We start from the raw sequence: 115,343 nt of genomic DNA on the forward strand, positions 1-115,343 counted from the left end.
ATCGCGCCGTACTTGTCGGCGAGATCGCAAATCTCCTTGATCGGCGCGATATCGCCGTCCATCGAATAGACGGATTCGAACGCGATCAGCTTCGGCGCCTTGCTTGCACGCGCGCTTGCAAACGTGGAAGCAGCCACCAAAAGAGCACCATTTCAACAGCCGGCGCTATTCTTCGCCGCTAACCACAGAGGAAACGCCAATGGTTCAGCTTCGTGAACTCGATGTTCGACAGATACTGCGTGATGGCGGGATGCCCTTCCAGCTAATAATGGATACGTTTGCCTCCCTCGATCCGGGCGCCGATGTGCGGGCCTAGCCTCACTCGTGACGCCGTCCTTGATGCACTTCGAGAAATCGAAGATCCCGAGGTCGCAACCTCGATCGTCGACCTCGGGCTGATCTACGACATCTCGATTTCAGAGGACGGCTTCGTTATCGTGGAAATGACAACAACCACCCGCTTCTGTCTTGCTTCCGGTTTTCTCACCGAGGCGGTAAAGATCCGGCTGGGGGCGTTTGGAGCAGGTAAGCAAGGCACAAGTCCGGCTTGTCTACGACCCGCCTTGGTCGCCTGACATGGCGGAGTTGTTTTCATTCTAGTCCCATGGAGCGGCAGGCATGACCATCAAGGGCCAAGTTGATCTCGACGAGCTGACTGTCGATGCATCCTATCTGGCGGGCCGGTTTGGACTGTCGCTGGCAGCCTTTCGACGTTACATGGCGCAGGGTCTCGTTCGTAGCAGGGTCGAAATCGGTCAGGAAGCGGACATCGGAAAGACACGCCTGACAGTTCGCCTCGGAAATCGAGTATGGATCGCGGTCTTGGCGGCCGATGGCAGCGTTGTGAGCGAAGAAACCAGATTTGCGGCGTCGGCTCCTCCTCGCCCAGCCACGTAGACGATTTTGCGGATTCCTAAGAAACACTCAGCCGGGGCCACCCTGGTTGAACAGACTGGTAGAGCGAGCTGCGTTGTGGGCTCTGCATCAGCAGATTCGACGGAAGCGCAACGACGCGGCTGCAGGGGGGCGGCATTTGTGATCACCCACACAACAGCTCGTGGATCCCGTAATTTCCATTGCCAACTACCTGAATTGCATCAAAATGCGGCAGCAGCGCTCAAGGACCGTACACATGCAAATCAATGAAAGTCCCTTATTCTCGGCTCTTGAAGAGCGTTCTCTCCATCCAAGGCAAGCCGACGGGCTCCTACGAAGATCCAACAGTATCACCGGGCGGTGGCAGGCGGTCAGAACCTGGTGTTCCGCATAAGGTTGGTACGTCCTAGAAATCAAAGAGGCGGCAACTTGGAAGTGGTTTGATTGCCACAAATGATTGAGTAAGAAGATTAAATGAGATCGGTCTCGAACCAGCCTTGCCCGTCATCGGTGCCTGCTTTAGCTCATGAAACAAATGGAACCCGCCGATGATCTTCATGATAGTCGCGGTCGCAATCTTGTTAGTTTTTTTCTTCCTGTTTCCCCGCCCCACGTTGATTGCGCTGATTGCGGTCATTTTTGTCGGCGCTGGCGTCGGGGTTTATGTTTACTTCCAGCAATCCGACCGCAACAACTCCGCGAGCTTGGTTGTTGGCACGAGCACCGGCACCCAAGGCTGCCTCGACCCTGCCAAGCCAGTTTTCGTTCAGTTGTTCAACGGCTCCGACCAGTATGTCAACGTAGTACGCTTCCGATTGGTCGCGAAGCGCCCAGGCTTCAGCATTGAAGCTTACTCCGACTATCTCAGCAGCTACAAGATCATTGAGCCGCATGGCGTTTACGGGACATGCTGGGCGCTCAATCAGTATAGAGGCTTGGAGACCTTGCCAGACAAACCTTCGCCCAAGGATTTTGAATGGAACGTGGACATCTCATCAGTAGATTTCGCTGAGGATGAGTAGGTGTCGGTCCATTTGTGAATTCTTCAGCCCCGCCGTTGACTACGCCCTTGTTCTTCCCTCGGCGTGCTTGATATCAGGCGACTGCTTAGTCCCGAGTTCGTTACCAGTATTTTCAAAAGGCATGACCTTGCCACGCTGACCGCTTGGCCACCACTACACCTGCGGCATTGCCTTTGGAGGCCCATCTAAACCGGTACGCTGGAGCAGACACTGTCGCTAGGAACTGCGCCGCCTGCGGTGGATACGGCTCGATCGCCGCAATGCGATCGGACGCTGAGCATAACTTGGCAAGGGCGCAAGCGTTGGGCGCAAAAGAAAGTGCGATCTCGGGACATTTCTCGCAGGAACAAAGCTGGCCTGAGCCACGCGTCGCAGATTTCGTCGGCGACTAACCGGACACTTAAAAACGCTATCCGGCACTTACCTTGAGCTAGAAAGCGGCCACGAGGAAAGAGAAGCGTTGGCGTACTGCCCGTGCTAACCATGGCCGCTTGTATCCCGCAACGTGCTCCATCCTGCTATCTTGCTATTGAAACAGCTGCAGCACGCTCTTCGGAGAGCCATTCCCAATCGAAAGGGATTGCAACGCGAGTTGCTGCTGAGTCTGCAACGCAGCCAGCCGCGATGACTCTTCTTCCATATCGGCGTCAACCAAGCGACCGACTCCTGTATTGAGGTTGGCCGCGAGCCCATGTGCGAAGGCGGCTTGGATATCGATGCGCTTTTGAAGGGAACCTAGAACGCTGGCCGCAGACACAACGTCGGAGAACACTAGGTCCGTATAGCTCAAATAGACGTCCAGCATCTGCGGATTGGCGACGATATCGATCTCCATGAAGTCGAGATCAGAGATTGGCTCGATACTGACCGATATATTAGTGAAGCCGATGTATGATTTCGTTCCTGAGAGGCGATCAACATTGTTGTCTGACCGGATGGAAATGCCGTTGCCGCCCGTCTCTTCGATGATTACATCAGGCCAATCGGCTGACACGAGGCTTTTGAGCAGCGTTACCATCTCCGTTGGCGTCTCCACCTTGCCCGTGTCCTTTCCCAGAAGATTGTTTACGTAGGCCCGATTGAAGGAGGAGCTCGTCGGGGCCTGCCCGTTCACGTTGAAGCTGAAGAAGACCTCGACTCCATCGAGGTTGTCGCCATCCTTGTAAACCTCGAAGGGTACAAAAGTGATCGGCAGTTCCGACCCGCGCGTGCCGAACGCTGAGGCATTGCCTATCCCACCCGATCCGACCGTGCTGCTGAAGTTGCTGATCTCAACGTAGGAGCCATCAAGACCAGACGTCTCGTCAGTCCATATGGCGATTTTATCGGGGTCGGCGATCCATGTTTTCATCGCCGCATCCCACTTGGGTACCGTGCGAGCCGTTGCCTGTGCGCCCGACGCATCGAGTGCAATATTCAGGACTGCGATGTACTGCTGAAACGTCGATATCTTGCCATTCAGGGCTGGGTTGTAGGCGTCGACGGTCGCTCTCGTAATCTCGACGGGCGGATAGGTCGCGCCGGTGTTATGCGGCGGCGGCACCTCAGCTGAATTGTCTTTGTCGACCGTTACGTTGAAGGAAATGTTATCTGAAGCCCCGAACGTGAGCGGTCCGGAAAATGTATATTCAATGGCTGCGGAAGTACCAAGGGAGCTGTTGACTTCGCTCATCCAGATTTCGCCATCGTTGTCCATGAACGTGTCGAAGTCTCTTATTCCTCCAAGGGTCTTTAGTTTACGGGTATCGGCCTCCAAGAGTCCGCCGCCCGTGCTGTTGAAGAGTGCTATTTCGGCGAGATGGGCCGTGGTGGTCTTTACGGAAACATTACCGGACGCATCGCGGACAAATGCGGACACTACTGTTTCGACGTCGAGATCGCTATCGTTGATATCTTCTATGTTGGAGCTGAGCCAGTTCTCACCATTGAAACTCGCAGAATGCGCGATGCCCCAAACCGTTTGCTTCAATTGATCCAGGTCGGCCTGAACCTTGGTTTTATCGACGCCAGCTTCCGTCGCTGTCACCAGCTTCGCCTTAAATTCTGCGAGGACATCCGTCACTGCCGTCATTCCCGCGTAAGCGGTGTCTACCTTCGCCGCGCCCGTTCCCAAAGCATCAGAAACCGCAGAAACCGCCTTAAGGTCTGACCTCATCGTGGTTGCGATCGCCCAGTAAGCCGCATTGTCCGAAGCACCATCGATGCGAAGTCCCGAGGACACCCGCCTCTGGGTTCCTTGCATGTCTGAGTTGATTTTACGCAGCGCTTGGAGCGCAATCGACGCTGAACCATTCGTTAAAATTGAGGTCATCGTAACCAAGAAAATAAAACTGGTGATTGGATAGCAAACCGCGATTCGCGCGTCATGCAGCTTATAGATGCGAAGCTAGGCCGAGTATGGTTAACGAGTCATTTCTGGCGTGTAGGAAATCTGATGATGCCTCACAACTATAACGTGGAAACCTCCCATGCAGAGGGTCAAGTGCATTCCCGGTTCGGTATAGAACGAATGTTGCCGCCCCAGGCTTCCCGCCACCGCAAGGCGAACGCAAGGCCGCCGCGGCTCCAAACTTTCTCGAGCCAATATGGACAACGGAAACTGGGTGTCTCGCCCCTTAGAGTTCTGCTGTCCAGAGCGCCGTCGCCATGTAGCCTATGCCCATCGAGGGCAACAACCGTTTCGATCGCATTGTCGATGCCGACGGTGATTGCGAGTTTTCGTCCGCCTCGGGCGGTTCGAGAGCTGCGAACTGACTGAAGTGGCCGGAGCGGGCGCCCATGCGGGCGGCGATCAGCTCTTGTCTGCCGGCGAGGTGGATGAAGATGACAGGTCCATGCGCTTGCGCGCATATATGGTCACGGTAGCGACGCTTTAACACCGAACAGCCGACGATGAGGATACCGTCCGGTGCGGCGAACCTTTGGCCAACGAGGGACCATGGCTCACGGTCCTCGTCCGTCAGCGGCTCGCCCGGCTCATTTTGGCGAAGTTTTCGGACGGATGCAGATCGTCGCCCTCAAGGTAGGTGGCGCTCAGGCGAGCGGCAAGCGCCACGCCCACGGCGGATTTTCCCGAACCCGCGACGCCCATGACCACAATGCGCCGGAACGCCTCAGAGCGAGGCTGTGATGCCGCCGTCGACATAAAGCACATGTCCGTTCACGAAGGAGGAGGCGTCGCAGGAGAGGAAGATGCAGGCGCCGACCAGTTCCTCTATCTTGCCCCAGCGGCCGGCCGGCGTGCGCTTTTCCAGCCAGGCCGAGAAGGTCGGATCGGCGACGAGAGCGGCGTTCAGCGGCGTGTCGAAATAGCCGGGGGCGATCGCATTGCATTGCAGACCGTATTTTGCCCAGTCGGTCGCCATGCCCTTGGTCAAATTGCCGACGGCACCCTTCGTCGCCGTATAGGGCGCGATGCCGGGGCGGGCAAGCGCGGTTTGGACGCTGGCGATATTGATGATCTTGCCGGCGCCGCGTTTGATCATGTGGCGCGCGACGGCTTGGCCGACATTGAAAACCGTGGAGATGTTGGTCTTCAGCAACCGTTCGAAGGCGTCGGCTGGAAAATCTTCCAGCGGCGTGCGGTGCTGCATGCCGGCATTGTTGACGAGGATGTCGATGGCGCCGACCTCCGCCTCGAAGCCATCGACGGCCTTGCGCACGGCCTCATGATCCGTGGCGTCGAAGGCGAGCGTGTGCTTCACGCCGAGGCTTTCGGCCGCCGCCTTCAGCTTCGCCTCGTCGCGGCCGTTGAGGATGATCTCTGCGCCAGCCTCCCCAAGACCTTTTGCCAGTTCATAGCCGATGCCCTGCGAGGAGCCGGTGACGAGAGCCCGCCTGCCCGTCAAGTCGAAGAGTTGAATGCTCATGTGCCCTTCCTTAAGCGAATGCGATTTGCGTCTTCATCGACTGCCCCTTGTCCGAGGCAATCTCGAAGGCCTTCAAGGCATCGGAAAGCGACAGGGTATGGGTGATCAGCGGTTTGACGTCAATCAGACCGGCCTGCATCAGCCTGACGGCGACCGAAAATTCCTCATGGAAGCGGAAGGAGCCGCGCAGGTCCAGTTCCTTCGCCGTGATTGCCATCATCGGAAGGCTCATTTCACCGCCGAGGCCGAGTTGGACGATCACGCCGCGTGGGCGCAGAGCCTGGATGCCGGCGACCAGGGCCGGCGCGGCGCCGGAGCATTCGTAAAGGACATCGAAATAACCCTTGTTTTGACTGTAGCCGGCAAGGCCCTCCCGGTCTTCCGACAGGTTGACCGTGCGGTCCGCGCCGACCTTGCGGGCAAAATCGAGCGCTCGTCCCGACAAGTCGGCCGCGACGATCTCGCCGGCGCCCGCCCGGCGGGCAGCGAGGATCGACAACGTACCGATCGGTCCGCAGCCGGTGACGAGCACGCGCTTGCCAAGCATCTCGCCTGCGCGGCGTGTGGCGTGCAGCGTCACGGAGAGCGGCTCGGCCATCGCCGCCTCCCCGGCGCTAAGGCCGTGCGCCTTCACACACTGACTGGCCTTGGCAACGAGCCGTTCACGGAAGGCACCCTGGATATGCGGGAATGGCATGGCCGAGCCATAGAAGCGCATATTGAAGCAATGGTTCGCAAGACCCTTCAGACAATACTCGCACGTGCCGCAGGGGCGCGACGGCGAGACGGCAACGAGGTCGCCGATGGCAAGATCGGAAACGCCTTCACCCACGGCAGCGACATGGCCGGCAACCTCATGGCCAAGGATCATCGGCTCCTTCAGGCGCACCGTGCCGAAGCCGCCATGGTTGTAGTAGTGCAGGTCCGAGCCGCAGATTCCGCCGGCGGCAAGGCGGACCTCCACCTCGCCGAGACCGGGATTTTCTGGCTCCCGGTCCTCGATGCGGAGGTCTTTGGCCGCATGGATGACGATCGTTTTCATCGTGGCCCTCACAGAACCGGGGTTGGTAGCGGCCGACCCTGGAAATGGGCCGACAGGTTGTCGAAGACCAGTGCCCCCATCGCCCTGCGGGTCTCAACCGTGCCGGAGGCCATATGTGGCTGTAACAGCACGCTGTCGAGCGCGAGGAAGCGCGGGTTCAGGTTCGGCTCGCCGTCGAAGACGTCGAGCGCGGCCGAACCCAGCGTCTTCTTTTCGAGTGCATCGAGCAGCGCCTCTTCGTCGATGTTAGAGGCGCGCGAGATATTGATCAACATCCCCTGGTCCCCAAGCGCCTCGATCACCTTGCGGCCGACGATGTGGCGCGTCTCGGCGCAGGCGGCGAGCGTGACGAAGAGGAAATCGGAACGGGCGGCAAGTTCCACCGGATCGGCGATGAAGGTCCAGTCCTTTGCGTAGTCCTTCGGGCTGGTATCGCTGTAGGCGATGTCCATCTCGAAACCAGCGAGACGTTTTGCCACCTCGAAGCCGATCCGGCCAAGGCCGAGGATACCAACGCGTTTGCCGTGCACGCGGGTCTTCAGTGGATAAAGGCCCTTCCTCGCCCAGTCGCCGCTCTTGACCCAACTTTCGCCGCCGACCATGCCGCGTGCCTGTGCAAGCAACATGGCGACGCCGAGATCGGCGACGTCCTTGGTGAGCACATCTGGCGTGTTTGTGACGCGGATGTTGCGTTCGCGCGCCGCTGCAAGGTCTACCGCGTCGAAGCCGACGCCGTAGACCGAGATGATCTCCAGCTTCGGCAGCGCCTCGATCATGGCGCGGTTGGCTCCAAGCTCGCCGCGCGTGGCAATGCCACGGATGCCGGCGCCGTGCGCGGCAAGGAACGCTGCCTTGTCCGGAGCTTCGAAATAGCGGTGCATGGTGAAGGTCGCATTCAACCGTTCCTCGTCCCATGCGGGATAAGGGCCGACCTGCAACAGCTCGATTTTGCTCATGATATGTCCTTTGACAGTCCCCGAGGTTCGCCGGCTACGCCTCGACGATAAGGCCCTTTGCCTTCAGCACCGGCTCCAGCTTGCTGACTTCGATGACCGATTTGCCTGCCTTGTAGGCGGCGATGTATTTTGCCTCGGCTTCTTCGCGCGCCTGGGAAAGCCGGGCCACTTCGAGTGCCTCCTCCTGCCGGACGACGACCAGTCCGTCGGCATCGCCCACGATGATGTCGCCGGGATGGATGAGCTCTCCGCCAACGACGATAGGATCGTTGGTGGACGCCAGGGTCTCCTTGACGGTCCCCTTGATGCAGACGCTGAGCGAAAAGACCGGAAAGCCGAGCTCGCGCAGTTGGAGCGTGTCGCGCACGCCACTGTCGGTCACCAGCCCGCCGATGCCCTTTGCAAGGCAGGCATTGGCGAGCACGTCCCCGAAGGAGCCCGCCTCCTCATATTCACCCGCCGAGACGACGATGATATCCCCGGGCTGTGCATAATTGATCGCGAGTTGAAGCATGATGTTGTCGCGCGGCGCGCAGCGCACGGTGAACGCTGGGCCGCATAGCTTCATACGATAGTCGACCGGCTTGATGCGCGAGGAGAGCGCCCCGCGGCGCCCCTGCGCCTCGTGAATGGTTGCCGGCGAGAATTTGGCGAGCGCTTCGATTTCGGCGGTGGACGGGCGGACGGGCATTTTCTTGATATGCGTCATGATTTTTCCCACGGTTGGTAGTAGCGGCGGGCACGGAGCCCGCCGTTGAAGTTGTTCAATCCATTTCGGAAAACGAGCAGCTACGTGGGCCCTTCCCCATCAGGGAATCGGGTCGAACTTCAGCTCGGAGAGCGGCGCGACTTTGTCCGTGCGGGTCATCTTGTATTCGGTGTCTGGGCCAAGCCATTTGTCCCAGATCTTGTTGATCTCGCCGCTGTCATCAAGTTTGTGGAGCACCTCGTTGATCTTGGCCGTCAGCGCCGGCTGGTCCTTTGCCATGCCGATGCCGATCGGCTGAAACAGCATGGGTTCGGGGATCATGCGCATCGCCTTGCCCTTGGTCTTCGACTCATTGACCAGCTTGGTTGTCGTCATGGTGTTGGCGACCATGCCGCGCGCCTTGCCCTGCTGGGCGGCGAGATAGGCCGAGGCGGTATCCTGGAACGTCAGCGGTTCGGACTTGTTGAGCTTGATGGACATTTCCGAGGTCGAGCCCTTGGTGGATGCGATGCGCTGCCCGACATAGTCGGACTTCGATTTGCCGGGGTCATCTGCCGGAACGATCAGCATTTCCTTGGCGAGGTAATAGGGATCGCTGAACTGGATCTGCTCGGCGCGGCTCTTGGTATAGGCGAGATTGGCCACGGTGATATCGACGCGACCCAGCTTGACTTCCGGAACGCGGGCTTCGACCGAAACTGGCTTGATCTCGGCCTTCACACCAAGTTCGCGGGCAATCGCGCCGCACAAATCGACGTCGAAGCCTGCCATTTCGCGCGTTTTCGCATCTGGTGAAGCGAATGGCGGCACGTCCGCGAAGGTCGCGCAACGCAGCGTCTTGTTCGTCATGATGTCGTTGAGCTGGTCGGCCTTGACCGGGCCGGCGAGCGCTGCCGCCGCGACTGTTGCCGAGACGATGAGATGCCTGCACTTCATAACTGTTCTCCTTTGTGGTTGGTATTAGTGACGCAGGTCTGCGAGGAACCGCTGCGCGCGGGGATGCTTCGGGCTTTTGAAAAATTCCTCTGGGGTGGCCGTCTCGATGATCTGGCCGCCGTCGATGAACCAGATGCGGTCAGCGACATCGCGGGCAAAACCCATTTCGTGCGTGACGCACATCATGGTCATGCCTTCGGCCGCCAGCGACTTCATCACACTCAGAACCTCGCCAACCATTTCCGGGTCGAGCGCGCTGGTCGGCTCGTCGAAGAGCATGACGGGTGGTTCCATCGCGAGCGCGCGGGCAATCGCTACACGCTGCTGCTGGCCGCCGGAGAGTTGTGCCGGATAGGAGTCCGCCTTTTCGCGAAGGCCGACACGCTCGAGGAGCTTTAGCGCCTTTTCATGCGCCTGCGCGGGCGCTATGCCCTTCACGCGGATCGGCGACATGGCGATGTTGTCGACCGCAGAAAGATGCGGGAAGAGGTTGAAGCTCTGGAAGACAAAACCGATGCGGCTGCGCAGGCGGTTCAGCTCCCGGCCGCTCATCGGCGCGTGGATGTCCTGCCCCTCGAAGAAGATCGAGCCGCTGTTGATCTCCTCCAGCCGGTTCACTGTGCGGATCAGCGTTGACTTGCCCGAACCCGACGGGCCGCAGATGACGACCACTTCGCCGCGCGAAACCGCAGCGTCGATCCCTTTCAGCACGTCATAGTCGCCGTAGCTCTTGCGGACATCGGCAAGCCGGATCGTCTGATCCTTCCCGGATGTGGATAGTGAAGCGGTCATGGCTGCTCCGTCGCATTGGGTGTCAGGGAAATCGCAAGTTGGCCACGACGCTTGGGGGCAAGTCCCGCGCGCCGGCGCGTGATCCGCCGCTCGATGACATTGGTGAGCGAGGTGAGCGACCAACAGATCAGGTAGTAGGTCAACGCGAGGATGAGGAAGACCTGGAAGGGCTGCGTGAGGAGCTGGTTGTTGACCTGGCTGGCAGCGAAGGTGAGGTCCGGCACATTGATGACGTAGCCGAGTGTCGTGTCCTTGATCGTCGCCACGAAGGTCGACAGCATGCTCGGGATCATGTTGTAGAGCGCCTGCGGCAGGATGACGTAGCGCATCGCGCCGAAGTAGCTGTGGCCGAGGGCGCGGGCCGCATCCATCTGGCCCTGCCCGAGAGCGAGGATGCCGGCGCGGATGATTTCGCTGAGGAACGCGCCCTGGTAGACAACGAGGGTGGCCAACATGGTGAAGAAGCTCGGCACGTCGGCGCCCGTCAGCAGCGGCACGAGAAAATAGCTCCACAGCACCAGCATCAATAGAGGCACGCCGCGTGTCACATAGACCAGTATCGTCACCGGCAAACGCAGCGTCCGATACGTCGAAAGGCGCGCGAAGGCGAGCAGGATGGCGAACGGAAAGGCGATTGCGATGCTCAAGGCCGAGAGGATCAGTGTATTGGCAAGGCCGCCGAGTGGTCCGTTCGGATATTGCCCAATGAGGAGCAGCAGCCAGTATTCGTCGATGATGGCGATCAGGTCGTGGATCATCGTCTGGCTCCATTCGCAGGATCGGCCCGCCAAGTGACGTAGGCGCCGGCGGTCATGATCATCAGGGAGAAGAAGAGGTAGAGGAGCGTGCCGATCAGGTAGATCTCGAAGGTACGGAAGCTGAGATTTTCGATCTCCTTGATGGCATGACTGAGTTCCGGGGCCCCGATCACGATGGCAAGGCTGCTGTTCTTGAAGAGCGAAACGCTGTGGTTGACGAGGGCTGGCAGCGCGTTGCGCACACCCTGCGGGATCAGCACGAAGCGCATGGCCGAGACGTAACCGTGGCCGAGGGCGCGCGCCGCTTCCATCTGGCCCGGATTGACCGAGCGCAGGCCCGAACGCAGGTCCTCGCTGAAATAGGCGGCCTGGCAGAGGCCGAGTCCGATGATCGCGAAGATCACCTCCGCCGAATGGGCCGAAAGCCAGTCGGACAGTCCTGAAGGCAAGATCGTGTAGATGCCGAAATACCAGAGCATCAATTGCACAAGCGTCGGCACGTTGCGGTGATAGGAAACGTAGGCGGCCACGACGGAATTGCCGATGCGGCCTGGCGCAAAACGGATGGCGAGCAGCAGCAGCGCAAGGCTCATCGCCAGCAGCCAGGATGAGATGGCGATGACGAAGGTCATCTCAATGCCATGCGCGAGCATGGCAACATATTCCGGATTGGCGAGGATGTCGGCGAGATCGAAGCCCTTCACGGCTGCGGCTCCTTGGCCTGTGGGCGCGCCGTCTGCAGGCCGCCCATCACCTGGAGCGTCGGCGTGATTTCCATGTGACCGATGTTGACGGCAATGGGCGCTGCAATCGCGAAGGCGATGGCGTCAGCAATGTCAGAGGCCTGCGGTAGCTCGAAACCGTCGATGAAGCGTTCCCGTACCGACGGATCATTGCCGTGCACGTGGCTGAAGATGTCGGTTGCAACACGGCCGGGGCAGATCTCCGTTACTCGAACCCGCTTGCCGAACGTATCGATCCGCAACTGGTTCGACAGCATGCTGACGCCGGCCTTGGTCGCGTGATAAGTGGAGTTGCCGCCGAAATTGTAGATGCCGGCAATCGACGAAATGTTGATGACATGGCCGCGGTCGCGCGCAGCCATGCCCGGGACGATCAACCGGCACAGATGGAGGACCGCACGCAGGTTGACGTCGACCAGGAGGTCGATGTCGCCATCCTCCGCTTCGAGGAACTTCTTCGGCCGATCGACGCCGGCATTGTTTACCAGGATGTCGAAGTCCACTTCGCCGGCGAGTTTGGCGAGCGCGGCGCGATCGGTGACGTCGATGGCGTGGGGAATGCAGCCAGTGCGCTCGGCCAGGTCCTGGAGCGCCTTTGCGCTGCGGGCCACTGCATGCACTTCGAGGTTCTCGCGCCGGAGCCGTTCAACGACCGCGGCACCGATCCCCGAGGATGCTCCGGTCACGAGTGCCGTTTTGTAATCGGAAAATGACATTGGAGTTCCCCTGTTGCTGGAAAAGAGAGTAGCGAAGCTTTCCGGCTCTGGATAAGACCGTTTGAATCTGGATGGATAAGCAAGGCTTATGGGCTTGCCGCCGCCTCTTCGGCCTGTAACATGCGAGGCCAAACAAGACAGGCTCGCATATGGATACCAGGCGTCTCAAGTCCTTCATCGTCATCGTCGACACCGGCAGCATTACGCGTGCCGCCGACGTTTTGCACATCGCCCAGCCCGCACTCAGCCAGCAGCTTGCCGCGCTGGAGGAGCACTTTGGACAGAAGCTCCTGATCCGCAGTCAGCAGGGCGTCTCCATGACGGAGCCCGGCAAGGCCGTCTACCGCCATGCTCAGATCGTCCTGCGTCAGATGGAGCAGGCGCAAGCCGACGTGAAGGCTGCCGGCTCGACGCTCGTCGGGCGCGTCTCGGTCGGCCTCGTGCCCTTTTCGAGCGCGGCGACGCTCTCCGTCGATCTCCTTACTGAAACGCGCAAACGCCATCCCGGCATCCTGCTGCACCTCACCGAAAGCGTCGGGCAGACCTACAGCCAGATGATCATGAACGGTCGGCTGGAAATGGCGTTGATCCACGGCACGGGGCCGATCAAGGGTGTGCGCTTCGAGCCCGTTTTCGTCGAGGAGTTCCGTCTCGTCGCCCACCGCGATTTCCGCATCGAGCCAGGCGAGGCGCCGCTGCCGGTGAGCGCGCTCAACGACCTGCCGCTTCTCCTGCCGCCGCCTTACAATTTTGTGCGCCGCGCCATCGATCTCGCCTTCACTCGCGCCCGCGTCTCCCTCAACGTCGTGGCGGAAGTGGAAGTTGTCCGCACATTGGCGCGGGCGGTTTCAGGCGGCGTCGGCGCGACCATCATGCCACGCGCCATCGTCGAGCGGATCATCGCGGAATCTTCCGAACCGCTTGTCTCGCGCATGATCGCGCCGAAGATTGAGGAAGCACTGTCGCTGTGCGTTTCCGACCAGAGCGAGCTGTCGGAGCCTGCGCTTGCCGTGCGGTCGATCCTCATGGACCTTACCGCACGCCTCAAGGGGCAAGGTTAGCGCAGGCCAGAGCAGAATTCGGCGATGCGTCCGCAGGCCTCGTCCAGCTGTTGCATGCTCGTGGCATAGGAAATACGGAAGAAAGGGCTCATGCCATAGGCTGCGCCCTGCACGGTCGTCACGTGATGCTCGTCGAGCAGCGCCAGCACGAAATCGGTGTCTGTCTCGATCTTTCGCCCGCCGCTGCTCGTGCGGCCGATGAGTTCGGCGATGTTCGGGAAGACGTAGAACGCCCCTTCGGGCTTGTGGCAGCGGATGCCCTCGATCTCGCCAAGCCGGGCGACGACGAAGTCGCGCCTCTCCCGGTAGATCGCCGCCCGTTCCCTGAGCAGGTCCTGTGGACCGTCAAGCACAGCTGCGACAGCGGCCTGGGTGATGGTCGACGTACCGCCACTGTTTTGGCCGTTGACATTGCTGATCGCCTTTATGAGGTCCTTTGGCCCGCCACAGAAGCCGAGCCGCCAGCCGGTCATAGCATAGGCCTTTGAGGCGCCGTTGACCGTCAGTACGCGATCCTTGAGACGTGGTTCGACCTCTGCAATGGTGCAGAATTCGAAACCGTCATAGATGAGGTGCTCGTACATGTCGTCGGTCATGATCCAGACATGTGGGTGCTTGAGCATTACCTCTGCGATGGCCTTCATCTCCGCCCGCGAGCAGGCAGCGCCCGTCGGGTTGTTCGGGAAGTTGAGGAACAGCCATTTTGTGCGCGGGGTAATCGCCGCATCGAGATCGTCGGCACGCAGCTTGAACCCGTTCTGTTGTGGGCAATCGACCGGCACTGGTATGCCGCCGGCTAACTTCACGATATCCGCATAGCTGATCCAGGAGGGCGATGGGATAACGACCTCGTCGCCCGGGTTGCAGGTGGCCATCACGGCATTGAAGATGATCTGCTTGCCGCCGCCGGCAACGACGATCTCAAAGGGATCGTAATCAAGATTGTTGTCCCGCTTGAACTTGCGGGCGATGGCTTGGCGAAGCGCCGGCGTGCCGTCGAGCGGCGGATATTTCGTATCTCCGGCAAGGGCCGCCGCATGGGCCGCTTCGATGGCATTGGCTGGCGTTGCGAAATCGGGTTCGCCGGAGGAAAGGCTGATGACCTTGATACCTTTTGCCGCAAGGTCGCGGGCGCGCTGCGTCATGGCGGCGGAGGCGGAAACGGAAACGTTCTTCAGACGGTCGGCAATGGCGGGCATGATCGTTGCTTTCGATGAAACGGATGAGGGATTGGCGATGGCATTCATCACAGGAGCTTGGAAACAGGCGTCACCGCACCGCCGGCCGCCTCGATCTCGCTGCGGACGGTGCGAGCGAGGTCGAGCGAGCCCGGCGTATCGCTGTGCACGAGGATGGAACGCGCGCGCATGGGAATGACGGCTCCGTCGATGGCGGTGACAGTACCGTCGAGGAGGAATTGCCGCACGCGGGTGCGCACTGCGGCCTCGTCCTTGACAAGTGCGCCCAGTTGGCCGCGCGGCACGAGCTTTCCTTCCGCGTCATAGGCGCGGTCGGCAAGGAAGAGGGTCAGCGTTTTCAGCCCGGCCTCAATCGCGGCGCGCTCGATGATGCTGCCGGCCGTGCCAAAAACGATAAGATCGGGGTCGACCGTACGGATCGCCGCCATCATTGCGGCAGCGAGCACCGGGTCACGGTTGACCATGTTTCCCATCGCAGCGTGGAAGCTGAGATGGGAAACCGTCACACCCTCTGCCTTGGCGATCGCGATCAGCGCGCCGAGCTGGTAGAGCAGCTGCTGGCGCAGCTCGTCAGGGCCGAAGGGGAGTTCGCGGCGGCCGAAACCCTGCCGGTCGGGCAAGCCCGGATGCGCGCCTACATCCACTCCCCTCTCCCGTGCAAGGCGCACCATACGCGCCATCGTTTCGGGATCGCCGGCGTGGAAGCCGCAGGCGATGTTCGCGGAAGTGACGATATCCATCATCGCCTCGTCGTCGCAGAGCCGGTAGGGACCGAAACCCTCGCCCATGTCGGAATTGAGATCCACCTTCATGAAATTCTCCCTATGCCATCGCGCTAAGCGCCTGGCTGACCAGCCGGGCGGTCTGCCTGACGTCCTCGATATAGGCGGCAAGCGCCCCCTCAATGGCCTTCGCTTCCGCATGCGTGGCCGGTACGAAACGCAGCATCGAGCCGATGCGCGCTTGCCCCAGTCGCCAGAGATCGGCCTCGATGACACCCGCGATCTTCGGATAGCCGCCCGCCGTATTGGCGTCGCTCATCTGGACGATCGGCTCACCTGCCGGTGGCACCTGGACGACGCCGGGAACCACGCCGTGCGAGCGCATCTCCACCGTCTCCACCGGATGGATCGGATCGCCGCTTAGCCGATAACCGGTCCGGTCGCTGCGCGCCGAGATCTTCCAGGGCTGGCTCCAGAAGCGCTCAACATCGGCGCCGAAAAGATCATGCTCACCCGCTGGCAGGGCGCGGATCATGAACGAGCCGCCCTCACCGACGGGAAAGGCGTCCTTCAACGCCACCGCCGGAGGAACGACGCCGAATCCGCCCTTTGGAAGACAGGCTCCCGCCGCCGCGCCCGTTGCAACCTTGTCGCCTGTTGCAAGAACCCTGCCGTTAAGACCGCCAAAACCGCCGCGCAGCGACGTGCTCCGCGAGCCCATCACAGGCGCAACATCCATACCACCGGCAAGGCTGAGATAGGCTCTTGCCTCCTTGAGCGGTGGCGACAGTTCCAATACCTGACCGGCCTTGGCTTGCGCAGCCCACCAGGGCGGCAGGTTGATCCCGTCGAGCGTCGCCCGGCAATCCGCGCCGGTGACGGCGAAAGCACTTCGCGCGGCAAAGCGCACGCTGAAAGGAAAGGTCTGTACTTCGATGCCCGCAGCCTCTGGCGCATTGCCGACGAGGATATTGCCGATCAAAAGCGCAAGTGGATCCATCGCGCCGCACGCCGTAACCCCGATATTGCGATAGCCCGGACGGCCAAGGTCCTGGATGGTATTCAGCGGCCCTGTTGCGACGATATCGATCACAATTCGATCCTTTCGGGACGGAAACGCACAGTGTCGCCAGGGGCCATCATGGCCGGCGTGGCCGCGAGAGGGTCGAACATCTGGAGTTCGGCAAAGCCGATGGAATTCCAGCCATTCGGTCCCGTCAGCACCGCAACGCCCGTCTGCATGCCGCCGATCGTCACGCAGCCTCGCGCCATGCTGAGCGAGGGTACGGTCTTGCGCGGCATATGGATGCGCGGATCGAGCCCGTAGAGATAGCCGAAGCCCGGTGCACTGCCGAGGGCGAAGACGCGGTAGGTGCCTTCGTGATGGATACGCACGACCTCGCGGTCGCTGAGGCCGGAAAGGTCGCACAGCGCCGGCAGGTCCGTCGCATGTTCGCCGCCGTAGGTCACGACGATCTCGATGTCCCGGCCGGCTAGGTCGACGCTGCGTGCCCGCTTCCATTCCTCCTGAAGCTGGTGAACAATAATGTCCGGTGTCTCCGGCGTCTCCTTGAGGATCACCAGCAGGTTCGTCATGCCCGGCACGATTTCGGCGACCTCCTCTCGAACTTCGAGGGCGCGGGAGAGCGCCCAGATGCGCCGCTGGTTCGGCAGGTCGAAGGCGCCGGGCGCTTCCATGAGGAAGGCACGCGTGCCGATGAAGGAAATTTTCGCCAGTGCGTCTGTGTCCGGCACGATTGAGGCGGGTGACGCGAACGTGGTCGATTGCGGGAGGTTCATCGGGTGGACTCCGTCGTCAGAATAGCATCGCCGTAGCCGACGAGGTCTCCGGTGCGGGCATGGATTTCGGCGACGACGAACCCTTCGGGCGCGGTGACGGGCAAGAGCAGTGGCCCAACCTCGACGAAGCCGACAATGGCGCCTGCTTCGACCGCCCGACCCTCGCTGGCAAGCGGCGAAGCGTCGGCGCCGCCAGGATGCGTGCTGCGGAAGAAGCCGGCCATCGGCGCCTTGATAGCGCAGCCTTCGGGCAGGGTTGCGCGCACCTCCGGGGCGGTTTCAAGGGCGTGCGCTGAGCGCGCACCGGGACTAAGAACAATCTTCAGCGCCCCGCCATCCTGCGTGAGAATCTCCAGCTCGCGCGCGCCGGAGGCTTCCAGCCACCCGGTGAGCGTGGAGATGAGAGCGGGATCGGAGAGATCGCCGATCGTGTTTCTGCCTGCCGAGCGGTCACGCCTGGACACGGGGTTCCTCCCTCAGCCATTTTTCGAGATGATGGATATCGACACAGCCCCGGACGAAATCGGCATCGGCGAAGATCCTCTCGTGCAGCGGGAGGTTGGTGGAGATGCCCTCAATGCGAGTTTCCGACAAGGCGACCTGCATGCGCCGGATCGCCGCCGCACGGGTTGGTGCATGGACGATCAGCTTGGCGATCAGGGAATCGTAGTAGGGAGAGACGCGGTATCCGGCTGACACATGCGTATCGACGCGAATTCCCGGTCCGCTCGGGAAGCGCACCGCTGTAATGCGTCCGGGTGCGGCAACGAACGTGGCGGGATCCTCCGCATTGATGCGGCACTCGAAGGCATGGCCGTGCGCCTCGCCGCGGAAGCGGGACGGACTGAGCAGCTCCCGCTGCGCTGTTAGCAACTGCTCGTGCACGAGGTCGACACCAGCCGTCATCTCCGTGACGGGGTGCTCGACTTGCAAGCGGGTGTTCATCTCTATGAAGTAGAATTCACCGTGCTCGTAAAGGAATTCGAACGTGCCGACGCCGCGATAGCCGATCTGCCGGCAGGCCTCCGCACAGCGCTCACCGATCCTCTGCGCCAGTTCCGGCGCAATGGCGGGCGCGGGCGCCTCCTCCACAACCTTCTGGTGCCGCCGTTGGATGGAGCAGTCACGATGACCGACCCAGACGGCATTGCCGTGATTGTCACAGAGCACCTGGAACTCGACATGGCGCGGATGCTCCAGGAATTTCTCCATATAGAGCTCCGGCTTACCGAAAGCGCGGCGCGCCTCTTCGCGGGTGATGGTGATCGCATCGGCGACCTCGGCGCTCTCGCGCACGACGCGCATGCCGCGCCCGCCCCCGCCGCCGGCCGCCTTGACGATGACCGGATAGCCGATCTCTTCTGCGATGGCGCGCACGGCCTCGGCATCCCCCGGCAGCGGCTCACCCGGCCCAGGCACGCAAGGCACGCCGGCTGCCATCATCGCTCGCTTGGCAGCGATCTTGTCGCCCATGATGCGGATCGCCGAAGCGGGCGGGCCTATGAAGACCAGTCCCGCCTTCTCGACCGCCTCGGCAAAGTCGGCATTTTCCGACAAGAACCCATAACCCGGATGGACTGCCTCGGCGCCCGTGACGCGCGCCGCAAGCAGGATGGCGGCCTGGTTGAGATAGCTTCGCGCCGGCGCCGATGGTCCGATCGAGAGCGGGCCGCCCTTTTCGCCCGGGGCACCCGTGGTCCGGTCGGCCTCGGACGCGACGAGGATCGGGCGCAGCCCCAGTTCGAGGCAGGCGCGCCGGATGCGAGCGGCGATTTCGCCGCGATTGGCGATCAATACGGACGTGAAGGAATGGCCGCCTTGCCGGGCGGCGTGAAGGGGCGCGCGCATCAGCCGATCTCCACGAGCGGATCGCCGAAGCTCACTTCCTGCCCGTCTTCGAAGAAAATGCGCTTGACGACCCCGCTGAAGGGCGCTGGAACTGTGGTGAAGACCTTCATGGCTTCGACGATGCAGAGCGCCTGCCCCGCCTCGATGGCATCCCCGGCTGCGACGAGCGGCGCGGCGCCGGGGCTGTTGGACTGGTGCACGACGCCGGACAGTGGCGCGTGAACATAGCTCCGGTCTGGCTGTCCTTCCGGTGCCGCCGGCGCGATCCGCGCACTTTCCCATTGCGTCGCTGGACTGGGTTGAGACGAGGCCGGTGGATTGCGGACAATGATAGTCGTGCCGGCTTCCCTAACCGTCAGCTCCGAGACACCTGAACGCCCGACGAAGTCAAGTAGCGTCTTGATTTTTTGCAGATCCATGCTGTTCCCTAAGGCATCCAGGAGACCCGAGCGCCGCCCGATTGAGCTAAGATCTCTCTGGTTCGAATGGGGAAATCTTACACAGCATCTCGATTGATGGGGGCAGACAAACTTTGAATATGGCTGCTTCCAGCGCGCGGAATCGAACCGTCGAGCAGGCGAAAGAAGAACGGGTGGCGATGGCACATCAAAGGTAGATGGCCAGACTACTCGTTTCAGAAGCAGGCGAAACCAGCTTACGCGCCTGCGACCACGAAAGGCAAAGTGGGGCTGCCGGCGCGCCTGGACGAACCGAAAACCTTGCCGGAACCAGATCGGTGCTGGAGGACGAGCGAAGTGGAAAGGGCCAGCCAAATTTCGAAGCGGTCGGCTGCTTCGCTCGACGATCGGAAAAATATATAGCTATATCAATTACTTGGAAAGGCGCGATGGCCGTCCGTTGTACCGATATCGGGCAAACTACGGTTGTGGCTTGTCAGCAAAATGTTTGATCGCGTAATCCGCAATGCGCTGGTTCGACTTTCTTGCGTCATCGATCCAGAATGGGAAGAGCTGCCACTGATGGATCATGCCGGGCCAGATCTCGGTCTCGACATCGACGCCGGCCTTTCGGGCCGTATCGGCCAACCGCAAGGTGTCGTCCAGAAGCGCCTCGCCCGAACCGACCTGCATAAGCAATGGCGGAAACCCGGTCATATCGCCGTAAAGGGGCGACACCATGGGATCAGCGGGCGAGCGTGTTCCGAGATAGGCCTTGCGTATGAGATCCAATTGAGCTGCGTCGATCAGCGGATCGGTGCTGGCGTTCGCCATCAAAGAAGCGCCTGTGGCGGCCAGGTCGGTGAGCGGGCTCATGGCAACCACGGCCGCGGGTAGCGGTCCCCTCACTCGCATCTGCCGCAGCGTGGCTTCAATCGCCAGGTTCCCGCCGACGGATTCACCGACGAGCACGATGTTGTCGTTCTCGTAGCCGGAGTCGAGCAGCCACCGATAAGCGGTCAACGTATCATCGATCTGATTGGGATACGGGTTGTCGGGCGCGAGCCGGTAGTCGATGAGAAGCACATCGGCTGACGCTGCCTTGGCCAGCGCGCCGGCTATTGCTCGGTGCGTGCGCAGCGAACCGCTGTAAAAGCCGCCGCCGTGAACATAGAGAATGGCTCTCCGGCCGAGCGGATGATGCAGTCTTGCCGGCCAGATGAGCTGCGCATCGACACCGCCGGCATCGACGGACCTGATTTGGACGCGCGTCGGCTCGGGAGTGGATTCCATCAGGTCTTCGAAGGCTTGCCGCCGGTCGCGCAGGCTGTCGGCTTTGTGGTAGTACTGCCTCCACGTTTCGACGAGCTTCTCAATCTGTTGCTTTGAGGCTGCAGTCTGGGGCGGAGGGGCCTCGGCCCGGGCGGATGCCGGCAAAAGCGCGATGGCGAGGCCCGTCGCCAACCACGCGACCCTGCCTTTCGTCATCGCGGCGGCAATCGCCGCCGATGTACGCCCACGCAACACATCGGCCCCATGTCGCAAAGCCCCGGCCACAAGCACCACGCAACCTCCTCGTCCAAGGTGTCTGTCGAGATGAGCAGAAACCTGCCATGATCGCAGGCAGTGTCAAGGCTTCGACCGCGATCACGACGGTGCCGTGCGATGTGGAGACAAAAGGCAGCGCTGAGATTGTCGATGAAGGCTAGCTCTTCGTGCTCAGCGCCTCCACCCGCTTGAGATTGACCACTGCCTTGACCGGCAGGTGATCGGAAGCGACGCGGGCGAGCGGCGTGTCGTGGGCTTCGACTGCTGTCACGACGCCCTTGCGGTTTGCCATGATACGATCGAGAGCGAGCACGGGAAGTCGTGCAGGAAAGCTTGGAACTGCCATAGGCTGCGGACCAAACGCGGACTGGAACGTGTGCAACGATGAACGGTCGCCAAGTCGCCATTCATTGAGGTCGCCGAGCAGGATGGTCGGGACCTCGCTCTTCCTGGCCATCAGCTCGACCAGCATCTTGGCCTGTTGCGCGCGCGAATGGCGAAGCAGGCCGAAATGGGCGGCGATGATGCGCAAGGCCCCGCCGCTCTCCAGATCAAGCTCGGCAACAAGCGCGCCGCGCGGCTCCAGCCCAGGGAGGTTGATCTGGTGAACATCGCGGACCAACCCCTTCTTGAAGAGCACAACATTGCCGTGCCAGCCGTGAGCCTTTGCCATGCCGTTAACCGGCACCGGGATCAGTCCGGTCTCCCGTTCCAATCTGCCAAGATCGAGAATGCCCGTACGCTCGCCAAATCGGGTGTCGGCTTCCTGCAGCGCGATCACATCGGCATCGATTTCGTGGATGACGCGGCTGGTGCGTTCCGGGTCGAAGCGCCGGTCGTTGCCGACGCATTTGTGGACGTTGTAGGAAGCTATTAGAGTGCCATCCGAGCGCGGTTCTTCCTCCGAATGCGCCGCATCCAACCGCTTTTTTCGATTGCGGATCGACGCAAGTATTTTGGCCGGCAGGCTTTCTTTTCTGGCATGCATCGGAGTTTGCTGGCGCCCCGTTGATCGAAGAGGTTCTAACCGGATTATAGGCCGGGCATTGGAAGTTGCCACGTCATAACCCCAGAAATCCGCTACAAGTAAGGCGATCCGAGCCACAGGACCTTCTCAATCAGCCGGACTGCGAAAGGACGCGCGCGTAGCCCCTGCAGCGTGACCGGCGAAGCCGATTTGATGGCTTCGTCGATACGCTCGTCGATTTCGTTGGCAAAGCCTTCGTTCAGCACCTCCAGGTCGATCTCGAAATTCAGCCGCAGCGATCTCGGATCGAGGTTGGACGACCCGACATAGGACCAGACCCCGTCGATCGACAGCAGTTTGGAGTGGCTGAAGGCGCCGTTGGAGCGCCAGATGCGGCAATAGCTGCTGAGGATCTGATCGAATTGCGCGGTCATCGCCCGGTCGACCAAAACGAGGTTGTTGACAGCCGGAACGATGATATCAACCTCGACACCACGTCGTGCCGCTGTCGCCAGTGCACTGATCAGCTCGCGGTCCGGCAGGAAGTAGGGGGACATGATGCGGATCGACTTGCGCGCAATGGAGAAGGCGCCCATCAGCATCTTGTGGTTCGTCTCGATGCTTCTGTCGGGCCCGGAGGCCACGACGCGGATGAAGACGGGATCGCCGGGCTGCCGTTCGGGCATCGCGGTTCGCCATGCCTCCCCTTGCAGGATCTCTCCGGTAGTGAAGCGCCAGTCCTCGGCCGCGACGTTGAGGAGATCGGCGACAACAGGCCCGGTGACGCTGAAATGGGTGTCGCGGGCGAAGTTCTCTCCGGCCATTTCGCGTGTGAAACCTGCCCGGATGTTCATGCCGCCCGTCAGCGCGATGCGGCCATCGGCAATGAGGATCTTGCGGTGGGTGCGCAGGTTCGCATAGGGCAAACGCAACCCGATGATGACGTTTCCATTGAAGACTGAGACGGTAACGCCGCCATCGGCAAGGTAACCGAGTATGCTCGGCACGGAATAGCGGGCGCCGACGGCATCGATCAGCACGCGTACCTCGACACCCCGCTTAACCGCGGCAATGAGGGAATCGGCTATCCTCAGTCCGATTGGATCACGGTCAAAGATGTAAGTCTCAAGGAGAACGCTCCGCTTGGCGCTGTCGATCGCCGCCTTCATTGCGCCATAGCAGTCGTCGCCCGTCTCCAGCATGTCGATCGCGTTGCCGGTTGCGAGCGGATTGCGGGCGACGCGGTCACCGAGCGTCTGGAGGGCGGCGAAGCGACGGCCGAAACCGCTGATGACGATATCGGTGTCGGCGTCGAAGCTTTCCAGCTCATCGAGGTCCGCTTCGGGGATCAGGGCATCGCGCCGAAGGCTGAGCGAAGCGCGGCGGATCCGATTGATGCCGGCGAGCGCATAGAGTACGGCGCCGATGATCGGCGAGAGGATGATCACGCCGACCCAGCCGATCGCAGCGCGCACCTCCTCCTTGGTCATGGCTGCGTGGATCGCTGCCGCGGCGCCCATGGCGAGCGAAACAACGAATAGAATATGCGGCCAATAGGTCGATATGAGATAAAACATTGCATTGAACTATAACGCTAAAGCTGCGACGTTCAATTGTGCACCCATGGGCGTGAAGTGGCCCGCCTTTCTTGCGTCAAATCGTTCGCGGGGAAGCAAAAATGCGCGCGCTGTTCAATGGCTGAATGCTGCAATGCAGAATTTCTTTTTGCAGCGTGTCAAAAATTGCTTGAATCAGCGTCATTCCTCTGGAACTCTGGCGCCAGTGTCGCGTTAGACCACGGGCATTATCTGAGGAGATCGGCGATGACAGAAACGCGCGAAGAGTGGATCAGGAAACGTGCCTATGCGCTTTGGGAAGAGGAAGGGCGGCCAGCGGGACGAGATTTCGCACATTGGGAGCAAGCCCGGGCCGAGCGCCAGGCGCTTGAAGGGTCCGCCGCATCTCTGGATGGCAAGGAAGTGAAGTCGCGCAAGCGCGCCGCCTCCACTCCAAAAGCAAATGGCGCCGCGAAGGTTGCGGCTCCGAAGAAAACAGCCGGCCGCAAATCGGCGTGACCATCTGGTTTCGACTGTGACGGAGGATCACGGTGGCGCCCTGCGTCACATGATTGCATTGCTTCTGCTCTATCGATTTCCAAGGGAGCGCGAAGGGCGCTTCGGGGGACGAACCACAGATGAACCCGCATAGCTTTGACGTAGCGGAAAAAATGCTGCGGCGGCAATTGGCAATGGAACCAAACTCCCGCTCGGATGTTGATAGCGGCAGTGGGAGTATCAGCATGAGCGGAAGCTCCCTCGCACATCCTTGTTCGTATCGGGAGTGCTATCCCTTCATTGCGCCGTTGAGGGTAGAATGACCGTTCTCGTCATCGCCGCTATCACCTATCTGGCCCTCGCCCTGATCCTTGTCTATGCGATCGATAACCTGGTCGCATTGTTCTTCCCTGACACACGGTCTGCGCTGCATTTTCGCACCTTCGAAAAGATGATGGCGGCGTCGCGCAAGTACTATCGCAAATAGGCCGACGGGGTCGGAGTGCCTCTTTTCAAAGTCGCCAGGCGGCCACCCGCGCATTGCCGCGTCGCTGGAACTTTTCACGAAGTTGTTGGTTGCCTTTTTTTGTCAGAAAGGAAGCAGTCATGCCAAGAGGCGATAAATCCGCTTATACGGACAAGCAAAAACGCAAGGCCGAACACATCGAGGAAGGCTACGAAGAACGCGGCGTTTCCACCAAGGAGGCCGAACGACGGGCGTGGGCGACGGTCAACAAGGAAAGCGGCGGCGGCAACAAATCCGGTTCCGGCCGGGGCAAGAAGGATACCCACGAGGCAGCCGAAAAGGGTGGGCGCAAAGGCGGTGCCGCCTCCGCATCGCGTTCCGCAGCCGAGCGCTCCGCTTCTGCAAAGAAGGCCGCTGCGACCCGCAAGCGCAACGAGCAGCATACGCATCACTGATGACTGATGCTGGCCACCGGGAGGAACTCATGGCCTATGAACTCTATTATTGGGATGGTATTCAAGGCCGTGGCGAGTTCGTGCGCCTGGCGTTGGAAGACGCCCTGGCGGACTATGTCGACGTGTCCAGACAGTCCGGACGCGGGATGGGCACGGGCGCCATGCTGGAGCTTATGAGGAGCAAGAATGAACCCCACATTCCATTCGCGCCACCGTTTCTCAAAGATGGCGAGCTTATTGTCTCGCATGTGGCCAACATTCTTTTCTATCTCGGTCCGAAACTCGGTCTCGCGCCGGACGATGAAAAGCTGCGTTATGTCGCCAACGGCTTGCAGCTGACGATCACGGATCTGGTGGCGGAGGTGCACGACACGCATCACCCCATCGCGACATCGCTCTACTACGAGGATCAGAAGGAAGCGGCAAAAGCCCGCTCCCAAGCTTTTATCGTTGAACGCATTCCGAAATTTCTCGGTTACTTCGAACAAGTGCTGCAACAAAATCAAAGGGGATCAAGCTACATCGTCGGCGATACGCTGAGCTACGTCGATCTGTCGCTATTTCAGGTGATTGAGGGTCTGCGGTATGCCTTTCCGAAAGCCATGAATGCCTATGCGGCCAACTATCCGGGGCTGACAGGGCTGCACGATGCCGTCGCCAAGCGGCCGAACATCGCCGCGTATTTACGGTCGGAACGCCGGCTCGCCTTTAACGAGGAAGGGATCTTTCGGCACTATCCGGAACTCGATCTGGCGCCATAGCGGATATGGCATTGCCGGGTGTCGATGGTGGCTGATAAGCTCCCTGCAACCAACTTGCCCTTTACCCGTCCCATCAATTTCCTGGAGGCTATCGCTGCCATGGCAAATCTTGCTCAATTGCTTGCATCCATCAAAATTCCGGACCTTGCCGGCAAGGCGGTGCTGATCACCGGCGCTTCGACTGGTATCGGGGCAGCGCTTGCGCGCGCCTTTGCCGCCCAGGAGATGAAAGTCGGCATTCACTACAATGCAAGCCGGGAGCCCGCTGAAGCGCTTGCCGACGAAATACGGGCAGCTGGTGGTACCGTGCACCTCGTTCATGGCGACGTATCGCAGGAGGGCGAGACGGAACGCGTCGTCGAGGAGACGGCCAGAACCTTCGGGCATCTCGACGGGCTGATCAACAATGCCGGCGGCATGCTTGGCCGCAAGCCGACCGCCGAATATACCGACGAACACTACACGAAGGTCATGGATCTGAACGCGCGCTCGGTGCTTGCCGCCACGCGCGCAGCCCATCCCTGGCTGAAGAAACAGGGCGGCTTCATCATCAACACGACCTCGATTGCGGCGCGCAACGGCGGTGGCAACGGTGCCGTGCTCTATGCTGCGTCAAAGGGGTTCGTCTCGACCATTACCCGCGGCCATGCCAAGGAGTTCGTTCCCGATCGCATCCGTGTCAATGCGGTGGCGCCCGGTGTTATCGCCACGCCGTTTCATGATCGCTATACGAACGACGAGCAGATGGAGATCCAACGCAAATCCATTCCGATGGGGTTCGTCGGGACGCCCGAGGATTGTGTCGGCGCCTATCTCTTCCTCGCTTCTCCGACGCTCTCAGGCTACGTGACCGGACAGATCGTCGAGGTTAATGGTGGCCAGTTGATGCCGTAAGACAGGCGCCGAGCGGAAACGGCGCGGCATCCCCGCCGTTTCCTTTTTGCAACATTTCAGACCCGCTCGAGGGCAATTGCAATTCCCTGACCGACTCCGATGCACATGGTCGAGAGACAATAGCGTCCACCGGTTTGGCGCAGCTCGAGCGCAGCGGTGCCGGTGATGCGCGCGCCGGACATGCCAAGCGGATGGCCAAGCGCGATCGCCCCGCCATTTCGGTTGACGCGGCCGTCGTCATCGGCAATGCCGAGTTCGCGCAGAACTGCCAGCCCCTGCGACGCAAAGGCCTCGTTGAGTTCGATCACATCGAACTGGTCCTGTGTCATTCCGAGCCGGGCCATCAGCTTTCGCGAGGCTGGAACAGGGCCGATGCCCATGATACGCGGCGGCACGGCGCCGGTTGCTCCGCCAAGGATGCGGGCGATTGGCGTCAGCCCATGTTTCCTGGCAGCGGCCTCGCTCGCGATGACAAGGGCAGCAGCGCCATCGTTGACGCCGGATGCGTTGCCGGCCGTCACCGTTCCGCCTTCCTTCCTGAAGGGAGTGGAAAGCTTGGCAAGCGCTTCCATCGTCGTTGCGCGCGGATGTTCGTCCTTCTCAACGATCACGGGTTCGCCCTTGCGCTGGGCGATGGAGACGGAGGTGATCTCCTTTGCCAGCCGGCCATTGGCCTGCGCGGCGGCGGCCTTGGCCTGACTGCGAACGGCAAAGGCGTCCTGGTCCTCGCGCGAGACCTTGTAGTCCTCGGCGACGTTTTCGCCCGTCTCCGGCATCGAGTCGACGCCGTACTGCTGCTTCATCAGGGGATTGATGAAGCGCCAGCCGATCGTGGTGTCGTAGATCTCGGCATTGCGCGAAAAGGCTGTCTCGGCTTTCGGCATGACGAAGGGTGCGCGCGACATGCTCTCCACGCCGCCGGCAATCATCAGGTCCGCCTCGCCGGCACGGATCGCACGGGCTGCCGCAATCACGGCATCCATACCCGAACCGCATAGGCGGTTGATTGTTGTGCCGGATACGCAGACGGGCAGGCCAGCGAGCAGTGACGACATGCGGGCAACGTTGCGGTTGTCCTCGCCAGCCTGGTTGGCGCAGCCGAAGATGACGTCGTCGACGGCTTCCCAATCGGCCTTGCCGTTGCGCCCCAGCAGCGCCTTCAGTGGCACGGCGCCGAGGTCATCGGCGCGAACGGTCGAGAGCGAGCCGCCAAAGCGGCCGATCGGCGTGCGGATATAGTCACAGATGTAAGCGTCAGCCATTCTACGCGGCCTCCTTGTTGCCCTGATGGGCTTTCTTGGTGCGCGCATTGATGTCGCGCAGCGTCGCAAGTTCGATTTCGGTTGGAACAGGCGTCTCGATCACATGGTCGGCGAACTTGATCGCCCAGCCGCAGTTCTCGACGATCTGCTCGCGGTTGACGCCATGATGGATCGAGACAACGGTGAGTTCTCTCGTCACCGGAGCCGGCTCGAGAATGCACAGATCGGTGATAACGCGGGTCGGGCCCTTGGTCTTCATGCCGAGGCGCTCTCGGTGATTGCCGCCTTCGCCGTGACCCATCGAGGTGATGAAGGGTAGTTTCTCCACGAAGCCACGCTTGGAAAGCGCCATGGTGATGAAGATCTGGCCGCAATTGCTGGCGATCTCCGGCGCCCCGCCGCCGCCCGGCAGGCGAACCTTGGGATGGTCATAGGGACCGACGACCGTGGTGTTCAGGTTGGCGAACCTGTCGATCTGGGCACCGCCGAGGAAGCCGGTGGTGATGCGGCCGCCCTGCAGCCAGTAGCGGAACATTTCCGGCACCGAGACGGTAAACAGTGCGGTGTCGCAAAGTTCGCCATCGCCGATCGAGAGCGGCAGCACATCCGGCTTCGTACCGACCGTGCCGCTCTCGTAGATGAGCGTGATATCCGGTGCATGGGTCAGGCGTGCAACGTTGCAGGCGGCCGACGGTGCGCCGATGCCGACGAAGCAGACATCGTCATTGGTCAGCGCGCGCGCTGCGGCAATGGTCATCATTTCGGTGGGGGTAAAGTCGTTCATCCTGGCCTCCTCACGCAACCTTCTTGGCATGCTTGGCGAAGTCTTCGGGGCTTGCCTGCATGACGTTCTCGTCGATCCAGTTCAGGAAGGTGTCGCGATCGCGGGCGATCTCGTCCCAAGCGATGTAGAAGGCATTGGAGCGCGGATAGTAGCCCTGTGCATAGGACGGGAATGCGCCACCTGGAACTTTCGCGACGGCGGTTACAGCCCAGGTCGGCAGCACGACGGAGTTCGGCGATGGCGGGTCGAGCGCGTCGACGATCTCCTCGACCGTCACGATCGAGCGTCTGGCGGCGAGAACCGCCTCCTTCTGGACGCCGACAATGCCTTCGAGCAGGACGTTGCCCTTGCGGTCGGCCCGCAGCGCGTGAATGATCGTGACATCGGGGCGAATGGCCGGAACGGCGGCAAGGACCTCGCCCGTGAACGGGCATGTCACGGTTTTGATGTTCGGATTGACCTTTGGAAGATCGGCGCCGATGTAGCCGCGCAGCGCCGCGAAGGGCAGGTTCGCAGCGCCTGCCTCGTAGGCATTGGCCATGGCGGCATGGCTGTGTTCTTCAATCTCCAGCGGCCGCGGCCACTGATTTTCCACTGCATCGCGGAAACGGTGCAACGAGCCAACGCCCGGATTACCGCCCCAGGAGAACTTCATGCCGCGCGCAGCTCCGACCCCGATCAGTTGGTCGTAGAGAATGTCCGGGGTCATGCGGATCAGAAAAAGGTCCCTCTTGCCCTGGCGGATCACCTCGTGGCCGGCGGCATAGGGGATGAGATGGGTGAAGCCCTCCATGGCGACGGTGTCGCCATCCCTTACGTTCTCGGCGACGGCTTCCTTCAACGATACGATCTTCGCCATATGGCCTCCCGCAATCTGCTGTCGAATGCGCGCAATAAGCGCCTCCGCAAAACCGTCGTCAAATAGTTTGTGCGTTATTTGACATTTGTTCGTATATCGCACAAACTATAGCGAGGAGAACGGCGATGCGTGAAACTGATTTTGTCAGCGGGTTTGCTCGAGGATTGAAGGTGATCGAAGCTTTCGAGGAGACGCGCCAGCGTCTTTCGATTGCGCAGGCCGCGAAGCTGACTGGCCTCGACCGCGCCACGGTTCGGCGCTCATTGCTGACACTCGCCGAGCTCGGCTATGCCGACTACGACGGCAAGTTCTTCGCCCTGACGCCGAAGATCCTGCGTCTCGGGCATGCCTACCTCTCGGCAACGCCCCTGCCCGTCCTTATTCAGCCGCATCTGGATCAACTGTCAGAAAAAGCCGGGCAGAGCGCATCTGCCTCCGTGCTCGACAACACGGAAATCGTCTACATCGCGCGCGCCTCGCAGCGTCGTGTCATGTCGATCAACCTGACGCCTGGCAGCCGTCTTCCCGCCTTCTGTGCCTCGATGGGGCGTGTGCTGCTGGCAGCGCTCCCAGAGGCAGACGCCAGAGCAATCCTTGCCCGCACCGACCTCAAGCCCAATACGCCGAACACCAAGACGGATGTCGAGGAACTGGTGACCGAATTCCGGCGCGTGCGCGAGCAGGGTTACGCCGTGATCGATCAGGAGCTGGAAATCGGCCTTTGCTCTATTGCAGTTCCTGTCGAGAACGATCGCGGGCAAACGGTGGCGGCAATCAACATCGGTGCGCCGGCCGCGCACGCGCCAGCCGCGGACATGCCGGCTCGCTACCTGCCACTGCTCAGGGAGACACAAAAGGCGCTGCGCCTCGTGCTGCGCTAGGCTCGGCGCTCACAAATCAGAGCTAGAAGATGCTGGCAGGCGCTATGTATGCACTTGTGAAGACGATATGTTCGCAGCGTTCACATCGGGTGCGAATGCGACAACTGTTCTTGAGTTTTGCGAGCATGTCTTCGACTTTGCGGTGTCTGTGCCAATCAGCCGGCGTCACTTCACCGCGACAACGACCTTCCCCTTCGCACGACCCGTTTCGACATAATCCAGCGCCTCATTGGTCCTCTCGAACGGGAAGACCTGATCAATCACCGGGCGTATGTTACCCGCCTCGATCAGGGAGGTGATCTGTCCAAGCTGTCCGCCGTTCGCTGTCATGAAGAGAAACGCGTAGCTGGTCCCCTGGCGTTTCGATTTTCTCCTGATGCCGAAACTTAGCAGGCGCATGACCTGTTGCAGGAGCCAGCCAGAGCCGTTCTGCCTCGCAAAGTCCGGATCGGGCGGACCGGAAATCGAGATCAGCTTCCCGCCGGCTTTCAAAACAGCAAGGGATTTGTCCAGCGTCTCCTTCCCTAAGCTGTTCAGCACGACGTCATAGCCCTGCAGCACTTTTTCGAAATTATCCTTCTTGTAGTCGACCACGACGTCTGCGCCGAGACTTTTCACAAGAGCGACATTTGCCGTGCTCGTGGTCGCGGCCACATATGCGCCGAGATGCTTGGCAAGCTGGATCGCGATCGTGCCCACGCCGCCCGAGCCGGCATGGATCAGAACCTTCTGCCCCTTGCGCAAGTTGGCTCGCTCCACAAGCACCTGCCACGCCGTCAGCGCGACAAGCGGAATGGATGCTGCCTCTTCCATGGTCAGATTGGCGGGCTTCATTGCTACATCGGCCTGGTCCATGGCGATATACTCTGCAAATGTGCCGATCCGATCCTGGGCCGGACGGGCATAGACCTCGTCACCGGGCTTGAATCGTCGGACATTGGCCCCCACTTGGACCACAACGCCGGCGACATCGTTACCGAGTACCAGCGGGAGGCGGTAGGGCAGGATCAGTTTGAACTCTCCGTCCCGGATCTTGCCGTCCAAAAGGTTCACGCCAGCGGCATGAATCTCGACGATGACGTCGTTGTCACGCAACTGCGGTTCAGGACTTTGGCCGAGCTGTAGGGCGCCGCCTTTCCTATAGCGATCGATCAGGAATGCTTTCATCATACGAACTTTCGTTTCTGTGTGAGCCGGCAGCGCCGGTCGTGCAGCGATGAACGCTCAATCGGGAAGCCTGTTGAATTTGCGAAGGCTCTTGTCGACGAAGGACTCGGGCAGAAAGCGGCGGATGAAGCGGATCTGTCCTGCCGCTTTTCCGGCAGTGTAACGTCTCTTGGGCGATGCCGCGTTGGCTGCCCGGACGATGGCTCTGGCGACCACCTCGGCTGCATCGCCCTTCGCGACGATTTCGCGCATCAGCCTCTGCGCGCTGGCGCGCGCCGCATCGTAGACGGCAAGCGGTCGGTCCGGTCGCGTGATGTTCTCTTCGAAGGCGGTGCGGGTGACACCGGGTTCGACGAGCACGACGCGGATGCCCTGCGTTCGCACTTCGTGGTCGAGAGATTCCGAATAGCCTTCGATGGCGTGCTTGGTCGATGCGTAGAGCGCGTTATAGGGAGCCGGGATCAGCCCGAGTATGGAGCTAAGGTTGATGATCCGGCCTCGGCGCTGCCGTCTCATCACCGGCAGGACCGTATTCGTCATTCGCATGGTGCCGAAGACGTTGACGTCGAATACCGCTTTCGCCTGCGCCGTCGTCGATTCCTCGGCCCCGCCGAGCAAGCCGATCCCGGCATTGTTGACGAGCAGATCGATCCGCCCTTCCCGGCTTAGAACCTCGTCGACGACGCTTTGCACGGATTGGTCGTCGATGACATCGCAGATCAGCATCGCGATCCCATCGGGCGTATCGGCCATCGGCTTTCGGCTGGTGCCGAAGACACGGTAGCCATCGCGCCGCAGGGCTTGCGCCGTCACCAGTCCAATGCCCGAGGAAGCGCCCGTGACTAGGGCAATGCCGCGTTCTCTTTTACTCATCGGCTTCCGCTTTCATTTTGTCATGGAACATCGATGACCAATCAGTTACTATCAAATCAGTATCAAGTCACTACTGAAAAGATATCGACATGAAGAATCTTTCGGACCAACCCTGCCTGATCGCCCGCAGCCTGGCGCTTGTGGGAGACGCATGGAGCATGCTGATCCTGCGCGACGCCCATACGGGGCTGACCCGCTTCGATGATTTCCGCAAGAGCCTCGGTATTGCGCCGACAATGCTGACGGGGCGGCTTTCGGCCCTCACCGAGGAGGGGTTGCTGGAGAAACGCCGCTATTCAGACCGTCCGCCCCGGGACGAATATGTGCTGACGCAAGCAGGTCGCGACTTTCTGCCGGTTCTGTTTGCGATCGGCGCCTGGGGACGCAAGCACCGCGGCGGGGGCAAGGTGACGCGCTTCTTCGACGCCGAGACCGGAACGGAGATCGATCCCGTCACCATCGACCGCGCGACCGGCGCGCCGGTCGGAACCCGCCCTATTCGTATTGCCGCACCCGAGTAAGCCGCTTCACGGCAGATAAAGCAACGCCTGACAACTCCTATCGACGTTCACCTCCAGCGCAGTTTTGCCGGGGAATAGTCCGTGCGCCGAGCGATGCCTAAGGCAGGTTGCTTGCAAATGCTGATGTCAGATAGCAGCTAGACGCCAAGCTTGGCTCGCTCCGCCATGCGCCATGACCTGGGCGTCTGGCCGGCCTGCTTGAGAAAGAAGCGCGAGAAATAGGCGGGATCCGAGAAACCAAGGCGATAGGCGATCTCCTGGACGCTGCCAAAGGTGAAGACCAACTCGCGCTTTGCCTCATCGAGAAGCTTGCGGGCAATCAATTCATGCGCGCCGTAGCCGGTCGTGGCGCGCACGATCCGGTTGAGGTGGGTCGGCGAGATGCCGAGCGCCCTGGCATAGAAGGCGGCCGGCTCATGCGACTTGAAATGCCGCTGTATCAGGCCGTGAAGCAGTTCCATGCGTCGCTCATTCTCATCGGCGGCCGCCTGATCTTCCTGCCCTTCAGAAGAGAGGCGCGCTGTCAGTAGCAAGGCCGACGTCAGATAGGACTCCAGCAGATCATTGCGTCCGGCCCGCCGTTGCGAAAACTCGTGCCCGAGCCGCTGCAGGCAAGTCGCGACGTAGCGTGCGTCCTCATCTTCCATGTCGAGTTTCGTCAGATGCGGAGAAGCCATCCACTCGCCGAGCCTGCTGCGGTCGCCGGGTATTGCCTTCAGATGCGAACTCAGCACCGTAATGACGAAGCCGTCGATGTTCTTGGAAAAGCGAAAGCCGTGATCGACGCCGGGAGGAACAGTGATCACCGACTGTGGTTCGATCGCGCGCCGGACGCCTGAGAACATGACCTCCCCGGAACCGCTATCTATGTGCAATATCTGAAAGAAACTGTCATGGCGATGGGGCCGGATCTCCCAATGATGCAGGCTGCTACGCGATGGAATTGTTTCGCAATGCAGCCAAAAATCTGGCTTTCGACCGGTGTTCTCGCCGTATAGCTCGTATGTCGGAACAATCCTGGCCATTTCCGCCTCCGCCCGCCGCATGTTCGATTAGTGCAATTTCGTGATGGAATTGTCCATTGCTGATCGCGTCGCGCCTCGTCACAATTTGACAAAAGACAAGTGCGGGAGGACGCCATGCGCACCAAGGTAGCCATCATCGGCTCCGGCCCATCAGGGCTTCTGCTCGGCCAATTGCTGACAGAGGCCGGCATCGACAACATCATCCTGGATCGGGTCGGGAAGGACTACATTCTTGGCCGCGTGCGCGCTGGAGTGCTCGAGGAAGGCACCGTCGGCCTCATCGACGAGGCAAAGTCAGGCACGCGCCTGCATGCCGAAGGTCTCCCGCATGACGGTTTCTCCCTTGCCTTCGACGGGCGCGATCACCGCATCGACCTTTTTGGCCTGACTGGCGGCAAGCGCGTCATGGTCTACGGGCAAACGGAAATCACCCGAGACTTGATGGAGCGGCGCGAGATCAGCGGCGCAAAGACGATCTACGAAGCGGCCAATGTTCAGCCGCACGGCTTCGATGGAACGGCCCCCCAGGTGAGCTACGAAAAGGATGGCGTCGCCCATCGGATAGACTGCGATTTCATTGCCGGCTGCGACGGTTTTCACGGCGTCAGCCGCAAGGCGGTGCCGGAAAAATCGCTGCGCACATTCGAAAAGGTTTACCCCTTCGGTTGGCTTGGAATTCTGGCTGAAGTCGCTCCTGTCAATCATGAACTGATCTATGCCAACCACCCGCGGGGATTTGCGCTGTGTTCCATGCGTTCTGAGCATCGCAGCCGCTATTACATCCAGTGTCCGCTCGACGAAAAAATCGACGCCTGGAGCGACGACCGCTTCTGGGACGAGCTGCGCCGACGTCTGCCTGCACACCATGCCGAGGCACTTGTTACCGCGCCTTCCTTCGAGAAGTCGATCGCGCCGCTGCGCTCCTTCGTTGCCGAACCGATGCGCTTTGGCCGCATGTTCCTGGTCGGCGATGCAGCCCATATCGTCCCGCCGACCGGTGCCAAAGGCCTCAATCTTGCCGCGAGCGACGTGCATTATCTGTTTTCGGGCCTCATAGAGCACTACCAGGATCGCTCGAACGCGGGCATTGACGCCTACTCGCAAAGGGCGCTCGCGCGAGTTTGGAAGGCGGTTCGTTTCTCCTGGTGGATGACCACGATGATGCACCGGTTTCCTGATACCGGTGACTTCGACCAAAAGATTCAGGAAGCTGAACTCGACTATCTCACGCATTCAAATGCGGCCTCGACGGCGCTTGCGGAAAACTACGTCGGTCTTCCCTACTAGCTCCCCTTCCGCCATCCACGGAAGGGTGCATGGAGAGCGGCGGTGGTCAATGCGTCCCACCGCTGCTCGCCCGCTCTCAGATCTTTCGGAACTCGAGTTCGTATACGACTTCCTCGCCAGTCGTGGGATCCACACCCGGCGCGCCGCTGATCATCAGCCTGCTGCCGTCGATGGAGAATGGCCTGACCAGGTCGGTGACACCCCAGGCCGGATTCCAGCTGGCATCGACATGGTGGATAACGCGGCCGTTATCGAACGTGTAGGTGCCGGCATAGGCGAGCATGCTATCGAAAAGAGCAACCTTTTCGGAATCGGTCGGCATCTTACCGTTAGAGACGGGCCGTTCACTGCTGACGACCAATGCCATCATTCTGCCGTCCGGTTGATACGATAAGAAACCGACCGGGTCCGGTCCCATCGCGTCGGAAACGGTGCCGGACGCAACCGTCTTTCGTTTCCAAGACACCATTCGCCATGTTCCATGTAATGCGGCTGCACTTCCCATAGTGTGGCTCCCACGCGCAGTTGCACGAGCTGGACGATACCACGCAGGCCGTATCGGGAACAGGGTCGCTAGGTCTTCGCGGCGATCTCGGTTGCCGCTTCCCGCAATGTCTGCATCAGGATAGAGAGCGGCAGCGAGGGGATGGCGTCGGTGCGCATTGTCAATCCGACCGGGCCTTTCGTTTCGCTCGTGTCGATCGGCAAGACTTCCAGCAAGCCGTCGGCGATGTCGCTCGCCACGACGCCTGTCGAGATGATCCAGATGGCGTTGCTCGAGCGCACGAAGGCGCGGCCGAAGGAATCCGAAACCGTCTCGATCTGGTTCGGTAGACTGGCCACGCCGTTGGCAATCAAAAAGCTTTCCACAAACGGGCGAATGATCGAGGCACGTGTGGGCATCAGCACTGTGTATTCGCTGAGGTTCGCGAATAGGGACTGGCGCGACTTAAGGAGCGGATGGCCGGCACGAACGGCAAAGACGACCTGCTCCGAATAGAGATGCTCGAAGGAGAAGCCGGCCATCTTTTCGGCTCCGGCAAGACGCCCGACGACGAGATCAAGGTCCCCCACACGCAACTGCTCCAGAAGCACTGCATTCTCGCCTGTGACGATCTTGATGCGGCTCCAGGTGTTCTCCTTCAAGAAGAGCTCCATCGCCCGCGGCATGATCCGCGTCGATACCGTTGGCAGCGCGCCGATGCGGATCGGCGGTGCCTCGCCGAAACGCTCTTGCGAGACCGAATCAAGCCCCTGGCGCAGTGCCGTCAGCGCCGCCCCCGCGTGCCGGAGAAAGACGTCGCCATAGCGGGTGATCCTGATGCCGCGTCCATCGCGCTCGAAGACGGCCACACCAAGCACCTCTTCCAACTCGCGGATCGTCTTCGTCACCGCGGGCTGGCTGACGTTGAGCAGCTCGGCAGCCTTCATCACGCTTTTCTGACGAGCGACCTCGACAAACGTCTGCAGATGACGAAACTTGACGCGATTGTCGATCATGGTTTTCATAACTCCGGAGTTATCGAAACGCCACGAAATATCATTTTACCTAACCATATTAAACATCCAGTTTGAACCAGGGTCTGTGCAGGATCTTTTCGTCAGGTCGACTGCGGCTTGCATGGGGATGGGCGCGGAGAGGAGATTTGCCATGCAGTTTGCTCGTATCAACGACATCGCGATCCATTATCAGCTGATCGGCGGCCCCGCCGACAAGCCGGTCATTGTCTTTGCCAATTCGCTTGGCACCGATTTCCGCATCTGGCGTGACGTGATCGTGCGACTGGCCGGGGACTATGCGATCGTTGTTTACGACAAGCGCGGCCACGGGCTTTCCGATGTCGGTCAGGTTCCTTATTCGATCGAAGACCATGCCTCCGATCTTGCCGGTTTGCTCGATCTTTTGGCGGTCAAGCAGGCCTTCATCTGCGGTCTTTCGGTGGGCGGGTTGATTGCTCAGGCGCTCTACAAGGCGCGTCCCGACATGGTGCAGGGGCTGATCCTTTGCGACACCGCGCACAAGATTGGTACTGCCGAAAGCTGGAATGCGCGGATTGCAACCGTTGCCAGCAAGGGCATCGGCAGTATTGTCGATGGTGTCATGAAGCTGTGGTTCACGCCGGCCTTCCGGCGGCCCGAGAATACGGCCTATCACGGTTACAGCAACATGCTCGTGCGCCAGCCGGTGGAAGGCTATCTCGCCACCTGCGAGGCGATCCGTGACGCCGACTACACGGAGGCTGCCGCCAAGATCGGCGTTGCGACGATCTGCATCGTTGGGGATCAGGACGGCTCGACACCGCCCGACCTTGTGAAGCAGACCGCCAAGCTCATTCCCAATGCCCGCTTCGAGGTCATTCGCGACGCCGGCCATATCCCTTGCGTGGAGCAGCCGGAAGCGCTGACGGCAATCATCCGCGCGTTCATCGATTTCGCATTGCATGGAGAAGAGAACCCATGAGTGAACTCCACCAGCCATCGGAGCGCTTTCAGCAAGGGATGGCGACGCGCCGTGCTGTGCTGGGCGATGCCCATGTCGATCGCGCCGAAGCGAGTTCGACGCCTTTCGACAAGCCGTTCCAGGACCTAATCACGGAAGCTGCCTGGGGCCACGTCTGGTCGCGCCCGACGCTGACGCGCCGTGAGCGATCGATCGTCACCATCGCGCTTCTTGCCGCGCTCGGCCAGGATGAAGAGGTGGCCATGCATGTACGCGCCACCGCCAACACCGGCGCCTCACGAGATGACATCTGCGAGGCGCTGCTGCACGTGGCGATTTATGCTGGTGTTCCCGCGGCCAATCACGCCATCAAGATCGCCAAGCACGTTTTCGAACAGATGGACGCCGGCAAGGCGACCTGAAAGGTACAGTATGTCTGACCTCACCAACCGCAAGCCTGAAACCGGCGCTTTCTTCGCCCGAGATCGCGCGTGGCACGCGCCCGCCCTCACCCCGGGCTACAAGACCTCTGTTTTGCGTTCTCCGCAGCGCGCACTGCTCTCGCTCGACGGGACGATCTCGGAGATCACAGGCCCGGTCTTCGGCCATTCTGTCATCGGCGAGCTCGACAATGATTTGATCCACAACTTCGCCAAGCCAGGCGAGAGTGCCATCGGCGAACGCATCATCGTTCATGGCCGCGTGCTCGATGAACGTGGCCGGACAGTGCCGGGTGCTCTTGTCGAGTTCTGGCAGGCCAACGCCGGCGGGCGCTATCGACACAAGAAGGAAACCTATCTCGCCGCCATCGATCCGAATTTCGGCGGTTGCGGACGCTGCATCACCGACGAGTACGGTCAGTATTCTTTCCGTACGGTTCGCCCAGGGGCCTATCCCTGGCCGAACGGCGTCAACGACTGGCGCCCGGCCCATATCCACTTTTCGATCTTCGGCCACGGGTTTGCCCAGCGTCTGATTACGCAAATGTATTTCGAGGGTGATCCAATGATCTGGAAGTGTCCGATTGTCGGCACGATCCCGGACAAGCGCGCCATTGAGCAGCTGATTGCGCCGCTCGACTGGGGCAATACAATTCCGATGGATGCGCGCGCCTACAAGTTCGATATCGTGCTGCGCGGCCGCCGCTCGACCATGTTCGAGAACCGCCTGGAGGGGAATTGATGGTACAGGAACCAGGCTACCTCAAGGAAACACCGTCGCAGACGGCTGGCCCGTACGTTCATATCGGCCTAACGCCGAACTTCTGTGACATCGGTGGCGTTTATGAAGACGACCTTGGCTCGATGATGGTCAACGACAAGACTCTCGGAGAGCGTATCACCGTGACCGGCCGCGTTCTTGACGGAGCTGGTGCGCTGGTCCGCGATGCCGTCATCGAAATCTGGCAGGCCGACAGCGCCGGCCTCTATAACAGCCCGTCTGAAATGCGTGGCACGGCAGATCCGAACTTCACCGGTTGGGGTCGCTGCGCGACGCGCGCCGAAGACGGCGTATTTACCTTCGACACCGTCAAGCCAGGTCGCGTTCCGTTCAAGGACGGACGCAAGATGGCGCCGCACATCACCTTCTGGATCGTCGCTCGTGGAATCAACATCGGCCTGCACACGCGCATGTATTTTCCCGACGAGACCGAGGCCAACAAGGCCGACCCGCTGCTGTTGCGCATCGAGCACCGCGAGCGCGTCGACACGCTGATTGCCGTTCGCGAGGGCTCGACCTACACCTTCGACATTCGACTTCAAGGAGACAGGGAGACCGTGTTCCTGGATATCTGACCGCAGGGCTGCGGGACCTTGCAACGCGACGATTTCCGGGCGCAGTTATCGGTTCCCGCAAGAAAGATACTGATGACGATCTCAGCTTACGATCACCCCTTTCTCTCCGGCCTGCTTGGCGACGACGAGACTGCTTCGTATTTCTCCGCGCAGGCGGATATTCGCGCGATGCTCGGCTTTGAAGCAGCGCTCGCGAAGGCTAAGGCCGTTCATGGTCTGATTTCGCACGAGGCCGCACGCCATATCGGCACCGTTTGCGCGACGTTTGAGCCGGACGTTTTGCATCTGAGAGCGGCCACTGCCCGCGATGGGGTTGTGGTTGCTGATCTCGTCAAACAGCTTCGCAAGGCGGTCGGAAGTCCGTATTCCGATTGCGTTCACCTCGGCGCCACGAGCCAGGATGTCATCGACACCAGTCTGATGGTTCGGCTCAAGGCAATCGCGTTCCTGTTTTCAAGTCGGCTCTCGCAGCTTGCCACGGCGTTCGACAATCTCGACGCGCAGTTTGGAAAGAATGTCCTGATGGGGCGCACACGCATGCAGGCAGCGATTGCGATCACCGTGTCGGATCGTCTTCGTGCCTGGAGCGCGCCGCTCGGCGGCTATCGCGACCGGCTGACCGAACAGCGGTTCCCCGTGCAGTTTGGCGGGGCGGCCGGCACGCTCGACAAGCTTCAGGATCACGCACCGGCCATACGCGCTGCTCTTGCTCAGGAACTCGGCCTTTCCGACACGCCGCAATGGCAAAGCCAACGCGGGATAATCGCTGATTTCGCCAATCTGCTCTCACTCATCAGTGGCAGCCTCGGCAAATTTGGCCAGGATATCGCGCTTCTGGCGCAGGCCGGCGATGAGATCGAGCTTGCCGGTGGTGGCGGTTCGTCCGCAATGGCGCACAAGCAAAATCCGGTCGCCGCTGAAGCGCTGGTTGCTCTTGCGCGCTTCAATGCGACCCAGCTTTCCGGTTGCCATCAGTCGCTGGTGCATGAACAGGAGCGATCGGGCGCGGCCTGGATGCTCGAATGGCTTATTCTGCCGCAAATGGTTATGGCTACAGCCGCTTCGCTTCGTCTGGCGCTTGAACTGGCCGGTCATATCAAGCGAATTGGGCAGCGAAACTCATAACCCTAGAAGTATGAATTCCGGCTTTTATTTCATTTTACATTACCGTTTGGGATGAGACACTATCGCCAAGATTTAGCTCCGAGCTAATCCGGCGTGGGAGTGCGCCATCGTCAATGGGAGGATTTATGAAACGGTTTGTCCTGGCCGCGGTTGCGGCAATCGTCATGAGCACAGCGGCCTACGCCGACAGCGTCAAGGTGGGTGTCGTTGGGCCGTTCTCCGGTCCATTTGCCCTGCAGGGCAAGAACTTCAAGGCCGGTATTGACGCCTACATGGCGATCAACGGCAACAAGGTCGGCGACAATACTGTGGAAGTCATTTACCGCGATCTTCCGGCCGCCGATCCGGCGCAGTCCAAGGCACTGGCGCAGGAACTGGTCGTCAAGGAAAAGGTCCAGTACCTGGCCGGCTTTTATTTCACGCCTGATGCGATGGCCGTGACACCGATCCTGAAGCAGGCGAATACGCCGCTCGTGATCATGAATGCTGCCACATCGGCGATCGTCACCAAGAGCCCACTGGTGGTCCGCGCCTCGTTCACGACATGGCAGACCTCGACCCCGATTGCCAAGGTCGCCCATGACGCCGGCGTCAGCAAGGTCATCTCAGTCGTCAGCGACTACGGTCCGGGTGTCGACGCCGAGAATGCCTTCAAGGCAGCCTTCGAAAAGGAAGGCGGCCAGGTCGTCGAGGCGATCCGCATGCCGCTGTCGACAAACGATTTCAGCCCGATCATGCAGCGCATCAAGGATTCCGGCGCGCAGGGCGTCTTTGCCTTTCTGCCGTCCGGTCCGACGACGCTCGGCTTCGTCAAGGCCTACAACGAGAACGGTCTCAAGGCCGCCGGCATCAAGTTCTTCGCGCCGGGAGACCTGACGCAGGAATCCGACCTTCCAGCACTTGGTGACGCTGCTCTCGGCATTCAGACGACCTTCCATTATGCGGTCTCGCATGACTCTCCTGAAAACAAGGCGTTTGTCGAAGCCGCAGCCAAGGCGATCGGCAACAAGGCGGAGCTGTCCTTCCCGGCCGTCGGCGCCTATGACGGCATGCATGTCATCTACAAGATGATCGAGGCGACCGGCGGCAAGCAGGACGCGGCCAAGGCTGTCGAGGCCGTCAAGGGGCTGACGTGGGTCAGCCCGCGTGGTCCGGTCTCGATCGATCCGGAAAGCCGCCACATCACGCAGAACATCTACCTGCGCGAAGTCACCAAGGCCGATGATGGGACCTATTACAACAAGGAAGTCCAGACGTTCGAAAAACAGGGTGATCCTGGCCTTGCGGCTGCGAAGTAACGGCTTCTGATATCTGCAGTGGACCGGAGAATGCTGGCGGCGCCGAGTGCGCTGCAAGCACCGCAACTCCGGCCCGCTCCAACAGCATCGGGATAACCTCATGCAAACAGTCTTCAGCATAGCCGTCGATGCGCTTGCCTATGGCATGGTGCTGTTCGTCATCTCGATCGGTCTGTCGGTGACAATGGGATTGATGCGCGTCGTCAATCTTGCGCACGGCGCTTTCGCCATGATCGGCGGCTACATCGCCTCCTATGCGGCGCGCGATCTCGGGCTCGGTTACGGCGTTGCGGTCATTGCTGCTGTCGTTGGTACGGTGATCATAGCAATTCCTGTCGAACGCTTTCTCTATAGGCGCATCTATGGGGCGCCGGAACTGACGCAGGTGTTGATGACCATCGGCATCACCTTCTGCATCATCGGTATTGCAAACTACGTCTTCGGTCCAACGCTGAAGACGATCCCGCTACCATCAGGACTTCAGGGCTCGGCCGATCTTGGCTTCCGAACCATCCCAGTCCATCGCCTGTTTGCGATCCTGTGCGGTCTCGCTGTCGCCGTCGGGCTTTGGTACGCGATCGAAAGAACAAGCTTCGGGGTGAAGCTGCGCGCCTCCGTCGACAATGCCGCCATGGCCGCAGCGCTCGGGGTACGCACCGAGGTCATCTATGCGTTGAGCTTTGCGGCCGCCGTCGGGCTTGCCGCCTTCGGCGGCGTAGTCGGCGCCGAACTGCTGCCCGTCGAACCCTACTATGCGCTCAGATACATGGTGACCTTCCTCGTGGTGGTTTCGGTCGGCGGCGCGGGATCCATCCCTGGGGCCCTGCTGGCCTGTCTCCTGCTTGGCGGCATCGACACCACCGGACGCTACCTGATGCCGGAGTTCGGCGAATTCTTCTTCTATCTCGCGGTCATTGCCATCATCTGCATCTTCCCGCGTGGCCTTGCGGGAAGGACGAAATAGAATGGCTATCGTCATGAATACCGAAGCAGCAATTTCCATGCCCGCCCGCCCGCGTCGCTCGATGGGGCGTGATGTGGCGGGTATCGCCGCCATCGTCGTCGTTGCCGCGATCGGCTACCTGTCGTTTCCGGACAATCTTGCGCTGCTCACGCGTATCGTCGCGGCCGCCTTGCTTGTCTTGTCGCTTGATCTCGTCACCGGTTACTGCGGGGTTGCGACACTTGGCCATGCGGCCCTGTTTGGATCAGGTGCCTATGCGGCCGGCATCGTCTCGGCTCACTACGGCATCAACGATCCGCTTTTGATGACGCTTGCAGGCATCGTCGGCGGGGCAGTAGCCGGATTTGTCAGCGGCGCCGTCATCCTGCGTGGCCACGGCCTGCCACAGCTCGTGCTGTCGATCGCGCTTATCAATCTCTTCCACGAGTTCGCCAACAAGGCGGCCAGTTGGACCGGCGGTAGCGATGGCCTGTCGGGCATCTCTGCCGATCCGATCTTCGGCTACTTCGAGTTCGATCTCTATGGCCATACCGCCTATGTCTTTGCGATTGTCCTGTTGCTCATCGTCTTTGTGATCCTGCGCCTGCTCGTGCGCTCGCCCTTCGGCATGCTGTGTCGCGCCATCAAGGCGGATCCGGTCCGCGTGCGCGCGATGGGCGCCTCGCCAAAAGCCGCCCTGATGAAGATGTACGTGATTTCGGGAGCGGTCGCCGGCGTCGGTGGGGCACTCAACGCCATCACCACGCAGGTCGTCGGCCTCGACAGCCTTTCCTTCACGCTGTCAGCGGAGTCGCTTGTGATGCTCGTCCTCGGCGGCACGGGCTCGCTGTTTGGCGCGCTGTCTGGAACTGTAATCTTCATGCTGTTTGAGGATTATGTCTCGGCGGCAAATCCGTTCCACTGGCTGACGATGGTCGGCGCACTGTTGATCGCCGTTGTCCTGTTTGCCCCGAAGGGGCTCTATGGTTCCGCCGCAGCCTTCGTGAACCGCAAGAAGGAGGCGGGACAATGAGCGCCGTCTTCGAAGTCCTCAACCTGAAGAAATCCTTCGGTGGCCTTGCCGTGACAAACGACGTGTCGCTGTCGATGGCACCGGGCGATCGCGTGGCGCTGATTGGACCGAACGGAGCGGGCAAAACGACATTCGTCAATCTTGTGACGGGCAACCTTCAGCCCGATTCCGGCGATGTCCGGCTTGCCGGCGAGACCGTCACCAAGATCGGGGCCAATGGCCGCGTCAAGCGCGGCCTGGTGCGCTCCTTCCAGGTTACCCGGCTCTTCGTCGAGATGACGCCGGCCGAGCATGTGGCCCTTGCCATCCTCCAGCGTCAGGGACGCACGGGTCGCATGTTCGGAAATTTCCTTGCGATGCCCGATGTGATGGACGAGGCATGCGACCTGCTCACAACGCTCGGCATCGTTCATCTCATGCATCGCAAGGTCAACGAGATTGCCTACGGCCAGCAACGTCTCCTGGAGATCGCCGTCGCCATGGCGCTGCGGCCGAAGGTGCTGCTGCTTGACGAGCCGGCGGCCGGTGTCCCCCAGAGCGATACCGGCCGCATCGAGCAGGCGCTTGCCGACCTGCCCGCCGATCTCGCCGTCTTGATGATCGAGCACGATATGGACCTCGTCTTCCGCTTCGCCAAGCGCGTCGTCGTTCTCGCTGCCGGCGCGATCATCTTCGACGGATCGCCTGCCGATGTCACCAAGGATGCCCGCGTTCGCCAGGCCTATCTCGGGAGCTATGCCAATGCCAGCCACGCCGCTTGAGGTCGAAAACCTGTCCGCCGGCTACGGACCGACACGCGTTCTCGAAGGCGTTTCCTTCTCCGTTCCTGCCGGCGCGCGCCTCGCCGTTCTCGGTCGCAACGGCATGGGCAAGACCACGCTACTTGCGACGCTGGCCGGACAGACCAAACGCTATGATGGTAGGATACGCATCGGCGCAGCCGATGTAACGGCGATGCCAAGTGCTGCACGTGCTCACAGGGGATTGGGTTATGTGCCGCAGGCGCGCTGCATCTTTCCGACCTTGACGGTCGAGGAGAACCTTTTCGTTGGCCTGAAAGGCCGTGCAAAGAGCGCGCTTGAGGAAGCTTACGGGATGTTTCCGCGCTTGAAGGAGCGACGCCGCAACCTCGGCAACCAGCTTTCCGGTGGCGAACAGCAGATGCTGTCCACGGCGCGCACAATCCTCGGCCGCCCGTCGGTGCTTCTCCTTGACGAGCCACTCGAGGGGTTGGCGCCCGTCATTTGCGAGGAACTGATGGCGGCTTTCGCCGAGCTCGCCAAGACCGGCGACATGACCATTCTTCTTGTCGAGCAACGTATCCAGAGCGCCTTGGATTTTGCCGACCGCGTGATCGTGCTCGAGCGCGGGCGTCTTGCCTGGGCCGGTGCGCCGAAGGCACTGTCTGACGATCACGACACTGTTGAGCGTCTGCTGGGTGTTGGAGGGCTTCATTAAGTCCGGCGATGCAATCGTCGCGTTGCCCTCCAATGTCCCAGCGCCTCATACTCTTGGCGAAGGGGCCGACAATTGTATTTGGAGGGCCGAGCAACCATCTAATACAAAGAAATGCGGACCGTGTCGCTTCTGTCCTGCCCAAGCGTTATGGCCCGTTTACCGAAAACAAACCATAGGCAGTTGCTTTCCGAAGCAAAAATCGATTGCTTAGGAAAATCTACCAGTTGAACTGATAGCCGGTAGAAACGATACCAACGATACGGGGTCGCCCATGGAATTCCACGCTTCGCTTGCTAATCATGATATGATTACGATAGCGTTGTGGGGTTGGCCCAATTTGAAGACGCGATGAGTAAAGATCTGTTTCAGGTAAAGTTTTGGGGCGTTCGCGGCAGTATCCCGGTCTCGGGCCCCGAATTCGATCGCTATGGCGGCAACACCTCGTGCATCGAAATTCGCTGCGGTGAACACCGGATGATCTTCGACGCCGGATCGGGCGTACGCGAAGCTGGCCTTGCCATGCTGAATGAGGACGTCCGTGACGTCGACCTGTTTTTCAGCCATTGTCACTACGACCACATCATCGGCCTGCCGTTCTTCAAGGCGATCTATTATCCCACCATCGATCTGACGATCTGGTCCGGCCATCTCGACGGAAAGATGAGCACCCGCGAGATGATCGAGCAGTTCATCAGCCCCCCATGGTTTCCTGTCAAAACCGACATCTGCCAGGCGACTATGAGCTTTCGCGACTTTCATGCGGGTCAGACGCTGGAGCCGCGGCCCGGTATCAAGATCAAGACCTTCATGCTGAACCATCCCGGCGGCGCGATCGGCTACCGTATCGAATGGAAGAGACGCTCGGTGGCCCTGATCTACGACATCGAGCATATCCCCGGCGTCTACGATCCGGTTGCGCTCGAAATGATGAAAGACGTCGATCTCGCCGTCTACGACTGCACCTATAACGAAGACGAGATGCAGCGCTTCAAAGGCTTCGGCCACTCCACGTGGCAGCATGGCGTCGAACTCGCCAGGATGGCCGGAACCAAGCAGTTTGCCCTGTTCCACCATGCCCCGTCGCGCACGGATACGCAGCTGGAGCAGATGGAACAGGAAGCACGGGCTTCGTTCCCAAGGGCTTTCGCCGCCAGGGACAATCAGGTCCTCGAAATCAGCTAAGCAGATCGCGCGCCGACATCCAGATGGCGCCGGGATGATGTTCGGTTTCCCGGAAGAGACGGGCCAGGAATTCCCATTCCGACGCTCCATGCACCAGATGGTGGGTGAGTAGGCCGATCGGCTCATCGTCGCCAGCAAAGCGAGCCTGTAATTCCACCACCAATTCTCCAACCAGATCCGCATGCGGACGGTTGCCGCGCTGTCGGCGGGTATTGACGACATCGACATGGGTATTCAGCAGGCGGATCGGGTTGCCGGCCTTGGCTCTGCCGAATACGGACAGCCCATCGAAGTCCTGCGCGCCAAGCTGCGGGACCAGCTCTTCGCTTATCCTGTTCCAAGGCGGCACCAGCATGGGCAAAAGCCTTGGACCGTAAAGATCTTGGAGCGTGACTAGGCCATCGCGCAATTCCCCAAGCACGGTATGCGCCGGTCGGTGGCGGCCGAGCTCCTGTTTCTTTTCGTCCGGCCCGGCATGGTTTGCATGCGACCAGCCGTGGACGGCAACAAGAACGTGATCTTCCCGGGAGAGGCGCGTTGCCAAGGCTTCGCCAGTCGACGCCGGAATAACCGCAATCGTGAGTGGGACGGAAGACTGACGGGTTATCCTGAGCAGGCGCTCGAGTGCATCGGTCGGCTCGATTGCGTCGTCGTCGCGCAACCAAAGTCGTGCCTGTCGACCTGCCGACCGCCAGCGGTCCAGTTCCTGCCGGAGGGGCGTCCAGTTTTGATCGTCGGTCATGCTTTTCGTCTCACATAAGTCTGCAGAATGGCATCGAGCGCATTGGCTGCAACCTGGAGCGAACGTTCCTCCAGAACGAAGTGACGCGCGCTTGCGCCCATTGTCGAGCGCTTGACGGGCTCGTCAAGCAAAGCCGCGATTGCGGCTGCGAAGGCCGGCACATCGCCTGCGGGCGTCAGATGGCCGGTGACGCCGTCGATAACCACCTCGGGAACGCCCGCAGTCCGCTGGGCGACCACCGGTAGTCCCGCCGCCTGGGCCTCCAGATAGGCAAGCCCGTAGGCCTCTCCACAACCCGGCCATACGTAGATGCCGGAGCGGCCGAGCTCATCAGCGATTTCGCCGGCGCTGAGCTCTCCGAGCCATTCGATGCGATCCGATTCGAAGGCGCCAAACAACTGCCGCACGTCGGCCCGCATCGGCCCATCGCCGGCGATTGCCAGCGTCCAGTGGCGATCCCCGAGGTGCTGCAGCGCCGCCGCGAGCATCGTGTAGCTCTGCATCTTGTCGCCGGAACGCATCATTGCGACGGCGATGAGGCGTTCCGGCTTCACCTGAGGCGGGGCGGTCGCCAAAAGCGTTGTATCGATGAAAGGCTTCAGGGCGGCGAATGAACCCGTCGGTAGGGCTTGTACCAACCCGGCCCGGTCGCGCTCGGTGAACATGATGTTGACGGCTGCCGCGCGGGCGCCGTCCACGACCAGTCTTTGTTGCTCGCCCCATTCCGTCGCATCTCTTTTCGCCGAATAGGACGCCTCGGCTGTGACGTATGGGATGGCGAACTCCCGGCAGAGTGCCGGCCCGAAGACATCGGGCGATTTGTAGTAAGGATGATAGCAGAACCAGAGGTCGGGGCGCGGCTTGCTTGTCCAGTCGTCCCGCAGGCGCTTCAATTCCGCCTCTGCGGCGGCCCGCTGCCCGGCCGCCTCCTGCGGTGTCGCTGCAAAGCTGCGGAACTGCGAGACGATTTCGACCGAATGTCCGGCAAGCTCCAGAGCGCGTATGAGCAGGCGCGCCATCAGGCGGTCGCCGGATGGAATGGGGTGGTTCGGGGATTTCAACGGTGCGTAGAACGCAATCCGCATTTCCGCACCTCCATCGACACACACTGTTTACAATCGTTGTATGGGCCTGCCACCAGAAATTCCGCTATTGTCGGCTTGCATAAGTTTTGTTGATAAACATGAAAGGCGATCGCAATCGCAGTGGCGGCAATTCCACCTCAATTCCGTCCTCTCTATTGCATTTGTCATTTGGTATTCAAGAACGGGAATGAATGGCGACGATCGCTGCCACCAGTATTTTTTCAGAGCGCTCGATCAGACGGGCTCGGCTCGGTTCCGGGCTCGTCATGTTTCTCTTCGTGCTGCTGCATCTCTCCAACCATGCCTTGGGTCTGATTTCCGTCCAGGCCGCTGACGATGGGCGAAGGCTTTTCTTGGCGATCTGGCGCAACCCTGTGGGAACGGTGGTATTCTACGGGGCGATCCTTACTCACATCACATTGGTTCTGCGCTCCGTTTATAGACGCAGGAGCCTGGTGATGCCGGCCGCGGAGATGACCCAGATCGTGCTCGGAATCGCTATTCCGCTGCTGTTGATCGACCATGTCATCGGCACGCGGATTGCCCACACGCTCTTCCGGCATCGGGATGACTACGAGACGATCGTTCGTCTCCTTTGGATCACCTCGCCAGCCAACGGCTGGCGACAGGTTGTCGCGCTTCTTGCTGTATGGACCCACGGCTGCATCGGCCTGCACTTCTGGCTACGCTACCGACCCTGGTACGATAGCATTGCCGCAATGCTGCTTGCCGTTGCGATCCTGCTGCCGGTGCTTGGCATACTCGGCTTCATCGAAATGGGTCGAACGATTGCGGAACCTGCTTACGAGGGCATGGTCAATACGGATCGGTATCAGGAAAACCTCAACATCCGCTATTATTCAGACCCGGAAGCGCAGCGCCAGATCGCGATGATCCGGGCCGGATTGTATGGATCATTTTCGGGCGCGCTGCTGATTGTCGTCGGTGCGCGGACCTGGCGGCGGTGGAGGGAGCGCGTCGATCAGATCACCGTGCGGTATCCGGGCGGTGAGGCGATCAGCGTGCCGCGTGGCTTTACGGTTCTCGAGGCAAGCAGGCTGGGCGGTTTGCCGCACTATTCTGTCTGTGGCGGCAAGGGGCAATGTTCGACCTGCCGGGTCCAGATCCTCAGCCGTCATGAGGATCTGCCGCCGCCCGACAAGCTGGAGCATTCGACGCTCAAACGGATCAACGCAGCGCCCGATGTGCGCCTTGCCTGCCAGTTGCGACCGACGCATGACGTGACAGTCGCGCCGCTGCTCGTTGCCGCACCGGAGACGGCATTGCCGCCCAACACTCAGGAGACGAGCCCCGGACGTGAACAAGAGATCACCGTTCTCTTCTGCGATATCCGTCATTTCACCTCGCTGACGGAAACGCGGCTCCCCTTCGACATCGTATTCCTGCTCAACCGCTATTTTGCGCTGGTCGGCAATGCCGTCGAGAAAGCCGGCGGGCGAATAGACAAGTTCATCGGCGATGGCTCCATGGCGCTCTTCGGCATCGGCAGCTCTCCCGAAGAGGCCTGTCGCCAAGCGCTTGCGGCGGCGGCGGCCATCGTGCGTGATATCGACAAGCTCGGCGCCGAGCTTTCGGACGAACTTTCCATGCCGCTTCACATAGCCATTGGCATTCACACTGGCCCCGCGGTTGTCGGAACGCTCGGCTATGGCCGGGTGCGCAACCTTACCGCAATCGGCGATACGGTGAACGTTGCAAGCCGGCTGGAGACAGCTGCCAAGGAATTCGATGCGGCAATCGTCATTTCCGAAACGGTCGCAAACCTTTCCGGAGCGGATACGGCCGGTGTCGAAAGCCGTGAAATCAGTGTGCGGGGCCGCGCCCTGCCCTTGAAAGTCTATGTCATTGCGAGTGACAAAGCCGCCGAACTGGTCGAAGGAAAAGGTGCATGACAGGCCGCGACTGGCTCAAGGCCAAATTCTGGAAGAAGCGCCTGCGCCGGGCACGCAATGCGATTGCCAGCAGGTTCTTCAATACCCGCACCGGGCGGCGGTTGCTGATCGAGAACATCGGACCGCGGGTCGTCTCGATGACGGTCGATGCGGGGGATCACCTCATGACCTTTTCGCCATCCGACTACATCGGGCGAAAGGTCTTTCGAAAGGGGCACTTCGAGCGCGAGCATGTTGACCGGCTGATCACGGTGCTGCGTGAGCGGGGCCTGATGCGCAAGCACGGCCATCTCCTGGAGATCGGTGGCAACATCGGAACGCAGACCGTCTACTTCGCGCTGAGCGGCGCCTATGCCCGCATCGTCAGCATCGAGCCCGACCCGCGCAACTTCCCGCTGCTGCAGAAGAATATCCGCCAGAACAAGCTCGATGGGATGGTGACGCTGGTCAACTGCGCCGCTGGGGCGAAAGCTGGCGAGATCGACTTCTTTATGAACGCCAACAATCATGGAAAAAGCAGCGCGTACCGAAAGAGTGCCAGCGATGAGAAGACGAGCGTCCCGGTCAAGCCGGTGACACAGATCCTCGATGAGCTTTCGATCGATCCTGCCGATATCGGCCTCGTCTGGATGGACATCGAAGGCTATGAGCCGGTCGCATGCCGCTCGATGCTGCCACTCCTGTCGCGCCGCGTGCCTGTCTACATGGAGTTCACGCCACTCTTCTACGGGCCGGAACAGACCCGCGAATTCATCAAGACGCTCGCCAGCTTCTACGAGAATTGCCTGGTCTTCTTCGAGGAGGAAGAGCAGGAGATGAAGGTCGTGAACCTGCCTGGCAGCGTCGAACAGTACGACGTGCTGTTTCTTCCCTGATTATTTGCGCCGATAGAGATAGTAGCGGCCTTCCTTCACGCCTGCAGGAAGCGCCAGCGGCTCCAACTCCGGGTGATCCAGCGGCAGACCGCTGACGGCAATCCCGTCTTTGGTAAGGACGCCGACCATCAGTTGCGGCAGCCATGTCAGCGTGATGGCGTCGATGTCGTCATGACCGGTACCGATATCGGCATGCGCGAGAGCTGCGCCGATGCCGACGAAAGCCTGGCCGGATTCACGGATGTCGCCGGTCACCATATTCTGCGCCGGCGGCGTGGAGGACGAATATGAGCGGACCTCACGATCGAAGGCGATAATGCGACGATCCGGAAAATGCTCGCACAGATGATCGTAGGTGCGGCCGTTGCCAAGGCCAAATTCCAGCACCGGGCCTTCGGTGCCGTTCACAAGCTCGACGATTGCATTGAGGATATCGCGCTGAGCCGTCAAACGGCGGATGAAGCTGTCCAGACGGCTCATCTATGTTCTTGTCCATTCAATCGTTTTTCGAAAGCGGTGCTAGCACATGAAACTGTGCAAAGTCGATTGCCGTAGATGCAAAATGGCGTTGCAGTCACGGCATGGGTCTGTGTTAGGTTTCTCACATGAACGACGTTTCGAATGAAAGATTTTTCGCCGACGTGCCCGTCTTCACCGACTTCGAGCGGGTGACGGATACGAGCAACTATCACCCGCTCCCAGACGGCTGGTTTCTGGCACTCGCCGACATCGTCGGTTCGACACCGGCAATTGCGGCCGGTCGTTACAAGGACGTGAACATGGCGGGCGTCAGCGTCATTTCAGCGATCCTGAATGCGGTCGACAAGGGAGACTACCCGTTCGTGTTCGGAGGCGACGGCGCCGTGGTCGCTTTGCCCGGAAACCTGGAGGTCGCTGCGCGCGGCGCACTGGCGGCGGCGCAGCGCTGGGTTGAGGAGGAAATGGGCCTGACGCTGCGCATTGCGGTCGTGCCTCTCGCCGATATTCGCAACGAGGGCCTGGACGTTCGCGTCGCGCGTCATGCGGCCAGTCCGTTCGTCACCTACGCAATGTTTGCCGGGGGTGGAGCGAGCTGGGCCGAGCGCCAGATGAAGAGTGGGCGTTATGGTGTCGAGCCCGCGCCGCCAGGCACGCGGCCGGATCTGACGGGCCTGTCATGCCGCTGGAGCCCGATCGCCGCTCACAACGGCGAAATCGTCTCGATCATCGCCGTACCGGCCGAAGGCGGTCGCCCCACCGCCGAGTTTCGCAAACTCGTGATGGACGTCGTGGCAATCTCTGCCGAACAGGGTCGCGGCGGCCACCCGGTTCCGCCGGACGGTCCCGAATTTGCCTTTTCGATGAAAGGCGTCGATCGTGAGGCGCGGGCGATAGCACAGCCGGGAAAGCGCCTGAAGCAGAAGCTGTTCATCCTCCTTCAGATTGTCCTCGTGGTCGTCCTGCACAAACTGGGTGCCAAGCTTGGCCGCTTCGACGCCCGGCGTTACACGCAGGACGTTTCCGGCAATTCCGATTTCCGCAAGTTCGATGATGGCTTGAAGATGACGATCGATGTCGATTCGAACCATCTCGGCCGTATTCAGGCGCTGCTAGAGAACGCAAAAGCCAAAGGCATCGCCCGCTACGGCTTGCACCGGCAGGCGTCCGCGTTGATGACCTGCTTCGTTCCAACACCGCTTTCGCGCGACCACGTGCACTTCATCGATGGCGCCAGCGGCGGCTACGCCGTTGCCGCGAGCCAGATCACGGGCAAGCAGCTCTCAGGCGTTCAGATCACGCCTTGACAATGTGACCGGCGGTTAGCCCGAGACGCGCGAAGACATTGCGGGTGTCGACGATCAGCGGCGCACTGTTTGCGACGAGCGGGTAGTCGAGATGATCATGGTCGGTCGCCACCAGAACGGCGTCATAGGCTTCCAACACCTCCAGCGTAAGGTCGACCGATTTGCGACCTCTCAAGTGCTGGTACTCGCGCGTCGAGGGGATCTCGCCGACATGGGGATCGTGGAAGTCGGCCTTGCCTCCCCGCTCTTCGATGATCTCAATGAGGCGCAGCGAAGGGCTCTCGCGAATGTCGGCGACGTTCTTCTTGTAGGCTAAGCCGAGAACCAGCACGCGCGAGCGACTGAGGGCCTTGCCGGAGCGCATGTCGAGTGCTTCGGCAAGTTTCCCGACGACGTAGCGCGGCATTGCCGAGTTGATCTCGCCAGCGAGCTCGATGAAGCGCGTCGGCAACTCGTACTCGCGGGACTTCCAGGTCAGGTAAAAGGGATCGATCGGGATGCAGTGTCCGCCGAGTCCTGGTCCAGGATAGAAAGGCATGTAGCCGAACGGCTTGGTCTTTGCTGCCTCGATCACCTCCCAGACATCAACTCCCATGGCGGCGTAGACGGTCTTCAACTCGTTGACGAGCGCGATGTTGACTGACCGGAAGATGTTCTCGGTCAACTTGACGGCCTCTGCCGTCGCGTTGGAAGACACGGGAACCACGGTCTTGACCGCCGCGCCGTAGAAGCTCCTCATGAGTGCCAATGCCTGCGGGCCGTCGCCGGCGACGACCTTGGGGATTGTCGCCGTGTGATAATGCTGGTTGCCGGGATCCTCACGCTCTGGGGAAAAGCCGACGAAGAAATCCGTGCCTGATTTGAGGCCGGTTCTTTCCAAAATGGCCTTGACGACGTCGTCCGTGGTGCCCGGATAGGTCGTCGACTCCAGGACCACAAGCTGGCCGGCCCGCAGATGCTCGGCGATCGACCGAGACGTCGCCTCGACAAAGGAAAGATCAGGGTCGCGGTGCTTGGTGAGCGGCGTCGGCACACAGATCACGATGACATCGCAAGCCGCGAGCCCGGCAAAATCCGTGGTGGCGGAAAAGCGTCTGCCGTCGATTTCGGCAGCGAGATCGACGCTTGCGACGGCATCAATGTAGGAGCGCCGCGCATCCAGGGAGACGATCTTGTCGGGGTCAATGTCGAAGCCAGTGACAGCAAAACCGCTGCGGGCAATGGCGATTGCCAGCGGCAAGCCAACATAGCCGAGCCCTATGACGCCGGCGCGGGCGCTGCGCGTTTCGATCTTGTTTGAAAGGATGTCATAGGCGGAGGAACTGGCCAAGGCAGATCTCATCTCAGTGCTGAAGGTACTCTGATCTAATGTAAGACCGTGGCAATTGAAACCCGCCCGCAGTTCACTGAGCACTGACGCGATCGTGAAAATTCGCGCCATGGGTGTGCCTCAATCTCGCCGCTGTTCCTGCAGTGTGACCAAAAAGACTCGGGCGTCCCAAGAGATTGCATCACAACGTCAGAAAATGTGCGGATGCCATTGTTTGGGGTTGGCGCCGTGCCTATTTGTTTTCAATAATGAACCGCGAGAAAGGATTGCCTGTCACGCCTATTAAAATAAGGGTTTGACAGGTGCCGCTGCTGGGCCCCCGGCAGATCGTTGACACAATATTATCGCTCGTCCATCCTCCTTCCCGCCCTGCGCACGGCGTTGCTGCAGGCAGGGTTGCTGACGCTTTTTGGGAATGGACGTGCTTTATGAGGATACTACCGAGAATGGGCACGATCGAATCCACCGTCTCCACTATTTTGTTGGATCGGGTCGCCGAATGGCTGACGAATTCTTCGTTGGCTGGCGATGACCTCGAGAGCATCGTTCGCGGATTTTGCGAGCGCGTTGCGGCAGCGGGCTTGCCGATCGTACGCGTGCATCTGACGTTTTCCATGCTGCACCCGCTTTACGACGCGCTGAGCTTTACGTGGCGACGGGCAAGTGGCGTCACGATCGAGGGGTTTCGCCATACCGCGGCGGGACAGAAGCCCGACCGCTTCCTGCAGAGCCCGTACTACTACCTGTTGGACAACAATCTGCAGCACATTCGCCGCCGGATTCCAGCCGATGGGCCGGCCGAATTTCCGGTCTTCATCGATCTGCGGCAGGAGCGCATCACCGACTATTTGGCTTTCGTTCAGCCGTTTGGTGATGGTTCCGTGCAGGGCATGATGGGGTCATGGTCGACGGACAGCCCCGCAGGCTTTTCCGACGACATGATCGATGCGCTGTTGCGCATGCAGAACCACCTTGCCGTTGCGGCCAAGATGGCCGTTCTCGGCAAGCTCGCCAACAACATGCTGACCACCTATCTGGGCGGCGATGCGGGCAAGCGGGTGCTGAATGGCCAGATCCGTCGTGGTGACGGTGAGACAATCCGCGCCGCTCTCGTCATGGGCGATATGCGCCAGTCGACTATGTACGCCGAAAAGGAAGGCCGGCAGGCCTACATTGATACGCTAAACCAGTTCTTCGACGCGATCGCTGCGCCGTTCAACCGCAATGGCGGTGAGATCTTGAGTTTCCTCGGAGACGGTTTCCTGGCGGTTTATCCCTGCGGCCGGCACAAGGATCCGTCCAAGATTGCCTGTGAGGCCGCCCTTTCCGCCGTCCATCAGGCGCAAGCGCGTGTCGCGGAATTGAACCGGGAACGATTGGACGCGGGCCTGAGCAAGGTTTCCTACGGAATCGGCCTGCATGTCGGGAATGTGATGTTCGGCAATGTCGGCCTCAAGGACCGACTGACGTTTTCGGCATTCGGCTCGGCCGTCAACGAAGTCCAGCGCCTGCAAGCGCTGACAAAGAAATATTCGAGCGAGGTGGTCGCAAGCCAGGCATTTGCCGGCTACTGCGGCGGCGAGTGGCGCACCTTGGGAGAGGAAAAACTGCGCGGCATCCGCCAGAAGGTCACTATTTTGCAGCCGCATGTGCCGGCGCCCGTCCCGCATGTCGAAGAGAAATTCCGCGAAGTCGCACCGACCGGACTTTCAGAGGCGGAGCAGGTCATCCTGCTTCATCGTGATGCTCGCAAGCAGGCCAATAAACCAACGGTCGAGAAGTTCGTGCAGTAGAGGCGTAACCGCCTCAAACCAGATCCAGATTTCACTTTGCGCCGCGCAAGAAATGCGCCGGTTTTTGCGTGTCCGTCATCAACTGGACACCCCGATTGCGGTACGATAGTGTGCCTCAACGGGAACATAGAAAACTGGGGAATTTCATTGGTATGGCGTCCGCCTCGGATCTGTTGCGCATCGAGAACCTCGACGTTTCTTTCTCGGTTTTCGGCGATCGCCTGCGCGTCGTAAAGAACGCGAATATCCGTATCTTGCCGGGCAAGGTCACTGCGCTCGTCGGAGAATCCGGCTCAGGTAAATCCGTGATTAGCCAGAGCATAATGGGCATCCTCCCGAATCCGGCGACGGCCGAGGGACGTATCCTTTTTACCGACCCCCTGGACGGCAAGACGACGGACATTTTACGCTACTCGCGTGACAGCGAGCAGATGCGTGACCTGCGTGGGCGTCGCATGGCGACAATTTTTCAGGAACCGATGACCTCGCTGTCACCGATCCACACGGTCGGCAATCAGATCAGCGAAGCGCTCCTCATCCACACTGACGCCGATAAGCAGGAAGCGCGCGAGAAGACCGAGGAGATGCTGGGTCTCGTTGGCTTTGCCAATCCGAAGCGCACGTTCGATATGTACCCGTTCGAACTCTCTGGCGGCATGCGCCAGCGCGCGATGATCGCAATGGCGCTGATCTGCAATCCGGCGCTGTTGATCGCCGACGAGCCGACAACTGCGCTCGACGTGACAATCCAGGCGCAGATCCTGGAGCTATTGCGCGACCTCCAGCACAAGCTCGGAATGGCGATGCTGCTGATCACGCACGATCTCGGCGTTGTCGCAAACATGGCCGACGAGGTCGTGGTGATTTATCACGGCGAGATCATGGAGGCGGGGCCGGTCGATTCGATTTTCCGCAACCCTCAGCATCCATATCTCAAGGGCCTGATGGCGGCCATACCGCACTTCGACATGAAGCCCGGCGAGCGCCTCAAGGCGCTGCGCGACGTGCCCGTGAACCTCGAATCCCTGATCGGCAAGAAGAAGGTGAAGGCTGAGGGGCCGGAGGTCCTGCTTTCCGTCAACAACCTCTCGAAAACGTTCAAGACCCGCAACCGTGGGTTCTTTGGAACACGCGAGGCGGCGCTGGTTCACGCCGTCGACGATGTCAGTTTTGACATCCGACGGGGTGAGTGTCTTGGACTCGTCGGCGAATCCGGATGCGGCAAGACGACCGTCAGCAAGATATTGATGCGCGCCGTAACCCCCGACGGCGGCTCCGTGATCTTCAACGACGGCAAGGATGTCATCGACGTCTTGTCCGTCTCAGGTGACGATCTGCAGGAATTGCGCACCAAGATACAAATGGTCTTCCAGGATCCGGTTTCCTCGCTGTCGCCACGCATGACCGTGCGTAATATTCTCAGCGAGCCATTGGAGATCCACGACCGCGGGGATGGGCCGGAGCGCAAACAGCGCGTTGAGGCGCTGATGGGCGCCATCGGCCTCGACCGGCGCTACCTGAACCGCTACCCGCACAGCTTTTCCGGCGGCCAACGTCAGCGTATCGGCATCGCCCGTGCGTTGGCACTTGGGCCGAAGCTTATCATTCTGGATGAGCCGGTATCGGCGCTCGACGTGTCCGTTCAGGCCCAGATTCTCAACCTGCTCAAGGACCTGCAGAAGGATCTTGGGCTCACCTATCTGTTCATTTCGCACAATCTGGCGGTCGTCGACTACATGGCCGACCGCATCGCCGTCATGTGCAAGGGGCGCATCGTCGAGATCGCGCCACGCGAGATCATTCTGCGTGATCCCGTGCATCCCTATACGAAGTCGCTGTTGGCAGCCGTTCCCTTCCCCGACCTGAACCGGCCGCTCGATTTCGAAGCGCTCAGAAAGAACGGCGCCGCAGACAAGCAGAATTGGGGTATCACCTTTACGGCGGAGCATGATGACGCTTCCGAACTGGATTACGCAGATCTCGGCAACGGCCATTTCGTGCGGGCCCGCAAGGGTGCGGACGCAAAGGAGCTTCGCTCATGGTAACGCGGCGCACGTTTCTAGGTGGCCTTATCGGTTCGGCAATGCTGCCTTCGGTCGTCGAGGCGGCGGCGGATCGTGACATCGAGCCGGAGTTCCTCAGGGATTGGCTGCGCGCAGGACGTATTCCTGTGATGGTGGATCGGCTGCCGACCCATCCGCGGATCGTCAACATGAAGGAGGCGGGTCGGCAGCCGGGCGTCTATGGCGGCACGGTGCGCACGATCATCGGGAGCCAGAAGGACATCCGCTATATGACCGTCTACGGCTATTCGCGCCTGGTCGGTTATGACAAGCACCTGATGTTCCAGCCGGATATTCTGCTTGGTTTCGAATCCAAGGATGACACTGTCTTCACGTTCCATTTGCGCGAGGGACACCGCTGGTCTGACGGCGCACCCTTCACGGTCGACGATTTCCGTTACTGGTGGGAAGACGTGATCCTCAACAAGCAGCTGACGCCAGGTGGCGGAGCGCTCGAGCTGAGGCCGCATGGCAATCTTCCGAAATTCGAAGTCCTCGACGAATTGAGGGTTCGCTACACTTGGGAGCGGCCCAATCCGATGTTCATGCCGGCGCTCGCCGGCCCGCTACCGCTGGTGATTTTCGGACCCGGACACTACCTCAAACAGTTCCACAAGAAGTATCAGGATGATTTCCGTCTTTCGGCGCTGATGAAGGAAAACCGCGTCAAGAAGTGGGCGGACTTGCACATCAAGATGTCGCGCGCCTCGCGCCCTGAAAATCCGGACTTGCCGACGCTCGATCCATGGCGCAACACCACGCCGCTGCCGGCCGAACAATTCGTATTTGTGCGCAACCCGTTTTTCCATCGGGTCGACGAGAACGGGGTGCAACTCCCCTATATCGACAAGTTTATCCTCAACGTCAGCTCGTCCTCGATCATTGCTGCCAAGGCGGGCGCCGGTGAATCCGACTTGCAGGCAACTGGCGTTGACTTCAGCGACTACACCTTCCTGAAGGATGCAGAGAAGCGGTTTCCGGTGAAGGTCAATTTGTGGAAGCAGGTGCGCGGATCGCGTGTTGCGCTGCTGCCGAACCTCAACTGCGCCGATGAGGTCTGGCGCAACCTCTTCCGCGAGGCCCGGTTTCGGCGCGCGCTGTCGATGGCGATTAATCGGCATGAGATCAACATGGTTGCCTTCTACGGTCTCGGCAAGGCAAGCGCTGATACCGTTCTACCCGATAGTCCCCTCTTCAGGCCCGAGTATGCGGAGGCCTTCATTGCCCATGATCCGGATCAGGCCAACAAGCTCCTTGACGAGCTCGGACTGACGAACCGTGGCGCCGACGGCATTCGCTTGCTGCCGGACGGTCGCCGTGCCGAAATCACAGTGGAAACCGCTGGCGAAAGCAACCTCGACACCGACGTTTTGGAACTGGTGCGTGATCATTGGCTTGAGGTCGGTCTTGCGCTCTACACGCGTACCTCGCAACGCGACGTTTTCCGCAGCCGCGCCATGAGCGGCACGATCATGATGTCGATCTGGTACGGCATCGAGAACGGCGTCGCAACCGCCGATATGTCTCCGGGGCAGCTTGCGCCAACGGTTGACGATCAGCTGCAATGGCCGCTTTGGGGGATGTATCACCTGTCTGCCGGACAGGAAGGCAGCGCGCCCGACCTCAAGGAAGTGCAGCAGCTGGTCGATCTTCTCAAACAATGGGGTGATACGGCGAGATTTGAGGAGCGTGAAGTGATCTGGCATCAGATGCTGGCGCTTTACACCCAACAGGTCTTCTCAATCGGCCTCATCAACAGCACGCTGCAGCCGATCCTCAGATCTGCCAAATTGCAGAACGTGCCAGAGCGGGCCCTTTATGGTTTCGATCCAACGTCCTATCTCGGCCTTTATATGCCGGATGCCTTCTGGTTCAAGGAGGCTTGAGGGATGCTGAAATACATCCTTTGGCGCATTGCAGCGATGGTGCCGACGCTGTTCATCATCTCGGCGCTGGTCTTCACCATCATCGAACTCCCACCTGGCGATTTCTTCGAGAGCCAGATCGCCGAGCTGCGGGCTCAGGGGGAGAGTGCCAATCTTCAGGAAATCGAAGAGCTGCGGAAGCAATACGGTTTCGACAAGCCTGAGATCGTCCGCTACTTCTTTTGGGTCGGCGGCATGCTGCACGGAGACTTCGGCTATTCGTTCGAATATCAGCTGCCAGTCTCCGAAGTCGTCGGCGATCGCCTCTGGCTGACGATCCTCGTTTCCTTTTCCACGATCCTGCTGACGTGGTTGATCGCCTTTCCGATCGGCATCTATTCGGCCACCCATCAATACAGCTGGGGCGATTATGGGCTGACCTTTCTGGGGTTGCTCGGCATTGCCATCCCGAACTTCATGCTGGCCTTGATCCTGATGTACTTTGCCAATATCTGGTTCGGGGTGTCGATCGGGCATTTGATGGACCAGAAGTTCCTCAACGAGCCGATGAGCTGGGAAAAGGCCAGGTCCATTCTCTCGCATCTGTGGATTCCAGTCGTTATCGTCGGTACGGCGGGAACGGCCGGGATGATCCGGCGGCTTCGAGCCAACCTGCTCGACGAGATGCAGAAGCAGTACGTGGTGACCGCGCGCGCCAAGGGGCTTCACCCGCTGCGCGCGCTCGTGAAATATCCGCTGCGCATGGCTCTCAACTTTTTCGTCGCCGATATCGGTTCGATCCTGCCTTCGATCATCTCGGGCGCCGAGATTGTTGCGATCGTGCTTTCACTCGAGACAACGGGCCCAATGCTCATCAAGGCTCTGCAGAGCCAGGACATGTATCTCGCAGGCTCATTTCTGATGTTCCTTGCCTTCCTCAACGTGGTCGGAGTACTCGTTTCCGATATTGCGCTTGGCTTCCTCGATCCGCGTATCCGCCTCCAAGGCAGGAGCACCAAATAAATGTCGCCCTTGCCACCGCCCGGCGCGCCGATGCCGCATTATGTTTCGACGGCACCCTTCGATCCGATGGCGACCGAAGGGATGACGGCTGCGCAATCACGCATCCACCTTGCCTCGCAGAAGCAATTGATGTGGTGGAAGTTCAAGCAGCACCGGCTGGCCCTTGCCTCCGGCGTCTTCCTGCTCGCCCTTTATTTCATGATCATTATCGTCGAATTCATTGCGCCCTATGGGCTGCATACCAAGAATGTCGACTTCATCCATTCACCGCCACAGCGGGTCCACTTCTTCGACAACGGCAAGTTCATCGGCCCCTTTGTCTATGGACGCAGCATGTCGCTTGATCTCGACACGCTCCATCGAATCTACACTGACAAGCCAAACGATGTGCAGCCGATCCGTTTCTTCTGCCGCGGGGACACCTACAAGTTCTGGGGACTGGTAAGTTCTGATCTTCATTTGGTCTGCCCGGCAGTCGGCGGGCAAATGTTCCTGCTTGGCACGGACCGTCTCGGCCGCGACGTGCTTTCGCGCATTCTCTATGGGGCGCGCATTTCGCTGACGATCGGCTTGATCGGTATCACCATCAGCTTCTGCCTCGGTATCGTCATCGGGGGACTGGCCGGCTATTGGGGCGGTATCTTCGATTTGATCGTCCAACGCCTCATTGAAGTTCTGCAGTCGCTGCCGAGCCTGCCGCTCTGGATGGCGCTGGCGGCGATCATGCCGGTGACATGGAGTCCGATCGTCATTTACTTCGGGATCACGGTCATTCTCGGGATCATTGATTGGACTGGATTGGCGCGAGCCGTGCGCTCGAAACTCCTGGCGTTGCGTGAAGAGGATTATGTCCAGGCCGCCCAGTTGATGGGCGCCAGTACGCCGCGCGTCATCGGCCGACATCTCGTGCCGGGCTTCATGTCCCACTTGATCGCCTCGGCCACAATCTCGATCCCCGGCATGATCCTCGGCGAGACGGCACTGAGCTTCCTCGGACTTGGTCTGCGGCCGCCGATCACCAGCTGGGGCATTCTGCTGACAGAGGCAAAGAGCGTAAGCGTCATCGCATTCTATCCATGGTTGCTTTTTCCGATTATACCGGTCGTTCTGGTAATTTTGGCGTTCAACTTTCTGGGAGACGGCTTGCGCGATGCGGCAGATCCCTACAAATAGCGGCCAGCCCGGCGGAGCGCTGCTCTGTTGTCTGACGGCCAGCGGAAACCGGCGGTGCTAGTATGATGTACAGCGCAGAAGGAGTGCCCATGGCACGGCGCCTGGAAGATGCCCGCATCCTCATGTATAGCCACGACACGTTCGGGCTTGGTCATTTGCGCCGTTGCCGCGCGATCGCCCATGCACTGGTCGAGGACTATCGCGGGCTTAACATTCTCATCATCTCCGGAGCCACGATTGCCGGCGCATTCGATTACCGCGCACGCGTCGACTTCGTGAAGATTCCGAGCGTGATCAAGCTGCGCAACGGCGAATACACGTCGATGGCGGGTCATATCGATTTGCATGAAACGCTGAAAATGCGAGGCTCGAGTATTCGCCACACCGCCGAAACCTTCCAGCCCGACATTTTCATCGTCGACAAGGAGCCAATGGGGCTGAAAGGCGAGGTCGAGGAGACACTGGCCTATCTGAAGGCGCGCGGCACTGTTTTGGTGCTTGGCTTGCGCGAGATCATGGATGCACCGCACCTGCTTGATGCCGAATGGAAGCGCAACGGCATCATGCAGAAGATCGACCAGTATTACGATTCCGTCTGGGTCTATGGTCCGCCGGATTTCTACGATCCGCTGGTCGGCCTCGATGTTCCCGCAAGCGTGCGCAGGAAAATGGATTTCGTCGGCTTCCTGCAACGCAGCGTCTCCACGAGCAAGACCTCGATCAACGCGCGCTCTGACAACTACATCTTGGTCACGACCGGCGGTGGCGGCGATGGGTCTGATCTCGTGCACGACGTCATGAACGCCTATGAGCATGATCCGACCTTGCAACAAAAGGCACTCGTGGTCCTCGGCCCGTACATGCCTGCAGCCGAGCGCTCGAAGCTGGTCGCCAAGGGGTCCCGCATCCCTTACATCGAGGTAATCGAGTTCGACAACCACATGGAAGAGTTGATGGTGGGCGCCACGGGGGTCGTGGCCATGGGTGGCTACAACACCTATTGCGAAATTCTGTCGTTCGACAAGCCTGCCCTCATTGTCCCTCGGGTGAAGCCACGGGAAGAACAGCTTTTACGCGCCCAGCGGGCGAGCGAGCTCGGCCTGATCGACATGTTGCTGCCGGATCAGTCCGCAAATCCAACGGTCATGTCTGAAGCCCTGAAGCGACTGCCGGAGCGCCTGCCGCCGTCCAAGAGTGGCTGTACCTTGCAACTGAAAGGGCTGGACCATATCTCGCAAACCGTCGGTCATTGGCTGGACGGCCGTAGCCGTCATCTGTCCGTCGTCGGAGCCGAGTGAAGGCCAAGACTTTGTTGCACCGCCGTAAGATTCTCGTCGTGCTGAAAGGCTACCCGCGCCTTTCGGAAACCTTCATCGCCCAGGAACTGCTCGGCCTGGAGAAAGCCGGCTTTGACCTGACCTTGATCTCGATGCGCCGCCCCACCGATAAGAAGCGGCATCCGGTGCACGACGAGATCAGGGCACGCGTCATCTATCTGCCGGAGTATCTACACGAGGAGCCGATCCGCGTCCTTAAAGGCTTTCTTGCGAGCTTCCGCAAGCCGGGGATCAAGGCGCTATGGAAGCGCTTCCTGAAAGACCTGCAGCGTGACGTCTCCCGCAATCGCTTTAGACGCTTGGGGCAAGCGCTGGTGCTCGGCCGCGAGTGGCCTGACAACGGCGAATGGTTGCACGCGCATTTCATCCACACGCCGGCCTCGGTAACGGAGTATGCGAGCATCCTGACAGGCGTGCCGTGGACTTGCTCTGCCCATGCCAAGGATATCTGGACATCGCCTGATTGGGACCTGCACGAAAAACTCGGCAGTGCACGCTGGACGGTGACCTGCACACGAAACGGCTATGAACACATGCGTACGCTGACGCCTCGCAAGGAAGCGGTGCATTTGAGCTACCATGGCCTCGACCTTGCGCGCTTCGCCCATTTCGGCGGTGAGCGATCTCACCGTGACGGCAGCGATCCGGCCGACCCTGTGCCTATTCTCAGCGTCGGGCGGGCAGTGGAGAAGAAGGGCTACGAAACGCTTTTGAGAGCACTTGCGCTTTTGCCCCGCGACCTGAATTGGCGGTTCGAGCATATCGGCGGCGGCGACAAATTGCCGAAGCTGAAGGCTCTTGCTGCGGAACTCAACCTGACGGACCGGATCAGCTGGAAGGGCGCGCTCGCTCAGGACGACGTGCTCGACCACTATCGCCGGGCCGATGTTTTCGCGCTTGCCTGCCGGGTTGCCTCTAATGGCGATCGCGATGGCCTGCCGAATGTGCTGGTGGAGGCATCCAGCCAGCGCCTGCCTTGCGTCTCGACCTCGGTTTCAGGCGTGCCCGAACTCCTTGTCGACGGTGAGAACGGAATGGTGGTTCCACCGCAGGATCCTGTGGCGTTCGCGGGGGCCCTTGAGAAAATGATCCGGGACCCTGCCTTGCGGCTGCGGCTCGGCGATGCCGCGGAACGGCGGGTGCGCGAGCATTTCGATCACGAGGCAAGTATCGATCAACTTGGCCGGCTGTTTGAAGAGGAATGGCAGAAAGCCTCATGAACATGCCCCGCGTCTTTTTCTACGTTCAGCATTTGCTTGGCATCGGCCATATCGCCCGGGCAAGCCGCATCGCCAGCGCGCTCGTTCGCGACGGATTCGACGTCACCGTCGTTACCGGCGGTCTACCGGTCCCCGGTTTCCCCGGAGAAGGCATCAGGACGGTGGCGCTGCCGCCAGTCGTGGCGAGCAATGCAGGTTTCTCAGGGCTTGCCGACGGCAATGGCGTTGCCGCGGACGAGGCGTTCCTAAGCCGGCGTCGCGATCTGCTGCTTTCCGCCTTTCGCGATTGCGCGCCCGATGTCGTGATCATCGAAGCGTTTCCCTTTGGTCGCCGGCAGATGCGTTTCGAGCTGCTTCCGCTCCTTAATGCTGTCAAGGAAGCGCATCCAAGGCCGAAACTGTTCAGCTCGGTGCGCGATATCCTGCAGGAAAACCGCAAGCCGGGGCGCGACGAAGAGACAGTCGAACTGATCCGGAACCATTTTGATGGTGTCCTCGTCCACGGGGATCCCAATTTCGCTCGTTTGGAAGATACCTTTCCTCTGACGTCCGAGATCGCATCCAAAATTCACTATACCGGCATGGTGGCAGCTGCGCGCCCGGCTGCGCCGGAGGAGACCTTCGATGTTATAGCGTCCGCAGGCGGCGGAGCCGTCGGCCTCGATCTGCTTGGCGCCGCCAATGCAGCCGCTGCCATGCTGCCGGCGAACCTGCGGTGGCTGCTTATCAGCGGGCCGAACCTTCCGGAGGATGATTTCGCCGGCCTGGTGAACGCAAGGCCTGCGAATGTTACGCTCGCTCGTTTCCGGAAGGACTTTCCCTCGCTGCTGCGCGGCGCACGTGTTTCCATCTCGCAGGCGGGTTATAATACCGTTGGCGATCTGTTGCAGACGGACTGCAGGGCGATCCTCATCCCATTCGTTGCCGGGGGAGAGACGGAGCAGACGGTTCGCGCCGAGCGGCTGAAGGCGCTTGGGCTTGCAGACATCCTGCCGGAGGCCGGCCTGACGCCGGAGATCGTTGCCGACGCCGTCGCCATGGCACTTGCGACGCCGCGTGCAGCCTTGGTGCCGCTGGATCTGGAGGGGGCGCAGAAAACAGCCGCAATCATTCGTTCATTGACTGGCTGAAACCCTCGCACTTTGCGAAAGTCATGTGATATAAACAACATCCCGGCGAGAATCGGCATGACAACGGCAAGCCGATTCGCCTTGTTTTCATTATGAGATCCGGCGGTCCGGTTGCATGGTCCTGTTTTCGGCATTCCTCTTTGTCTTGCCGCAGGTTCACTGCCCCCAGATTTCCCAGGCAACTGACGGTTAGCAATGGAAAAAAGCCTCGCGCGTTACATTTGGTCGAACACGCGGCTGCAGCAGCTCTGGATCCTAACAGTCGTTGCAGTCTCGATGATCCCCTACTTTCTGTCCTTCGACCTGCCGAAGCAGATCGTCAACGGACCGATTCAGGGTTCGGGCTTTGAGGGCCAGGGCGCAACGCAAACCTTCATGCGCCTCGTCTTCACGTTACCCGTGATCGGCGAAGTCGAGTTGTTCAAGGGTGTCCAGCTTGACCGACTGCAGATGCTGATGGGGCTGAGCCTCGTTTTTCTGGCGCTCGTGGTCCTCAACGGCCTCTTTAAATTCTACATCAATACCTACAAGGGACGGCTTGGCGAGCGGATGCTGCGACGCATCCGCTTCGAGCTGATCGACCGCGTCCTGCGGTTCCCACCGTCGCATTTCAAGCGCATCAAGTCGGCTGAGATCGCCACGATGATCAAGGATGAAGTCGAACCGATGGGTGGCTTCACCGGTGATGCCTTCGTTTCGCCTGCCCTGCTCGGCGGTCAGGCGCTGACGGCGCTCGCTTTCATCATCGTTCAGAATTTCTGGCTCGGGATGATTGCCGCGGCTATTGTCGGCGTACAGGCGGTCGTGATCCCGCGCATGAGAAAGCGCCTGCTCGAGCTTGGTCGCCAACGCCAGCTCACGGCCCGCGAGCTGTCCGGTCGTGTCGGCGAAATCGTCGATGGCATAGGCACGATCCACGGCAACGACACATCGAATTTCGAGCGTGCCGACATTGCCACGCGGCTCGGGTTGATCTTCTCGATCCGATACGATCTCTATCAGTGGAAGTTTTTGGTTAAATTCCTGAACAACTTCCTTGCCCAGGTTACACCGTTTCTGTTTTACGCAATCGGCGGCTATCTCGCGCTCCAGGGCCGACTGGATATCGGCCAGCTCGTCGCCGTCATCAGTGCCTATAAGGATCTGCCCGGGCCGCTCAAGGAACTGATCGACTGGGATCAGATGCGCCAGGACGTGCAGGTCAAGTACCAGCAGGTTTACGAGCAGTTCAATGTCGAGCCACTGATCGACGGCAAGATCCAGGACATTTCGCCAGAAGCGATCGGTGCGCTGACGGCTCCGCTGGTGATTACCAACCTGACCGTCAGCGACGACAGCGGCGCGCGGCTGGTCGATCACGTTTCGGTCGAGATCAAGCCGAACGAAACAGTCGCCGTGGTGGGCCCAAATTCCAGCGGCGCCGAGGCCTTCGCGGAGGCACTCGGGCGCTTGGTGTGGCCGGATTCCGGCCGTGTCACCATCGACGGCAAGGACCTTCTTGATCTGCCTGAATCCATTACTGGCCGGCGCATCTCGTATGCCTCTGCCGACAGCTACTTTTTCCACGGAACGCTGCGGGACAATCTCCTTTACGGCTTGAAACACGCACCCCTGCGAGAGCCGAAGTATGACGGCAAGGAGGCTCAAGAGGCCAAGTGGTATGCTGAGGAGGCCGTCAAGGCCGGTAACCCGACGATGGATATCAACAGCGACTGGGTGGACTATCAGGCTGCCGGCGCGACTGGCCCGGAGGATATCCTGACGGCGATCCGTCCGGTGCTTGATGCGGTCCTGATTTCACAGGACATCCTCGACCTGGCACTGCGATCAACGGTCAACACGAACGTGCATGTCGTGCTCGCCGACCACATCGTCGATCTGCGAACGGCGCTACGCCAGCGCATGCAGGAGATTGAACTTGGCAACATCGTCGTGCCGTTCGATTTCGATGCCTACAATCCTCAGGCCACCGTTGGTGAAAACCTGCTCTTCGGGGCGATGAAGCGACCGATGATGAACAATCGTCGTCTGGCGGCGCATCCGTATTTTCAGACGCTCTTTAGGGAAACTGGCCTCAGCAACGATCTTTACGCCATGGGCTTGGAGATCGCGGAGAACGCGGTCGAACTCTTCCACGATCTGCCGCCAGATCACCCGTTCTTCCAGCAGCTGACCTTCATGACGGCGGATGACATTCCGACCTATCAGGCACTGTTGCAAAAGCTGCAAAGCCGACGCTTCGACGACGCGGCCCCCGAGGAACGCTCCGCGATTATTCGGTTGAGCTTTGCCTATATAGAGCCCAGGCATCGTTTTGGTCTCTTGACGGGCGAGCTGATGGACAAGATCGTCAGTGCCCGCAAACAGTTCCATGAGAACATACCGGATGATCTCGCCGCCGTGATCGAGCGATACGATCCTGAGCATTTCATCTCATCGGCAAGCTTGATGGACAATGTCCTGTTCGGGCGCATTGCCTATCAACAGGCCGACGCGTCCGACCGCATTCGGGCCATCATGGGCGAACTGTTCGACTCGCTCGAACTCTTCGATGACGTCTTGTCGATCGGGCTCGAGTTCGACGTCGGCTCTGGCGGCAAGCGCCTGACCATGGTGCAGCGGCAGAAGCTGAATCTTGCTCGTGCGCTCCTCAAGCGCTCGGACTATTTCGTGTTCAACAGGCCGTTATCAGCCCTCGACCAGCGAGTGCAGGATCAGATCACGCACAACGTTGTGGAAGGGTTGCACAGGGAAGGCGAAAAGCCCGCCATCATCTGGGTGCTGTCTAACGCGAAACTGGCTGAAATCTTTGATCGAATCCTGCTCTTCGACAGGGGCGCCCTGGCCGAAGCCGGCAACTTTCCGGAGCTTTCCGAGCAAAACGGTATGTTCAAGGAACTGTTATCGTAATACTCTATGGGAGGACAATAAGATGGCGTCCCTTGAGAGGTGCCACGGTCTAGCGCCGCGCACCGAACAGTGCGGCAGGGGGTAGTAGGTTTATGCTGCTGAGAGACGAAGTCGAAATGCTGCGGCGGGTGCCGATCTTCTCGAGGATTGCACCGGCGAAACTCAAGCTGTTGGCCTTCACTTCCGATCGAATGACATACAATATCGGTCAGGACCTCTTCCATCAGGGGGATCCGGGCGATGCCGCCTATGTCGTCTTATCTGGTACCGCCGACATTCTTGTCCACTCCTCGGCCGGCGATATCAAGGTCGCCGATGTGGAGCCCAACTCAATCGTCGGCGAAATCGCCATTCTGTGCGATGTCTCCCGTACCGCGACGGTTCGTGCCACGTCGCCGTTGGAAGTTCTGCGCATCAGCAAGGAACACTTCCTGAAATTGCTCAGTGATTTCCCTGAAATGGCCGTCGAGATCATGCGCGTGCTGGCCGACCGCCTTAACCATACGACGGCGGAGCTCACGGCCGCCCGCGCCGCAAAACAGCCGCAGGCGGCGGCGATGTAACGATTTCACCTTCTCTGGAAAGCAAAAGGCCCGCCTCACGATCGTGAGGCGGGCCTTTTGTCGTTTTGCGAGATTAGTCGCGCTGCTCGAGCGCCCTGCTGAAGGCCAGAGCAGCGAGCGTGCAGATGGCGCCCGACAGCAGGTAGTAGCCAACGAAAGCCAAACCGAAGCGGCTGGACAGTGTCAGTGCGACCAAGGGTGCAAAGCCCGCACCGACGAGCCAGGCCAGGTCGGAGGTGAAGGCCGCGCCGGTGTATCGGTAGCCTCTGCCGAACCGCGATGAGATCGAGCCGGTCGCCTGGCCAAAGGACAGGCCGAGGACACCGAAGCCGATGATGACGAAAGCCTCCTGTCCCTTGGAGCCGGCGGCCATCAGCATCGGACCGACGAAGCTGAAGATCGCGATGAGGACCGCGCAGATCGCCAGCTGGGCGCGCCGCCCGATGCGATCGGCGATCATTCCAGAGACGACGATCGCGACGAGACCGACCACGGCGCCGACCATCTGCACCACCATGAACGCGCCGATCGTGTGGGTTCCGTAAAGATAGACCCAGCCAAGTGGGAAGATCGTCACGAGGTGGAACATCGCAAAGCTTGCGAGCGGTACGAAGGCGCCGAGCAGGATATCGCGTCCATGCACCCGCAGCACGTCTCGGATCGGTGCGGCTTCCAGCTCATGCTGCTCCAGGGCAGCGCCGAAATCCGGCGTCATCACGAGACGTAACCGTGCAAACAACGCAACGACGTTGATGGCAAAGGCGACGAAGAACGGATATCGCCAGCCCCAGCTCAAGAAGTCTTCGCTGGAAAGGTTGGCGATGAAGTATCCAAACAGGGCGCTTGCCAGGGCAAAGCCGATGGGCGCGCCGAGCTGCGGGATCATCGCATACCAGCCACGGTGATTTGGAGGCGCGTTGAGCGCCAGCAGCGAGGCGAGGCCATCCCATGCTCCGCCGAGCGCAAAGCCCTGGCCGAGCCGGAACAGCGCCAGCAACGCGATCGACCAGACGCCGATCTCGTTATAACCGGGCAGGAATGCGATCGACGCAGTCGAACCACCGAGTAGAAACAATGCGATCGTCAGCTTGGCGCCGCGGCCGTAGATGCGGTCGATGGTCATGAACACGACAGATCCCACCGGACGTGCCAGAAATGCCAGCGAAAAGATCGCAAAGGAATAGAGCGTCGCCGTCAGCCGATCCGGCGCGAAAGGAAAGATAAGCTGAGGGAAGACCAGCACCGATGCAAGGCCATAGACGAAGAAATCGAAGAATTCCGACATGCGCCCGATGACGACGCCGATCGCGATGCTGCCAGGTGACACCGGCTTATCGGCGTGAATTCGCCGTGCATCCTGTTCCATCGATGTGGACGACGGTCCGTAGTGTGTAGTACTCGCCATTAAAAATGCCTCCCTCATTGAGGCACCCCGTGTGGCAAAGCGCCTCATGAGCGATCTTGATCAAACTCCTGCGCTTATCAAGTCTGATCGATGTAAATAGTTCATCTTGCTGCTCGAAAATTAGATGTGGATGAAAAATCGCGGCCCGTGCCGCGAAATTGGCCTGCAAAAAGGCTGGCATGATCGGCCTTCGCGGATATATTAGCCGTACAAAAAGGTTGGGCGCGAAAATCCTTCGAAATTTTATCAGGATTTTGACTTCCTGCGCCACGTGCCTTATCCCGCAGTGCGGCATTTCTGCTGCGCTGCGACCAAACACCTCATGTTGCTATCGGGTACAGTGCTTTAGTCGCGGTTTGGACGAAACAACAAGAGCATAGAGACGTGCAAAAACTGCCAAGGTTTTCCCGCCATCTCCTCGTTCTGCCACTGCTTTTGGCGCTGGCAGGATGCAATTTGGTGGTCATGTCGCCTTCAGGCGATATCGCTATGCAGCAACGCGACCTGATCATTGTGTCGACGGTTTTGATGCTGCTGATCATCGTTCCGGTGATCTTCCTGACGCTGCTGTTTGCCTGGCGCTATCGCCGTTCCAACGCGGCGGCCACTTATGATCCGGAATGGCACCATTCCACACGTCTCGAGGTGGTCATCTGGTCAGCGCCGTTGGCGATCATCATCGCACTCGGGGCCATCACCTGGATCAGCACGCACAAGCTCGACCCCTTTCGTCCTCTCGATCGGATTGACGCTGAGCGCGCCATCCCGGCCGATACCAAGCCGCTGACCGTTGAAGTCGTCGCGCTCGACTGGAAATGGCTGTTCTTCTATCCCGAACTCGGCATTGCGACCGTCAATGAAATGGCAGCGCCAGTCGACGTTCCGATCAGTTTCAGGATCACCTCCTCGTCGGTCATGAACTCCTTCTACGTGCCTGCGCTTGCGGGTCAGATCTATGCGATGCCCGGCATGGAGACCCGGCTGCATGCCGTCATCAACAAGGAAGGTGTCTTTGACGGCTTTTCGGCCAACTACAGCGGCGCCGGCTTCTCGCACATGCGCTTCAAGTTCCATGGCGTAAACCAAAAGGGATTCGATCAGTGGGTGGCGCAGGTCAAGGAAAAGGGCACGGCACTGAACCGGGACACCTATCTGAAGCTCGAGCGGCCGAGTGAGAGGGAGCCGGTGCGTTATTTCTCGTCGGTCGACAAGGATCTCTTCAATGCAATTCTCAACATGTGCGCGGCACCCGGCAAGATGTGCATGAACGAGATGATGCACATCGACATGATGGGCGGCGGCGGCAAGGAAAGCGCCGAAAATCGCGAGAAGCTGCGCTACGACGACCGTCATGCCAATCAGACCGGTGGCGAACCCGGGGCGCCTGCGGGCGAAAGCCACGATGCCATCGAAGCCAAGCCGGCAGACGCTACGAACGGCACCAACGAGACCAACGACATGCAGAACATGCCGGGAATGCAACATGACGGTCACGCGATGCCCGGCATGGACAGCCGAACCGGCGGCGAGACGACGCCTGCGCAATCAAACAGCAACTAAGACCTGGCGCTTTGCGTCGATACGACATCAATGAACGGGTTCATCCATGTTTTCCAATCCTGACCTCCTGAAGTTCATCTTCGGTCGGTTGACCCTAGATTCGATCCCCTATCACGAGCCTATCCTGGTCGTGACCTTCGCGGCCGTCGCGCTAGGTGGCATCGCGCTTCTGGGTGTTGTTACCTATTTCAAGCTCTGGGGTTACCTCTGGCGCGAGTGGCTGACGAGCGTCGATCACAAGAAGATCGGCATCATGTATGTCATCCTTGCGCTCATCATGCTGCTGCGCGGCTTCTCCGACGCAATCATGATGCGCCTCCAGCAGGCCATTGCCTTCAACGGATCGGGTGGCTACCTGCCGCCGCATCACTACGACCAGGTCTTCACGGCCCATGGCGTCATCATGATCTTCTTCATGGCGATGCCGTTCGTCACGGGCCTGATGAACCTTGTGGTGCCGCTGCAGATCGGCGCGCGAGACGTATCCTTCCCGTTCCTGAACAACTTCTCGTTCTGGATGACGACGGCAGGCGCGATCATCATCATGATCTCGCTTTTCGTCGGCGAATTCGCGCAGACCGGTTGGCTTGCCTATCCGCCGCTGTCGGGATCCGACTATAGTCCGGGCGTCGGCGTCGATTACTACATCTGGGGCTTGCAGGTGGCAGGTATCGGCACGACCCTGTCAGGGATCAACCTGATTGCGACCATCGTCAAGATGCGTGCACCCGGCATGAGCTTCATGAAGATGCCGGTCTTCACCTGGACGGCGCTCTGCACCAACATCCTGATCGTCGCGACCTTCCCGATTCTGACGGCGACGCTGGCGCTCCTGTCACTCGACCGCTATGCCGGCACGAACTTCTTCACGAACGACCTCGGCGGCAATCCGATGATGTATGTCAACCTCATCTGGATCTGGGGTCACCCGGAGGTCTACATCCTGGTTTTGCCGGCGTTTGGTATCTTCTCGGAGGTTGTTGCCACCTTCTGCGGCAAGCGCCTCTTCGGTTACGCCTCGATGGTCTACGCCACCTGCGTGATCATGATCCTGTCCTACCTCGTCTGGCTGCACCACTTCTTCACGATGGGTTCGGGCGCAAGCGTCAACTCCTTCTTCGGCATCACGACGATGATCATCTCGATCCCGACAGGGGCAAAGATGTTCAACTGGCTGTTTACGATGTATCGCGGCCGCATCCGCTATGAAGTGCCGATGCTGTGGACGATCGGCTTCATGGTGACCTTCGTCATCGGTGGCATGACCGGCGTCCTGCTCGCCGTTCCCCCGGCCGACTTCGTCTTGCACAATTCGCTCTTCCTGATCGCCCACTTCCACAACGTCATCATCGGCGGCGTCGTGTTCGGCCTGATGGCCGGCGTCACCTACTGGTTCCCGAAGGCGTTCGGCTACAAGCTCGATCCGTTCTGGGGCAAGATGTCCTTCTGGTTCTGGCTGATCGGCTTCTACTTCGCCTTCATGCCGCTCTACGTGCTCGGCCTTATGGGCGTGACGCGTCGTGTATCGCAGTTCGAGGATCCGTCCTTGCAGATCTGGTTCATCATCGCAGCCTTTGGCGCCGTCCTGATCGCGATCGGCATCGCCTCCTTCATCATCCAACTCGTCGTCAGCTTCTTCAAGCGCGAGGAGTTGCGAGATACGACCGGCGATCCCTGGGATGGTCGCACGCTGGAATGGTCGACTTCCTCGCCGCCGCCGGACTACAACTTCGCCTTCACGCCCGTCGTCCACGACCATGATTCCTGGTACGACATGAAGGGGCGCGGCTATGCCCGCCCGCTGGAAGGCTTCAAGCCGATCCACATGCCGAAGAATACCGGAACGGGTGTCATCCTTGGCGCACTCAGCATCGGGCTGGCTTTCGGTCTCATCTGGTACATGTGGTGGCTCGCCATCCTGTCGTTCGCAGCCATGCTTGCGGTCGCGATCGGCCATACCTTCAACTACAAGCGCGACTTCTACATTCCCGCCGAGGAAGTCACGGAAACGGAAGGCAAGCGCACGGCACTGCTTGCCGAGCAGGTGTAAGACCATGAGCGATACTGTGATCGACAAGGCCAATAAGCCTGAATTCTACCTGACCGAGGAGCACCATCCCGAAGGCAGCACGATGCTGGGCTTCTGGCTCTATCTGATGAGCGACTGCCTCATCTTCGCGGTGCTGTTTGCCACCTACGCCGTTCTCGGCCGCAATTATGCGGCCGGACCGTCACCGGCCGATCTCTTTGATCTGCCGCTGGTGGCGATCAACACGTCGATGCTGCTTTTGTCCTCCATCACCTATGGCTTCGCGATGCTGCAGATGGAGCGGAAGGAAAAGAGCGCCACGCTCTTCTGGCTCGCCGTTACCGGCCTCTTCGGTCTCGCCTTCCTTGGGATTGAACTCTATGAGTTCGCGCACCTGATCCACGAGGGCGCGGGTCCAACCCGCAGTGCCTTCCTGTCCGGCTTCTTCACGTTGGTCGGCACGCACGGTCTGCACGTCACCTTCGGCATCGTTTGGCTGGTGACGCTGATGGTGCAGGTATCGCTGCGCGGTCTGATCCCGGAAAACCGTCGCCGCCTGATGTGCCTGTCAATGTTCTGGCACTTCCTCGACGTCGTGTGGATCGGCGTCTTCTCCTTCGTCTATCTTATGGGAGTTCTCGGATGACCTCCAACGCACCCGCAACCGAAGACGCGCACGAAGCCCATCATGGCCACAGCCATGGGCACGAGGCGGCCCACGGCACATTCAAGAGCTATATGATCGGTTTCGTGCTGTCGGTCATTCTGACGGCGATCCCGTTCTGGCTGGTCATGGCCGGCGTATTTGAAAACCCGGCCGTCACTGCTGCCTGGGTTATGGGACTCGCCGCTGTGCAGATCGTCGTTCATATGATCTTCTTCCTTCATATGAATCCGCGCTCGGAAGGTGGCTGGACGATGATGGCGTTGATCTTCACGCTGTTGCTCGTAGCCATCGCGCTCGCCGGTTCCCTCTGGGTCATGCATCATCTGAACACAAACATGATGCCGATGAGCCCGGAAATGATGAAGAACATGCCCTGAGGGCAACGAGCGGGCGGCGGTCACGTCGCCCGCAAAGGTTTTGGCCATGGCCGACATTCCCTCCGAAAAAGCGCAAAGACAACATACCGCCGCCGGGCTCACGATATTCTGCGGTCTCATGGTGTTGCTGATTGCCGCCCTGTTATCGCTCGGTATCTGGCAGGTCGAACGGCTTTCCTGGAAAGAGGATCTGATCGCCCGCGTTGATCAGCGCGTCCATGCAAAGCCGGTTCCAGCGCCTGCACGCGCGCAGTGGGGCGAGGTCAGTCGCGCCAATGACGAATATCGTCATGTGACGGCCGAAGGTATCCTGCAAAACGACAAGGAAACGCTGATCTACGCGTCGACGGCGCTCGGACCAGGCTATTGGGTAATCACCCCGCTCAATCTCTCAAACGGGACCTCTATCCTGATCAACCGCGGCTTCGTACCGACGGACAAGCGCGATGCTGCGACACGCCGCGACGGGCAGGTCCCGTCGGTGAAGATCACCGGACTGCTGAGGATTACGGAGCCGAAAGGCACTCTGATCAAATCCAACGATCCGGCCAATGACCGCTGGTATTCGCGCGATGTGGCAGCGATCGCCGATCGCCGCAATGTCGCAGATGTCGCCCCCTATTTCATCGATGCTGATGCGACGCCCAATCCAGGCGGCCTGCCGGTTGGCGGGCTGACGCAGATCACCTTCCCCAACAACCATTTGGTTTACGCGATTACCTGGTTGGCGCTGGCGATCATGGCTTCGGGGCTACTTGCCTTCGTCGTCCGCAGCGAATTGCGCGCCCGCCGAGCTGATCAGACAGCCTTGCTCCGGGGATAGAAACGTAACGCAACATGCTCTCCCACAGCGTATGCCTGGCTGACGATCTCCGGAACGAGATCGATGTCGGGTAGACTGCCGAGGCCGAGCGGGCCGACGGCAAACAGTCCCTCAACCACCGACCCATCGTCGAGGTAAGGCTGGCCGCGCTGATCGACGGCCAGGCCGAGCGACAATTCGTCTGGCAGGGCCAGGCCTTCTCTTATCAGGCTTGCAAGCAGCGGCGAGGTCAATTGTGGCGCCTGGCAGCGGCAGTCCAGGATACGCTCGGCATGGATGATCTCATCTGACTGCGAGCTGGCCGGCCGGAAGAACAGGCCGCTCAAACCCTGCCGTCCCACGACGCCGCGGCGAAGAACCGTATTGCCACCGGCAAGCTCGCTCTGAAGACGCGCGTAGATGGCCTCGGGTAGTCGGTTGCGATGGCTGTCGTAGATGGCGCGAAGGTGACGGTTGAACTGACGCTTTTGGTGGGCCGGCAGCGCGCGCCAGAGAGAGCGGGCATGCTTGCGCAACCCGTTCATGACGGATTGCCAGCTTCGGCCTTCTTCTTCGGCCTCGCGGCAGGCGCCGCGGATGAAACGCAGGATATCCGGGAGGTTGGACGGCAGAGCGTCCGCAGGAAAAACCGGATCGGCAGAGTTGGGAGTATGGCTCTGGGGTAGGAAACCGTGCCGGGAGAGGATAGTAACCTGCCCTGCATAGCCGGCATCGCGCAATTGCAAGAGCTGATCGACGACCCGGATGCCGCTGCCGAGCAGGACCGTATGCGGTCGCGCGATCAGGCGCTGGGCTCTGACTGGCGAAGGCTCCTGGTCCGGTTCTTCGATCTCCGGCAAGCCGTAGCCGGTGGCGAGAATGACCGTGTCGAATAGCGGATTGGCGGGATTGGCGCTTTCGAGCAGGAAGCGGTTGCCGTGGCTCCTGCGGATCGCCACAACCGGTTCGTGGCAGACCTGAACGGTGATGTCCCTGCGGGCGGACAAGGCTTCGGAGAAGCGTTGATAGACGTAGTCACTGAATATCTCTTTTGGCACGAAGATCTGTCGGAACCCCGGGATAGCCGCGGGCACGGCGGCACGGAATTCCGCGTTGCTACAGAGCCAGTCGTTGAAATCGTCGGAATCGCCAGTGGAAACCGATAGATCCCGCACACGCGTATTCAGGATCGTCGAAGCGCGTGCCGAGGAAAGCGCTTGTCCGCCGCTGACCGACGAATTGGGGTCGAAGAGCTGCAGATGAAAAGGCATGCGCACTGTCTTCATCAGGGCGACCGCCATCATCATTCCGGAAAAGCCGCGGCCGACAATGGCAAAGCGCGGCATGGCGGAAATCTGTGCCGCCGCTTTTGACTTCGAGGAAAAAAGCCCTTGAACCGTCATCTCAACTCCCCTGCGACTTCGCGCATCGTGTCTCGATTGGTTTCAACGCGGGAATAATCGCTCGCGCGTTGAGTTGGTTCACGCAGTTTTGAACCGCCTATTAGTCTATCAAACTGGTCGTGTATGAAAGCTCCAAAAGACGATTTAGGCAAGTCTTTTGTTCCAAGCTCCACAGTCCTCTAGCGATAACGAACGGAAATTGTTTGGATATTTCTAGCCAAATATCGCCGTATCGGTGCCGCTTCTTCGTCTTTTCCAGGCTCACGATAAAATAACCAATTGGTGAATTCTTGACTTGAAGGGCCGAAAGGAATCGGCAAAAGTAAGGGCGCTCATCAATCCCTTCATGGATTCGTCGTCTTTCCGGACCAGCGTCCGACCACACCTCTGTTTGGAACATTACCCGTGAGCAGCGATGCTTTAACACGCGCGACGAAGCCCTCGGCTTCGATGGCGAAGGCGATTGCGGCAGGCTGGGGCAAAGGCCTCTTTACGCTGGTCCGCATCACCGTCATGGCATTTCGCCATCCCTGGCAATCCGGTTTCGCCATTGGCGCAACCCTTGTGGCCTCTACCTTTCAGCTGATGATCCCCCGTCTGCTCGGCCAGGCTGTCGACCACACGCAGATCGCGATGGAAGGCGGTCAGGCAGGGCAACTTGCACAGGATGCGCTGCTGACGACCGCGCTGATGCTGCTCGGCGCCAGCGTCCTACGTGGCATCTTTACGATGATCCAGAACTATTACAGCGAAAGCGTCGGCCACCATATCGGCTACGAGCTACGCCTTGCCTGCTACGAGAAAATCCAGCGCCTATCCTTCAGTTTTCATGACGGCGTCCACTCGGGCGATCTGATTACCGTCGGTCTGCTCGACCTCGAAGGTGTCCGCATGTATTTCTCGACGGCGCTGGTGCGCATGGTGCTGTTGACAATGCTGATTGGCATCGGCGCCTATATGCTGCTTTCCACAGACGTCGTTCTCGGTTTGCTTGCCTTAAGCTTCGTGCCGTTCGTTGGCTGGCGTTCTTCGGTCACGCAGTTGCGATTGCGCGCGACCTGGCTCGACCTGCAGGAGCGGTTGTCAGTGCTGACGCGCATCATGGAAGAAAATCTCGGAGGCATCCGCGTGGTACGGGCCTTCGCCGCGCAGGCGCACGAGATGATGAAGTTCGAGAAGGCCTCGAAGAACGCGTTGACGCTTGCCCACCAGCGCGTCGGAATCCGCGTGGTCAATACCAGCGCCATGACCTTCTCCTTCTTTGCAGCCATGGGTCTCGTGCTCTGGGTTGGCGGCGGCAAGGTCATGTCCGGCGAGATCACGGTCGGCACGCTCGCGTCGTTCCTGACCTTCATGACGATCCTGCAGATGCCGGTCCGCCAGCTTGGCCTCATGGTCAATGCCTTCGCGCGCGCATCGACTTGCGGCACGAGGCTTTTCAATTTGCTCGACCTCGAAATTGCAGTGCGCGATGCGCCTGACGCCAAGGATCTGGTGCTTACCGAAGGGACGCTTCGCTTCGAGAATGTAAGCTTCGCCTATCCGAGCTCGCCGATGCACGAGGTGCTGGGCAATGTCTCCTTCGAAGCAAAACGCGGTGAGACGATCGGCATTGTCGGACCGCCGGGCAGCGGCAAGTCGACTCTTGCTCATCTGATCCCGCGGTTTTACGACGTCACGAAGGGCAAGATCACCATTGACGGGCAGGATATCCGCAAGGCGACACTGCAGTCGCTTCGTCGCGCGGTCGCGGTTGTCCAGCAGGATTCCTTCCTGTTCACGACCTCGATCGAAAACAACATCGCCTACGGCGATCCTTGGGCAAAGGAAGGCCGCATCGAGCGCGCAAGCGAAAGCGCACAATTGCACAACTACGTGCTTGGCCTGCCGACCGGCTACGGCACGGTGGTTGGCGAACGCGGCGTATCATTGTCGGGAGGGCAGCGCCAGCGTTTGTCGATCGCCCGCGCGCTGATGCTAAAACCCGCCGTCATGATCTTTGATGATTCAACGGCGGCGATCGATGCGGCAACCGAACAGCGCATCCGCTCTGCGATGCGCAAGTATGCGGCCGATCGCCTGACGATTATTGTCGCTCATCGCTTGAGCTCGCTGATGCATGCCGACCAGATCCTGTTCGTCGAGAATGGAGAAATCGTCGAGCGCGGCACACACGAGGAGTTGCTGGCCGCGGGCGGGCGCTATAAGGCGCTCTACGATCTACAGGTGCGGCCGGGCGACGACGCCCTCAGCGCCTGGGGAGGAGTATAGATGGCCGAGGAACTGGAAACCGAACGCTCCGACGTTCGCGAGGATGGACGCCGGCCCCCACGCGCAGTTGTCGGTTCCCATCGCGTCGAGGAGGAGATGTTCGGCAAGACCTTCGACGGCAACATCGTCAAGCGAATCTGGGCCTTCGTGCATCCCTACCGCCGGCAAGTCTGGCTTTCGGTGGCCGCCGTGCTGACTTTTACGGCGATGCAGTTGTTGATCCCGCTGATCATCCGCTACGCGATCGATCACGGCATGCAGCCGCAAGGAGGCCATTCGGCGCTGACATGGGCGACGGTAACCTTTCTTGTGGCGATCCTGATCAACTACGGCGCCAGCTATGCGCAGGAGACGCTGGTTGGCAATGTCGCCGAAGAGGTGCTCTTCGACATCCGCAAGGCGATGTTTTCGCACCTGCAGCGGGTTTCTCTCTCCTTTATGGACAAGACCGAGGTCGGCCGCCTGATGTCGCGCCTGCAGGGTGACGTCAATTCGATGCAGGAGTTCCTGGAAACCTCCGTCCTGTCGGTCGGCGATATCGCGCTGCTGTTCGGCATTGTCTTCGTGATGCTCTATCTCGACTTCAAGCTTGGCCTTTTGACGCTCTCGGTCCTGCCGATCCTTTTCGTCGTGCGGCTTTTCTGGCTGCCTCTGGCCCGCAAGTCCTTCATGGCAGCGCACGAGACCAATTCCGTCGCCAACGGAGCGCTGGCCGAGGCGATCCACGGCGTAAGAGCGGTCCAGAGCATGGACCGCCAGGGGGTCAACTTCATGCTCTATGACGACAAAGCGAAGGCCAATCTGAAGACGCACCTGACAGCGGCACGCTATGCCCAGGTGATGGTGCCGATCGTCGACTCGCTGACCGGTGTCGCCATGGCGCTCGTCATCGTCGTCGGGGGCGCGCGTGTTCTGAACCAAGCACTCGATGTTGGCGTCCTTGTTGCATTCCTGTTCTATATCCAGCGCTTCTTCGACCCGATCCGCTCGCTGACGCTGCAATATTCGGTGATGCAGCGCGCCATGGCTTCCGGTCAGCGATTGACCGAAGTTCTCGACGTGCCCGTCGAGATCAAGGACGCCCCAGATGCCAAGGAATTGTCCGCCGACATGGACGGGTCAGTGGAATTTCGCGATGTGGTCTTCGGCTATCATCGGAAGCATCCGGTTCTCAAGCATGTCAGTTTCAAGGTGAACCCGGGCGAGACGGTCGCACTTGTTGGGCCGACGGGTTCGGGCAAGTCGAGCTGCATGTCGCTGATCCATCGCTTCTACGACGTCCAGCAGGGACAGGTGTTGGTCGGCGGGCACGACGTGCGCAACCTGACCCAGGATTCGCTTGGCGATCAGATCGCCATGGTCCTTCAGGAGCCATTCCTGTTTACGGGTACGGTCTTCGAGAACATTCGCTATCACAAGGTGGAAGCGACCCGCCAACAGGTCATTGAGGCGGCCAAGGCCGTCGGCGCTCACGACTTCATTATGCGCCTTGCGCAGGGCTACGACAGCATGCTCGGCGAACGCGGCGGCAACCTTTCGCTCGGCCAGCGTCAGCTCTTGAGCTTTGCCCGTGCGCTGGTGGCCGACGCGAAAATACTGGTCCTCGACGAGGCGACGGCCAATATCGACAGCTATACGGAAATGCTGATCCAGAAGGCGCTGGTCAAGCTGCTCGAAAACCGCACGGGGCTTGTTATCGCCCACCGCCTCGCCACGATCAGGGAGGCCGATCGCATCATCGTCCTGCAGAACGGTGAGTTGATCGAAAGCGGTAACCACCAGGAACTGATGAGAAACCGCAAGCTTTATTCGCGGCTTTATAACCTGAACTACGCGTCCTTCGACGACATTCCGGACGCCGTGCTCGAAGAGACAACGACGAACGGTTCAGCGACATAGGACAAACCTTTCCAAGCAACGCCACTATTTCGAAGAGGAGGATCTTCCATGGATTACCGCAAGCTTGGCCATAGCGGTGCAGTCGTCACCGCCTACTGCCTTGGCACCATGACGTTCGGTGCAGAGGCTGACGAAGCGGCTTCGCACAAACTGCTTGACGACTATTTTGCCTGGGGCGGAAACTTCATCGACACCGCTGACGTTTATAGCGCCGGCAAGTCGGAAGAGATCATTGGGCGATGGCTCAAGGCGCGGCCCACGGAAGCCAAGCAGGCCGTGATCGCGACCAAGGGACGGTTCCCGATGGGGCCCGGTCCGAACGACATCGGTCTTTCTCGCCGCCATCTGAACCAGGCGCTCGATGCCTCGCTTGCGCGCCTTGGCCTCGAGCACATCGATCTTTATCAAATGCACGCCTGGGACGCGCTGACGCCGATCGAGGAGACGCTGCGCTTTCTCGATGATGCCGTCTGCGCCGGCAAGATCGGCTATTACGGCTTTTCCAACTATGTCGGATGGCAGATCGCCAAGGCCGTCGAGATCGCCAAGGCACGCGGCTACACCCGGCCGGTGACGTTGCAGCCACAGTATAACCTGCTGGTGCGCGACATCGAGTTTGAGATCGTAGCCGCTTGCCAGGATGCCGGTATGGGCTTGCTGCCGTGGTCACCGCTCGGCGGCGGCTGGCTGACGGGTAAGTACCGGCGCGACCATATGCCGACGGGTGCCACCCGTCTTGGGGAGAACCCGAACCGGGGCATGGAATCTTATGCGCAGCGGAATGCGCAGGAGCGGACATGGGCGATCATCGAGACGGTGGAGGCGATCGCCAAGGCCCGTGGTGTCAGCATGGCACAGATCGCCCTTGCCTGGACTGCGGCGCGACCAGCGGTGACATCGGTCATTCTGGGAGCACGAACGAGTGAGCAGCTTGCGGACAATCTCGCCGCGGCAAAGCTTTCGCTTTCCGAAGAGGAGATGACGAAGCTAAGCGACGTCAGCCAGCCCCATGTTTCCGACTACCCCTATGGCACCGGCGGCACCAACCAGCGGCATCGCAAGATCGAAGGCGGACGCTGAAGACCAGTCGAGGCGGCCGGATCCGGTCGGCCGCCAATGGTTCAGAGTCGGATACCGCTCGTCTCGTCGAACAGATGCAGCTGTGAGGGATCGATGATCACGCCGATCGTCTCGCCCGCCCGCGCCATGCCGCGGCCCGTCTCGACGATGGTCAATTCGGGTGTCGTCGCAGCCGTGACGAAGGTCGATGAGCCGGTCGATTCGACGACTGCCACTGGCACGTCGAACGTGCCCTGCCCCGGCGCCGTTAGGCCGATATGTTCGGGACGAATGCCGGCGGTCACCTTGCGCCCCGGCTGGACCTGATGGTCGGTCGCAATCTTGTGCTTCACGCTGCCAAGATCGATCGTCAGGCTTTTGCCGTCTTCGGCGACGACGGCCGGGATGAAGTTCATGGCGGGGGAGCCGATGAAGCCCGCAACGAACTTGTTGGCGGGCTTGTCGTAAAGATCCAGCGGCTTGCCCTGCTGCTCGATCACGCCTTCGCGCATGACGACAACATGGTCGGCCATCGTCATCGCCTCGATCTGGTCATGCGTGACGTAGACCGAGGTTGCATGCAGCCGATCGTGCAGCGCGCGGATTTCCTTGCGCATGTGAACACGCAGCGCTGCGTCGAGGTTGGAGAGCGGCTCGTCGAACAGGAATGCCTTCGGATGACGGATGATGGCGCGGCTCATCGCGACACGCTGGCGCTGGCCGCCCGAAAGCTCACGCGGGTAACGCTTGAGCAAATGCGACAGGCCGGTGGTCGCCGCAACCTCTTCCGCCGCCTTGCGGGCTTCAGCCTTGGCGACGCCGCGAATGCGCAGGCTGTAGGTCAGGTTCTCCTCGACGGTCATGTGCGGATAAAGCGCGTATGACTGGAAAACCATGGCGACGTCGCGCTTGCGCGGCGGCACGTTGTTCATCAGCTGGCCGGCAATCTTCAACTCGCCTTCGGAAATGCTTTCAAGGCCCGCAAGCGAACGCAGAAGGGTGGACTTGCCGCAGCCGGACGGGCCGACGAGTGCGACGAAGGTGCCCTTTGCGATCGACAGGTTGATGTTCTTCAGGGCATGGAATGCGCCGTAGTGCTTGTTGACGCCGCTGAGCTCGATCTGATTGGTCATTTGAGGGCTCCAGAGGTGAGGCCGGATACGATGCGGCGCTGCAAGAGAACGAAGATGGCAAGGATCGGTGTCACATACATCGTGGCGTAAGCCATGATGTTGTTCCACTCGTTGGTGTTCGGTCCCATGAAGGAGTTGAGACCGACGCTCGCCGGTTGGAGATCGACCGCCTGGATCATCGACTTCGAATAGACGAACTCGCCGAAGGCCTGCATGAAGATCAGGATGGCGCTGACCAAGATGCCGTTGCGGGCAAGCGGCAACACGATATTGAAGAAAGCGCCGACGCGGCTGTTGCCGTCGACGAGCGCGGCCTCCTCGAGTTCCATCGGCACCGCCATGAAGGTGGCGCGCACCAGGACGACGAAGAACGGCATGCTTTTGGCAGCAATCGCGATGATGACGGCAAGGCGTGGATGGTCGAGCATCCCGAATTGCGAAAATCCGACGAAGATCGGCGTCACCATCAGCGATGCAGGCAAGACCTGCAGCATCAGGATCAGGAAGAGACCGACATCCACCCAGACGTTGCGATAGCGCGCCAGAACATAGGCGCAACCAACGCCGAGAACGGTAATCAATGTAACGGCGCCGACCGCGATGACCAGCGAGTTCCAGAGATAGCGACCCATGTTGCGGCTTTCCCAGACATAGCCGAAGGTGCCCCATTGCGGATCGCCGGGCCAGAAGCTTGGCGGCGTGGCGAACATCTCCGACCCGCCCTTGATGGCCGTGACGTACATCCAGTAGAGCGGGAATAGATAAATCGCCGCCATGACGATGGCGATCACAAGCATAAGGCGGTTGCGTGTTGTCTCACTCATCCGCGCACCTCATGGCGCGTGGAGCGGACATAGACGACCGAGGCGAACATGACGAAGATGATCATGATGACGGAGATGGTCGCGCCCTTGGCGAAATCATACTGGCGGAAGGACAAGTCCCAGGCCCAGTATTGCGTGACGTTGGATGAGTTGTTCGGACCGCCGGACGTGATCGCGGCAAAGAGGTCGAACTGCTGAAGCGTGAAGATCAGGCCAAGCGCGATGATGGCGCCGATCGTCGAACGCATCATCGGCAGCGTGATCGTCCAGAAGCGTTGCCAGGCATTGGCGCCATCGAGTTCCGCCGCCTCATAGAGGTCGCCGGGGATACCGGACAGGCCGACCGATAGCAGGATCATGTTGAAGGCCGTTCCCAGCCAGACGTTGGCGATGATGACGGCATAGAGCGAAAAGTGTGGATCGGAGCGCCAGAAGATATTGCTGCCGATGATGCCGCTCTCCTTGAGAATAAAATTGAGGACGCCGAAATCGCCCGAAAGGATCCAGTTCCAGATCGCACCGACAACGAGGCCGGGCATGACCCAGGAGACGAGGAACAGGCCGCGCAGCCACGAGGCGCCCGGGAAATTGACCCAGAAGAACAGCGCAAGACCGAATCCGATCAGGAACTGCCCCGCGATCGAGCCGACCACGAAGATCACGGTATTGCCGAGGATCGGCCAAGTTTCCGGCTGGGCAAAGAGATCGGTATAGTTCTTGAAGCCGACGAAGGGACGCGAAAAGGTTCCGAGGCTGAACATGTCAACCTCCTGGAAGCTCATCACCACATTGTAGATAAGCGGCAATCCCGCCATCAGGAACAGGAACGTCAGCGGAAGGGCGACGAGCGTGATGTCGAAGCCGCGGCCGTCCCTGACACTTGAAAGAATCCGTTTCATCGGTCCTCCAATACTCCGAACGGGGCTGTCTGGAGCTTGCGCTGGAAGACAGCCCCTGCCGGGAGGAAATCGTGGGATGGCCCGAAAGCCATCCGGTTATGCGAGGGATACTAGCCAAGAACAGCCTTGATCTTGTCGGCAGCCTGATCGAGTGCGTCCTTCGGGCTCATCTGACCGGTCAGAGCAGCCTGGATGGCGTCCTGGATCGCCTTGGAGATCTTTGGCCATTGCGGGTTCGGGCCACGCGGCTTGGCGTATTTCAGCTGTTCGATGAAGACTTTCAGCGCCTCGTCCTTCAGCTTCTCGCCGGTCTGCGGGATGGTGATGTCGGAACGGGCCGGAAGCTGGCCGTAGTTCTTGAACATCTTGTCGTCCTGGGAGGCAAAGAACTCGAGTGCCTTGAAGGCTTCGGCCGGATGCTTCGAGCTGGCAAAGATCGCCCAGTTGAAGTCGCCCATGGCGGAAGAACGCTCGGCCCCTTCCTTTGGAACCGGAAGCAGGGCTACGCCCCAATCAAACTTCGCTTCCTTCATCATGCGATCGAGCTCCCAGGGACCAGAGATCGCCATGGCGGCATTTCCCGAATTGAAGGTGCCGGTCGAATCCCACTGGCCGCGGGTCAGCGTGTCCGGAGAAGCAAGCTTCTCGTCCATGATCGTCTTCCAGGTTTCCAGTGCCTTGACCGCGCCTTCGGCATTGATGTTCTCATAGCCGCCGCCTGCCATCTGGGCCCAGGGAAGGAACTGGAAAGTGCCCTCCTCGTTCGCCTTGGCGGAGAAGGCCAGGCCATAGACATTCTTGGCCGGGTCGGTCAGCTTGCGCGCATCCTCGACAAGTTCGTCCCAGGTCTGCGGCGGCTTGTTCGGATCAAGACCCTTCGCCTTGAACATGTCTTTGTTGTAGTAGAGCGCGATCGTATTGGTCGCCTTCGGAATGCCGTAGTACTTGCCGTCCCATTCGACCGATTTCAGCGGACCAGGGAAGTAGTTTTCCGGCTTGATGGCCGACGATCCCTTGATCATGTCGGTGATATCGAGGAAGGCACCACGCGATGCGAACATGGCATGCTCGGGGTTGTCGACCGCGATGATGTCAGGAGCCTGGCCGGTGGCATAGGCGCGCATGGCTTCGGTGACGACGTCATCGAACTGGATCAGACGATACTCGATCTTGATGCCGTTGTTCTGCGCGTTGAATTCCTTGACGAGGTTCGGCGCCGGCTGAATGTCCTTGTCCAGCGACCAGAGGGTCAAGGTGACGTCCTCGGCCTTGGCGGCCAGGCCGAAGAGAGAGACGCCTGCAAGCGCCAAGGCGCCGATCATTGCAAACTTGCGGATACCCATAGTTCTCCTCCTTTGTGGTTATCCTATCGGAAGCCGGCGATTCCTCCTCGCCGGCCACGATGTCATCAGACCGGATCGACGACGAAGTCGCCGCCCCGGGCATGCTTGAGATGGTTCAGTGCGTAGACCTGGCCGGTCATTTCCAAGTCGTCGCGATAGACCGGATCGTGCCAGCCTTCGATATCGATCGAACCGGACCAGCCGGCCAGGCGCAGTTCGGAAATAATGTCCGTCCAGTTGCTGTCGCCGAAGCCTGGCGTGCGCATGAAGACGAACTTCTCTTTGCCGAAGATGCCGTGTTCCTTGATGACGTCCCAACGGATCGTCGCGTCTTTTCCATGCACGTGAAAGATCTTCTTGGCCCATTTGCGGATCTGTGGCAGTGGCTCGATCAGATAGACCATCTGATGGCAAGGCTCCCACTCAAGGCCGATGTGATCGTCCGGCGTTTCGTTGAAGATCAGTTCCCAGGCGTCCGGGTTGTGGGCGATGTTCCAGTCGCCGGTCGCCCAGTTGCCGTCCATGGCGCAGTTTTCGAAGGCGATCTTGACGCCCTTGTCGGCTGCACGCTTTGACAGCTCGCTCCAGATCTCCTTGTAGCGAGGCAGGCTGTCGGTCAGCGGCTTGTTACGAATGCGGCCGGTAAAGCCGGCAACACAGGTTGCGCCGAAATGGTGTGCGTTGTCGATGCAGTCCTTCCAGCCCTGCAGTGTCTGCAGGTCGATCTCCGTCGTTTCGAGCGGATTGCCGAACATGCCGAGCGTCGAGATGGTAATGTCGCGATCACCAATGGCATCGACGCAGCGCTTGCCGAGTTCGGCAAGATCCTGGCCGTTCGTCGTCTGCCAGAAGAAGGGCTCGAAGCTTTCAAAGCCCATATCGGCAATCTGGCCGATGCGCTTGTCGGCGCCGCCCTTGGAGGCGCTCACCATGGTGCCGATACGAATGGACTTGGCGGGGTTGCTCACGTCATTAATCCTTATGCTGAAATTTCAATGCGCTTGCCGGTCTTGGCGCTTTCGATCGCGCCGAAGACCATGGCGAGGCTTCTGATATTGTCGGAGCTTGCCGTTTCGGGCCGCTTGCCTGATTTGATCGCCTCGACGAAGCCTGCAATGACGCTGGCATGACCATGCGTTTCTTCTTCGTGCGCGGGCTCGGGAACGTTTACGGGCGTAAAGCCATGCAGGAGGCCGGGCTCATTGCCGACAACCGCTGCATTGAACGTGTCGCCGCCATCCCAGGTCAACATGCCCTTGGAGCCGACGAGACGCCACTCGCTTTCCCAGCTCGTGCGCTCGCCTTCGGCGCACCAGGAGCCGCGGTAGGTGAAGACGACATCGTCAGAAAACTCGAAGGTCGCATTGGCCGAGGCGCCGTGCCTGTACCAGGAGCCTTTCGGATTGCGTTCGACGCAATAGACGGCAAGTGGCTTTTTGTCGGCGACATAGCGGGCGGCATCGAAGGTGTGGATCGCCATGTCGAGCAAAAGGACGTTGTCCATCTCCTCGCGGAAACCGCCGAAATGTGGAGCGAGGAAAAAGTCGCAGTGGATGGCGGTCAGGTCACCGATTGCCCCGTTCTCGATGAAACGGCGCATGCGGCGCACGCCCGAGATGAAGCGGCGGTTCTGGATGATGGCGTGGATCTTGCCGGTCTCGGCAGCAAGATCGATCAGCGCGGCCCCTTCCGCAAGCGAAGTCGCCATCGGCTTTTCGCTGAGAACGTGGCAACCGGCCTTCAGAGCCGTGGAGACGACGTTGAAACGTGCCGTCGGAATGACGACGTCGAACACGATGTCGGCCTTGGCCTTGGCAATGACGTCGGCAAGATCGGTGCCGATGACGGCGCCCTTTAGGCCGAACTCGGCGGCGAGTGCTTCGGCTGCTGCCGGATTGACGTCGACGAGGCCCTTGACCTCGATGGCGGCTTTAAGAGCCGGGGTTTGCTTGATGGCGCGCAACCAGCCCTTGGACATGGCTCCGCACCCGCATAGAACGGCATTCAAAATCACGATTTCCTCCGGTGGATCGTTTCCGGCTTTCCTCCCGAAACGCATCCCGTAAACGTTTACGATACTAAGCGGAAACGTTTCCTGCTGTCAATGCCATCTCGTTTTTACAGAAATGCTGCGAAAAACACTTGAAAACGCGGGCGCTTAGGCAAATGCCTGTCGCACCGCAGCATGAAAAAAGTTCGTTCGAATTTCTGTCGGTAGAACTCATCTTCGCACTAGACTAAGAGCCAGCAGCGCGGGATCGCTCAGGTGTCGCATCTTCGTATTTTGGTAAGAACGAAAGGCTCGCCCGGCTATGTGCTCAGCGAAAAAGCGTCACTCTCTCCTGGGGCAAGTTCGAGTGGCCAGATCGTGTTGCGTGCGCCTTTTGGGTAGTGCTCGGCATAGGCCGGCATTGTCGCCAGCAAGGTTTCGGCAAGCTCGACGCCAAGATCGCGCAGTGACATGCGAAAACAGGTCAGCGATGGTTGCAGGAATTTCCCGCGCGGTTCCTCGCGGAAGCCAATGACGGCGAGATCGCGACCGGGAACAATGCCTGCTTCGTTCAGGCGACGATAGAGGCCGATCGCCATGAGCTCGTATATCAGGATGATCGCCGTTGGCTTGCTGTCGAGCCGTAGCAGTTCATGACCGGCCTGGTAGCCGCCCTGCTCGCTTGATTTGACGCGGATGACGAGCGACGGATCGTAGGTGATGCCGTGCCGCTCGAGTGACTGGCGATAGGCGTCGACGAAGATATAACCAAGATTGATGTCGTTTGATGGTGCTGCGATGGCGATACGGCGGTGTCCTTTGGACACGAGCCGATCGACTGCGCAGGCGGCGACGCCCTCGAAGTCAAGGTCGATCCAGGTATGGTTGCCGCCGGACGTGCTGCGCCCGAGCGCGACAAACGGGATCTTGGCCTTGACCAGAAGGTCGATACGCTTGTCGACGCGCTGCGTGGCCGAAATGATCATCGCATCGACGATCCGCCGCGCGACCATCCGCTTCAGATACTCGTGGGGGTCCTCGTCGTTCGGACATGGCAGCATCAGCAGGTCAAGCTTGTGACGGGAAAGCACGCTCTGCAGACCGCCGGTAACGCCAAGGAAGAAGTTGTCGCTGTTTTCGACCGTTTCCTTGCTGGATTCGATCATCAGCCCGATGACGTTTGTCGTTCCCTGACGGAGGCTGCGTCCGGACTGATTTGCCACATAACCCAGCTCTTCGGCTGCCGCGAGCACGCGCTTGCGCGTCTCTTCATTGACGTCAGGCCTGCCGTTCAGCGCGCGCGAAACCGTCCCGATCGAGATGTCGAGATGCTTTGCGAGTTGGCGAATTCCCTTCATCTGCGGCAATCTACCTCCCCGATTGAACGCTGCGCCTCCTTATCTGCCATACTAAAACGTTTCCGGAAAGCGTCGTTGATACCGGGCAGGCGCTGGCGTCCTTCAATTCAAGGCTCCTCGCCGTCCACGGCAGCTGGCAAAACATTCAAGCGATTTCAAGATTTTATGGAAGCATCGCCTTCAGCTATCCGCTTGATCGAGGAAAAGCTCGGCGTGCTCGAATGTCGACGCCATCGCATCCTTTTCAGAAAGAAGCGGTGCCCCCTTAATCGGCCAAGCGATATTCAGATCACGATCATTCCAGATCACGGCCCGCTCGTTTTCCGGCGAATAGAAATCTGTTGTTTTGTAGAGGAATTGCGCGCAGTCGGACAGAACGAGAAAGCCGTGGGCGAAGCCGGGGGGGATCCAGAGTTGCCGCTTGTTGTCAGCCGACAGGTTCTCTCCCACCCACTTGCCGAAGGTCGGCGAGCCTTTGCGCATGTCGACGGCAACATCAAATACAGTGCCGTCCACGACGCGTACGAGTTTTCCCTGTGGTCGCCGTATTTGGTAATGCAAGCCCCTCAAGACGCCCTTTGCCGACTTGGAGTGATTGTCCTGCACGAAGCTGACGTCGCGCCCGACGGCCGCATTGAAGCGGGCCTGATTAAAGCTCTCGAAGAAGAACCCTCTGTCGTCGCCATAGACTGTCGGCTCGACCAGCAGGACATCGGCAATTTCGAGCGGTGTCGCCTTCATCTGTCTTCAGCCTCGCTCAGAAGTCGCAGCAAGTACTTGCCATAGCCACTTTTCGCAAGCGGAGTGGCGAGGTGCTCAAGGTGGGCTCTGTCGATCCACTTGTTTCGAAACGCAATTTCCTCCGGGCAGGAAACCTTTAGGCCCTGGCGATGCTCCAGTGTCGAAATGAATTGTCCGGCATCGAGGAGAGAATCGTGAGTTCCCGTATCGAGCCAGGCATAGCCGCGCCCCATGATCTCCACGGTCAGGCTTCCTGCATCGAGGTAGCGGCTGTTCAGATCAGTAATCTCAAGCTCGCCGCGCGCCGAGGGCTTGAGCTGCTTGGCATAGTCGACTGCCCTCTCATCATAGAAATAGAGGCCCGTGACGGCATAGTTCGACTTCGGCAGGGACGGCTTTTCCTCGATGGACAGAGCCCTGTTCGCATCGTCAAACTCGACGACGCCATAGCGCTCGGGATCGAGCACATGGTAAGCGAAGACGGTTGCGCCGCTCGCGCGCGACATACCGCTGCCCAGCAGGAGCGGCAGGTCATGCCCGTAGAAAATATTGTCGCCGAGCACGAGTGCGCTTGGCGACCCCTCCAGGAAGTCTTCTCCGATGATGAAGGCCTGGGCCAGGCCATCGGGCGACGGCTGCACGGCATAGGAGAAGTTGATGCCCCACTGCTCGCCGGTTCCCAGCAACGCCTCAAAGCGAGGTGTATCCTGCGGGGTCGATATCACCAGTATGTCTCGGATGCCCGCGAGCATCAGCGTGCTCAACGGATAGTAGATCATCGGTTTGTCGAAGACCGGCAGCAACTGCTTGCTGATTGCCAACGTCGCGGGATGCAGACGGGTGCCGGAACCACCGGCGAGGATGATGCCTTTTCGAGTCACGCCTGCAGCTCCCGTTCCTTCAGTTGATCGAGCATCCTGTCCACGTGCACGCTCCAGTACGGCAGATCCAATCCCAGGCGATCGGCGAGTGCATCGCTATTGAGCAAGGAGTTTTGCGGCCGCACTGCAGGCAGGGGGTATTCCTCGGTCGCAATCGGCTCGATGTCGGCAACATCAGTCCGCAAAGTGAACCCCAGTTCGCGCGCACGTCGAACGACATAGGATGCAAGCTCATGCCAGCTCGTTTGGCCTTGCGCCGTCAGATGATAGATGCCGCCGTCAAATTCCCCTCGGCGATGGGCCGCGACTGCCAGTGCCGTGACGTCGGCGATCAGTTCGGCTGATGTCGGCGCGCCAAATTGATCGGCAACGATGCGCAGCGTCGCTCGCTCCCGCGCCAAGCGAAGAACGGTGTTGATGAAATTGGCTCCCGTCGCGGAGAAAACCCAGCTTGTCCGTAGTATAACGAACCTGCAGCCTGACGCTTCGATCGCTTGCTCGCCGGCTCGCTTTGATTGCCCGTAGACGTTCAGCGGATTGGTGTCGTCACTTTCGACGTACGGCGCCTCCTTCCGGCCGTCGAAAACATAGTCTGTTGAGTAGTGAACGAGCGTCGCGGCGCGGTCGCGGGCAAATCGCGCGATGATTTGCGGCGCTTCGGCATTAACCCGGAAAGCGGCCTGCGGCGTCGATTCCGCACGGTCGACCTGCGTCCAGGCGGCGGCATTAACGATAAGGTCGGGCGCATGTTCCTCCAAGATCGCAGGGAGGGTCTCAGTCGCTTCCATATCGATGTCACGCCTTTCCAGCGCCGTCACCGCACCCAGCGGCAGGAGCGTTCGATGAAGTTCCCGGCCGACCTGGCCGTTCTTGCCAAGCAGCAGGATGTTCATGCGTATTGCTTCGCGATCCAGTTGCGGTAGCTGCTGGAGGTGACGTTGTGTACCCAATCCGGATGATCGAGATACCAGCGAACGGTCTTTCGGATGCCGGTCTCGAACGTCTCGGCTGGTCGCCAGCCCAACTCTGCCTCAATCTTGCGGGCGTCGATAGCGTAGCGCCGGTCATGACCCGGCCGATCGGTCACGAACGTGATCTGATCCTGATAGGAGCCGCCGTCTGCTTTGGGCTTAAGCTCGTCAAGCACGTCGCAGAGCGTCATCACGACCTCGAGGTTCGTTCGCTCGTTCCAGCCCCCGATGTTGTAGGTCTGTCCTGGCAAGCCGTCATCCAACACCCGTCGAATTGCGCTGCAGTGATCCTTGACGTAGAGCCAGTCGCGAATTTGCCGGCCATCGCCGTAGAGCGGCAAGGGGCGACCTGAAATGGCATTGTGAATGACCAGGGGAATGAGCTTTTCTGGAAAGTGAAACGGGCCGTAGTTGTTGGAGCAATTGGTGGTCAAAACGGGCAGGCCGTAGGTGTGATGGTAGGCCCGAACAAGGTGGTCCGCTGCCGCTTTGCTGGCCGAATAAGGGCTGTTTGGCTGGTACTGATTTTGTTCGTCAAAGGCAGGATCGCCCGCTCGCAGCGTACCGAATACCTCGTCGGTCGAAACGTGCAGGAAACGAAACCCTTCGCGATTCGCCAATCCGCCCCAATAGGCTCGCGCTGCTTCCAGTAACCGGAATGTGCCTACGATGTTGGTCTGAATGAAATCTTCCGGCCCATGGATCGAGCGGTCAACATGGCTTTCGGCGGCGAAGTTCACGATGGCGCAGGGTTTGTATCGTGTCAGGAGGCTCGTCACCAGCGCACTGTCGCCAATGCTTCCACGGACGAAGGTGTACCTGGCATCTCCCGAAAGCGAGGCCAAATTCTCACTGTTGCCAGCATAGGTCAGCGCATCGAGATTGAGAACAGGCTCGTCGCTCTGCGCCAGCCAGTCGAGAATGAAGTTTGAGCCGATAAAGCCGGCGCCGCCCGTCACCAAAATCATCGCTACACACCCTTCACGCAAACACAAAACACAAACGACGACCAGCTAGTAGACATTCCTGCGATCAACCATGCTGACCATGGTCACAAAGACGATTTTCAGATCGAGCCACAATGACCAATTATGGATGTACCAAAGGTCATGGCGAACACGGTCAGCCATTCGATCCACTGTCGGTGTTTCGCCGCGGCACCCGTTGATCTGGGCCCATCCCGTCAATCCGGGCTTGACATGCCGGCGCGATGCGTACTCGGCGATAAGAGCTCCATAGAGATCATCGTGCACCAATGCATGCGGACGCGGCCCGACGACCGACATGTCGCCTCGAAGGACGTTCCAGAATTGCGGCAGTTCGTCCAGGCTTGTCGATCGGATAAAGCCGCCGACTCGCGTGACGCGAGGGTCGTTGCGTGTCGCTTGGCGCACGTCCGTGGAATCTTCCATGACCGACATGCTGCGAAACTTGAGTATGCGAAACACGCGGCCACTATACCCTTTTCGCGATTGCACGAAGAAGATCGGTCCGGGGCTGTCTAGTTTTATGGCAACGGCAACCGCAACACAAATTGGGAACATGACAACCAGTGCAGCGATGGAAAAGGCGACATCGAATGCCCTTTTCAGTCCCCGTTCGTAGAGATCGAGCGGTGGGCGGTGGGCTTGGAACACGCGCCGCTCCCCGACCGTTTGCGCAGGGCCTTCGACGACGTCTCCCACGACACCGCCGAACATGACGCTTACCGGCACACAGAATTGACGCAGCGTGGTCAGGCACTCCTCGAGCGCGCGCAAATTTCCATAGTCGCTCCATGCAACCAGCACTTCATCCACTTCGGCTATGCCGTTCTTCTCATAGGCCTCACTCATGGATGCCAGCGCCAGATCGGCTTCGGCAATTCGCATCATATGCTTAATGGAGAGACCGCTGAGGGCGGCACGTTGAACGACTGATTCCGTCGGCATCGTGCTTGGGCAAATGAGAAGTACCCGTCGGGTGGGGAACGCTGCACGAGCAATCGCGCTGCTGAGGTGGCTATACCAGAACAGGCGCAAAGCGATCAGCCCACCCAAAGAGAGAATTGCACCTGTGATGATCGAGCCACGCGGAATTGCCGCGTCGATCTTGAGGAACAAGATCACGGCCAGAAGAAACAGCAGAGCCGCCGGCAAAAACGCCGTGATCAGCAGCAACTGGCGGCGCAACGAGAGCATCTCGCTCGGTCGGTAGGCATGGACGCTAAACATCGCCAGCATGAAAATCGTCGCCACGAGTAGACCGATCCCGATGTAAAGCGAAGGGTCGGCAACAGTGCCGAAGGCAATCTGCTCGTAAAACAGATGACCTGCTGCACTCGCGGCAAGGAGAACGATAAAATCGACCGTTGCTGCGATGCAGGCAATCGCAATGCTGTTGAAACCGAACCATTTCCGGTCGCTTTTGACGGAAAGATGCGGGCCCCAGTTCTGTTCGACTGGAATGGTCATGATTCACACCCTCAACCCTGCTGTATAGTTAGCATGAGTTAAACGTGCCCAACAATTAACCTTGAATACGCCTTATTGCGTAACGCCTGAGACTATTGGCGAATATACTTCGCGATCTGGATCGCGAAATTAATTCTGCTTAAGTATTTCCTCTTAATATTTGGGCATTTAGCTTGATAAATATTTAAAGCAACGAAGTATTGCCTGCGGGTTGCTTGATGGCCGGGCGGATCCTGGTGTGGTGGCGGAAATCAATCCGTATTATTGATTAGGTTTGATGCAGAACAGCGTCATATTTCCTCAACTACGCAGAAGCCGGTCCTGCTCAAACCGCTGTGCTTAACAGGCGGCAGGTTCAGGATGCCGGCATGATATGTGCAGTGCATTCATCCGCGCGACGAAAGTGGTGGTCATGCCACCCTAACAGCTTTCGCTTCGGTCATGGTCGCAAAAACATCCACTGTTATGCAGCGACAACATGACAGTCCTCGCCGATCGCGCGGCGAGGCCTTGCCAGAGAGAAAATGCGCAATCGGTGAAGATATCGGGTCTGCCGGCCGCTGCTATCTCGGTACATCGAGTTTGTTTATTGCAAACGTATAGTTATTGCCCGTGCCCCCACGGGTAACGACCAGTTTGCGCGTCTTGGTTGTGATGCGCGCGAAATTTCCCTCGGTCGTAATCGACCGTGCGGTCGAAATCGTGGCGTAGCTTTCTCCCGGGAATTTTTCCGGGCATGCCTTGCCGCCGATGGCATAGATGCGCGCGCCACCTTTTTCGTAACGCTGTTGAATAGGCCGGCCGTTGGCGTCGGCAAGAACCTTACAGCCGGGCGCCCCTGGTACCGGAATAATCCGGTACCAGGGGCTGTCGGCGAGAGCGCCGGGCACGGATAATGACAGCAGGGCGGAGGCAACAAGGAATAGTCTCAACATGGTCCGGCTCCTTCATCGTCAAGAATGTAAAGCTATATTAGCTCATGTTGGTCAACGAGGTTATTTCGAATTACAGGAAGAAAAAATAGATAATATCTATTTGTCTATCAATGATTTGACATAGTCTAGTTATAGAATATTTGCATATACAAGAACATCCATTCATCTTGCCTTGGAGAAACGCTGCTTCCACTGCCGACTAAATCCTTTGATGTTTGCGGAGAGGTTCAAAATGACTCATGGATCTTTGGCGTTTTTTCTTGTTGCGCGCTTATCGGTTTTCTGCAGCTGCGCCGCGTTCGCCAGTGCGAGTTTCGCGACGACGATTGATGTTTCTCCGTCGCCAACGCGCGGCATCCAGGCTGCTCTCAATAGAGCACAGCCCGGTGACGTCATCCGGTTGAGACCTGGAATATACTATGAAGATTTCAAGACGGTTCGAAACGGCAGACCCGGAAAACCGATCGTGATCACCGGTCCTCGGTCCGCGGTCATAAGGGGATCAGGCGCGTCGAGGGTGATCGAAATCAACCACGACTATACGGAACTGCGCGGGTTCACGGTGGATGGCAAATTCGGCGCCGGCAACACCAAGGGCAGCTATCGTGACAAGCTCATCTATGTGATCGGCAAGACGCGTGGAGACGGAGTAACGGGCCTGCGGATATTGAACATGTCCGTCAAAAATGCCGGGGGCGAGTGCATCAGGCTTCGCTACCAGACGCGCCGAAACGAGATTGCCTATTCACAGATCAGCAATTGCGGCCGCTATGATTTCGCCTTCAGAGACGGCGGTAAGAATGGCGAGGGCATCTACATCGGCACTGCCCCGGAGCAGCGGGGCGCCCACGGGGCTCCGGACCGATCCGTCGATGCCTCGGACGCCAATCACGTCCATCACAATATCATCGACACCAAAGGCAACGAGTGCGTGGATATCAAGGAAGGATCAAGCCGCAATGTCGTCGAGCATAACCAATGCTCCGGCCAGAAGGACAAGAACTCTGGCGGCTTCGATTCTCGCGGCAACAACAATGTCTTCCGCTACAACACCGTCAGCAATGTGCGCGGCGCGGGGGTGCGTCTCGGTGGGGACAGCGACAAGGATGGCATTAACAATGATGTCTACGGCAATACGTTTCGGAAGGTCGGAGTAGCGGTCGTGCGCGCAGAGCGCGGTCCGCAGGGCAAGGTGTGTGGCAACACCTCGCAGAGCAATTCCGAAAAGAAGGACAAGAAGAAGGGCAAGGTTCAGCTTAAGCCGCTAGCCGGCTGCTGACTGTTGCTTCGGTGGTAGCAAGGTGTCTCGGCTCAATTGGATGACAGCTTTTGGAGCGCGGCACGCGCCAGCGGATATCCACCCGCTGCCGACTTCTCCAACCACTGTCGACCTGTGGCGCCGTCCTGCGGTTTGTCGGTTGACTGAAGCATCATCATGCCCAGAAGGTATTGAGCCTCCGGATCATTCTGTTTGGCTGCGCTTTCGCGATAGGTCTGCGCTGTGTCGAGCGAGGCAGTAACGCCCGTGCCGTAGTAGTAGGCATCACCCAACACCTTTGAGGCTGATGCGTACCCGCTGGCTGCAGCCGTTTGGAGGCTCGCGATGATCAGATCCTTCCTGCTCTTGTCGACATCTGAACGTGCGAGAGCCCGTGAAAGATAATCAATGGCGTCGGCGTTGCCGCGTTCCGCCAGTGTTTGGAATATTGAAATCGCCTCGTTGACAGCTTCGGGCTTGTCCCTCTTCCACAGGACCTGCGCCATGACCTTAAGCGCATTTGGATCAGCTGCTCGCCCCTCCGCCCGGATGGCGGCCATTGCTTCGTCTTGTACGGACGGCGGATAGTCGAGATTGAGCAATTGCTTCGCGGGTCTGCCTGCGTCCAGTGGATTGAGCGCGATCGATTGCAGAAGCAACTCGGAACTCACTGCCATATCCTCGGGCGTCTTGCTGAGCACGATGCGCTTGGCAATCTCGGTGTAGAGCTTTGCCCGGCGTGCCGGCTCAAGGCGAGCGGCCCATTTCTTCGCCTCGGAGATGTTCTTGAGGGTGCCTCGGCCTTCGGCGAGAGCAAGCGACGTTGCTTCGATGCCCTTGGCGTTTCCGACAACGGCTGCCCATCGGTACCACTTATAGGCAATCACGTCATTTTGTGGGACATCCAGCCCGGTGTATTGAATCAGTCCGTAGGCCGCCACGCAGCTCTTGCATCCACGCATTGCCTCCGCCGCAAGCGAGCGCAGGACGGCCGGCGTTCTATCCCCAAAGACATAGTCGTTCATAAGAATGCCCTTGGCCAGAAGCCGTGTAGCGTCTCTTGACGTTGGGCCAGCAAGCAGAAGAGCGAAGCCATAATTTGGATCGCGTACCTTTCGGTCGGGTGCGGTAAGCGCCGCCGTGGCGATCAACAGGCGCTTGGGCAAGGGAAGTTTGACCGCCGCATTGACTTCGGGCCAGCCCTTTGCGATCCGCAGTTCTTGCCAATTCGCATATGTCTCGATCACGGGTCGCGGCGTCGGCTTCACGATCTTCGCTGCCTCGGCGGTCGCAATCGTTGCTGTTGCCATCAGAGCGGTCAGCGATATGCGTAGGATGCTCTTCATGACGCCTACTCCTGCATTGACTGTTCAGTTTGCCAAGTCAGTCGACTTGGTCAGCCAGCGTTGCGCCTCTTCGGTATCGGCTTTTGTGCCGAAGCCGATCTGCAACGCGATTGCATATTTCTCAAAGGCACCGCGGTAGCCCGCATGCGCCGCCTTCGAAAGCCATTCGGTGCTCTTGGTATCGGAGTGCTCAAACCCGTGGGTGCCAGCCGCGTAGAAGTCGGAGACGTTGAGCATGGCGGCTCCATTCCCGAGCGTTGCTGCCTTCAGGGTCCAGGATTTTGCCGCTTGCGTGAATGCAGGGCTGCCTTCGGAGAGCCGCAGATAGAGCCTGGAGAGCAGCGTTGCTACCTGCGGTGAATTCTGCGCCGCGAGATCACGCAGCAATGTTTCCACCTTCTCGTCGCCACTGGACGGGTCGTTGAGCGTGGCCTGTTGCGACAGAATCTCCGTCACCAGGCTTTCCAGGGCTCCTTCGTCGCCGAGCCGTGCGCTTCTCAGCAGCCACATGTAACTATTCTTCTCATCCGCCGGCAGACCCTCGCCGGTGCTATACATGCGACCGATCTCGCGCATGGCCTCCCGCTTTCCACCCTCGGCGGCGTCCTTCATGAGCTCGATTGCCTTTGCTTTTTCCGCTGGCCGTTCGTTCAGCAGGAAACGGGCAATCTGGTATTGCGTGCTTGGATCCTTCGTTGGCTCGGCGATCACCTGATCGAAGAGACCGAGATAGTCCTGCTTAAACTGCGGCACGGTTCGTATCGCCAACGCGACCTGGATCTTTTCCTTCTCCAGGCAAAGCGGCCGGCTGAGGGCAGCTTTGAGAATCGTCGCTTGCTGCTCGGCATCGCTTTCGACTTCGGCTTGCTTGAGGAGCGCGCGCAAGTCGCCTGTCGCGTTCGCCCGGGCAAGCCATCGCCGCCAATCCGCTCCGCCACCGTCAGTGGCGGAAACCTTCATGTCCACCAGCCGCAGCATTGCCGAGATGCTGCCTTTGGACGCCGCCTCGACGAAGAGGGCTGTGGCCTTCTTGGGATCGGGCTCAAGCGTTGGATCGGGGTCGATGTAAAGTCTGGCCAACTCAAAGAGCAGGTCCGGATTTCCGGTCGGGGCCGACGCCTCCAGCATCGCTCTCGCCTTTATAGCGTCGCGCTCCTCAGGAGCATCAGGGGACAGAGCCGCACGCGCCTCCGTCAGTGTTGCAACTCCGGGATCAGCGGTCATCGCGCGCTGGCGCCAGGTCTTAGCCGCAGCCGCATCCTTTTCCGTTCCGTGGCCATCACGGTAAGACAGGCTGACCCGCATCATGGCTTCGACATCGCCTTGCTCGGCCGCTTGCGTCAGAAACTTGGCGGCTTTTGCGTTGCCATCAGATGTGCGCTTGGCAGATGCCTCGTCTGCAAGCGTCAGCAGGCTTGCTGCGTTACCTGCCGCGGCGGCCTTCTCGAGCCAGGCACGCGCCTTGGCACGGTCCTTTTCGACACCCGCTCCACAGAAGTAGAGCGATGACAGTTCGCTCATCGCGACACCGAGGCCGTGGTCGGCTGCCGCGCTTAGATATGTCAACGGATCCTTGTCGAGCTTTATAGCCGGCTTTTCACCCGACGCGAGCTTGTAAAGCTCGAAGGCGGAACGTGCAGAGCCAAGATCTGCGGCCTTCACCAGCGTCTGCTTGGCGAGTTCGAAATTCGGTGCGCCGGCGCTGCCGCGCGCGTAGATGATGCCGAGTTGTTCCATTGTGCGGAGGCTGACGTCTGGCAGCACGGCCGCCTTCTGCAGGCTCTGCAGCTCAAGACCAGGATCGGCTCCGGCCCCATAGGCCCCACGATAGTAAGCGGCCTTCATTTCATAAGCGCGCGGGTTGCCGCGCTCCGCTTCCTGAGCCAGCAGTTTGAATGCTTCGTTCTTGCCGCTTCCTTCTGGTGGGGTTGAAAGCAGGAGATCGGCAAGGGTCAACCGGCTTGCCGAGTGCCCGAGTGCCGACGCTTGTCTCAAGAGACCGATCGCCTGTTGCTGATTGGCGGCGACACTGCTGTCTTGCAGGTATCGGCGTGCGAGTGTTGACATTGCCCTGACATCACCGAGTTTCACGGCAGCCTGCAGCCATTGTGCCGAGGTCTGTTGGTCGTCGAGCCCCAAATCGGGGTCGATCAGGATGTCGGCAAAGCCGGTCAGGACGCTGCAATCGCCGGCGCCCAATCTATCGGACATCTTCGAGATCGCACGGTTCAGATAGAGGCGGTTGGCGTCGGCAGTCTCTGCCAGTTGTGGGTTGCGGTAGTAGAGACGCGCAAGCTCGAGTTCGGCGGCCGGATCGCCGGCGTTTGCTGCCGCAGTGAGATATCCCTGTGACTTCTTGAGGTCGACTGGTACGAGCTCGCCTTGGCGATAGAGCCTGCCGAGAAAGGTTCCCGCCTCGATCGTCCCGCGTTTGATCGCCTCCGTCTCGACCCTGATGATTTCATCGACGCGCAGAGAAGCGTTGTCGTCGTCGGCAAGAATGCGGCCGTAGAGATGGAGTGCGCGACCCGCTCCGGCAAATGGGACCTGGCTCAGGTAGAGGGCAATGCGTTCAGCGGTCGCCGGGCTTCTCTGATAAAGACTGTAGGGGCTGAATAGCGTTTGCGCATCCTGCAGCATGTCGTCTGGCGAGAGTGTGCCAGTGCTCTTTCCGTCCCAACGGTTCCAGTTGCGAGGCGCGGGCACCGCAGGCGGAGTGACACACATCTGCGCGTAGTCGAAATCCGGGCTCAGAGGGATCAAGGTCTCAGTGGCGGCAATGGCGTTCGTCGCCAGAACGGGTGCGCAAAAGGCAAGCGTCGCGGCGAGCGCGGTTCTTTGGAAACTTCCAAGCCGGGGGCCGACAGCCGCACTCCCAATCTCGTTTCCGTTGGACATTGAAATGCTACCTCATTGCTTCGGAGCGTCGTCACTCTCGTCTTGTGCCGATCTCGTTCTGTCGAGCTGGCGTGCCCGCGCGATAATCTCGTCTCGGACCAGGACGACCCAGTTATGGGTCGACCCAGCTTCACTGTCGCTTCGGGCCGGCACGATCAGCGCCGTGCATGCAAGGACGCGTGAATTGCTCTCCCGGTCTCCCTGCAGGTTCAGACCTCCCAGCGGCTGGCGGGGTATGCGCCTGCGAAATGTGACGCTGCGTTGGCGCTCACTCTTCCACACCATTGTCTTCGACCCCTTGCAGCGATACGGAAGACATGTCTCCCGCACCCATTTTTTTTAGCTTCTTTGCAGCTTGAACATGCTGCAGCGCGCGGGCGCTCTGCAGCCACTTGATCGCTTCGGCCTTGCTGGCGTCCGTGTTGTCGGCTTCGAGTTCCAGGGCGAGATGGAACATTGCAGTGGTGCTGCCTGCATTCGCGGCTCGCAGCTCCCATTCGCGCGCCTTCTTCGGATCCTTGTCGACGCCGATGCCGTATTTGTAGACCTCGGCTAGTCTGTACATGGCGTCGGGAGCATCCCATCCCGTGCTGGCCGAAGCCCTTTCCAGCCAGAGGATTCCTGCCTCGGGATCACGCTGGGTGCCAAAGCCGGATAGAAGCGCGATGCCGGCTCCGATCATCGCGGACACATGACCTTCCCGGGCACCGCGCATATTCAGTCGGAAGTTCTGCGATGCATCGACCTCAGGTCCGATTGCTGCACCATATGTCTCCGCAAGGTCATGCCAGGCAAATGCATAGCCGTGCTCGGCCGCAGTGCGCAGCAGCTGAACGGCCTTGTCTTTTTCTCTTTTGACACCGCTGCCCCACATATAGGCGAGGCCAAGGTCGCGCGTTGCCATGTGGCTTCCTGCATCGGAGGAAATCTTCAGATGGGTCGCGGCAACAGCGAGATTGCGCTCTACGCCGCGCCCGTCGCGATAGGCGCGTGCCATGCGCATGTTGGCGGTCGGGTCATCGGGATGGAGCGCCAGCACCGAGCGGTAGTAGCCAACGGCCTTTTCGCCATCGCCTTCGACGTGCTTGCCATCCATGTAGAGGTCGCCAAGTTTCAGGAGTGCATCGACATCACCCTTCTGAGAGGCCTGCTCCAAGAGTTCGAGGCCGGTGGGGACATCTTTGGCATCCCCCTTTCCCTCGATGTAGACATTTGAAAGCGCAACGGCGGCACCGGGAATCTTGGCACCCGTGAGTTCGCGCAGCATCGAGGCGCCCTGAAGGTTCAGGCGTATATCCGATGGCATCAGCATGGCGCTCGCCAGATGCACCTTCTCGCGCGGAACGTCGCTCGCCGTCTTCAGGGCTAGGCGCAGCCATTCTGCCCCGACATTCGGATTTTGGGCCCGCTCGGACACATATTCGTAGAGCTCAACGGCCGCCGGGCTGTTGTTCTTTCGCGCGGCTGTCGTCAGTCGCTCGATCGCTTCGTCCAGCTTGCCATTTGCCTTGAGGAACCGCGCCATTTCAACCGGCGCTTCCCGGTTCCCGGCGGCGATCGCATCGGAGAAGGCCTCATGCGCGTCGCGAAATGCGGTCTCTCCGCCACGCGAGAGGTAGAGGTTCGCCAGGCTGACGAGGGCGTCGGTGGCGCCAAGCGAAATCGCCTTCTTGTAGAGCGTGACCGCCCGGTCGAAATCTTGCCCGACGATTTCACCGTCGGCATAGGCCTCGGCCTCCTTCAGCATGGCGCTTTCGCTGCCTGCGCGCGACGCGCGCTCGATATAGGGGAAGGCTTTCTTGCGCTTGTTGATATCGGCGGACGACAGATAGACATCCGCCAGGCGATTGAGCACCTCGACCGACTCGGCCGCTGCCAGGGCTCGGAGATAGAGGTCAATAGCCTTCGTCTCGTTGATCTCTCCAACAACACCCTTGGCGTACATGTCGCCAAGAAGCAGTTGGCCGGTGACGCTTCCCTTCGCGGCTAGCTCGTTCAGCTTTTCGACCGCAAGCTCAACGTTTTCGCGGCTTCTCAGCGATGGGGCATCGATTACCAGATGGGCAAATCTCGTGAGCGCGGAGTTGGATCCGTTCTTGACCCCGAGCCGGAAAATGTTTGCAGCACGCGTCTGGTCTATTACGACACTTGCGCCGTCGCGAAAGCTTTCGCCAATCCGGATCAGATCTTCACCATTGGCGACATCGCCGGCCATCGTCGCCTCATAGAGTTGGTCCGACGACCGCCTGCGCTGTTCGGCGGTTTCCTGCAATGCCTGGGAGTAATAGAGGACCGCCGTTGCGTCCTTGGCGTCGATCAGCCTGGCAATCCACATATCATAGACTTGTGGCGGGACGTTCAATGGACCGGCGTCGGCAAAGTCGCGCACCAATTCCTGCGCGGCTTCGATCGATCCAGCGGCGGCGGCTGCCTGGTATTGTTCGATAGCGGCGGCAGGATCGAAGAGCGGCGTATCAGGTTCGCCGAGCAGACGTGCGACCCAGACAACGGCTGTGATCTGGCCTAGTTGCGCAGACTTGCGATACCAGGCCAGAGCCTCCTTCTGATCCTCGGGCTTGTCCGACAGCCTTCGATAATATCCGCCGAGATCGAAGGCGGCGCCTGCATCTCCGCGCGCAGCGCGCTGGCGCAGTAGGCTGAGGCCGAAGTTCGTCATAGCAGCCGCCTCGACCGGTGTCGCGCCGGGCAGCTTCGCCAGCTCGAATGCTGCCGCGCCGTCACCAAGGCGAAGGGCAAGATTGAGGTTATCGCGCGCTTCTTGAGCGCGGTTGGGAAACGATGCCAGCTTCTGCCCGCGGACATAGGCCGCCTCGGCATTGCCAGTCTTGATAACGTCATTCAGCAGGGCAAGCGCGCGATCGACGTCAACTGGCCCTCCTTCGCCTGCCAGCATCATCTTGGCGAGCAGAAGCTTTGCTTCGGCTTGTCTGGCACCGGGCAACGTCACGGCGGCCTCAAGGGCTTGGCGTGCTTTCGGGAAGTTTGGAACTCTCAGCGAATTGGCGGTCGAGACCGCTACTCCGCTCCGCAACTGCTTGGCGATCTTCAGAAGTCCCTCGCCGTCGTTCTGCTGGATCAACAGATCGACCTGTTCGGCCGGCGTCGCTGTCAGTTCGGCGACGGCCACCATCGGCGTTGAAAAGGCCAGATAGGTGGCTGCAAGCAAAACGGAGAGATGCTTCTGGCGTGGTGTCATCCCAGCCTCCAGAAGCATGTGGCGTTGCCGCCGGCGAATTCGTCGATGAGAGGACGCTCGTTTGCTCCTTCTCGTTCAAGGAGAGCGCCTGCACGCCGCTGAGTGAAGTTCGCCGGCTCATGAACGGCGAGCGCTTCGAGGAACGCGAGATAGTGGCGTCCGTTGCCCCGGTTTTCCAGGAAGCCGAAATCCGGCTTCATGAAATCCTGTTCCGGCCCTGGAATGTAGTTCTCGGCGGAGTAGGCATTGACCAGGATCGGGTTGGTCATGCCATTCATCCAGTAGGACAGGACCGTCCACATGGATTTCTTCTTTCCGTCGGCCGCTGTCGCGTCGAACAAGTCGTCCTGCCCGCCCGCTGCAATTTCAGCCATGACGGTCATGCTGGTCAGCGACTGACGCATGTACCAGAGTGCGCGTGCGCCGCGACGCGTTTCCAGCGGCAGGCTGCCATCGGCGCGGGCGTCATCCAGGATAACGCGAAAGCGGTCGAGCCCCTTCTGGTAAAGTGCCTGGTCACCCGTCAGGCTACCCCAGGCCATCAGGACGCTGTCGGCCAGATAGCGGTGATTGTTATAGTCGACGCTTCCCTCGAAAATCTGATCGGTGCGTCGAACCAGCGGATCGATCCAGGCGATTAGCTTCTGCTTCTCGTCATCGCCAAGCCCGTCGCGGATGATCGAATAGGCCACCACAGTCGGCAGCATCAGGCGTTTCAGAGCATAATAGGCGTCGTGAATTTTCTCGGTTTCAGAGAATGCACTGGCGTCCGCCCACTTCAACAGAAAGGCCTTGAGCATTTCCTCGGCGCGTTTATCGCCAGCGAGCGCGCGGCCGGACAGAACCATGACCGCCCATGCGTATTGGTTGCCAGACCGGTCCGTGCCGTATCCCTCCGTGGTCGTCAGGCCCTTGATGACCTCGATGTTCAGCCATTTGGCGTCGGCATCGACCGCAAGGCACGCCTTGCGCGCGTTGGATGATGGATTCTGCGCGAGAAAGGCCTTGCGTGCCTTTACATCAAACAGCCCTTGATAGCCGCCGTTCGCCGCTTGGCTTACGGATGCCCGTGTCGAGCTCGGCAACACTGTTGCGCTGAGAATGGCTGCGATCAGGGCGATCCCGCTACGTGCCGCGAGGAGAGAATGAGCCGCCTTTTTCAAGTGTTGTCTCCTTTTCCATGGAAACTTTCGAATTGCACGGTGCCGCGGGCGTCCGTGCAGTTGCCGGAAGTTTTGCTGTCAAAGAAAAGTGCATCGTTCTCCCCCAGGAACCCCGCCTCCCGGAATGCACAATCGTAATTTGCCGGCCGCTGCGGACGGCAGGTAGATGCGATTGCTACATCCTGATGCCCATTGAATCGCAGCACATGTCCCTCAAACGGGCGTGTGTCGCCGTCAAGCAGACGCCCTTCCTGATTGCGAAATTCGTTCTTTGCCAGCGTGAGCCCAGAGACGCCGGCAGCCTTTATCCCCTTGCCGTTTGCAGCGATCAGGTTGTCCGTCGCGGTGAACGTCGTCAGTGGCACATAGGGATCCATTACCAGATCGCGCTTATGCTCATCCTCTGCGAGCGACAGGTCGCTGATGTAGCCACTGATGGCCTCGAGCTTGTTGCGGACGATGGCGTTGTCATGGACGCCAATATCCCAGCTGTTACGCATGCGCACGCCGGAGCGGCCATTCTCGATGAAGGCGTTGGCAACTGCGAGATTGCAGCTACTCTCGAAGAACGTCAGGCCATCTTGGTCGTTCTCGAAGGAAAGGTTGCCATAGACAAGGTTATCCACGCTGTCACGGTCCAACATCAGGCCGGAGCCCTTGTTGTGGAACACCACGTTGCCGACCTGCCAACTGGCATCGACGCCGCGGGAAATGATGATGCCGTGTTTCACCATGGTATCATGCGCGGTGTTGAGCGCGATCAGCAGTCGATGCGAGCGGTCGTGCGGATCGACGCCATAAAGGACGTTGTTTGCGTACTCGTTGCCGATGAGCGAGATGTCATCGGCCTCGTAGGAATAGAAGCCGTACTCGAAGTTATGAAAATAGTTCTCGACGACAATGCCCGTCGGATTTCGCAATTGTTCGCGAGCCTTGGCGATTGTCTTCGGGCCGGCCGAGAACGTAAGTCCAAAAGACTTCGATGCTGCATATCCCAGCGAATCCAGAACAGATCCGCCAATATACATTTCGGAATTGCTCCAGCCGACGATGAAGGGCCGGAATACCCCACGCGTGTCTTTGCTGGAATTGCGCGGCTTCTGCAGCGCCTCATCCCACGATGTTACGGTCGTGTCCTGAATGTAAAGTTTGCCGCCGACCGCGAGAAAGGCGCCAGCGGTGGCGGACAAGCGATAGGCGGAAGCCTCCTGCCCGGACAGGATCAAGGCGGCCCCCTCGCCAACGAGCAGCGGCGCGCGAAGCGTGACGATATCGCCCTCCCGTTCGACCAACGGCTCGCCAGCCGTGCTATCCAGCTGCATGGCAAGACTACCAAGTGTATAGGTGCCGCTCTGAATGACGATAATGCGCGGATAGAGAAGCCCTTGCGCGCGGGCGGCATGGGAAAGACCGGTAAATCCGCCTGCAAGGTCCTCCATGAACTTGCTTTCATAAGGACTAAGGTTTCCCAATGTTATTGAGATCTGCCCCGGTGTTGGCAGCGGTATCATCGAGCGCGTCGTTGCCGCCGTCTTGCTTATGTCGGGATACCCATATCTGCTGAGCGGGGCGCTCATCACGGCTGTCGTCTTCAGCGACATGCGGCCATCGCTGAAGACGGCCTTCGAGGGCTGGGGCAGGCCTTCGTTTCTCGCCTCCAATGATGCCTTCTTCAGCCAGTCTCTATAGTCTGACGTTTCACCCTTCCCCAGCCCCCAACCGAGCCGGTCAAGGTGGCGCAACTGCGCCTCGGCAATGGCGCGAAACGTGCCCACACGCAGTATCGGATCGCGAATGTCTTTGGTGGCAAGGATGGCCGTCCTGACATAGGCCGGATCGTTCGCGGCCGCGATCATGACCTCGGCTTTCAGTTGCTCGTCGCTGGCCGCAGGCTGGCTGTCGAAGTAGGCGATGGCGGTCTTCGCGTCACCTTTCAACGCAGCCCGGCTCGCGATGCGTCCAGCTGCCTTCGCCTTCAGCTTCTCGTCGGAAATCTTGCTGACGAGCTTCTTGGCAAGCGCGATCTGGTTGGACTTCGATAAGTAGTCAATGATGTCGAAGAACAGGTCATCACGCTGCTCTGCCTTGTCCACCCCGCCTGCATAGGAGATCGCCTGGTCGACGACATCGGCCGCCTTCTCGGCCCCGTCCTTTCCGGATATCTCTTTGGCAAGCCGGAGGAGCGCCTCGACACGATACTCCGGTTCCTTGATGGAGCTTGCCAGGCCCATGGCGTCGTCGGTCTTGCCATTGCGTGCCCAGACGCGGACAATTTCCGACTGCACGCGGCCTTTGTCTTCGTCGTTTGCTATCTCGTCGGCGATCTTCGTTGCGGCATCGAGGTCTCCTTCTCGCGCCTTGGCGCGGCCTATGCCCGAGAGCGCCTGCTCACGGTCCTTGAGGGTGGTGATCTTCGGGAGAAGCGCTTCGGCCTTCTTCAAATCGTCGCTGTCTGCGAACGCCTTGGCAAGGTTGCCGAGGGCATTGGATGCGCCCTTCATGTCGGTGAGCTGATCTGCGAAGGCTTGGGCATCATCGAACCGCTTGAGGTCGGTCGCTCCGCCGATAGCGGCAATCAGCGCCGCTTCCCTCGCATCGCCGCTTAGTGCTTTGACGATCTGCGTGCCACGGTCGTATTGCTGGGAGGCCATCTTTGCCAGGCCGCGATCACTGAGTTCGGAGGCAAGGGTGAAGTCGATCTCCGCAAGCCCCGGGCCGGTTTCCATCACGTCGGTCATTGCGGTCGCGTCGATCAGGCGGTCGGCATCAACACGGTTCTTGACGATGCGGATGATGAGGTCCTCCTGATCGCTTCGATCGGCCAAACTCGTGGCAAAAACCGGGAACAGGTTCACTGCATTCGCCTTGAGGGCCGCGCTCAGGACCTCGTTGACGGTGTCGGCGCGGTGTTCGGACGACTCCGGATCGACGGCGAGAGCAAACAGCAGGGCTTGTTCTATCCGGCCGGCCTTGAGTTCGGCCTTCACTGCCGCCGAGATGTCGTCGAATTTGGCGTCCTTAATTTCCTTTTTGCCGAGTTTCTTGTCGCCAAGCAGCCGCAGGGCGATATCGTAGCGGGCAAAGCCACGCATGCGCGCCGGCCACATGCCGCCGACCGCCTTGTTGACGATGTTCGAGGTCAGCTTCGGTTCGACGTAGGCGCCGACCTGGGCGATGTTGTTAAGCGCGGCATTCTTCTCTTCAGCTAAGGTGATCTGCACGCTGACATCGATTGCCCTTTCCAAGAGGGTCAAAGCGGCATCGTGGTCGCTTGCGATCTGCCTCGCATAGTCGGCCAGCGCCGATACTTTGAGTTCCGGTGCCGATAGGGCGTCGACAAGGTCGTCGATCCTCAGCCTGGTCGCAACGCGTGCGTCCGGGTCGGCGCCCTTGTCGGTCAGGCTTGAAAGCGTGGCGCTCAGCGTCCCTGTTGTGACGACATCAGGCGTAATGCCGGCCGCCTCGAGGTCGGCAATGCTCGCTTTGGCAGCCTCATCACCACCTTCCGCGCTCACCGAAAGTGCGGCAAGCTGGTCGCGGGCGCGGTCATAGGCTTTGATCCGCTCGGCAGGTGTCTTGGCCTTGTCGACATCCAGAACAGATTGCCGGATTTTCTCGACGATCTGCTGAACGCTATCCAATGTCTGAGCGTATGCAGGATACGTCCCGATTGCGCCGAACAGGGCGGTCGCGGTCAAAACCGAGACGGTCAATCCAGCGAGGTATCGTTTTTTGCTCATTCGCATTAACTCCCTCAACTCCCTCATCCCTTGGTTTCGGCAGCAGGTTGGCTCTCTGTGCCGCTTGTGCTGACGGCGTTGTTCAGCTTTTCCGGCAGGTTCGCGGTCGTCCAGGGCGACTGCACAAACCGCACCGTCACAGGCGTTCCCACGATGGAGGAGAGATCTGCGTCTCCCACGTCGATATTGATCGGGATCTTGTTGCCTGACTCCAGATCGGTGCTTGTAAGCTTCGGCAGATCCCGGATGGTCGCGTTTGAGATTTGTTCGCCATGCGGAAGCTCGACCAGAACACGGGCGCCCCTAAAGAGACGCAAGGCCTGGGAATAATCGACCATCGCCACGACGTGCGGCTTGGCGTTTTGCATGCTGAGAGAAAGAAGCCGTTGTCCGGCTCGGACCTGGCTGTCCAATCCTACCTGAGCATCCTGAATGATACAGTCACAACGGGCCAGCACGGTAATGCTGCGGTTGTTGGCCGTCGGCAGGATCGTCGCCACAGGATCACCGGCCTTCACTGCCCCTTGTGTCACGATGTTGGTGACGACACCGTCCGATGGTGCGATCACGGCAGCAGAATCGATTGTCACAAGTGACTCGTCGGCACGGAAGGTCCAGAGCCTTTGATAAAGCGCGCCCCACAGAAAAAGCAGTACCCCGAGACCGAGGATCGACGTCGCGGCAATTCGCAGAATCCGCCTGGCCACTGCCTTGTGCCGCTCGGCAGAAGACGGTTCTTGCGAGCCGGAATCCTTCTTCCGACTACGCGGATCGATGGAGTGGCTCGATAGATCGAGGACGTCGTTGAGGGCGACGACTTCGCCAGTCAGATGGGCATCACGCACATAGCGCAGAAAGCGGAGCTTTTCCTCCGTCAGCGACATGTACTGGAAGCCCGTGCGTCCCTTCGCGGGGTCGCAATAGCGAACCTGTGCATCGACCCTCAGCGTAAACACAAAGCCGTCAAAGGGGAATTCAAGATCCACCGGAAACGTTTTGAATTCGGGCAGGACCGTCTTTCCGGTCGCAACGCCTATGCCTCCGACCGACCAGTCGAGGCAGTTGTATCGGTATCCGTCGATGACGCATTTCAACGGGAGTTTGTAGCGTGCGTGCTGGCGTTGTACATCCGCTTCGAATTTTACGACGTTCATATCCGCTCCCTCAATTAATCGGGTCCAGCCCGTAGGCCATTGCAAGTATGGATGCGTCTGGAATTGCCAATTGCCCAAGGACGAGGGCGACAATCGTTATGAAAAGCGCAATCGCGATGACATGAACAAGCGTTGACGAAGCTTCGCGCGCGCGGGCTTGAAGGCGCGTCCGGCTATCTGCAAGCGTCGTCTTCTGGCGCGTCCACTTTTGCTTGTTCAGGTGGAAGAAAATGTAGGTTTTGACGATCGATCCGTAGATCTGATTGAAATAGATGAAGAAGGGATAGAAGGCCGAGACGCGGCGGCGTGAATTGAACAGCATCAGCGTCAGCAGGTAGCGCGTGGCAAGCACCCAAAGAAGATAGATGAGGAAGGCGAAGGGCGTTTCGAACACCCCGACCAGGAGAACCATTGCCAGTCCCGCGAGCGAGGTCCACATCGAGACGCGCTGATCGAAGATCGTCCACCACGTGAAGAAGCCGACCTTTGACGGGCCCAGTGCCAGCGCCCGTGAATTCGTACGCAGCATATTGCCGAACCAGCGCACCATCAGTTGTGTCGCCGCCGGCAGGAAGTATTTGGATGGAGGCTCCTCGACGGTCGCAACGACAACGTCGGGGATGTAGAGCATCTTGTAGCGGTTGCGCAGCAGCCAGAACCAGCTCGACTTGTCGTCTCCGGTCAGGAATTTCAGCCGGCCGAACCGCCAGTGATCGACGTAGTCGGATTCGACCTGCCTGACAAAATCGGGATTGCAGATAATCGACGCCCTGAACATCGACATGCGTCCGGTCAGCGTCAGCACCTTGCGCGATAACCCATTCGACGACATGAGGATATGGCGCTGAGCGAAGCGCAGGCTATACCAGATGTGGAACTTTGTCTTGCCATGCACACGCGAGACCTCATCTGTCGTGAGTGCGCCGACGCTGTTGTCCGCTCGGAAAAAGCCCGCGCATTTGCTGACAAGATCAGGTGGAACGATCGAGTCGCCGTCGATGACGGCCACCACATCGTCGGCCGTCGGCTCCTGTCGCGAGATCGCACGGAAGCCATAGGCCAGCGCATCGCGCTTGCCGGTACCGGCGATGCGCGTGATGACGAGGCGAACATTGGTGTCCTCGCCGCAGATCAGGCTGTAGAGCGACTTGACGAGACGCTGGTCTCCCATTTCGACGATCGAAGCGACCACGGTGGCACCACCGGGTGCACGCTTTGCGGCTTCGAACGCGGCGCGGTAAACGGCTGCCGTCGTATCGCCGTCAATGCGGAAACTGGTGACAAGGAAAAAGACGTGCTGATCGCCTAACGTGGCCGCGCTCTTGCGCATTGCATCCTCGGCCTCGGCGCGCATCTTGGGAAAGACCATCGAGCGGTAGATGTTGGAGCGCACAAAATGCGCGAGGCCCCAACCGTAACGCCAGACAGCGAGGAAGCCGAGGCCGAAAAGGGCACCGGAATGGGCGCTGACGAGGCTATCGAGTGGTGTAATGCAAGCGATGCTAAGGATCAGAGCAATATAGGCGAGATGCGCTTCAAGGGTTTCACTCCAGGTGACGAGCCACGAGGCGGATCCGGCGTCGGGGCCGTCGGGCGACGGCGCCAGTAGACGATCTACTGGTGCGGCAACCGGCCCATAGCCGTCAGCGTATTGCATTCCTGCCATCGGTTCCTGCCTCGATGTTTATGCTTGCAATGCAGTGTGAGAAGCACTCCAGCTTCCCTTTGCTTTTGTTTTGAAAAGGTGCGCCGGCCACGCCAAGCGGCCAGCGCAAGCACGTCACCAGCACAGGCCGTGATAGACGACGTTTTTGTTTTCCGGCTTTTCGATGCGTGCCAGATCGATGACCGTCACCGGTTTACCAGCGGTCTCGATCGCATCCTTGAGACCCGGGTATTTGTTGCCGACCACGATGACTTCGGATCTCGCGATGACATCCTTGATGTTGTCGTGGAGTAGCGGCGCGATGTGCTTGAGAAAGTTACGGCCCTGGCTCGCATCCCTGGCAACATGCGGATCGTAGATCGACACGTCCTTGCCCTTGCCCAGAAAACCCTCGACGAGTTCAAGCAGCGGGCTTTCCCTAAGGTCATCCGTGTCGGCCTTGAAGGTCACACCGATAAAGCCGATCGCTTCATGCGATGCAGCGTCGACCAGCGAACGCGCGTGGTCGATCTGCACGACATTGGCAAGGCGTGCGGCGTCCAAGACCGGTGTCGGCACGTTCATTGAGCGGCCAAGTGCCGTTAACGCCCGCAGATCCTTTGGAAGGCAGGAGCCGCCATAGGCGAAGCCCGGTTTCATATAGGCGCGGGATATGTTGAGGCGCGTGTCGGAGCACAGCACGTCCATGACGACATGGCTGTCGATGCTCTTGGCCTTGCAGATATTGCCGATCTCGTTCGAGAAGCTGATCTTGACGGCATGCCAGCAGTTGTTGGCGTACTTCACGATCTCGGCGCTGCGCATCGGAATGACATGCGGTGCGACGCCAATATGGCTGACAAGAGCCTTGAGCGCATCAATGGAGCGCGTGTCGTCCGCATACTGCCCGAAGACGATGGCGCCGGGCTTGTAGTAGTCGGCGATCGCCGTGCTTTCGCGAAGGAATTCGGGATAGTAGGCAACGCCGAAATCACGTCCGGCGGTCTTCCCTGAGGCCTTTTCCAAGGTTGGAATGACGAGCTCTTCCATGGTCCCCGGAAGGATGGTCGAGCGCATGACGACGATATGAAACTCGGCCTTATGCCGCAGCGCCCTGCCGATGTCTTCGCAGACCTGGCGAACGTGATTGGTGTTCAGTGTGCCATCCGGCAGGCTCGGCGTTCCGACACAGCAAAATGAGATGTCGGTTTCGTTGATGGCGTCCGTTGCCGAGTGGGTTGCGCTCAGCAGGTCGTTGGCGTGCGCGCTCTGCAGCAACTCATCCAGGCCCGGCTCGACGATCGGCGCCTCACCTCCGGCAAGACGCTCGACTTTGAACTGGTCTGGATCAACAGCGACGACGGCAAAGCCGTCCTTGCTGAGGCATGCGGAGGAAACGCAACCGACGTAGCCGGCGCCGAAAATGCTCACACGATATCGACGGGCCTCGGTGCTCGGATAGTAATTGTCTAGAACAGAAACTTTTTGTTTGGAGGCAAGGCGGACGGAATTCAGGTCAAGTTCCATGTGTAACCTCATCTGCGCACAATTAAACCCTCCGGCGAATTCTTTCGTCGGGACACATGCTTACAGGCTAAGGAAACCCCCACCAGACGTAGTTTTTTAACCGTCTTTGTTGTCGCGGTACATAGATGCTAAGCGCAAATAACGTTGTATGCAATAGATAAAAATTAACCAAAACTAATATAGTTTGAGCAATTCATACTTACTTTAAAAATAAGTAAGCTAAATCAAATGATTACGGTCAAGCTTGGTGGATACCTAATCATAGAGATCAAGGCCGAGTTCTATCGCTATGACTGGTTAACTGTCAGCTGGTTCGCGTTAAAATCGGCACAGGTGAAGTTATTTTGATTTGGGACTTTGCAAGATTGTTAAGGCGCCTACAGATACTATGCATGGCAAGTATTACTGCTATTTTGCAGTAGCGCTCCCTGAAGCGTCCCGTGCGCGAGCGCTCAATGTGATGTGCGGCAGCGGCGTGGCGACAATATCGCCTCACAATCTGCTGGGATGCCAAGAGCTTGCTACCTGATCACCCCTTCACGGCACCGGCGGTCATTGAACCGGAAATTTGTCGATACATGACAAGGCCCAGCACGGCGGGCGGCAGAGCGCCGAGCATCATGACGGCCGATGCAGTGCCCCACTGCACGCCGCCGCCGCTGGCGGCAAAGAAAAAGGAGGCCCCGACGGTCATCGGGACGGCCCGGCTGGTGGTCAGCATCAAGCCGAAGAGGAACTCGTTCCAGGCCGTGATGAAGCCAAAAATGAAGGTCGTCACCAATGCCGGCCTGACCACCGGTCGGATGATCATGATCATCACCTGCCGTGAGCTGGCGCCATCGACTTTCGCTGCCTCGTCGAGCTCCAGCGGCACGTCGGAAATGGCGTTGACCATGATGACGAGAGCAAGCGGCGTATTGACGATCGTCAGGATGAAGCCCAGTCCAAGCTGCGTGTCCAGCAGGCCAAGCCATTGATACATCATATAAAGCGGGATTGCGAAGATGATCAATGGCACGGCCCGCAAGTTGATGATGATCGGCAAGAGGGTGCGCTTGCCAGC

100 protein-coding genes and 4 pseudogenes (1 of these 104 running past the window's edge) are annotated in these 115,343 nt (G+C 59.7%); 46 read left to right on the forward strand and 58 right to left on the reverse strand.

What is annotated here, in order from left to right:
- A pseudogene (locus tag FHX09_RS20670) lies at nt 1-101 on the reverse strand (aminotransferase class I/II-fold pyridoxal phosphate-dependent enzyme); the annotation flags it as partial.
- Nucleotides 102-199: 98 nt separating this feature from the next.
- On the opposite strand from FHX09_RS20670, the pseudogene FHX09_RS20675 reads away from it, so the two are divergent.
- The 4 genes and pseudogenes from FHX09_RS20675 to FHX09_RS20690 all read left to right on the forward strand — a co-directional run.
- Nucleotides 200-295: pseudogene (locus FHX09_RS20675) on the forward strand (universal stress protein); the annotation flags it as partial.
- 7 nt (nt 296-302) lie between these two features.
- Nucleotides 303-600, forward strand: a pseudogene (locus FHX09_RS20680) (metal-sulfur cluster assembly factor).
- A gap of 18 nt (nt 601-618) precedes the next feature.
- Nucleotides 619-897, forward strand: a complete 279-nt coding sequence (locus tag FHX09_RS20685; RefSeq protein WP_132588180.1) for a DUF6522 family protein — start codon at nt 619-621, stop codon at nt 895-897.
- Between the two features lie 527 nt (nt 898-1,424).
- Nucleotides 1,425-1,898, forward strand: coding sequence for a hypothetical protein (locus tag FHX09_RS20690; RefSeq protein WP_132588181.1), 474 nt, complete (start codon nt 1,425-1,427; stop codon nt 1,896-1,898).
- Between the two features lie 526 nt (nt 1,899-2,424).
- On the opposite strand, the gene FHX09_RS20695 is transcribed toward FHX09_RS20690, so the two are convergent.
- The 11 genes and pseudogenes from FHX09_RS20695 to FHX09_RS20745 all read right to left on the reverse strand — a co-directional run bounded on the left by FHX09_RS20695 (nt 2,425) and on the right by FHX09_RS20745 (nt 12,419).
- Nucleotides 2,425-4,209: a flagellin gene (locus FHX09_RS20695; RefSeq protein WP_184450561.1), complete on the reverse strand. Its 1,785-nt coding sequence runs from the start codon at nt 4,207-4,209 to the stop codon at nt 2,425-2,427.
- A gap of 359 nt (nt 4,210-4,568) precedes the next feature.
- Nucleotides 4,569-5,043 (reverse strand): annotated as a pseudogene (locus tag FHX09_RS20700) (gluconokinase, GntK/IdnK-type); the annotation flags it as partial.
- Nucleotides 5,012-5,767, reverse strand: coding sequence for an SDR family oxidoreductase (locus FHX09_RS20705; RefSeq protein WP_184450562.1), 756 nt, complete (start codon nt 5,765-5,767; stop codon nt 5,012-5,014). The gene FHX09_RS20705 and the pseudogene FHX09_RS20700, both read right to left, overlap by 32 nt.
- A gap of 10 nt (nt 5,768-5,777) precedes the next feature.
- The gene (locus FHX09_RS20710) at nt 5,778-6,809 is read right to left on the reverse strand and encodes an L-idonate 5-dehydrogenase (protein ID WP_132588183.1); all 1,032 of its coding nucleotides are present in this window, start codon (nt 6,807-6,809) and stop codon (nt 5,778-5,780) included.
- Between the two features lie 8 nt (nt 6,810-6,817).
- A complete protein-coding gene (locus FHX09_RS20715; RefSeq protein ID WP_184450563.1) occupies nt 6,818-7,765 on the reverse strand; it encodes a 2-hydroxyacid dehydrogenase in 948 nt (315 codons plus the stop codon).
- A 34-nt stretch (nt 7,766-7,799) separates the two neighbouring features.
- On the reverse strand, nt 7,800-8,474 hold the full coding sequence (locus tag FHX09_RS20720) for a 4-carboxy-4-hydroxy-2-oxoadipate aldolase/oxaloacetate decarboxylase (protein WP_184450564.1): 675 nt from the start codon (nt 8,472-8,474) through the stop codon (nt 7,800-7,802).
- 99 nt (nt 8,475-8,573) lie between these two features.
- A complete protein-coding gene (locus FHX09_RS20725) occupies nt 8,574-9,323 on the reverse strand; it encodes an ABC transporter substrate-binding protein (protein ID WP_245505405.1) in 750 nt (249 codons plus the stop codon).
- Nucleotides 9,324-9,434: 111 nt separating this feature from the next.
- Nucleotides 9,435-10,202 carry an amino acid ABC transporter ATP-binding protein gene (locus FHX09_RS20730; protein ID WP_132588187.1) on the reverse strand — a complete coding sequence of 256 codons (768 nt, stop codon included), beginning with the start codon at nt 10,200-10,202 and terminating at the stop codon, nt 9,435-9,437.
- The gene (locus FHX09_RS20735; RefSeq protein WP_132588188.1) at nt 10,199-10,960 is read right to left on the reverse strand and encodes an amino acid ABC transporter permease; all 762 of its coding nucleotides are present in this window, start codon (nt 10,958-10,960) and stop codon (nt 10,199-10,201) included. The genes FHX09_RS20730 and FHX09_RS20735 overlap by 4 nt, the downstream gene beginning before the upstream one ends.
- The gene (locus FHX09_RS20740) at nt 10,957-11,664 is read right to left on the reverse strand and encodes an amino acid ABC transporter permease (RefSeq protein ID WP_132588189.1); all 708 of its coding nucleotides are present in this window, start codon (nt 11,662-11,664) and stop codon (nt 10,957-10,959) included. Before FHX09_RS20740 ends, FHX09_RS20735 begins: the two co-directional genes overlap by 4 nt.
- Complete coding sequence (locus FHX09_RS20745) at nt 11,661-12,419, reverse strand: SDR family oxidoreductase (RefSeq protein ID WP_007795100.1); 759 nt, start codon at nt 12,417-12,419, stop codon at nt 11,661-11,663. Before FHX09_RS20745 ends, FHX09_RS20740 begins: the two co-directional genes overlap by 4 nt.
- A 149-nt stretch (nt 12,420-12,568) precedes the next feature.
- Here FHX09_RS20745 and nac point away from each other — a divergent pair, with 149 nt between their 5' ends.
- Nucleotides 12,569-13,480: a nitrogen assimilation transcriptional regulator NAC gene (gene nac / locus FHX09_RS20750; RefSeq protein ID WP_183718658.1), complete on the forward strand. Its 912-nt coding sequence runs from the start codon at nt 12,569-12,571 to the stop codon at nt 13,478-13,480.
- Here nac and FHX09_RS20755 read toward each other — a convergent pair.
- The 10 genes from FHX09_RS20755 to FHX09_RS20800 form a co-directional block, all read right to left on the reverse strand.
- Nucleotides 13,477-14,679, reverse strand: a complete 1,203-nt coding sequence (locus tag FHX09_RS20755) for a pyridoxal phosphate-dependent aminotransferase (RefSeq protein WP_183718656.1) — start codon at nt 14,677-14,679, stop codon at nt 13,477-13,479. The genes nac and FHX09_RS20755 overlap by 4 nt on opposite strands.
- Before the next feature lie 47 nt (nt 14,680-14,726).
- Complete coding sequence (locus tag FHX09_RS20760; protein ID WP_183718654.1) at nt 14,727-15,491, reverse strand: 5-oxoprolinase subunit PxpA; 765 nt, start codon at nt 15,489-15,491, stop codon at nt 14,727-14,729.
- A gap of 10 nt (nt 15,492-15,501) precedes the next feature.
- Nucleotides 15,502-16,494, reverse strand: a complete 993-nt coding sequence (locus FHX09_RS20765; protein WP_132588193.1) for a biotin-dependent carboxyltransferase family protein — start codon at nt 16,492-16,494, stop codon at nt 15,502-15,504.
- Nucleotides 16,491-17,201 (reverse strand): 5-oxoprolinase subunit PxpB, encoded by a 711-nt coding sequence (gene pxpB / locus FHX09_RS20770; RefSeq protein ID WP_132588194.1) that lies wholly within the window; start codon nt 17,199-17,201, stop codon nt 16,491-16,493. Before pxpB ends, FHX09_RS20765 begins: the two co-directional genes overlap by 4 nt.
- Nucleotides 17,198-17,665 (reverse strand): acetyl-CoA carboxylase biotin carboxyl carrier protein subunit, encoded by a 468-nt coding sequence (locus tag FHX09_RS20775; RefSeq protein WP_132588195.1) that lies wholly within the window; start codon nt 17,663-17,665, stop codon nt 17,198-17,200. The genes pxpB and FHX09_RS20775 overlap by 4 nt, the downstream gene beginning before the upstream one ends.
- The gene (locus FHX09_RS20780; protein ID WP_184450565.1) at nt 17,652-19,049 is read right to left on the reverse strand and encodes an acetyl-CoA carboxylase biotin carboxylase subunit; all 1,398 of its coding nucleotides are present in this window, start codon (nt 19,047-19,049) and stop codon (nt 17,652-17,654) included. Before FHX09_RS20780 ends, FHX09_RS20775 begins: the two co-directional genes overlap by 14 nt.
- Entirely contained in the window at nt 19,049-19,468 is a 420-nt protein-coding gene (locus FHX09_RS20785) for an acetyl-CoA carboxylase biotin carboxyl carrier protein subunit (protein ID WP_183718650.1), read from the reverse strand. Before FHX09_RS20785 ends, FHX09_RS20780 begins: the two co-directional genes overlap by 1 nt.
- A gap of 459 nt (nt 19,469-19,927) precedes the next feature.
- Nucleotides 19,928-21,013 (reverse strand): alpha/beta hydrolase, encoded by a 1,086-nt coding sequence (locus tag FHX09_RS20790; RefSeq protein WP_245505398.1) that lies wholly within the window; start codon nt 21,011-21,013, stop codon nt 19,928-19,930.
- 139 nt (nt 21,014-21,152) lie between these two features.
- Nucleotides 21,153-21,983, reverse strand: a complete 831-nt coding sequence (locus tag FHX09_RS20795; RefSeq protein ID WP_183718648.1) for an endonuclease/exonuclease/phosphatase family protein — start codon at nt 21,981-21,983, stop codon at nt 21,153-21,155.
- Between the two features lie 92 nt (nt 21,984-22,075).
- A complete protein-coding gene (locus tag FHX09_RS20800) occupies nt 22,076-23,539 on the reverse strand; it encodes a phospholipase D-like domain-containing protein (protein WP_183718646.1) in 1,464 nt (487 codons plus the stop codon).
- A gap of 246 nt (nt 23,540-23,785) precedes the next feature.
- Here FHX09_RS20800 and FHX09_RS20805 point away from each other — a divergent pair, with 246 nt between their 5' ends.
- From FHX09_RS20805 to FHX09_RS20825, 5 genes are all read left to right on the forward strand, one after another.
- Nucleotides 23,786-24,037: a DUF2934 domain-containing protein gene (locus FHX09_RS20805; protein WP_132588199.1), complete on the forward strand. Its 252-nt coding sequence runs from the start codon at nt 23,786-23,788 to the stop codon at nt 24,035-24,037.
- 298 nt (nt 24,038-24,335) lie between these two features.
- On the forward strand, nt 24,336-24,503 hold the full coding sequence (locus FHX09_RS20810; protein ID WP_007795061.1) for a hypothetical protein: 168 nt from the start codon (nt 24,336-24,338) through the stop codon (nt 24,501-24,503).
- A 119-nt stretch (nt 24,504-24,622) separates the two neighbouring features.
- Nucleotides 24,623-24,937, forward strand: coding sequence for a plasmid stabilization protein (locus tag FHX09_RS20815; RefSeq protein WP_183718642.1), 315 nt, complete (start codon nt 24,623-24,625; stop codon nt 24,935-24,937).
- Nucleotides 24,938-24,966: 29 nt separating this feature from the next.
- Nucleotides 24,967-25,698 carry a glutathione S-transferase gene (locus FHX09_RS20820; protein ID WP_132588201.1) on the forward strand — a complete coding sequence of 244 codons (732 nt, stop codon included), beginning with the start codon at nt 24,967-24,969 and terminating at the stop codon, nt 25,696-25,698.
- Between the two features lie 99 nt (nt 25,699-25,797).
- The gene (locus tag FHX09_RS20825) at nt 25,798-26,592 is read left to right on the forward strand and encodes an SDR family NAD(P)-dependent oxidoreductase (protein WP_132588202.1); all 795 of its coding nucleotides are present in this window, start codon (nt 25,798-25,800) and stop codon (nt 26,590-26,592) included.
- 56 nt (nt 26,593-26,648) lie between these two features.
- Here FHX09_RS20825 and pcaF read toward each other — a convergent pair whose 3' ends face one another.
- From pcaF to FHX09_RS20840, 3 genes are read right to left on the reverse strand one after another with little or no spacing between them, the layout of a single operon-like run.
- The gene (gene pcaF / locus FHX09_RS20830; protein WP_132588203.1) at nt 26,649-27,854 is read right to left on the reverse strand and encodes a 3-oxoadipyl-CoA thiolase; all 1,206 of its coding nucleotides are present in this window, start codon (nt 27,852-27,854) and stop codon (nt 26,649-26,651) included.
- A 1-nt stretch (nt 27,855) separates the two neighbouring features.
- On the reverse strand, nt 27,856-28,638 hold the full coding sequence (locus FHX09_RS20835; protein WP_132588204.1) for a CoA-transferase subunit beta: 783 nt from the start codon (nt 28,636-28,638) through the stop codon (nt 27,856-27,858).
- Nucleotides 28,639-28,648: 10 nt separating this feature from the next.
- A complete protein-coding gene (locus tag FHX09_RS20840; protein WP_183718640.1) occupies nt 28,649-29,497 on the reverse strand; it encodes a CoA transferase subunit A in 849 nt (282 codons plus the stop codon).
- Between the two features lie 125 nt (nt 29,498-29,622).
- Between FHX09_RS20840 and FHX09_RS20845 the strand changes: the two genes are divergently transcribed.
- Nucleotides 29,623-30,378, forward strand: coding sequence for an IclR family transcriptional regulator C-terminal domain-containing protein (locus FHX09_RS20845; protein WP_132588206.1), 756 nt, complete (start codon nt 29,623-29,625; stop codon nt 30,376-30,378).
- A gap of 165 nt (nt 30,379-30,543) precedes the next feature.
- Here FHX09_RS20845 and FHX09_RS20850 read toward each other — a convergent pair whose 3' ends face one another.
- Nucleotides 30,544-31,545: an NADP-dependent oxidoreductase gene (locus tag FHX09_RS20850; RefSeq protein WP_184450580.1), complete on the reverse strand. Its 1,002-nt coding sequence runs from the start codon at nt 31,543-31,545 to the stop codon at nt 30,544-30,546.
- A 57-nt stretch (nt 31,546-31,602) separates the two neighbouring features.
- A complete protein-coding gene (locus FHX09_RS20855; protein ID WP_183718636.1) occupies nt 31,603-32,418 on the reverse strand; it encodes an oxidoreductase in 816 nt (271 codons plus the stop codon).
- A gap of 89 nt (nt 32,419-32,507) precedes the next feature.
- On the opposite strand from FHX09_RS20855, the gene FHX09_RS20860 reads away from it, so the two are divergent.
- The gene (locus FHX09_RS20860) at nt 32,508-32,939 is read left to right on the forward strand and encodes a helix-turn-helix domain-containing protein (RefSeq protein ID WP_132588208.1); all 432 of its coding nucleotides are present in this window, start codon (nt 32,508-32,510) and stop codon (nt 32,937-32,939) included.
- A gap of 137 nt (nt 32,940-33,076) precedes the next feature.
- Here the strand turns inward: FHX09_RS20860 and FHX09_RS20865 are convergent, their stop codons facing one another.
- Entirely contained in the window at nt 33,077-33,964 is an 888-nt protein-coding gene (locus tag FHX09_RS20865) for a helix-turn-helix domain-containing protein (RefSeq protein ID WP_183718634.1), read from the reverse strand.
- 114 nt (nt 33,965-34,078) lie between these two features.
- On the opposite strand from FHX09_RS20865, the gene pobA reads away from it, so the two are divergent.
- Nucleotides 34,079-35,251: a 4-hydroxybenzoate 3-monooxygenase gene (pobA, locus tag FHX09_RS20870; protein WP_132588210.1), complete on the forward strand. Its 1,173-nt coding sequence runs from the start codon at nt 34,079-34,081 to the stop codon at nt 35,249-35,251.
- A gap of 76 nt (nt 35,252-35,327) precedes the next feature.
- Here pobA and FHX09_RS20875 read toward each other — a convergent pair whose 3' ends face one another.
- Together FHX09_RS20875 and pcaQ are read right to left on the reverse strand one after the other, a co-directional pair.
- The gene (locus FHX09_RS20875) at nt 35,328-35,756 is read right to left on the reverse strand and encodes a lipocalin-like domain-containing protein (protein ID WP_132588211.1); all 429 of its coding nucleotides are present in this window, start codon (nt 35,754-35,756) and stop codon (nt 35,328-35,330) included.
- Between the two features lie 68 nt (nt 35,757-35,824).
- Entirely contained in the window at nt 35,825-36,751 is a 927-nt protein-coding gene (gene pcaQ / locus FHX09_RS20880; protein WP_132588212.1) for a pca operon transcription factor PcaQ, read from the reverse strand.
- Nucleotides 36,752-36,902: 151 nt separating this feature from the next.
- Between pcaQ and pcaD the strand changes: the two genes are divergently transcribed.
- From pcaD to FHX09_RS20935, 11 genes are all read left to right on the forward strand, one after another.
- Complete coding sequence (gene pcaD / locus FHX09_RS20885) at nt 36,903-37,712, forward strand: 3-oxoadipate enol-lactonase (RefSeq protein ID WP_132588213.1); 810 nt, start codon at nt 36,903-36,905, stop codon at nt 37,710-37,712.
- Nucleotides 37,709-38,113 (forward strand): 4-carboxymuconolactone decarboxylase, encoded by a 405-nt coding sequence (pcaC, locus tag FHX09_RS20890; RefSeq protein WP_183718628.1) that lies wholly within the window; start codon nt 37,709-37,711, stop codon nt 38,111-38,113. Before pcaD ends, pcaC begins: the two co-directional genes overlap by 4 nt.
- Before the next feature lie 10 nt (nt 38,114-38,123).
- Nucleotides 38,124-38,873, forward strand: a complete 750-nt coding sequence (gene pcaH / locus FHX09_RS20895; protein WP_132588215.1) for a protocatechuate 3,4-dioxygenase subunit beta — start codon at nt 38,124-38,126, stop codon at nt 38,871-38,873.
- On the forward strand, nt 38,873-39,487 hold the full coding sequence (pcaG, locus tag FHX09_RS20900) for a protocatechuate 3,4-dioxygenase subunit alpha (protein WP_132588216.1): 615 nt from the start codon (nt 38,873-38,875) through the stop codon (nt 39,485-39,487). The genes pcaH and pcaG overlap by 1 nt, the downstream gene beginning before the upstream one ends.
- 72 nt (nt 39,488-39,559) lie before the next feature.
- Entirely contained in the window at nt 39,560-40,612 is a 1,053-nt protein-coding gene (locus FHX09_RS20905; protein WP_132588217.1) for a 3-carboxy-cis,cis-muconate cycloisomerase, read from the forward strand.
- A 125-nt stretch (nt 40,613-40,737) separates the two neighbouring features.
- Nucleotides 40,738-41,910: an ABC transporter substrate-binding protein gene (locus FHX09_RS20910; RefSeq protein ID WP_007794999.1), complete on the forward strand. Its 1,173-nt coding sequence runs from the start codon at nt 40,738-40,740 to the stop codon at nt 41,908-41,910.
- A 100-nt stretch (nt 41,911-42,010) separates the two neighbouring features.
- Nucleotides 42,011-42,874 carry a branched-chain amino acid ABC transporter permease gene (locus tag FHX09_RS20915; RefSeq protein WP_132588218.1) on the forward strand — a complete coding sequence of 288 codons (864 nt, stop codon included), beginning with the start codon at nt 42,011-42,013 and terminating at the stop codon, nt 42,872-42,874.
- A gap of 1 nt (nt 42,875) precedes the next feature.
- Nucleotides 42,876-43,886 (forward strand): branched-chain amino acid ABC transporter permease, encoded by a 1,011-nt coding sequence (locus FHX09_RS20920; RefSeq protein WP_132588219.1) that lies wholly within the window; start codon nt 42,876-42,878, stop codon nt 43,884-43,886.
- Nucleotides 43,883-44,647 (forward strand): ABC transporter ATP-binding protein, encoded by a 765-nt coding sequence (locus FHX09_RS20925; protein ID WP_132588220.1) that lies wholly within the window; start codon nt 43,883-43,885, stop codon nt 44,645-44,647. The genes FHX09_RS20920 and FHX09_RS20925 overlap by 4 nt, the downstream gene beginning before the upstream one ends.
- The gene (locus tag FHX09_RS20930; protein WP_132588221.1) at nt 44,628-45,344 is read left to right on the forward strand and encodes an ABC transporter ATP-binding protein; all 717 of its coding nucleotides are present in this window, start codon (nt 44,628-44,630) and stop codon (nt 45,342-45,344) included. The genes FHX09_RS20925 and FHX09_RS20930 overlap by 20 nt, the downstream gene beginning before the upstream one ends.
- 348 nt (nt 45,345-45,692) lie before the next feature.
- On the forward strand, nt 45,693-46,526 hold the full coding sequence (locus FHX09_RS20935; RefSeq protein ID WP_132588222.1) for an MBL fold metallo-hydrolase: 834 nt from the start codon (nt 45,693-45,695) through the stop codon (nt 46,524-46,526).
- Here FHX09_RS20935 and FHX09_RS20940 read toward each other — a convergent pair.
- On the reverse strand, nt 46,519-47,268 hold the full coding sequence (locus FHX09_RS20940; protein ID WP_132588223.1) for a polysaccharide deacetylase family protein: 750 nt from the start codon (nt 47,266-47,268) through the stop codon (nt 46,519-46,521). The genes FHX09_RS20935 and FHX09_RS20940 overlap by 8 nt on opposite strands.
- Nucleotides 47,265-48,353, reverse strand: coding sequence for a glycosyltransferase family 4 protein (locus tag FHX09_RS20945; protein ID WP_183718626.1), 1,089 nt, complete (start codon nt 48,351-48,353; stop codon nt 47,265-47,267). The genes FHX09_RS20940 and FHX09_RS20945 overlap by 4 nt, the downstream gene beginning before the upstream one ends.
- A 191-nt stretch (nt 48,354-48,544) precedes the next feature.
- Here FHX09_RS20945 and FHX09_RS20950 point away from each other — a divergent pair, with 191 nt between their 5' ends.
- Both FHX09_RS20950 and FHX09_RS20955 read left to right on the forward strand, forming a co-directional pair.
- On the forward strand, nt 48,545-50,266 hold the full coding sequence (locus FHX09_RS20950; RefSeq protein ID WP_184450566.1) for an adenylate/guanylate cyclase domain-containing protein: 1,722 nt from the start codon (nt 48,545-48,547) through the stop codon (nt 50,264-50,266).
- Nucleotides 50,263-51,141, forward strand: coding sequence for an FkbM family methyltransferase (locus tag FHX09_RS20955; RefSeq protein ID WP_132588226.1), 879 nt, complete (start codon nt 50,263-50,265; stop codon nt 51,139-51,141). Before FHX09_RS20950 ends, FHX09_RS20955 begins: the two co-directional genes overlap by 4 nt.
- Here FHX09_RS20955 and FHX09_RS20960 read toward each other — a convergent pair whose 3' ends face one another.
- Complete coding sequence (locus tag FHX09_RS20960; RefSeq protein ID WP_132588227.1) at nt 51,142-51,621, reverse strand: class I SAM-dependent methyltransferase; 480 nt, start codon at nt 51,619-51,621, stop codon at nt 51,142-51,144.
- A 125-nt stretch (nt 51,622-51,746) separates the two neighbouring features.
- Here FHX09_RS20960 and FHX09_RS20965 point away from each other — a divergent pair, with 125 nt between their 5' ends.
- Nucleotides 51,747-52,925, forward strand: a complete 1,179-nt coding sequence (locus FHX09_RS20965) for a DUF3095 domain-containing protein (protein WP_007794970.1) — start codon at nt 51,747-51,749, stop codon at nt 52,923-52,925.
- Here FHX09_RS20965 and FHX09_RS20970 read toward each other — a convergent pair.
- Complete coding sequence (locus FHX09_RS20970; protein ID WP_184450567.1) at nt 52,915-54,267, reverse strand: nucleotide sugar dehydrogenase; 1,353 nt, start codon at nt 54,265-54,267, stop codon at nt 52,915-52,917. The two genes, FHX09_RS20965 and FHX09_RS20970, sit on opposite strands and share 11 nt — an antisense overlap.
- Nucleotides 54,268-54,701: 434 nt before the next feature.
- Between FHX09_RS20970 and FHX09_RS20975 the strand changes: the two genes are divergently transcribed.
- The 10 genes from FHX09_RS20975 (at nt 54,702) to FHX09_RS21020 (ending at nt 69,332) form a co-directional block, all read left to right on the forward strand.
- Nucleotides 54,702-56,048, forward strand: a complete 1,347-nt coding sequence (locus FHX09_RS20975) for an adenylate/guanylate cyclase domain-containing protein (protein ID WP_132588229.1) — start codon at nt 54,702-54,704, stop codon at nt 56,046-56,048.
- Nucleotides 56,049-56,200: 152 nt separating this feature from the next.
- Complete coding sequence (locus FHX09_RS20980) at nt 56,201-58,093, forward strand: ABC transporter ATP-binding protein (protein ID WP_132588230.1); 1,893 nt, start codon at nt 56,201-56,203, stop codon at nt 58,091-58,093.
- Nucleotides 58,087-59,997, forward strand: a complete 1,911-nt coding sequence (locus FHX09_RS20985) for an ABC transporter substrate-binding protein (protein ID WP_183718619.1) — start codon at nt 58,087-58,089, stop codon at nt 59,995-59,997. Before FHX09_RS20980 ends, FHX09_RS20985 begins: the two co-directional genes overlap by 7 nt.
- A 3-nt stretch (nt 59,998-60,000) precedes the next feature.
- Nucleotides 60,001-60,999 carry an ABC transporter permease gene (locus FHX09_RS20990; protein ID WP_132588232.1) on the forward strand — a complete coding sequence of 333 codons (999 nt, stop codon included), beginning with the start codon at nt 60,001-60,003 and terminating at the stop codon, nt 60,997-60,999.
- On the forward strand, nt 61,000-62,172 hold the full coding sequence (locus FHX09_RS20995) for an ABC transporter permease (RefSeq protein WP_007794952.1): 1,173 nt from the start codon (nt 61,000-61,002) through the stop codon (nt 62,170-62,172).
- Nucleotides 62,173-62,261: 89 nt separating this feature from the next.
- A complete protein-coding gene (locus tag FHX09_RS21000) occupies nt 62,262-63,470 on the forward strand; it encodes a glycosyltransferase family protein (protein ID WP_132588233.1) in 1,209 nt (402 codons plus the stop codon).
- A gap of 11 nt (nt 63,471-63,481) precedes the next feature.
- Nucleotides 63,482-64,729 carry a glycosyltransferase gene (locus tag FHX09_RS21005; protein WP_132588287.1) on the forward strand — a complete coding sequence of 416 codons (1,248 nt, stop codon included), beginning with the start codon at nt 63,482-63,484 and terminating at the stop codon, nt 64,727-64,729.
- Entirely contained in the window at nt 64,726-65,859 is a 1,134-nt protein-coding gene (locus FHX09_RS21010; protein WP_132588234.1) for a glycosyltransferase, read from the forward strand. Before FHX09_RS21005 ends, FHX09_RS21010 begins: the two co-directional genes overlap by 4 nt.
- A gap of 195 nt (nt 65,860-66,054) precedes the next feature.
- Nucleotides 66,055-68,769, forward strand: a complete 2,715-nt coding sequence (locus tag FHX09_RS21015) for an ABC transporter ATP-binding protein (RefSeq protein ID WP_132588235.1) — start codon at nt 66,055-66,057, stop codon at nt 68,767-68,769.
- 92 nt (nt 68,770-68,861) lie between these two features.
- Nucleotides 68,862-69,332 (forward strand): cyclic nucleotide-binding domain-containing protein, encoded by a 471-nt coding sequence (locus FHX09_RS21020; protein WP_132588236.1) that lies wholly within the window; start codon nt 68,862-68,864, stop codon nt 69,330-69,332.
- Nucleotides 69,333-69,405: 73 nt separating this feature from the next.
- Here the strand turns inward: FHX09_RS21020 and FHX09_RS21025 are convergent, their stop codons facing one another.
- Nucleotides 69,406-70,737 (reverse strand): MFS transporter, encoded by a 1,332-nt coding sequence (locus tag FHX09_RS21025; RefSeq protein ID WP_132588237.1) that lies wholly within the window; start codon nt 70,735-70,737, stop codon nt 69,406-69,408.
- Nucleotides 70,738-71,121: 384 nt separating this feature from the next.
- On the opposite strand from FHX09_RS21025, the gene cyoA reads away from it, so the two are divergent.
- Genes cyoA through FHX09_RS21050 form a run of 5 tightly spaced genes read left to right on the forward strand, consistent with a single transcriptional unit; the run spans nt 71,122 to nt 76,193 of the window.
- Nucleotides 71,122-72,297, forward strand: coding sequence for a ubiquinol oxidase subunit II (gene cyoA, locus FHX09_RS21030; protein ID WP_132588238.1), 1,176 nt, complete (start codon nt 71,122-71,124; stop codon nt 72,295-72,297).
- A 46-nt stretch (nt 72,298-72,343) separates the two neighbouring features.
- Entirely contained in the window at nt 72,344-74,347 is a 2,004-nt protein-coding gene (cyoB, locus tag FHX09_RS21035; RefSeq protein WP_184450568.1) for a cytochrome o ubiquinol oxidase subunit I, read from the forward strand.
- Between the two features lie 4 nt (nt 74,348-74,351).
- A complete protein-coding gene (gene cyoC / locus FHX09_RS21040) occupies nt 74,352-74,972 on the forward strand; it encodes a cytochrome o ubiquinol oxidase subunit III (RefSeq protein WP_132588240.1) in 621 nt (206 codons plus the stop codon).
- On the forward strand, nt 74,969-75,370 hold the full coding sequence (cyoD, locus tag FHX09_RS21045) for a cytochrome o ubiquinol oxidase subunit IV (protein WP_007794921.1): 402 nt from the start codon (nt 74,969-74,971) through the stop codon (nt 75,368-75,370). The genes cyoC and cyoD overlap by 4 nt, the downstream gene beginning before the upstream one ends.
- A 46-nt stretch (nt 75,371-75,416) precedes the next feature.
- Nucleotides 75,417-76,193, forward strand: coding sequence for an SURF1 family protein (locus FHX09_RS21050; RefSeq protein WP_183718613.1), 777 nt, complete (start codon nt 75,417-75,419; stop codon nt 76,191-76,193).
- Here FHX09_RS21050 and FHX09_RS21055 read toward each other — a convergent pair.
- Nucleotides 76,169-77,575, reverse strand: a complete 1,407-nt coding sequence (locus tag FHX09_RS21055; RefSeq protein ID WP_132588242.1) for an FAD/NAD(P)-binding protein — start codon at nt 77,573-77,575, stop codon at nt 76,169-76,171. The two genes, FHX09_RS21050 and FHX09_RS21055, sit on opposite strands and share 25 nt — an antisense overlap.
- Nucleotides 77,576-78,025: 450 nt before the next feature.
- Between FHX09_RS21055 and FHX09_RS21060 the strand changes: the two genes are divergently transcribed.
- The 3 genes from FHX09_RS21060 to FHX09_RS21070 are packed head-to-tail and all read left to right on the forward strand — an operon-like array spanning nt 78,026 to nt 82,825.
- Nucleotides 78,026-79,846 carry an ABC transporter ATP-binding protein gene (locus tag FHX09_RS21060; RefSeq protein ID WP_184450581.1) on the forward strand — a complete coding sequence of 607 codons (1,821 nt, stop codon included), beginning with the start codon at nt 78,026-78,028 and terminating at the stop codon, nt 79,844-79,846.
- Nucleotides 79,847-81,745 carry an ABC transporter ATP-binding protein gene (locus tag FHX09_RS21065; protein WP_132588243.1) on the forward strand — a complete coding sequence of 633 codons (1,899 nt, stop codon included), beginning with the start codon at nt 79,847-79,849 and terminating at the stop codon, nt 81,743-81,745.
- Between the two features lie 48 nt (nt 81,746-81,793).
- The gene (locus FHX09_RS21070) at nt 81,794-82,825 is read left to right on the forward strand and encodes an aldo/keto reductase (RefSeq protein WP_132588244.1); all 1,032 of its coding nucleotides are present in this window, start codon (nt 81,794-81,796) and stop codon (nt 82,823-82,825) included.
- Nucleotides 82,826-82,866: 41 nt separating this feature from the next.
- On the opposite strand, the gene FHX09_RS21075 is transcribed toward FHX09_RS21070, so the two are convergent.
- From FHX09_RS21075 to FHX09_RS21135, 13 genes are all read right to left on the reverse strand, one after another.
- Nucleotides 82,867-83,937 (reverse strand): ABC transporter ATP-binding protein, encoded by a 1,071-nt coding sequence (locus FHX09_RS21075; protein WP_132588245.1) that lies wholly within the window; start codon nt 83,935-83,937, stop codon nt 82,867-82,869.
- Nucleotides 83,934-84,761: a carbohydrate ABC transporter permease gene (locus FHX09_RS21080; RefSeq protein ID WP_132588246.1), complete on the reverse strand. Its 828-nt coding sequence runs from the start codon at nt 84,759-84,761 to the stop codon at nt 83,934-83,936. The genes FHX09_RS21075 and FHX09_RS21080 overlap by 4 nt, the downstream gene beginning before the upstream one ends.
- Complete coding sequence (locus FHX09_RS21085; RefSeq protein ID WP_184450569.1) at nt 84,758-85,660, reverse strand: sugar ABC transporter permease; 903 nt, start codon at nt 85,658-85,660, stop codon at nt 84,758-84,760. The genes FHX09_RS21080 and FHX09_RS21085 overlap by 4 nt, the downstream gene beginning before the upstream one ends.
- Before the next feature lie 110 nt (nt 85,661-85,770).
- On the reverse strand, nt 85,771-87,003 hold the full coding sequence (locus tag FHX09_RS21090; protein ID WP_132588247.1) for a sugar ABC transporter substrate-binding protein: 1,233 nt from the start codon (nt 87,001-87,003) through the stop codon (nt 85,771-85,773).
- A gap of 65 nt (nt 87,004-87,068) precedes the next feature.
- On the reverse strand, nt 87,069-87,971 hold the full coding sequence (locus tag FHX09_RS21095) for a sugar phosphate isomerase/epimerase (protein WP_007794886.1): 903 nt from the start codon (nt 87,969-87,971) through the stop codon (nt 87,069-87,071).
- Nucleotides 87,972-87,982: 11 nt separating this feature from the next.
- Nucleotides 87,983-89,017, reverse strand: coding sequence for a Gfo/Idh/MocA family oxidoreductase (locus FHX09_RS21100; protein ID WP_132588249.1), 1,035 nt, complete (start codon nt 89,015-89,017; stop codon nt 87,983-87,985).
- Nucleotides 89,018-89,313: 296 nt separating this feature from the next.
- The gene (locus FHX09_RS21105; protein ID WP_037083096.1) at nt 89,314-90,351 is read right to left on the reverse strand and encodes a LacI family DNA-binding transcriptional regulator; all 1,038 of its coding nucleotides are present in this window, start codon (nt 90,349-90,351) and stop codon (nt 89,314-89,316) included.
- A gap of 180 nt (nt 90,352-90,531) precedes the next feature.
- A complete protein-coding gene (rfbC, locus tag FHX09_RS21110; protein WP_184450570.1) occupies nt 90,532-91,092 on the reverse strand; it encodes a dTDP-4-dehydrorhamnose 3,5-epimerase in 561 nt (186 codons plus the stop codon).
- Nucleotides 91,089-91,973, reverse strand: a complete 885-nt coding sequence (gene rfbA, locus FHX09_RS21115; protein WP_132588251.1) for a glucose-1-phosphate thymidylyltransferase RfbA — start codon at nt 91,971-91,973, stop codon at nt 91,089-91,091. Before rfbA ends, rfbC begins: the two co-directional genes overlap by 4 nt.
- The gene (gene rfbD / locus FHX09_RS21120; RefSeq protein ID WP_184450571.1) at nt 91,970-92,866 is read right to left on the reverse strand and encodes a dTDP-4-dehydrorhamnose reductase; all 897 of its coding nucleotides are present in this window, start codon (nt 92,864-92,866) and stop codon (nt 91,970-91,972) included. Before rfbD ends, rfbA begins: the two co-directional genes overlap by 4 nt.
- Entirely contained in the window at nt 92,863-93,912 is a 1,050-nt protein-coding gene (rfbB, locus tag FHX09_RS21125) for a dTDP-glucose 4,6-dehydratase (RefSeq protein ID WP_184450572.1), read from the reverse strand. The genes rfbD and rfbB overlap by 4 nt, the downstream gene beginning before the upstream one ends.
- A gap of 45 nt (nt 93,913-93,957) precedes the next feature.
- On the reverse strand, nt 93,958-95,397 hold the full coding sequence (locus FHX09_RS21130; RefSeq protein WP_132588254.1) for an exopolysaccharide biosynthesis polyprenyl glycosylphosphotransferase: 1,440 nt from the start codon (nt 95,395-95,397) through the stop codon (nt 93,958-93,960).
- Between the two features lie 563 nt (nt 95,398-95,960).
- Complete coding sequence (locus FHX09_RS21135) at nt 95,961-96,332, reverse strand: hypothetical protein (protein ID WP_132588255.1); 372 nt, start codon at nt 96,330-96,332, stop codon at nt 95,961-95,963.
- Between the two features lie 517 nt (nt 96,333-96,849).
- Here FHX09_RS21135 and FHX09_RS21140 point away from each other — a divergent pair.
- Nucleotides 96,850-97,611, forward strand: coding sequence for a hypothetical protein (locus tag FHX09_RS21140; RefSeq protein ID WP_348649184.1), 762 nt, complete (start codon nt 96,850-96,852; stop codon nt 97,609-97,611).
- Between the two features lie 32 nt (nt 97,612-97,643).
- Here FHX09_RS21140 and FHX09_RS21145 read toward each other — a convergent pair whose 3' ends face one another.
- From FHX09_RS21145 to FHX09_RS21185, 9 genes are all read right to left on the reverse strand, one after another.
- Nucleotides 97,644-98,936 (reverse strand): SEL1-like repeat protein, encoded by a 1,293-nt coding sequence (locus FHX09_RS21145; RefSeq protein ID WP_183718597.1) that lies wholly within the window; start codon nt 98,934-98,936, stop codon nt 97,644-97,646.
- A 24-nt stretch (nt 98,937-98,960) separates the two neighbouring features.
- Complete coding sequence (locus FHX09_RS21150) at nt 98,961-101,834, reverse strand: tetratricopeptide repeat protein (protein WP_184450573.1); 2,874 nt, start codon at nt 101,832-101,834, stop codon at nt 98,961-98,963.
- Nucleotides 101,835-102,102: 268 nt separating this feature from the next.
- Complete coding sequence (locus FHX09_RS21155; protein WP_132588259.1) at nt 102,103-105,051, reverse strand: SEL1-like repeat protein; 2,949 nt, start codon at nt 105,049-105,051, stop codon at nt 102,103-102,105.
- Nucleotides 105,048-106,214 carry an alginate lyase family protein gene (locus FHX09_RS21160; protein WP_183718593.1) on the reverse strand — a complete coding sequence of 389 codons (1,167 nt, stop codon included), beginning with the start codon at nt 106,212-106,214 and terminating at the stop codon, nt 105,048-105,050. Before FHX09_RS21160 ends, FHX09_RS21155 begins: the two co-directional genes overlap by 4 nt.
- Nucleotides 106,211-109,954: a NosD domain-containing protein gene (locus tag FHX09_RS21165; protein ID WP_184450574.1), complete on the reverse strand. Its 3,744-nt coding sequence runs from the start codon at nt 109,952-109,954 to the stop codon at nt 106,211-106,213. Before FHX09_RS21165 ends, FHX09_RS21160 begins: the two co-directional genes overlap by 4 nt.
- 23 nt (nt 109,955-109,977) lie before the next feature.
- Nucleotides 109,978-111,108 (reverse strand): HlyD family efflux transporter periplasmic adaptor subunit, encoded by a 1,131-nt coding sequence (locus FHX09_RS21170; protein WP_132588262.1) that lies wholly within the window; start codon nt 111,106-111,108, stop codon nt 109,978-109,980.
- Nucleotides 111,109-111,118: 10 nt separating this feature from the next.
- Nucleotides 111,119-112,765 carry a glycosyltransferase gene (locus FHX09_RS21175; protein WP_246699473.1) on the reverse strand — a complete coding sequence of 549 codons (1,647 nt, stop codon included), beginning with the start codon at nt 112,763-112,765 and terminating at the stop codon, nt 111,119-111,121.
- A gap of 123 nt (nt 112,766-112,888) precedes the next feature.
- Complete coding sequence (locus FHX09_RS21180; RefSeq protein WP_184450576.1) at nt 112,889-114,280, reverse strand: nucleotide sugar dehydrogenase; 1,392 nt, start codon at nt 114,278-114,280, stop codon at nt 112,889-112,891.
- Nucleotides 114,281-114,809: 529 nt separating this feature from the next.
- On the reverse strand, nt 114,810-115,343 hold the 3' portion of the coding sequence (locus FHX09_RS21185) for a carbohydrate ABC transporter permease (protein WP_132588265.1). The gene runs 288 nt beyond the window's last position; only the last 534 of its 822 coding nucleotides appear in the window; the start codon falls outside the window, past its right edge; it ends in the stop codon at nt 114,810-114,812.

It is taken from the genome of Rhizobium sp. BK538, from assembly GCF_014197575.1.
Classification (GTDB): Bacteria; Pseudomonadota; Alphaproteobacteria; order Rhizobiales; family Rhizobiaceae; genus Rhizobium.

Bases quoted from the DNA above. Each gene is read 5' to 3' on its own strand.
- rfbC (WP_184450570.1), bottom strand. From the start codon at position 91,092: ATGAAGGCGACACCGCTCGAAATTGCCGATGTCCTGCTGGTCGAGCCG.
- FHX09_RS20710 (WP_132588183.1), bottom strand. From the start codon at position 6,809: ATGAAAACGATCGTCATCCATGCGGCCAAAGACCTCCGCATCGAGGAC.
- FHX09_RS20850 (WP_184450580.1), bottom strand. From the start codon at position 31,545: ATGAAAGCATTCCTGATCGATCGCTATAGGAAAGGCGGCGCCCTACAG.
- FHX09_RS20910 (WP_007794999.1), top strand. From the start codon at position 40,738: ATGAAACGGTTTGTCCTGGCCGCGGTTGCGGCAATCGTCATGAGCACA.
- cyoD (WP_007794921.1), top strand. From the start codon at position 74,969: ATGACCTCCAACGCACCCGCAACCGAAGACGCGCACGAAGCCCATCAT.
- FHX09_RS20845 (WP_132588206.1), top strand. From the start codon at position 29,623: ATGCGTGAAACTGATTTTGTCAGCGGGTTTGCTCGAGGATTGAAGGTG.
- FHX09_RS20990 (WP_132588232.1), top strand. From the start codon at position 60,001: ATGCTGAAATACATCCTTTGGCGCATTGCAGCGATGGTGCCGACGCTG.
- pxpB (WP_132588194.1), bottom strand. From the start codon at position 17,201: ATGAACCTCCCGCAATCGACCACGTTCGCGTCACCCGCCTCAATCGTG.
- FHX09_RS21085 (WP_184450569.1), bottom strand. From the start codon at position 85,660: ATGAAACGGATTCTTTCAAGTGTCAGGGACGGCCGCGGCTTCGACATC.
- FHX09_RS21090 (WP_132588247.1), bottom strand. From the start codon at position 87,003: ATGGGTATCCGCAAGTTTGCAATGATCGGCGCCTTGGCGCTTGCAGGC.
- pcaD (WP_132588213.1), top strand. From the start codon at position 36,903: ATGCAGTTTGCTCGTATCAACGACATCGCGATCCATTATCAGCTGATC.
- rfbD (WP_184450571.1), bottom strand. From the start codon at position 92,866: ATGAACATCCTGCTGCTTGGCAAGAACGGCCAGGTCGGCCGGGAACTT.
- pcaQ (WP_132588212.1), bottom strand. From the start codon at position 36,751: ATGATCGACAATCGCGTCAAGTTTCGTCATCTGCAGACGTTTGTCGAG.
- FHX09_RS21105 (WP_037083096.1), bottom strand. From the start codon at position 90,351: ATGAAGGGAATTCGCCAACTCGCAAAGCATCTCGACATCTCGATCGGG.
- FHX09_RS20940 (WP_132588223.1), bottom strand. From the start codon at position 47,268: ATGACCGACGATCAAAACTGGACGCCCCTCCGGCAGGAACTGGACCGC.
- FHX09_RS20795 (WP_183718648.1), bottom strand. From the start codon at position 21,983: ATGCATGCCAGAAAAGAAAGCCTGCCGGCCAAAATACTTGCGTCGATC.
- FHX09_RS20985 (WP_183718619.1), top strand. From the start codon at position 58,087: ATGGTAACGCGGCGCACGTTTCTAGGTGGCCTTATCGGTTCGGCAATG.
- FHX09_RS20875 (WP_132588211.1), bottom strand. From the start codon at position 35,756: ATGGGAAGTGCAGCCGCATTACATGGAACATGGCGAATGGTGTCTTGG.
- FHX09_RS20805 (WP_132588199.1), top strand. From the start codon at position 23,786: ATGACAGAAACGCGCGAAGAGTGGATCAGGAAACGTGCCTATGCGCTT.
- FHX09_RS21075 (WP_132588245.1), bottom strand. From the start codon at position 83,937: ATGACCAATCAGATCGAGCTCAGCGGCGTCAACAAGCACTACGGCGCA.
- FHX09_RS20950 (WP_184450566.1), top strand. From the start codon at position 48,545: ATGGCGACGATCGCTGCCACCAGTATTTTTTCAGAGCGCTCGATCAGA.
- FHX09_RS20815 (WP_183718642.1), top strand. From the start codon at position 24,623: ATGCCAAGAGGCGATAAATCCGCTTATACGGACAAGCAAAAACGCAAG.
- FHX09_RS20835 (WP_132588204.1), bottom strand. From the start codon at position 28,638: ATGAACGACTTTACCCCCACCGAAATGATGACCATTGCCGCAGCGCGC.
- pobA (WP_132588210.1), top strand. From the start codon at position 34,079: ATGCGCACCAAGGTAGCCATCATCGGCTCCGGCCCATCAGGGCTTCTG.
- FHX09_RS20810 (WP_007795061.1), top strand. From the start codon at position 24,336: ATGACCGTTCTCGTCATCGCCGCTATCACCTATCTGGCCCTCGCCCTG.
- FHX09_RS20970 (WP_184450567.1), bottom strand. From the start codon at position 54,267: ATGAGATCTGCCTTGGCCAGTTCCTCCGCCTATGACATCCTTTCAAAC.
- FHX09_RS21000 (WP_132588233.1), top strand. From the start codon at position 62,262: ATGGCACGGCGCCTGGAAGATGCCCGCATCCTCATGTATAGCCACGAC.
- FHX09_RS21050 (WP_183718613.1), top strand. From the start codon at position 75,417: ATGGCCGACATTCCCTCCGAAAAAGCGCAAAGACAACATACCGCCGCC.
- FHX09_RS20785 (WP_183718650.1), bottom strand. From the start codon at position 19,468: ATGGATCTGCAAAAAATCAAGACGCTACTTGACTTCGTCGGGCGTTCA.
- FHX09_RS20955 (WP_132588226.1), top strand. From the start codon at position 50,263: ATGACAGGCCGCGACTGGCTCAAGGCCAAATTCTGGAAGAAGCGCCTG.
- pcaG (WP_132588216.1), top strand. From the start codon at position 38,873: ATGGTACAGGAACCAGGCTACCTCAAGGAAACACCGTCGCAGACGGCT.
- FHX09_RS20960 (WP_132588227.1), bottom strand. From the start codon at position 51,621: ATGAGCCGTCTGGACAGCTTCATCCGCCGTTTGACGGCTCAGCGCGAT.
- FHX09_RS20715 (WP_184450563.1), bottom strand. From the start codon at position 7,765: ATGAGCAAAATCGAGCTGTTGCAGGTCGGCCCTTATCCCGCATGGGAC.
- FHX09_RS20840 (WP_183718640.1), bottom strand. From the start codon at position 29,497: ATGGCGAAGATCGTATCGTTGAAGGAAGCCGTCGCCGAGAACGTAAGG.
- FHX09_RS20735 (WP_132588188.1), bottom strand. From the start codon at position 10,960: ATGATCCACGACCTGATCGCCATCATCGACGAATACTGGCTGCTGCTC.
- FHX09_RS20860 (WP_132588208.1), top strand. From the start codon at position 32,508: ATGAAGAATCTTTCGGACCAACCCTGCCTGATCGCCCGCAGCCTGGCG.
- FHX09_RS20975 (WP_132588229.1), top strand. From the start codon at position 54,702: ATGGGCACGATCGAATCCACCGTCTCCACTATTTTGTTGGATCGGGTC.
- FHX09_RS21070 (WP_132588244.1), top strand. From the start codon at position 81,794: ATGGATTACCGCAAGCTTGGCCATAGCGGTGCAGTCGTCACCGCCTAC.
- FHX09_RS20690 (WP_132588181.1), top strand. From the start codon at position 1,425: ATGATCTTCATGATAGTCGCGGTCGCAATCTTGTTAGTTTTTTTCTTC.
- FHX09_RS20720 (WP_184450564.1), bottom strand. From the start codon at position 8,474: ATGACGCATATCAAGAAAATGCCCGTCCGCCCGTCCACCGCCGAAATC.
- FHX09_RS21145 (WP_183718597.1), bottom strand. From the start codon at position 98,936: ATGAAGAGCATCCTACGCATATCGCTGACCGCTCTGATGGCAACAGCA.
- FHX09_RS20745 (WP_007795100.1), bottom strand. From the start codon at position 12,419: ATGTCATTTTCCGATTACAAAACGGCACTCGTGACCGGAGCATCCTCG.
- FHX09_RS21065 (WP_132588243.1), top strand. From the start codon at position 79,847: ATGGCCGAGGAACTGGAAACCGAACGCTCCGACGTTCGCGAGGATGGA.
- FHX09_RS20780 (WP_184450565.1), bottom strand. From the start codon at position 19,049: ATGCGCGCGCCCCTTCACGCCGCCCGGCAAGGCGGCCATTCCTTCACG.
- FHX09_RS20800 (WP_183718646.1), bottom strand. From the start codon at position 23,539: ATGTTTTATCTCATATCGACCTATTGGCCGCATATTCTATTCGTTGTT.
- nac (WP_183718658.1), top strand. From the start codon at position 12,569: ATGGATACCAGGCGTCTCAAGTCCTTCATCGTCATCGTCGACACCGGC.
- FHX09_RS20705 (WP_184450562.1), bottom strand. From the start codon at position 5,767: ATGAGCATTCAACTCTTCGACTTGACGGGCAGGCGGGCTCTCGTCACC.
- FHX09_RS20855 (WP_183718636.1), bottom strand. From the start codon at position 32,418: ATGAGTAAAAGAGAACGCGGCATTGCCCTAGTCACGGGCGCTTCCTCG.
- FHX09_RS21025 (WP_132588237.1), bottom strand. From the start codon at position 70,737: ATGGCGAGTACTACACACTACGGACCGTCGTCCACATCGATGGAACAG.
- FHX09_RS20685 (WP_132588180.1), top strand. From the start codon at position 619: ATGACCATCAAGGGCCAAGTTGATCTCGACGAGCTGACTGTCGATGCA.
- FHX09_RS21055 (WP_132588242.1), bottom strand. From the start codon at position 77,575: ATGACGGTTCAAGGGCTTTTTTCCTCGAAGTCAAAAGCGGCGGCACAG.
- FHX09_RS20760 (WP_183718654.1), bottom strand. From the start codon at position 15,491: ATGAAGGTGGATCTCAATTCCGACATGGGCGAGGGTTTCGGTCCCTAC.
- FHX09_RS20915 (WP_132588218.1), top strand. From the start codon at position 42,011: ATGCAAACAGTCTTCAGCATAGCCGTCGATGCGCTTGCCTATGGCATG.
- FHX09_RS20820 (WP_132588201.1), top strand. From the start codon at position 24,967: ATGGCCTATGAACTCTATTATTGGGATGGTATTCAAGGCCGTGGCGAG.
- cyoC (WP_132588240.1), top strand. From the start codon at position 74,352: ATGAGCGATACTGTGATCGACAAGGCCAATAAGCCTGAATTCTACCTG.
- FHX09_RS20755 (WP_183718656.1), bottom strand. From the start codon at position 14,679: ATGCCCGCCATTGCCGACCGTCTGAAGAACGTTTCCGTTTCCGCCTCC.
- FHX09_RS20995 (WP_007794952.1), top strand. From the start codon at position 61,000: ATGTCGCCCTTGCCACCGCCCGGCGCGCCGATGCCGCATTATGTTTCG.
- FHX09_RS20980 (WP_132588230.1), top strand. From the start codon at position 56,201: ATGGCGTCCGCCTCGGATCTGTTGCGCATCGAGAACCTCGACGTTTCT.
- FHX09_RS21180 (WP_184450576.1), bottom strand. From the start codon at position 114,280: ATGGAACTTGACCTGAATTCCGTCCGCCTTGCCTCCAAACAAAAAGTT.
- FHX09_RS20825 (WP_132588202.1), top strand. From the start codon at position 25,798: ATGGCAAATCTTGCTCAATTGCTTGCATCCATCAAAATTCCGGACCTT.
- FHX09_RS20935 (WP_132588222.1), top strand. From the start codon at position 45,693: ATGAGTAAAGATCTGTTTCAGGTAAAGTTTTGGGGCGTTCGCGGCAGT.
- FHX09_RS20725 (WP_245505405.1), bottom strand. From the start codon at position 9,323: ATGACGAACAAGACGCTGCGTTGCGCGACCTTCGCGGACGTGCCGCCA.
- FHX09_RS21165 (WP_184450574.1), bottom strand. From the start codon at position 109,954: ATGAGCAAAAAACGATACCTCGCTGGATTGACCGTCTCGGTTTTGACC.
- FHX09_RS21130 (WP_132588254.1), bottom strand. From the start codon at position 95,397: ATGACCATTCCAGTCGAACAGAACTGGGGCCCGCATCTTTCCGTCAAA.
- FHX09_RS20865 (WP_183718634.1), bottom strand. From the start codon at position 33,964: ATGGCCAGGATTGTTCCGACATACGAGCTATACGGCGAGAACACCGGT.
- FHX09_RS21135 (WP_132588255.1), bottom strand. From the start codon at position 96,332: ATGTTGAGACTATTCCTTGTTGCCTCCGCCCTGCTGTCATTATCCGTG.
- pcaC (WP_183718628.1), top strand. From the start codon at position 37,709: ATGAGTGAACTCCACCAGCCATCGGAGCGCTTTCAGCAAGGGATGGCG.
- pcaF (WP_132588203.1), bottom strand. From the start codon at position 27,854: ATGGCTGACGCTTACATCTGTGACTATATCCGCACGCCGATCGGCCGC.
- FHX09_RS21150 (WP_184450573.1), bottom strand. From the start codon at position 101,834: ATGTCCAACGGAAACGAGATTGGGAGTGCGGCTGTCGGCCCCCGGCTT.
- FHX09_RS21010 (WP_132588234.1), top strand. From the start codon at position 64,726: ATGAACATGCCCCGCGTCTTTTTCTACGTTCAGCATTTGCTTGGCATC.
- FHX09_RS20730 (WP_132588187.1), bottom strand. From the start codon at position 10,202: ATGACCGCTTCACTATCCACATCCGGGAAGGATCAGACGATCCGGCTT.
- FHX09_RS20695 (WP_184450561.1), bottom strand. From the start codon at position 4,209: ATGACCTCAATTTTAACGAATGGTTCAGCGTCGATTGCGCTCCAAGCG.
- FHX09_RS20925 (WP_132588220.1), top strand. From the start codon at position 43,883: ATGAGCGCCGTCTTCGAAGTCCTCAACCTGAAGAAATCCTTCGGTGGC.
- FHX09_RS20965 (WP_007794970.1), top strand. From the start codon at position 51,747: ATGAACGACGTTTCGAATGAAAGATTTTTCGCCGACGTGCCCGTCTTC.
- FHX09_RS21155 (WP_132588259.1), bottom strand. From the start codon at position 105,051: ATGACACCACGCCAGAAGCATCTCTCCGTTTTGCTTGCAGCCACCTAT.
- FHX09_RS21170 (WP_132588262.1), bottom strand. From the start codon at position 111,108: ATGAACGTCGTAAAATTCGAAGCGGATGTACAACGCCAGCACGCACGC.
- FHX09_RS20930 (WP_132588221.1), top strand. From the start codon at position 44,628: ATGCCAGCCACGCCGCTTGAGGTCGAAAACCTGTCCGCCGGCTACGGA.
- rfbB (WP_184450572.1), bottom strand. From the start codon at position 93,912: ATGATTTTGGTGACGGGCGGCGCCGGCTTTATCGGCTCAAACTTCATT.
- FHX09_RS20905 (WP_132588217.1), top strand. From the start codon at position 39,560: ATGACGATCTCAGCTTACGATCACCCCTTTCTCTCCGGCCTGCTTGGC.
- FHX09_RS20945 (WP_183718626.1), bottom strand. From the start codon at position 48,353: ATGCGGATTGCGTTCTACGCACCGTTGAAATCCCCGAACCACCCCATT.
- FHX09_RS21080 (WP_132588246.1), bottom strand. From the start codon at position 84,761: ATGAGTGAGACAACACGCAACCGCCTTATGCTTGTGATCGCCATCGTC.
- FHX09_RS21060 (WP_184450581.1), top strand. From the start codon at position 78,026: ATGGCGAAGGCGATTGCGGCAGGCTGGGGCAAAGGCCTCTTTACGCTG.
- cyoB (WP_184450568.1), top strand. From the start codon at position 72,344: ATGTTTTCCAATCCTGACCTCCTGAAGTTCATCTTCGGTCGGTTGACC.
- pcaH (WP_132588215.1), top strand. From the start codon at position 38,124: ATGTCTGACCTCACCAACCGCAAGCCTGAAACCGGCGCTTTCTTCGCC.
- FHX09_RS21020 (WP_132588236.1), top strand. From the start codon at position 68,862: ATGCTGCTGAGAGACGAAGTCGAAATGCTGCGGCGGGTGCCGATCTTC.
- FHX09_RS20920 (WP_132588219.1), top strand. From the start codon at position 42,876: ATGGCTATCGTCATGAATACCGAAGCAGCAATTTCCATGCCCGCCCGC.
- FHX09_RS21175 (WP_246699473.1), bottom strand. From the start codon at position 112,765: ATGCAATACGCTGACGGCTATGGGCCGGTTGCCGCACCAGTAGATCGT.
- FHX09_RS21015 (WP_132588235.1), top strand. From the start codon at position 66,055: ATGGAAAAAAGCCTCGCGCGTTACATTTGGTCGAACACGCGGCTGCAG.